This is a genomic window from Nostoc sp. C117 (assembly GCF_043099735.1).
In the GTDB taxonomy this organism is placed as follows: domain Bacteria; phylum Cyanobacteriota; class Cyanobacteriia; order Cyanobacteriales; family Nostocaceae; genus Nostoc.
Genome location: NZ_CP170991.1, coordinates 2,401,685 through 2,517,027 on the forward strand (window position 1 = coordinate 2,401,685; position 115,343 = coordinate 2,517,027).

Annotated in this window: 80 protein-coding genes and 3 pseudogenes (1 of these 83 cut by a window edge); 47 read left to right on the forward strand and 36 right to left on the reverse strand. The window is 39.5% G+C overall.

Annotation, left to right across the window (positions count from 1 at the left end; genetic code table 11):
• The first annotated feature begins 349 nt into the window (after positions 1-349).
• Genes ACFG4S_RS10945 through ACFG4S_RS10955 form a run of 3 tightly spaced genes read left to right on the forward strand, consistent with a single transcriptional unit; the run spans position 350 to position 2,607 of the window.
• Entirely contained in the window at positions 350-1,006 is a 657-nt protein-coding gene (locus ACFG4S_RS10945; RefSeq protein WP_392534814.1) for a DUF2301 domain-containing membrane protein, read from the forward strand.
• Positions 1,006-1,695 carry an ElyC/SanA/YdcF family protein gene (locus ACFG4S_RS10950; protein ID WP_392534815.1) on the forward strand — a complete coding sequence of 230 codons (690 nt, stop codon included), beginning with the start codon at positions 1,006-1,008 and terminating at the stop codon, positions 1,693-1,695. Before ACFG4S_RS10945 ends, ACFG4S_RS10950 begins: the two co-directional genes overlap by 1 nt.
• The gene (locus ACFG4S_RS10955; protein WP_392534816.1) at positions 1,696-2,607 is read left to right on the forward strand and encodes a beta-1,6-N-acetylglucosaminyltransferase; all 912 of its coding nucleotides are present in this window, start codon (positions 1,696-1,698) and stop codon (positions 2,605-2,607) included.
• A gap of 35 nt (positions 2,608-2,642) precedes the next feature.
• Here the strand turns inward: ACFG4S_RS10955 and ACFG4S_RS10960 are convergent, their stop codons facing one another.
• Positions 2,643-3,446, reverse strand: a complete 804-nt coding sequence (locus tag ACFG4S_RS10960; protein ID WP_392534817.1) for a phytanoyl-CoA dioxygenase family protein — start codon at positions 3,444-3,446, stop codon at positions 2,643-2,645.
• 374 nt (positions 3,447-3,820) lie between these two features.
• A complete protein-coding gene (locus ACFG4S_RS10965) occupies positions 3,821-5,263 on the reverse strand; it encodes an MFS transporter (RefSeq protein ID WP_392534818.1) in 1,443 nt (480 codons plus the stop codon).
• A 1,628-nt stretch (positions 5,264-6,891) separates the two neighbouring features.
• Here ACFG4S_RS10965 and ACFG4S_RS10970 point away from each other — a divergent pair.
• The 5 genes from ACFG4S_RS10970 (at position 6,892) to ACFG4S_RS10990 (ending at position 13,612) form a co-directional block, all read left to right on the forward strand.
• Positions 6,892-8,121, forward strand: coding sequence for a sedoheptulose 7-phosphate cyclase (locus ACFG4S_RS10970; RefSeq protein ID WP_392534819.1), 1,230 nt, complete (start codon positions 6,892-6,894; stop codon positions 8,119-8,121).
• A gap of 4 nt (positions 8,122-8,125) precedes the next feature.
• Positions 8,126-8,959: an O-methyltransferase gene (locus ACFG4S_RS10975; RefSeq protein ID WP_392534820.1), complete on the forward strand. Its 834-nt coding sequence runs from the start codon at positions 8,126-8,128 to the stop codon at positions 8,957-8,959.
• 123 nt (positions 8,960-9,082) lie between these two features.
• Positions 9,083-10,474, forward strand: a complete 1,392-nt coding sequence (locus ACFG4S_RS10980) for an ATP-grasp domain-containing protein (RefSeq protein WP_392534821.1) — start codon at positions 9,083-9,085, stop codon at positions 10,472-10,474.
• Positions 10,475-11,039: 565 nt separating this feature from the next.
• Positions 11,040-12,092, forward strand: coding sequence for a D-alanine--D-alanine ligase (locus ACFG4S_RS10985; protein ID WP_392534822.1), 1,053 nt, complete (start codon positions 11,040-11,042; stop codon positions 12,090-12,092).
• A gap of 200 nt (positions 12,093-12,292) precedes the next feature.
• Positions 12,293-13,612, forward strand: coding sequence for an agenet domain-containing protein (locus ACFG4S_RS10990; RefSeq protein ID WP_392534823.1), 1,320 nt, complete (start codon positions 12,293-12,295; stop codon positions 13,610-13,612).
• A 365-nt stretch (positions 13,613-13,977) separates the two neighbouring features.
• Here ACFG4S_RS10990 and ACFG4S_RS10995 read toward each other — a convergent pair whose 3' ends face one another.
• Entirely contained in the window at positions 13,978-15,174 is a 1,197-nt protein-coding gene (locus tag ACFG4S_RS10995; RefSeq protein ID WP_392534824.1) for an AAA-like domain-containing protein, read from the reverse strand.
• Between the two features lie 562 nt (positions 15,175-15,736).
• Between ACFG4S_RS10995 and ACFG4S_RS11000 the strand changes: the two genes are divergently transcribed.
• On the forward strand, positions 15,737-16,114 hold the full coding sequence (locus ACFG4S_RS11000; RefSeq protein WP_392534825.1) for a hypothetical protein: 378 nt from the start codon (positions 15,737-15,739) through the stop codon (positions 16,112-16,114).
• Positions 16,115-16,642: 528 nt separating this feature from the next.
• On the opposite strand, the gene ACFG4S_RS11005 is transcribed toward ACFG4S_RS11000, so the two are convergent.
• On the reverse strand, positions 16,643-18,058 hold the full coding sequence (locus ACFG4S_RS11005) for an AAA-like domain-containing protein (RefSeq protein WP_392534826.1): 1,416 nt from the start codon (positions 18,056-18,058) through the stop codon (positions 16,643-16,645).
• Between the two features lie 702 nt (positions 18,059-18,760).
• Positions 18,761-20,299, reverse strand: coding sequence for a glycerol kinase GlpK (gene glpK / locus ACFG4S_RS11010; protein WP_392534827.1), 1,539 nt, complete (start codon positions 20,297-20,299; stop codon positions 18,761-18,763).
• Between the two features lie 262 nt (positions 20,300-20,561).
• Between glpK and ACFG4S_RS11015 the strand changes: the two genes are divergently transcribed.
• Both ACFG4S_RS11015 and tsaB read left to right on the forward strand, forming a co-directional pair.
• Positions 20,562-21,305, forward strand: a complete 744-nt coding sequence (locus ACFG4S_RS11015; RefSeq protein WP_392534828.1) for a hypothetical protein — start codon at positions 20,562-20,564, stop codon at positions 21,303-21,305.
• Positions 21,306-21,804: 499 nt separating this feature from the next.
• Positions 21,805-22,452 carry a tRNA (adenosine(37)-N6)-threonylcarbamoyltransferase complex dimerization subunit type 1 TsaB gene (gene tsaB / locus ACFG4S_RS11020; RefSeq protein WP_392534829.1) on the forward strand — a complete coding sequence of 216 codons (648 nt, stop codon included), beginning with the start codon at positions 21,805-21,807 and terminating at the stop codon, positions 22,450-22,452.
• Positions 22,453-22,492: 40 nt separating this feature from the next.
• On the opposite strand, the gene ACFG4S_RS11025 is transcribed toward tsaB, so the two are convergent.
• Positions 22,493-22,702, reverse strand: coding sequence for a hypothetical protein (locus tag ACFG4S_RS11025; RefSeq protein ID WP_392534830.1), 210 nt, complete (start codon positions 22,700-22,702; stop codon positions 22,493-22,495).
• 534 nt (positions 22,703-23,236) lie between these two features.
• Between ACFG4S_RS11025 and ACFG4S_RS11030 the strand changes: the two genes are divergently transcribed.
• Both ACFG4S_RS11030 and ACFG4S_RS11035 read left to right on the forward strand, forming a co-directional pair.
• Positions 23,237-23,674, forward strand: coding sequence for a DUF6918 family protein (locus tag ACFG4S_RS11030; RefSeq protein WP_392534831.1), 438 nt, complete (start codon positions 23,237-23,239; stop codon positions 23,672-23,674).
• 430 nt (positions 23,675-24,104) lie between these two features.
• Positions 24,105-24,308 carry a hypothetical protein gene (locus ACFG4S_RS11035; protein ID WP_392534832.1) on the forward strand — a complete coding sequence of 68 codons (204 nt, stop codon included), beginning with the start codon at positions 24,105-24,107 and terminating at the stop codon, positions 24,306-24,308.
• Here ACFG4S_RS11035 and ACFG4S_RS11040 read toward each other — a convergent pair.
• Positions 24,277-26,001, reverse strand: coding sequence for an ATP-binding protein (locus ACFG4S_RS11040; RefSeq protein WP_392534833.1), 1,725 nt, complete (start codon positions 25,999-26,001; stop codon positions 24,277-24,279). The two genes, ACFG4S_RS11035 and ACFG4S_RS11040, sit on opposite strands and share 32 nt — an antisense overlap.
• Before the next feature lie 880 nt (positions 26,002-26,881).
• Here ACFG4S_RS11040 and ACFG4S_RS11045 point away from each other — a divergent pair.
• On the forward strand, positions 26,882-27,319 hold the full coding sequence (locus ACFG4S_RS11045) for a CAAD domain-containing protein (protein ID WP_392534834.1): 438 nt from the start codon (positions 26,882-26,884) through the stop codon (positions 27,317-27,319).
• A 480-nt stretch (positions 27,320-27,799) separates the two neighbouring features.
• Here ACFG4S_RS11045 and ACFG4S_RS11050 read toward each other — a convergent pair whose 3' ends face one another.
• The 4 genes from ACFG4S_RS11050 to ACFG4S_RS11065 all read right to left on the reverse strand — a co-directional run bounded on the left by ACFG4S_RS11050 (position 27,800) and on the right by ACFG4S_RS11065 (position 32,304).
• Positions 27,800-28,951, reverse strand: coding sequence for an S-layer homology domain-containing protein (locus ACFG4S_RS11050; RefSeq protein ID WP_392534835.1), 1,152 nt, complete (start codon positions 28,949-28,951; stop codon positions 27,800-27,802).
• A 258-nt stretch (positions 28,952-29,209) separates the two neighbouring features.
• On the reverse strand, positions 29,210-29,764 hold the full coding sequence (locus ACFG4S_RS11055; RefSeq protein WP_392534836.1) for a hypothetical protein: 555 nt from the start codon (positions 29,762-29,764) through the stop codon (positions 29,210-29,212).
• Between the two features lie 141 nt (positions 29,765-29,905).
• Complete coding sequence (locus tag ACFG4S_RS11060) at positions 29,906-30,073, reverse strand: hypothetical protein (RefSeq protein WP_392534837.1); 168 nt, start codon at positions 30,071-30,073, stop codon at positions 29,906-29,908.
• 302 nt (positions 30,074-30,375) lie between these two features.
• Positions 30,376-32,304 (reverse strand): alpha-amylase family glycosyl hydrolase, encoded by a 1,929-nt coding sequence (locus ACFG4S_RS11065; protein ID WP_392534838.1) that lies wholly within the window; start codon positions 32,302-32,304, stop codon positions 30,376-30,378.
• 462 nt (positions 32,305-32,766) lie between these two features.
• Here ACFG4S_RS11065 and ACFG4S_RS11070 point away from each other — a divergent pair, with 462 nt between their 5' ends.
• The 7 genes from ACFG4S_RS11070 to ACFG4S_RS11100 all read left to right on the forward strand — a co-directional run bounded on the left by ACFG4S_RS11070 (position 32,767) and on the right by ACFG4S_RS11100 (position 43,129).
• Positions 32,767-34,038: a hypothetical protein gene (locus ACFG4S_RS11070; RefSeq protein WP_392534839.1), complete on the forward strand. Its 1,272-nt coding sequence runs from the start codon at positions 32,767-32,769 to the stop codon at positions 34,036-34,038.
• A 172-nt stretch (positions 34,039-34,210) separates the two neighbouring features.
• A complete protein-coding gene (locus ACFG4S_RS11075) occupies positions 34,211-35,257 on the forward strand; it encodes a hypothetical protein (protein WP_392534840.1) in 1,047 nt (348 codons plus the stop codon).
• A 230-nt stretch (positions 35,258-35,487) separates the two neighbouring features.
• Complete coding sequence (gene rpsB / locus ACFG4S_RS11080) at positions 35,488-36,282, forward strand: 30S ribosomal protein S2 (protein ID WP_392534841.1); 795 nt, start codon at positions 35,488-35,490, stop codon at positions 36,280-36,282.
• A 212-nt stretch (positions 36,283-36,494) separates the two neighbouring features.
• Complete coding sequence (tsf, locus tag ACFG4S_RS11085) at positions 36,495-37,436, forward strand: translation elongation factor Ts (RefSeq protein ID WP_392534842.1); 942 nt, start codon at positions 36,495-36,497, stop codon at positions 37,434-37,436.
• 202 nt (positions 37,437-37,638) lie between these two features.
• Complete coding sequence (locus ACFG4S_RS11090; protein ID WP_392534843.1) at positions 37,639-38,520, forward strand: hypothetical protein; 882 nt, start codon at positions 37,639-37,641, stop codon at positions 38,518-38,520.
• Between the two features lie 285 nt (positions 38,521-38,805).
• Complete coding sequence (recG, locus tag ACFG4S_RS11095; RefSeq protein ID WP_392534844.1) at positions 38,806-41,325, forward strand: ATP-dependent DNA helicase RecG; 2,520 nt, start codon at positions 38,806-38,808, stop codon at positions 41,323-41,325.
• Between the two features lie 475 nt (positions 41,326-41,800).
• Complete coding sequence (locus ACFG4S_RS11100) at positions 41,801-43,129, forward strand: IS701 family transposase (RefSeq protein ID WP_392534845.1); 1,329 nt, start codon at positions 41,801-41,803, stop codon at positions 43,127-43,129.
• Positions 43,130-43,299: 170 nt separating this feature from the next.
• Here the strand turns inward: ACFG4S_RS11100 and ACFG4S_RS11105 are convergent, their stop codons facing one another.
• Positions 43,300-44,211, reverse strand: a complete 912-nt coding sequence (locus tag ACFG4S_RS11105; RefSeq protein ID WP_392534846.1) for an IS982 family transposase — start codon at positions 44,209-44,211, stop codon at positions 43,300-43,302.
• A 795-nt stretch (positions 44,212-45,006) separates the two neighbouring features.
• On the opposite strand from ACFG4S_RS11105, the gene ACFG4S_RS11110 reads away from it, so the two are divergent.
• The 8 genes and pseudogenes from ACFG4S_RS11110 to ACFG4S_RS11145 form a co-directional block, all read left to right on the forward strand.
• Complete coding sequence (locus tag ACFG4S_RS11110) at positions 45,007-47,886, forward strand: AAA family ATPase (protein WP_392534847.1); 2,880 nt, start codon at positions 45,007-45,009, stop codon at positions 47,884-47,886.
• Positions 47,887-48,533: 647 nt separating this feature from the next.
• The gene (locus ACFG4S_RS11115; RefSeq protein WP_392534848.1) at positions 48,534-49,961 is read left to right on the forward strand and encodes a hypothetical protein; all 1,428 of its coding nucleotides are present in this window, start codon (positions 48,534-48,536) and stop codon (positions 49,959-49,961) included.
• Between the two features lie 176 nt (positions 49,962-50,137).
• On the forward strand, positions 50,138-54,808 hold the full coding sequence (locus tag ACFG4S_RS11120) for a response regulator (protein ID WP_392534849.1): 4,671 nt from the start codon (positions 50,138-50,140) through the stop codon (positions 54,806-54,808).
• 240 nt (positions 54,809-55,048) lie between these two features.
• The gene (locus ACFG4S_RS11125) at positions 55,049-55,705 is read left to right on the forward strand and encodes a hypothetical protein (RefSeq protein WP_392534850.1); all 657 of its coding nucleotides are present in this window, start codon (positions 55,049-55,051) and stop codon (positions 55,703-55,705) included.
• 104 nt (positions 55,706-55,809) lie between these two features.
• Complete coding sequence (locus ACFG4S_RS11130) at positions 55,810-58,008, forward strand: OmpA family protein (protein ID WP_392534851.1); 2,199 nt, start codon at positions 55,810-55,812, stop codon at positions 58,006-58,008.
• A 24-nt stretch (positions 58,009-58,032) separates the two neighbouring features.
• The gene (locus ACFG4S_RS11135; protein ID WP_392534852.1) at positions 58,033-58,557 is read left to right on the forward strand and encodes a Rab family GTPase; all 525 of its coding nucleotides are present in this window, start codon (positions 58,033-58,035) and stop codon (positions 58,555-58,557) included.
• A gap of 457 nt (positions 58,558-59,014) precedes the next feature.
• Positions 59,015-59,506 (forward strand): annotated as a pseudogene (locus ACFG4S_RS11140) (PAS domain-containing protein); the annotation flags it as partial.
• Between the two features lie 207 nt (positions 59,507-59,713).
• Positions 59,714-60,958: pseudogene (locus ACFG4S_RS11145) on the forward strand (ATP-binding protein); the annotation flags it as partial.
• Between the two features lie 136 nt (positions 60,959-61,094).
• Here ACFG4S_RS11145 and ACFG4S_RS11150 read toward each other — a convergent pair.
• Positions 61,095-61,511 (reverse strand): ATP-binding protein, encoded by a 417-nt coding sequence (locus tag ACFG4S_RS11150; RefSeq protein WP_392534853.1) that lies wholly within the window; start codon positions 61,509-61,511, stop codon positions 61,095-61,097.
• A 150-nt stretch (positions 61,512-61,661) separates the two neighbouring features.
• Between ACFG4S_RS11150 and ACFG4S_RS11155 the strand changes: the two genes are divergently transcribed.
• Positions 61,662-62,852 carry a PP2C family protein-serine/threonine phosphatase gene (locus ACFG4S_RS11155; protein WP_392534854.1) on the forward strand — a complete coding sequence of 397 codons (1,191 nt, stop codon included), beginning with the start codon at positions 61,662-61,664 and terminating at the stop codon, positions 62,850-62,852.
• Positions 62,853-62,872: 20 nt separating this feature from the next.
• Here ACFG4S_RS11155 and ACFG4S_RS11160 read toward each other — a convergent pair whose 3' ends face one another.
• From ACFG4S_RS11160 to ACFG4S_RS11175, 4 genes are all read right to left on the reverse strand, one after another.
• Entirely contained in the window at positions 62,873-63,202 is a 330-nt protein-coding gene (locus ACFG4S_RS11160; protein ID WP_392534855.1) for an STAS domain-containing protein, read from the reverse strand.
• A 194-nt stretch (positions 63,203-63,396) separates the two neighbouring features.
• Positions 63,397-64,119: a PIG-L deacetylase family protein gene (locus tag ACFG4S_RS11165; protein ID WP_392534856.1), complete on the reverse strand. Its 723-nt coding sequence runs from the start codon at positions 64,117-64,119 to the stop codon at positions 63,397-63,399.
• A 181-nt stretch (positions 64,120-64,300) separates the two neighbouring features.
• On the reverse strand, positions 64,301-66,307 hold the full coding sequence (locus ACFG4S_RS11170; RefSeq protein WP_392534857.1) for a glycosyltransferase: 2,007 nt from the start codon (positions 66,305-66,307) through the stop codon (positions 64,301-64,303).
• 172 nt (positions 66,308-66,479) lie between these two features.
• Positions 66,480-69,323, reverse strand: a complete 2,844-nt coding sequence (locus ACFG4S_RS11175; protein ID WP_392534858.1) for a DUF3131 domain-containing protein — start codon at positions 69,321-69,323, stop codon at positions 66,480-66,482.
• Positions 69,324-69,875: 552 nt separating this feature from the next.
• Between ACFG4S_RS11175 and ACFG4S_RS11180 the strand changes: the two genes are divergently transcribed.
• Positions 69,876-71,255, forward strand: coding sequence for a GUN4 domain-containing protein (locus tag ACFG4S_RS11180; RefSeq protein ID WP_392534859.1), 1,380 nt, complete (start codon positions 69,876-69,878; stop codon positions 71,253-71,255).
• Positions 71,256-71,517: 262 nt separating this feature from the next.
• Here ACFG4S_RS11180 and ACFG4S_RS11185 read toward each other — a convergent pair whose 3' ends face one another.
• Positions 71,518-72,981 (reverse strand): carotenoid oxygenase family protein, encoded by a 1,464-nt coding sequence (locus tag ACFG4S_RS11185; protein ID WP_392534860.1) that lies wholly within the window; start codon positions 72,979-72,981, stop codon positions 71,518-71,520.
• A gap of 555 nt (positions 72,982-73,536) precedes the next feature.
• Between ACFG4S_RS11185 and ACFG4S_RS11190 the strand changes: the two genes are divergently transcribed.
• A complete protein-coding gene (locus tag ACFG4S_RS11190; RefSeq protein ID WP_392534861.1) occupies positions 73,537-74,610 on the forward strand; it encodes a Rieske 2Fe-2S domain-containing protein in 1,074 nt (357 codons plus the stop codon).
• Positions 74,611-74,948: 338 nt separating this feature from the next.
• On the opposite strand, the gene ACFG4S_RS11195 is transcribed toward ACFG4S_RS11190, so the two are convergent.
• The gene (locus ACFG4S_RS11195) at positions 74,949-76,493 is read right to left on the reverse strand and encodes a DUF3131 domain-containing protein (RefSeq protein ID WP_392534862.1); all 1,545 of its coding nucleotides are present in this window, start codon (positions 76,491-76,493) and stop codon (positions 74,949-74,951) included.
• An 89-nt stretch (positions 76,494-76,582) separates the two neighbouring features.
• Here ACFG4S_RS11195 and ACFG4S_RS11200 point away from each other — a divergent pair, with 89 nt between their 5' ends.
• The 4 genes from ACFG4S_RS11200 (at position 76,583) to ACFG4S_RS11215 (ending at position 81,319) form a co-directional block, all read left to right on the forward strand.
• Positions 76,583-76,711 (forward strand): hypothetical protein, encoded by a 129-nt coding sequence (locus ACFG4S_RS11200; protein WP_392534863.1) that lies wholly within the window; start codon positions 76,583-76,585, stop codon positions 76,709-76,711.
• A 125-nt stretch (positions 76,712-76,836) separates the two neighbouring features.
• Positions 76,837-78,234 (forward strand): tetratricopeptide repeat protein, encoded by a 1,398-nt coding sequence (locus ACFG4S_RS11205; RefSeq protein WP_392534864.1) that lies wholly within the window; start codon positions 76,837-76,839, stop codon positions 78,232-78,234.
• The gene (locus tag ACFG4S_RS11210; protein ID WP_392534865.1) at positions 78,231-79,235 is read left to right on the forward strand and encodes an aldo/keto reductase; all 1,005 of its coding nucleotides are present in this window, start codon (positions 78,231-78,233) and stop codon (positions 79,233-79,235) included. Before ACFG4S_RS11205 ends, ACFG4S_RS11210 begins: the two co-directional genes overlap by 4 nt.
• 305 nt (positions 79,236-79,540) lie before the next feature.
• On the forward strand, positions 79,541-81,319 hold the full coding sequence (locus tag ACFG4S_RS11215; protein WP_392534866.1) for an SWIM zinc finger domain-containing protein: 1,779 nt from the start codon (positions 79,541-79,543) through the stop codon (positions 81,317-81,319).
• A 148-nt stretch (positions 81,320-81,467) separates the two neighbouring features.
• Here ACFG4S_RS11215 and ACFG4S_RS11220 read toward each other — a convergent pair whose 3' ends face one another.
• The 4 genes from ACFG4S_RS11220 to ACFG4S_RS11235 form a co-directional block, all read right to left on the reverse strand.
• Positions 81,468-82,271 carry a PEP-CTERM sorting domain-containing protein gene (locus ACFG4S_RS11220; RefSeq protein WP_392534867.1) on the reverse strand — a complete coding sequence of 268 codons (804 nt, stop codon included), beginning with the start codon at positions 82,269-82,271 and terminating at the stop codon, positions 81,468-81,470.
• Between the two features lie 395 nt (positions 82,272-82,666).
• Positions 82,667-83,734 (reverse strand): NADPH dehydrogenase NamA, encoded by a 1,068-nt coding sequence (gene namA, locus ACFG4S_RS11225; RefSeq protein ID WP_392534868.1) that lies wholly within the window; start codon positions 83,732-83,734, stop codon positions 82,667-82,669.
• 163 nt (positions 83,735-83,897) lie between these two features.
• A complete protein-coding gene (locus ACFG4S_RS11230; protein ID WP_392534869.1) occupies positions 83,898-84,104 on the reverse strand; it encodes a hypothetical protein in 207 nt (68 codons plus the stop codon).
• Between the two features lie 1,199 nt (positions 84,105-85,303).
• Complete coding sequence (locus ACFG4S_RS11235) at positions 85,304-85,768, reverse strand: CYTH domain-containing protein (protein ID WP_392534870.1); 465 nt, start codon at positions 85,766-85,768, stop codon at positions 85,304-85,306.
• Positions 85,769-85,945: 177 nt separating this feature from the next.
• Here ACFG4S_RS11235 and ACFG4S_RS11240 point away from each other — a divergent pair.
• Positions 85,946-86,365 (forward strand): annotated as a pseudogene (locus ACFG4S_RS11240) (VOC family protein).
• 369 nt (positions 86,366-86,734) lie between these two features.
• On the opposite strand, the gene ACFG4S_RS11245 reads toward ACFG4S_RS11240, so the two are convergent.
• Entirely contained in the window at positions 86,735-87,421 is a 687-nt protein-coding gene (locus ACFG4S_RS11245) for a DUF6875 domain-containing protein (RefSeq protein ID WP_392534871.1), read from the reverse strand.
• Between the two features lie 866 nt (positions 87,422-88,287).
• Positions 88,288-89,934: an alpha/beta hydrolase gene (locus ACFG4S_RS11250; RefSeq protein ID WP_392534872.1), complete on the reverse strand. Its 1,647-nt coding sequence runs from the start codon at positions 89,932-89,934 to the stop codon at positions 88,288-88,290.
• A gap of 445 nt (positions 89,935-90,379) precedes the next feature.
• Between ACFG4S_RS11250 and ACFG4S_RS11255 the strand changes: the two genes are divergently transcribed.
• Complete coding sequence (locus tag ACFG4S_RS11255) at positions 90,380-90,838, forward strand: hypothetical protein (protein ID WP_392534873.1); 459 nt, start codon at positions 90,380-90,382, stop codon at positions 90,836-90,838.
• A 19-nt stretch (positions 90,839-90,857) separates the two neighbouring features.
• Here ACFG4S_RS11255 and ACFG4S_RS11260 read toward each other — a convergent pair whose 3' ends face one another.
• Positions 90,858-91,895 (reverse strand): M28 family peptidase, encoded by a 1,038-nt coding sequence (locus ACFG4S_RS11260; protein WP_392534874.1) that lies wholly within the window; start codon positions 91,893-91,895, stop codon positions 90,858-90,860.
• A 488-nt stretch (positions 91,896-92,383) separates the two neighbouring features.
• Here ACFG4S_RS11260 and ACFG4S_RS11265 point away from each other — a divergent pair, with 488 nt between their 5' ends.
• Positions 92,384-93,604 carry a response regulator gene (locus ACFG4S_RS11265; protein WP_392534875.1) on the forward strand — a complete coding sequence of 407 codons (1,221 nt, stop codon included), beginning with the start codon at positions 92,384-92,386 and terminating at the stop codon, positions 93,602-93,604.
• Positions 93,605-93,710: 106 nt separating this feature from the next.
• Here ACFG4S_RS11265 and ACFG4S_RS11270 read toward each other — a convergent pair whose 3' ends face one another.
• Entirely contained in the window at positions 93,711-95,564 is a 1,854-nt protein-coding gene (locus tag ACFG4S_RS11270; protein ID WP_392534876.1) for an SUMF1/EgtB/PvdO family nonheme iron enzyme, read from the reverse strand.
• Positions 95,565-96,627: 1,063 nt separating this feature from the next.
• Here ACFG4S_RS11270 and ACFG4S_RS11275 point away from each other — a divergent pair.
• Entirely contained in the window at positions 96,628-97,416 is a 789-nt protein-coding gene (locus ACFG4S_RS11275) for an alpha/beta fold hydrolase (protein ID WP_392534877.1), read from the forward strand.
• A 419-nt stretch (positions 97,417-97,835) separates the two neighbouring features.
• Here ACFG4S_RS11275 and ACFG4S_RS11280 read toward each other — a convergent pair whose 3' ends face one another.
• The 6 genes from ACFG4S_RS11280 to trmB all read right to left on the reverse strand — a co-directional run bounded on the left by ACFG4S_RS11280 (position 97,836) and on the right by trmB (position 102,685).
• Positions 97,836-98,933 carry a T3SS effector HopA1 family protein gene (locus tag ACFG4S_RS11280; protein WP_392534878.1) on the reverse strand — a complete coding sequence of 366 codons (1,098 nt, stop codon included), beginning with the start codon at positions 98,931-98,933 and terminating at the stop codon, positions 97,836-97,838.
• Positions 98,934-98,955: 22 nt separating this feature from the next.
• Entirely contained in the window at positions 98,956-100,116 is a 1,161-nt protein-coding gene (locus ACFG4S_RS11285) for a phosphotransferase family protein (RefSeq protein ID WP_392534879.1), read from the reverse strand.
• A 176-nt stretch (positions 100,117-100,292) separates the two neighbouring features.
• On the reverse strand, positions 100,293-100,502 hold the full coding sequence (locus ACFG4S_RS11290) for a hypothetical protein (protein ID WP_392534880.1): 210 nt from the start codon (positions 100,500-100,502) through the stop codon (positions 100,293-100,295).
• 38 nt (positions 100,503-100,540) lie between these two features.
• The gene (locus ACFG4S_RS11295) at positions 100,541-100,978 is read right to left on the reverse strand and encodes a nitrogen fixation protein (protein WP_392534881.1); all 438 of its coding nucleotides are present in this window, start codon (positions 100,976-100,978) and stop codon (positions 100,541-100,543) included.
• Between the two features lie 110 nt (positions 100,979-101,088).
• The gene (locus tag ACFG4S_RS11300) at positions 101,089-101,331 is read right to left on the reverse strand and encodes a hypothetical protein (RefSeq protein ID WP_392534882.1); all 243 of its coding nucleotides are present in this window, start codon (positions 101,329-101,331) and stop codon (positions 101,089-101,091) included.
• Between the two features lie 706 nt (positions 101,332-102,037).
• On the reverse strand, positions 102,038-102,685 hold the full coding sequence (gene trmB / locus ACFG4S_RS11305; protein WP_392534883.1) for a tRNA (guanosine(46)-N7)-methyltransferase TrmB: 648 nt from the start codon (positions 102,683-102,685) through the stop codon (positions 102,038-102,040).
• 500 nt (positions 102,686-103,185) lie between these two features.
• Between trmB and ACFG4S_RS11310 the strand changes: the two genes are divergently transcribed.
• Positions 103,186-104,307, forward strand: a complete 1,122-nt coding sequence (locus tag ACFG4S_RS11310) for a metallophosphoesterase family protein (protein ID WP_392534884.1) — start codon at positions 103,186-103,188, stop codon at positions 104,305-104,307.
• Between the two features lie 132 nt (positions 104,308-104,439).
• Here the strand turns inward: ACFG4S_RS11310 and ACFG4S_RS11315 are convergent, their stop codons facing one another.
• From ACFG4S_RS11315 to ACFG4S_RS11325, 3 genes are all read right to left on the reverse strand, one after another.
• Entirely contained in the window at positions 104,440-105,894 is a 1,455-nt protein-coding gene (locus tag ACFG4S_RS11315) for a dihydrolipoyl dehydrogenase family protein (protein ID WP_392534885.1), read from the reverse strand.
• Positions 105,895-105,962: 68 nt separating this feature from the next.
• Positions 105,963-107,129 (reverse strand): threonine-phosphate decarboxylase CobD, encoded by a 1,167-nt coding sequence (cobD, locus tag ACFG4S_RS11320; RefSeq protein ID WP_392534886.1) that lies wholly within the window; start codon positions 107,127-107,129, stop codon positions 105,963-105,965.
• 26 nt (positions 107,130-107,155) lie between these two features.
• Positions 107,156-107,440 (reverse strand): HU family DNA-binding protein, encoded by a 285-nt coding sequence (locus tag ACFG4S_RS11325; protein ID WP_010998076.1) that lies wholly within the window; start codon positions 107,438-107,440, stop codon positions 107,156-107,158.
• 781 nt (positions 107,441-108,221) lie between these two features.
• Here ACFG4S_RS11325 and ACFG4S_RS11330 point away from each other — a divergent pair.
• The 6 genes from ACFG4S_RS11330 to ACFG4S_RS11355 form a co-directional block, all read left to right on the forward strand.
• Entirely contained in the window at positions 108,222-109,862 is a 1,641-nt protein-coding gene (locus tag ACFG4S_RS11330) for a tetratricopeptide repeat protein (RefSeq protein WP_392534887.1), read from the forward strand.
• A 404-nt stretch (positions 109,863-110,266) separates the two neighbouring features.
• Positions 110,267-112,258: a heavy metal translocating P-type ATPase gene (locus tag ACFG4S_RS11335; RefSeq protein WP_392534888.1), complete on the forward strand. Its 1,992-nt coding sequence runs from the start codon at positions 110,267-110,269 to the stop codon at positions 112,256-112,258.
• A 93-nt stretch (positions 112,259-112,351) separates the two neighbouring features.
• Positions 112,352-113,038, forward strand: coding sequence for a hypothetical protein (locus ACFG4S_RS11340; RefSeq protein ID WP_392534889.1), 687 nt, complete (start codon positions 112,352-112,354; stop codon positions 113,036-113,038).
• Positions 113,039-113,259: 221 nt separating this feature from the next.
• Positions 113,260-114,246: a hypothetical protein gene (locus ACFG4S_RS11345; RefSeq protein ID WP_392534890.1), complete on the forward strand. Its 987-nt coding sequence runs from the start codon at positions 113,260-113,262 to the stop codon at positions 114,244-114,246.
• Positions 114,231-114,770, forward strand: a complete 540-nt coding sequence (locus tag ACFG4S_RS11350; protein WP_392534891.1) for an AAA family ATPase — start codon at positions 114,231-114,233, stop codon at positions 114,768-114,770. The genes ACFG4S_RS11345 and ACFG4S_RS11350 overlap by 16 nt, the downstream gene beginning before the upstream one ends.
• 95 nt (positions 114,771-114,865) lie before the next feature.
• On the forward strand, positions 114,866-115,343 hold the 5' portion of the coding sequence (locus ACFG4S_RS11355) for an ABC transporter substrate-binding protein (RefSeq protein ID WP_392534892.1). It continues 338 nt past the right edge of the window; 478 of the gene's 816 nt are visible here — the first part of the coding sequence; its start codon is at positions 114,866-114,868; its stop codon lies beyond the right edge, outside the window.

Below are 115,343 nucleotides of genomic sequence, written 5' to 3' on the forward strand. Positions count from 1 at the left end.
GGCAAATATATCGATGAGGCCTACTGTGATTAATAAAGTTAGTATCAGAGCAGTGTGATTATTTTTTGCTATTTGCTTTGATGTTTCTGATTGTCTGAAATTCCCCAGGTCGAATCTAGTAGTCTGCCAACCCAAAATTGCTAGGTTTGAACTGGGAAAAGGGGACTGGGGTTGGGGGAAGGAATTAAAACCTTTTCTCTTTTCCCCTTACCCTTTACCCCGCCAAGTTTCCTTGGCGAACTACTAATCTAATGGTCACTCATTAGGTAGATATTTTAGCTTTTTTTGACAATAGTCAACACACAGAGATAATAGTTGAAATTTATATAAAATTTGCCAGTACCAACCTATGACTCAATTACAACAATCCACACCAGAAATTTATCAAGGTCAGTTTGGGGAATTTACAATTACTCAGAGCGATCGCATCGGCGTAATTATCTACCGCGCTGGGTTAATGGTAGCTGCACTGAGCTTCGCTATAGGTAGCGCTTTGGTTTTACTCAACAATAACCCGACTGTTATAACTCTGTTGACGCCTTTGTATGCTTGTTTTATTCTGGCTCTTGGTGTAAGTTTATTTACCATTCATATCTATATGGCATTACTACACCGAATGTTGCAAGTTTGTTGGGCGATCGGTAGTATCGCATCAGTAATATTGGCACTTTCTAGCAGTGAACCTTTGGCTCTGACTATTTACAATCAGCCTGTTACCTTATTCGGAGTTGGTTTTGTCTTTGTTGCTCTGACAGGTATTTATTTTAAAGAAGCTGTTTGCTTCAATCGCCTGGAAACCAAAGTATTAACTCCAATCGTACCACTACTATTATTAGGACATTTGGTAGGAGTTTTACCAATTAAGTGGGAAAGTACTTTATTAGGAATCTGGGCAATGTTATTTTTAGTATTTGCTCTGCGAAAAACAGTGCAAGCAATGCCTGCTGATATTGGCGATAAATCTGTGTTTACTTACTTGAAAGAACAGCGTTTGGCTAAGGTTTAATGCGGACAAAAAAACCTTGGCGTTTAAAAATTCCAAAAATCAGACTAATAAAACGCCAACAAATGTGGACACTTACGGCTCAAGGATGGGCGATCGCCATAACTGCGGTTGCTTATTTAATATTCTTCAGTATTACTCATGTACAGTCATATCTTGCTGTAACTTCCCCCATTAAATCAGCAGAAATATTACTTGTTGAAGGATGGATGCCAGATTTTGCGATCGAAGAAGCTTTGACTGAATTTCAAAAAGGTTCTTATCGGCAAATAATTACTACCGGAGGCTCAATCGAAAAAGGAACATATCTTAGCGAATATAAGAACTTTGCTGAAATTTCAGCCGCCACTTTTAAGAAACTTGGTTTAGAACCAGAAAAGGTTATAGCTGTTCCAACCCCTACGGTAGTTAAGGATCGTAGTTATGCATCTGCTGTTGAATTTCATCGCTGGCTATGCAATTCAAATTTAAAAGTAAAATCAATTAATCTTTTTTCTTTAGACGCTCATACTCGTAGGAGTTGGTTAATTTTCAAGAAACTACTTAATCCTGACATTCAAGTTGGCGCGATCGCAGCCAAAACTTATGAGTACGATGCAAAGAAATGGTGGAGTTCTAGCCAAGGCGTGCGGACAATTCTTGATGAAGCAATTGCTTATATTTATGCTCGCTTTTTAAGTTGGAAAGACTAAATGGAAGAGCGCACCAGCGAATCAATAGGTTTTATTTTATTAACACACACAAAACCTTTACAAATTTACAGATTGATAAATAAGTTAAACAGGATGTTCAATTATCCTGTAATTGTGTGTCATCATGATTTTTCAATATGTGATTTATCTGTAGATAGTCTGTCAAAAAATATTTTCCTAGTACGCCCTCACATACAGACTGAGTGGGCAGGATTTACTTTAGTAGAAGCTACAGTAAAAGCACTTGAACTGATGTATGAGCTTCCAGATGCACCGGATTGGTTTGTATTACTCAGCGGAGGAGACTATCCGATTAAAACTGCAAAGCAAATATTGGACGATCTAGGCTCAAATTCATACGATGCTTATATTCAGCATGAAAAAATAACATATGAAACTTATAGATACGATATTAGAGAGAGTATGGTATGGCAGAAAAATTCCTATCAACGATACTGTACAAAGTCATTTGTTTTTAATTTATCAAAAAAATACTGCGCTCAACTAAATCTAGAAATACGCTTTGAGCATCCACTATTAACAAAACCTTTCCTTCCTTTTTCTAGCAAACTTGCTTGCTTTAGTGGAAGTCAATGGTTTTGTGCCAATCGCAAAGCTGCTGAGTACATTATTGATTTCCACAGTCAGAAAAATGCCTTAACTCTGTACTACAGTAAGCTTAAGTATACAGACGAGTCATATTTTCAAACTATACTGGCTAATGCACCTTACCTCAGGTTGCAAAATGACCGTCGGCGCTATATTGATTGGTCAAATGGAGGCTCTCATCCAAAAACATTGCTGATGGAAGATTTGCCTAATCTGCTGGCATCATCTGCTCATTTTGCTCGGAAATTTGACATTGATATAGATAGCAATATTCTCGATGAACTTGATACGATTACATCGTAATAAAAATATAGCAGCAACTACCTGTAAATTCCTTACTAACGACGTAGTTCAACTCTAGGAAAGATATCGCAGTCTATTATGTCACCAGGTTTTTTGGCTTTGAATGAATTAAATTCTGGTAGATCAATTTCTTCAACAGGTCTGAAAGGCCATGCTTTCGGGCGGTGATAATAAGTAACATCATCGCCAGTCCAATTTGTCACCACTGCACGTCGTTGTGTGGAAGATATGTTAGTTACTGAATGATGAATTGTCAGAAAATGATGAATCAAGCAATCTCCAGGCTCCATATCCCAAGATAAAATTTCCTGAGGTTCTGGTTCTACAAACCATGAAGGGTTCGATCCTTCACGTAACTCTTTGCCCCAGAGATGAGAAGCTCTGATATACGCTAATCTACCATTCTCTTGGTTGACGCTATCTAAAGCCAGCCAAATTTTACAACACTGCCAGCCTTGTATAGGCCAGTAAGGTAGGTCATTATGCCAGCCAACACGACTGTTTGCTTTCGGCTTTTTAACAAAAAAACCGTCAGTTAAAAAGTTCAGTTTTTCCGATTTTAAGACTTGAGCTGCGATCGCCGCCAGGGGAGATTCAAAAGCTAAAGCACGGAAATCAGCATCAGTGAGCCATAAGCTACTGCTATGTTCCACATAACCTTCTGGTCTGGGTATACCCTTAGCTTCTAGAGGACCAGGAATTAATACATTCTTGTCAACGGCTGTTCGCATCCGTTCTACCCAGATGTCATCTAAAACATTTTTGACGCAGATAACACCGTCTCGCTGGAAAGCTTCAAGTTGTTGGAGGCTGATTTTTGATGTGTCTACCTTGATCATCGTAACTTTTTCAGATTTTTAAATTTAACTAATTTAGGTCAGATCGGCTAATTGGCATTCAAATTGCATATTGAAACAGAAATTACGGCCAAACTAATCTGATGCGTGTCTAAAGTATATAAACACTCTCGATGGTCGTTGACTGTTAACGGTTAACAATCATCAGTCATCAGGTAAATGTACAAATTAAATGCATATCAGCTTATGTAACAACAGATTTCTAAAAACTGCTTTACTAACATAAATTTGTCAGTATGTCACAAGACTTTTGAGTATAGAGTAAAGATCTAGGTTAGCAGTTCTTTCTAGAGGTGGATAAATCCGCAGTTTCAGTGCAAGATTGTTTGTTTACATTCGTAACCAAGCAATTTCATTTAACTACCCAGATCCTTTTTAACAATAAGTGGGATAAGCGAGGCTAACCGTAAGACTCCAGACACAATGAACACTCCCGCGATGCCAAAAGACCCAGCAAATTGAGCGATGAAGCCACCGATAGTTGCTCCTAAAGCACCACTAGCCCCAGCAACTGCAGCGGCGATCGCAAAATAGATAGACTGGTTTTTTACTGGTGCAATCTCTATCTGAAGATTGTTGTTACACAAGTCAACTGCTCCCCAATTACTGCCAATAAAAATGTGTAATAAGGGTAACCACAGCCAAAGGTCGAGAGGGTTAGAACCAATCTTCAGCCACAGCCAGGGTATGACTGCAATCAGAATTCCCGTAGAAATGAGAATCGGACGATTGCCTATTTTATCTGCTAATCTACCCCACACAAGCAGCATCAGCATATGTGCCCCAGCTCGCAAGCTGTTGTATAAAGTTACCCAACTCACATCTAGATTCAGCGTATCTAGCAAGTAGAGGTTAAAAAACGGGGCACTCAAGTTAACAGCAAACGTCCATAAGCCAAAATAAAGCAGAAACACCAAAAAATTAGAGTTTTTCCAAATACTGCTATCTATCTCGTTTTCGGAAGCTGGCATTTGCGGCAGACAGATTGCTTCAGATATCTCACCAGGTTCATTTGGTGTCGAGTCTAACTTAATCTCACTTGTTTGAGCTGAGTTAGCATAATAAGTATTTTGTAGTTGGGGATTCATATCTACTTGGAAATACTGACATCCCAAACTTATAATTCCAAAGATAATGCCTAAGAGCAAAATCACCCCATAACCTTGGATAGTCCCCCCATACCAATGTGATACAGCTAAACCAGCTATTGGCAAACCGACCAATTCAGTGAGGTTGGCAAGACTATTGCGTAGTCCAAAATATCTACCTCGGAGTCGCCGTGGAACCAACATTGCTATCCAACTGAACCATGATGCAGTTCCTAGTCCTCCTAAAAGATGGCTACATAGGAGAATTACGAGTGACAGTACCACTAATTGGTTTGAATTAATCCCTCCCCAACTAAAGCTAACAATACCAATTACTAAAATCAGCCACACTAGCCGACCAATCCCATGAGTGCGAAGGGAATACTGAAAGCGGCTAGTGCTGCGTTCAGACAAGTAAGCACCCATTGGCTGAAAAAGATTGACCAACATGGGAATAGAACTCACCATACCAAATACCACTGGGCTGGCATTTAACTCCACCAAAAAATTTCCCAGCAAAATTCCGCCACTGCCAATAGAGAAAAGCGCTGCGAAAATACCATCGACAGTAGAAGCCTTCAAACTGCTGCGAATAGCATCTTTAGGAATGCGAGAGCTTGGTGTTGAGGTGGGAGAAAGTTTTGTTGATGAAGCAGTTTGGGCAATTTCTGGAGAAACAGGCGCGCCTGTTTCAAGTTGAAGAGAATCCATAAATTTAGCATTTAAGAATATGATAGCGAAGCATCCTAAAATTGTTGATTCTCAACAAAAAGCGTCTATCCTTATTAACCGAAGCACGCTCTTTACTAAAATTTTAGGGTGGGCAATCCCGCGATATTGTTGAACATTGGGCAGTAGTCTCACTTCAGAAGCGATCGCTTACCAAGCCGAATAATTACAACTGCTGCGACGGACTGTTAGTCACGTTACTCTACTCTATCCATAAATAGCCAATACTCTACTCTATCCATAAATAGCCAATGCGATCGCTCTACAGATACAACGGTCGGACAGTACACCAGGTGGTTTCAGAAAAATTAAAAGCCTACACCTGAAAAATAATGATTTAAAATTTACGCGTTGACAAAAAATACCAAACATGGATTCTGGGAAAACCCAATCTGTCGTAAGGGCAAAGCCCATTGCTCATCAATGTCAACTTAATGTGAAAACTCTAGATATAGCTGCTGTATAAAATATCTATCTTTAGAGATATTTTTTACAAATGTATTGTTACACAGTACACTTCGCATGGTGGATTGACTTAAATCTATTGATATATGTTACTATTTGTATAGTTTAATGTTATGATTTGTATTGTGGTTTTAAGTTACTAACGAGCAAATTATGAGCAAATTATTGGCTTTATAAGCTAAAATGATTTATTTTAGAGTTATAAAGCCAATTAAGGCAAGCTTAAAATTTTTTGAGCAAATAACCTTTTCTTAATGAAGTTTAAGTTTTGTTAATAACGACTCAGATATAAATTCTGAATTTCAGGAGTTACTGAGGTAGGTAGATTGAATACTGAGCAGTAAGTTAACTGAATAGAGCATGAATTATACTGTTATTATCAATAGAGTCTATTGATTCATCTGAGTTTTTAATCATTTGATAGTAATGCTAAAAAACAGCAATCTGAGGATTAACAATACCTGTAATCTCAAATATCAACCTGGAAATAGACAATATAACTAGTTGACTAAGATAGGATTTTTGCAAAGTCGAACGGTCGTAAAACCACTAAAGCAAAACAGAGTGGAGTTAATTCAAAATCAGGTACACTTCCGAAAAGTCCACTGTCATTCTGAACCAAATAGAATGTAGCGAGTTTAGTAATATAGGGTTTGATACTAATGCTAAAAAACAGCGAACTAAGGATTAATCAGGGTTCTAACCTGAAATTAAAGCTTGGAGAACAACAATACGAGCATTTCTCCAGGACAGAAGTTTTACGAAATCGAACAATCGGAAAGCCATTAGAGTGAACCATACTGGAATGAATCTGAATTAAGATGAATTCCCAAAATTTAAGTCAACAATCCCGAAAGAAATAGTGCAAGTTTTATGGCAAGATATTGTCAATGGGATTAATTGACTAGCTGAGAGGTTATTCCAAATTCGAGGTTAACCCACATACAGAATTTACTCAAATGAATAGTGTTGTTTAAGAACATTACTAGTCAGTAATAAAATTAAGCTTTTTATTGAAAGCTTGTTTTTTCTTGCCTTTCATCTCAAATGAGAAAGAGCATTGTTTTTTGCTGGCATTTAGAGTAAATCGCAATTATTGTCGAAATCTCCGAATTTTTTCTTCAATTTGAATAAGGTCAAAAGACATGAATAAGGTTCAAGCATCCTTTGAAGCTACGGAAGCTGCGTTTCACGTGCAAGGTTACGAAAAAATTGATTTTAGTCTTGTGTATGTGAACGGTGTATTTGATATTAAAAACAGAGAAATAGCAGATAGCTATGCACAATTTGGTCGCTGTCTGACTGTAATTGATGCCAATGTCTATGACATTTATGGCGAGCAAATCAGGTCATATTTTAGACACTATGACATTGATCTCACAGTATTTCCTATCATCATTACAGAGCCAGCTAAAACTCTGGCAACTTTTGAAAAAATTGTTGACGCTTTTTCGGACTTTGGCTTAGTTCGTAAAGAACCAGTCTTAGTCGTTGGTGGTGGTTTAGTAACTGACGTAGCTGGGTTTGCTTGCGCTGCTTACCGTCGCAAGAGTAACTTCATTCGCATTCCTACCACGTTGATTGGTTTAATCGATGCAGGTGTAGCGATTAAGGTAGCAGTTAATCATCGGAAGTTGAAAAACCGTTTGGGCGCATATCATGCACCTTTGAAAGTGATCCTCGATTTCTCATTTTTGAAAACCTTGCCAACGTCTCAAGTTCGTAATGGAATGGCAGAGTTAGTCAAAATTGCTGTAGTTGCTAACTCTGAAGTCTTTGAGATGCTATACGAATATGGCGAAGAACTGCTTGACACTCATTTTGGCCACGTGAATGGGACACCGAAACTCAAAGAAATTGCCCATAAACTTAACTACGAAGCCATCAAAACCATGTTGGAGTTAGAGACTCCAAACTTGCATGAAATAGACCTCGATCGCGTCATTGCTTACGGCCATACCTGGAGTCCTACCCTAGAATTAGCGCCTCATATACCCCTATATCATGGCCACGCCGTCAATATAGATATGGCTTTGTCTGCAACCATTGCAGCACAACGGGGCTATATTCCAACACGGGAACGCGATCGCATTCTAGACTTGATGAGTCGTATAGGTTTATCACTCGATCATCCTCTACTAGATGAGGATCTGCTCTGGGATGCTACCCAATCTATAAGCTTGACACGAGATGGCAAACTACGTGCAGCCATGCCTTGTCCCATAGGTGAGTGCTTCTTTGCTAACGATCTAACTCGTGAAGAACTTCATGCTGCTTTAGCCGAACACAAACGTCTTTGTGCTAAATATCTTCGTGGCGGAGAAGGAATTGACGCATATATTGAAAGTCAAGAAGCTCAGCTATTGGGGGTCTGAAGAGATGACGAGTGTTTTAGGACGAGAAACAGCTAGACCAATAACGCCACATAGCATCTTAGTAGCCCAGCTACAGCAAACCCTCAAATTAGCAGAGCAGAACAACATTCCCGTAGAGATATTAGATTCTTTGCGTCAGGGAGTTGAATTAGCGGCGGGTTTAGATCCCTATCTGGATGATTACACCACCCCCGAATCCATCGCCTTAACAGCATTGGCACAAAAAACCAGCAAGGAAGACTGGAGTAAACGTTTCAGTGATGGGGAAACAGTGCGTCAACTAGAGCAGGAAATGCTCTCAGGACATCTAGAAGGACAGACATTGAAAATGTTTGTTCACATGACCAAGGCAAAGCGCATTCTAGAAGTAGGAATGTTCACAGGGTATTCAGCCTTGGCAATGGCAGAAGCTCTACCAACCGACGGACAACTTATCGGTTGCGAAGTAGATCCCTACGTCGCCGAATTTGCTCAAGCTTGCTTTAGTCAGTCTCCCCACGGCGAAAAAATCTTTGTGGAAGTAGCACCTGCCTTAGAGACACTCCACAAGCTGGCTACGAGAAAAGAAGTATTCGATCTGATCTTCATCGATGCCGATAAAAAAGAGTATGTAGAGTACTTCCAGACTATTTTGGATAGTAACTTACTGACTCTTGACGGCTTAATCTGCGTGGATAATACTTTGTTGCAGGGACAAGTTTACCTACCACCAGAACAACGCACCGCCAATGGTGAAGCGATCGCTCAGTTCAACCGTGTTGTCGCCGCCGATCCTCGTGTAGAACAAGTTCTGTTACCCATACGAGATGGTGTGACTCTGATTAGACGCGTGGTGTAATCAGATGACAAGGGGACAAGGGGGACAATTCTTTCTCCCCCTGCTCTCCTGCTTTCCCTGCTCCCCGGTCACTGAGCGAAGCCGAAGTGCTGCTCCCCCTGCCTCTTCTACTTTCAAAGACTTATGACACAATCAATATCTTTATCTCTACCTCAATCTCCAAAGTCATCAACTGGTGTTCGGCTAAAGGTAGTGGCTTTATTGAAGACTCTTGGTACTTTAACATTATTATTAATCGCCTTGCCGTTCAATGCTTTGATAGTGTTGATATCTTTGCTGTGGGGCATTTTGCCGTTTACAAAAAAAGCTGTCGTCGCTGCTGATCCTCAGACTATCTTGGTGAGTGGAGCCAAGATGACCAAAGCCTTGCAACTTGCCCGTTCCTTCCATGCAGCGGGACACAGAGTAATTTTGATTGAAGGTCACAAATACTGGTTATCTGGACATAGATTCTCTAAGGCTGTAAGTCGTTTTTATACAGTTCCAGCACCAGAATCAGACCCAGACGGCTATATCCAGGCGCTTGTAGAAATCGTTAAAAAGGAAAAAGTTGACGTCTATGTACCTGTATGCAGTCCTGTCGCTAGTTACTACGACTCTTTAGCAAAGCCTGCACTATCCCAATACTGCGAAGTTTTCCACTTTGATGCAGATATAACCAAGATGCTAGATGATAAATTTGCCTTTACCGATCGAGCGCGATCGCTTGGTTTGTCTGTCCCCAAGTCTTTTAAAATTATAGATCCTCAACAAGTTATCAATTTCGATTTTAGTCAAGAAACTCGCAAATATATTCTTAAAAGTATTGATTACGACTCCGTTCGCCGCTTAAATTTAACCAAACTTCCCTGCGATACTCCAGAAGAAACAGCAGCCTTTGTCAATAGTTTACCCATCAGTCCCGAAAAACCTTGGATTATGCAAGAGTTTATTCCTGGTAAGGAATTATGCACACATAGTACAGTCCGGGATGGGGAATTAAGATTGCATTGCTGTTCCGACTCTTCTGCGTTTCAAATCAACTATGAAAACGTCGAAAACCCCCAAATCCGCGAATGGGTGCAACACTTTGTCAAGAGTTTGGCACTGACTGGGCAAGTTTCTTTTGACTTTATCCAAGCCCAAGACGGTACAGTTTACGCCATTGAATGCAATCCTCGCACTCATTCGGCAATCACAATGTTCTACAACCATCCGGGTGTTGCAGATGCGTATCTTGGGAAAACCCCCCTAGCTGCACCTCTGGAACCCCTAGTAAGTAGTAAGCCCACTTACTTCACATATCACGAAATCTGGCGACTAACTGGTATTCGTTCCTGGAAACAATTGCAAAGATCATTTAATACGCTGGTGCGAGGCACTGATGCTATTTACCGCTTTGATGATCCTGTACCATTTTTGACTTTGCATCATTGGCAAATTCCTTTACTTTTGCTGAAGAATCTCCAACAACTCAAAGGCTGGGTAAAAATAGACTTCAATATTGGCAAATTGGTGGAGTTGGGTGGGGATTAGTAGTCTGTGCCATTAGTTAGTTATGAAGGCTTATAAAAGGGAAAAGGTTAAAGGGGAAGGTGGGGCCCCCACGAAGTGGGGATAAGGGGCAGGGGGAAAGGGATGATGATTGTCGCTTGACTTCGGGCGAAAGCGCGCAGCCAGACGAAGTAGGGTTTTTACCTTTCCCCTTCTTCATAAAAGTTTGTAGTAAGCACTTCAGTGCTTAAAATTGAGCGATAAATCGCTCACTACAAACCTTGCAAAATTAATCGGATAGACCACTAGTAGTCTACCAACCCAAAAATGCTAAGTGAGGACTGGGGAAAGGGGAAAGGGAAAAGGGTAAGAGATTTAAACCCTTTCCCCTTTCCCCCTTACCCTTTACCCCGCAAAGTTCACTTGGCGAACTACTAGGGGTTTATCGTATTAATTTTTAGGGTTAAGAGAACGAACCGCAAAGGACGCAAAGTAAGAAAAATTAAGAATGAGTTTACCTGACAAAATTAATGCTGTTAAAAGACTATTTTTATCTGTGTGTCTTTGGTTTATATATAAATTCTAATAGTAGATAGGAAGATGAATCATGGCAGTACTTCGTATTCTTCATTTAGTTGGGTCTGCACACAATAATTTTTACTGTGATTTGTCGCGCCTTTATGCTCAAGACTGTCTGACAGCAACCGCAGAGCCGCGCTATGATTTTCAGATTGCATACATCACACCCGATCGCCAGTGGCGATTTCCTCGTTCTCTCAATAGAGAAGATATTGCTGACACCAAACCGATTTCTTTGTTTGATGCCATACAGTTTATAACAACGCAAAACATTGACCTGGTGTTACCACAAATGTTTTGTATTCCGGGAATGACTCACTACCGCGCCTTATTCGATCTGCTGAAGATCCCTTATATAGGCAATACTCCAGATCTTATGGCGATCGCAGCGCACAAAGCTAGAGCCAAAGCAATTGTCGAAGCAGCAGGGGTGAAAGTGCCTCGTGGAGAACTTCTGCGCCAAGGAGATACGCCGATAATTACACCTCCTGCGATCGTCAAACCGGCAAGTTCCGACAACTCTTTAGGGGTGACCTTAGTCAAAGAGGCTAGTGATTATGACGCTGCTTTGAAGCAAGCATTTGAATATGCTTCGGAAGTCATTGTAGAAGAATTCATCGAACTCGGTCGAGAAGTCAGATGTGGCATCATTGTAAAAGATGGGGAATTAGTGGGTTTACCCCTTGAAGAGTATCTGGTAGATCCTCACGAGAAACCGATCCGCAACTATGCTGATAAACTCAAACAAACGGACGATGGCAACTTGGATTGTGCCGCTAAAGATAATATCAAGGCTTGGATGGTAGACCCTAAAGACCCGATTACACAAAAGGTTCAGCAAGTGGCTAAGAAGTGTCATCAGGCTTTGGGTTGTCGTCACTACAGTTTGTTTGACTTCCGCATCGACCCAAAGGGACAACCTTGGTTCTTAGAAGCGGGGTTGTATTGTTCTTTTGCTCCCAAAAGTGTGATTTCCTGTATGGCGAAAGCAGCCGGAATTCCTCTTAATGAGTTATTAATGACGGCTATCAATGAAACCTTGGGCAATAATAAAAAGGCGTTGCAGAATTGCGATCGCTAGCCTGATATGCCTGGATTTGGTAAATTATACAGTACTTTGGCGATCGCCAAAGTTATTTTTGGATCGGTTCTGGGAACTCTATTAATACGGTTCGGTAATTCCCGCAGTGTTAACCAACAATTGCCTCCAAAAAGGTAGCAATTAATACTTGTGTAGTTTTATCTGAACTGTGTTGTAACTGGAGTTTTGAGGATCGGCTGATGGATAAATCAATTATTCAGTTGGTTGACGAATTACCAACTGACAATATCACTGTCAAAGTTTTAAAAGCTCTTGATTATGTAGCACCAGGTGAATGGACTAATTTGGTCGGGTTTGAGAGTAATATCCGCGCCATTACAGGAGAAACCGATGCTAAGGTAATCCAGAAAATTAGCGATCGGGCTGTTATTTTATATCAAGATCCTCAACAAGGCTACAAGGGTGCTATCCAACTTTATCAAACAATTGATAAAGCAGACACAGCGATGGCAACAGCTGCTTTAGCCAATAAAATTGGTGAGAAAATCGGCTTTCTTTCTTTTTTAAGCAAAGTTACCCCTAAAGCCGACGTAACTCAATCGATTGATTTGGTACTGAAAATTGCTGTCGAAATTATCGCCTTCTGCAAACTGAATGGCATTCCTCAACCTAATCCTCAAGAGTTTGCTAATTCCCTGACTAACAACTATCAAAATGCATCCTTAATACGGATGGTTGCTTTAGTTTGTCTAGATGGAATTCTCCCATTAGGTCCAGATTTTCTCAACAAAATTCACTCAATTATTAGTGGTGCTGATACTAGCATAATAGCTCAAAATCCTGTATTCTTAGCTGTTAATAACTCTCTCCCAGGTAATAATCCCTCAGATAAACTTGGTTTTATTAATCAAGGTTTCAATTCTGTACAAGGGTGGATGAATGACTTAGTATCTAAAACAGGCATAACCCCACAATCAATTTCTAGTAATTTGGGTAATTTTATTCAGATTGCTGACGATAATTTAGATTTCGTAGCAGCATTCCTGGATCAAACTACCAATTACTACGAACATACAGGAATTCAAACTGTTGCTCGGAGCTTGATTTTGCAAGCTTATGCTTTAGTAAAAGAGGAAATTAAACAAGAAGCACAAAAGCAAGAAGCGCAAAAACCGATCAAAGATGTTTCTTCTGCTGTTAAGTCTGATAATAATCAGTATGAAGTGAGCAAAACAGTAGAAGTTTGGGATGATGATGAAGGGGATTGGTATCAGGGAACAATTGAAAAAATCCAAGACGATCAATTTTTCATTCATTATCTTGGTTACGGTTCATCTTATGACGAGTGGGTAGGCGAAGATGATATTCGTACTCGCGATCTGCGCTCTACTGATGATAATGGATATGCAGTGGGTCAAAAGGTAAAATGTTGGGATGAAGACCAAGAGGCTTGGTATTCTGCTACAATTCAGCAAGTCCAAGGTCAGCAATACTTTGTTAGTTACGCGGGTTATGATTCATCCTATGATGAATGGGTTGATAACGATGAAATTCGCTAACTATTGAATGATTACGGGGCGATCAAATACGGTTCGGTTAACGTGTTTTTTTCTGTAAGATCCCCCGAACCCACCTGAAAAAGTAGGGTGCATTAATTGTCGAGAGAGAAAATATTTTCTCTCTCAAACGTTGGACTCACAGGCATTCCATAAGAGGAATAGGGGTGGTCAAATAGCGTGTCAAAAATCATTTGAATTTGGTTAGCTATCAACCTTAACGCTTGGGGAATAGTCCGAAAATCTAACTAACGAGCGAGGGAAACTAAAAACAGTCTAGCTATCACACAATTAGCTAGTAAAAAATCGCCAGTATAAACATCAATTAAATTTTTAGCAGCAACCTAATCAGGTAATTAGACTATTTACTATTTACTATTTTGAAAAGTATTGTTTAACTGAGTTAACACCCATTCAGAATTAAAAATAGTCCGGTAGATGGGATTTTTAATTCTTAGATAGCCGTTGTGCTTCTCAACTAATCCTGATAGTAAAAGTTCTCTTTGTTCTAGACTATCATTAATGGGTATTGGGCATTGGGTATTAGTTATTTTTGCTCTGCCTCTCTGTTCCTCTGCTTGCAATATTTGTTGATAAAGACTTAGTAATCGTCCTCCATGCTTTTGGTTGAAAAGTAGGCGATCGCGAATGGTGCGGAGGTGTTGCGGTTCGTCTTGTGATTCCCAGTCTTGGATAATGTGCGATCGCACTAATTCTTCTACCCAACACGCTTCAGTTTTTGGAGATAGGACAATTTTTCTAGTTGATGTCTTTAAGGTAGTTTGGATAACTAACTGACAGATTTTTTGGGTCACAAAGGGTTGTCCTCCACTCCAATACATAATCTCTTGTAACACAACTTCTGGCTGGCTAATTACTCTATTTAAACCTTTTAACAATGGTCTTGCTTCATCTAATCGAAAGCCGAATAAATCTATGGGTGTACCAATGTTAAAAAGTGTTTGGTGTTTGTCTGCAATTAAGTCAGATGGATTGGCTACTCCAAAGAATGCAAATCCCAAACCTTGGAAATTTTGGTTAGATGCTTGCTGATTATAACAATCATGAATCCAGGCAAAAAAGTCATCGATCGGAAAATTCAAATTCAGCAGACTATCAATTTCATCAATGAAGATAAAAATGCCTTTAGTTTTAGCATCTGTTTCAGAATAACTATCAATATTTGGCAACAAAACTTCTTCAATGAAACGGTATAGTTTTTGCACAGGAGAAACACCTTCTTGTATGTTCCACCACTGTTTAAAGTTAATCTTGTCTACCAGATTTAAGTCATATAATAGGTTGATTATGATGCCTTTATACCATTGTTCCAGTGTAATATCTACACCAACTAATTGCGTTATATCTAAGTAAACGCACTTATATCCTTCTTTCTCAAGGTAATGACTTGTTCGGTGTAATAACGATGACTTACCCATTTGACGAGAGTTTAAAACATAGCAAAAATTACCACTTTTTAAACTAGTAAAAAGTTTTTTGTCTGCCTCACGTACAATGTAAGTTGGATCGTCAAAGTAGAGGCTACCGCCAACTTGGTATCTCATTCAAGGAGAACCTGGAATACACAATTTAAAATCCAGAATACAGTTATTAAAGAATTTTAGATAGCTTTTAGCAAAATTCAATGTGGTAAGCTGATATGCATTTAAAAGCTTGTTTTCAAAGTCCTCTTGTCAGTAGCAAAACGTTTTAGTTCCCCCTAAATCCTCATTAAAAAGGGAGACTTTGACTCGGGGTTCCCTCATTTTGGAGTTAGTAGGGGAGATCGATATGTGTCTAAAATCACAGCGCAGTGTCTCCCTTTGCAAAAAACATCTAGCATGGGAGTACAGGGGTATTACAACTATCTCAATTTTTCACCAATAATTTAGGACTGGCATAGCAAATTACTAATGATATCATCACTATTTTTTTGTTAACTGTCTTAACTGTCTTAACTGTCTTAAATGTCTGAATTTAAGAGGATTTATTGATTTTTTTTAATTGTTTTATTTGGCATTGCATTTTATTGGCAATGATGAGAAGATACAAAACTAGTAACGAGAAAAAGTTTCTCAAAATCTCAATTATATTAATAGACTATCTTTTTCTAAGGAGGAAAAATGAATGAATTCATTTAATCAGAGACAAATTCAAAGTTTAATAAAAGGACAAGGAATTCAATTGTCTGGTAATCCCATTCAGACTGAAAAAGTTTATATTCAAAAAACCCTACGAGATGGAGGTAAAATCCGATTCAAAATTCGTTATTCTGCCATATTACAAGGCTTTTGTTTGCTGGAAGTTTTTCTCATGAGAGTGGAGACTGGAACACAAGTTGCTAGCATGACCATTCCTAATGGTGGCTCAACAGGCAATGTTCAAGAACAGGAGCAAGAATTTAGTATTTGGGAACCAGGAGAATATTACTTTTTTTTCAAGATGTCTTCAAATAATGGAACATTTTTCATCGAAGAATATCATCTATATTGGTTAGCTAGTTAATTATTTGTAATCATCAATTTTTACATTATCTATGCTAAATTTAGCTATAAGTTTGAACAATTCTAGGACAATAGAAGATAGCTGCGATCGCTATAATTGGTTAAAATATCTCTGAAATCAGCTTAAACTAATGCTAGTCGACTTTTTAGACATATGATAAGAGTACAAATCAGGAAAAGATTTGAAAGTCAATATTTGCCATTCAATAATATACAATTGACAACGGTTTGAACCCTATTGACTTTTTGTAATATAATTTCATTTATCCGCACTGAATTACTTGTAGAAATAGATAGAACCTCAAAGGGGAAATAAAAAGTAAAAAGTAAAAAAGCTTACAAGGTAGACTTTTAAAGTATTTTAAACGGTTGATCTATTTCAGCCAACCCGATTAATACAGATTGGCTGAAATGAATTTGCCATCTGAAATAAGCAAAAAAACTAGGGCATAAGACTTCTTTCTTTTCACTTTTTACTTTTTACTTTTGCCTTGCTCATTTGGATGATTGAGAGTTTCCAGTTCCATGATTAAATTGTAGATAGTTGTTTTTGAAAGTAAGTACGGTACAGTTCGCAACGCGGTAAAATGCGATCGCCTTCATACCGGATCAACCCCAAGCTTTCGAGCTTATGAGCATCAATGGGATTGAGAGAAATGTTGTCCTTTCTCGTCACAACTTCAGAGTATGCCTTTGCTAATCGAGGTTTTTCTTGGAGGATTGACCAGTGTCGCCATAAATGATATCGATAAATGCCACCATTAGCGATCGCTTCTTGTATGAGATTTTCTAAAGAAATTCCTTGACAGCATAGATAATACAAACCAATCCGAATTAGGGCTGGATGTCCTCCCACCAACGACATAAGTCGATTAACCTGTTTACCCGAAGACCAGTTTAGCCCATGCCGTTGAGCTAAGTATTCTACTTGTTCCTTAGTAAATTCGCTCAGACGGATAGGTAACCCTATATTCAATGGGGATTGGTCGATATTTTGCCAGACATACACTTCGGTGGAGTAAACTACCACTAGCCTAAGTTTCTGCAAGTTGGTATCTTGTCGTGCAGCTTCATACCAAGAGCGCAACAAAGAAAACAACTCCTCAGCAATTTGAGGATATTCAAAAAAGCTGTCAATCTCATTCAACACAAAAACTACTGGATTTTGGCTCTGCTTGAGCAAATAAGATTTTAAGTACAAAGTGCAACTCAATTTAGAGCCTATTTCGTCATCCCACTTATCATCAAGCTTCGGGTCAATGCCTAATTCTGTTGCAACTCGCCAGCAAAGACAACGCAAAAGCTTGTTGAAATCTGTTAGACATTTTGTATCGATTTGATTGCAGTTCAGATTCACTGTGCGATAAGCTTGCATCTCTGCAAAAGCTAACAGTCGCAGGACAAGAGAACTTTTACCCATCTCTCTTGGCGCTCGAATCCAAATCACACTACCTGGTTGAGTTATTTCTCGATAAACCAGTTCCTCAATCGGCGGACGATCGACATAAAACGGAGAATCTAAAGATACCGGGCCATCTGGGTATGACCAAAGACTTTCGAGTTGCTCGCGGTCTTGGATCACAAATGAGTCTAAGGATAAAGACTGTGACAAATTTACTTCTTCTGTATCTAGATTCAGTGAAAAACTTTTAGAGCCTTCAGTATTATTTGCTTCACTTAGACTTGCATAGTCTTCACTGGTTAATTCTAGGTTAAAGGCGCTAAAGCACAATTTCAGAGTTTTTTGATCGACGCCTGTATTCAACGACCATAGTCGGCTGAGAGTTTTGGTAGAAACATTCATGCGAAGGCGTAAATCTTCTAGAGTAAAGCGATCGCCCTTGTTTTGTGCCTTTTCCATAGCTAAAATCGCGGTCTGTAAGCGTTTTAAGCCAATAGGAGTTAACACAAGTCCCCGCTTTCGCGTGCTCTTAAATTGTTTCATATCCTTAATTGTTAATTTGCTTTTTCGGTAAGTGCCTTAAGTGTGTCTTCATTGTTTCATGTTTTTAAACGCTTATTCAAATGTTATTTGGCTGTCTAGAAAATACTTGTAAAGTGTATTAATAATCACTATTTAGCCCTAGTATTCATTTAAGTAACTCTATACAAGTAAATGTAACTATTAAATCTATGGACTTTAATTTTTCTTGCCTCTAGTAGTCTACCAACCCAAAAATGCTAAGTGAGGACTGGGGAAAGGGGAAAGGGAAAAGGGTAAGAGATTTAAACCCTTTCCCCTTTCCCCCTTACCCTTTACCCCGCAAAGTTGCCTTGACAGAGTACTAGGTACTCCTTCCTTTCGCATCATCTGCAAAAACCAACACCAAATAAGGGACTTCCAACTAAAAAAATATTCCATCGTTTCGGTGAGCAGGGGAAGCAGGGGACGCAGGGGACGCAGAGGAGGAAGAATCTAACAATCGTCTTCTCTCCCAAAATTGAATAATTTAATTTCTGGAAGTCCCTAATTGAAGGAGGTAGATAGCAACGCGAAAAGCAAGTCCGCAAATGTCAAGCAGTATTCCTGCTGACTTGAAAGTGCTGTTAAGCGATGGCGGGGCGTTGAGCCCGTGACGAGTAAAAATACCAGTCCCCAGTCCCCAGTCCCCAGTCCCCAGTCCCCAATCCCCAGTCATTCTTGGCTTTACTCAGTCCAAGCCAAAGTGCGTTTCACTGCTTTTTGCCAGGTATCAAAATTGGACAATGGACTGCTGGCGACAAGCTGCTTTGGGTCTACGCTGTTTGGCTCAAACACACGTTCAATTTGCCGTTGCTGCACTAGTGCTTCATAGTTCTGCCAAAATCCCACAGCTAAACCTGCTGCAAACGCTACACCCTGGACGGTCGTATCACGCATGATTGGACGTTCCACTGGAATACCTAACACATCTGCCTGGAACTGCATCAGGAAATTATTCTCGCAAGCACCACCATCTACAGTTAGTCGCCCAAGAGGGGTACTGGTGGATGCATTTATCGCCAGCACCACCTCCACAACCTGGTAAGCGATCGCCTCCAGCACGGCGCGTACTAGATGCTCTGGTTGGACGCTGGCGGTAATACCAAAAAAGGCTCCCCTAGCGCTCATATCCCAGTAGGGTGCGCCCAGTCCACTAAATGCAGGGACAAAATATACTCCGCCATTATCTGTTACCTGATTTGCCATTGCTTCACTTTCGGCAGAAGTTTTAATCAGCTTCAGGCGATCGCGTAACCATTGAATACAAGCACCACTAGTAAACATGCTGCCTTCGAGGGCATAGCCTACATCCAAAGTCCCGCTAGGATTTGCTTGTGTCCATGCCACCGTGGAAATGAGTTGATGGGGCGATCGGACAATTTCTGAGCCAGTGTGAGCTACCAAAAAGCTACCAGTACCATAGGTGCATTTCATCGAACCAGGGCGATCGCAACCATGACCAAACAAAGCTGCTTGCTGATCTCCCAAAATCGCAGTAATGGGAATTTCAGCACCCAACAAAGTCGCATCGGTAACTCCAAATACCCCTAAACTAGGCTGAATTTTGGGCAGGATATGAGCCGGGATTTGGAATATTTCCAAAAGAGTCTCATCCCACTCACAAGTTTTCAGATTCATTAACATTGTGCGGCTGGCGTTGCTGTGGTCGGTAGCGTGAACTTTTCCACCTGTGAGGTTCCACAACACCCAGCTATCAATGGTGCCTGCCAAGATATTGTTTGGGTCAACATCTGTAAACTTGTCTAATAGCCACCTGAGCTTAGTAGCAGAAAAGTAGGCATCGATGATTAATCCGGTGCGATCGTAAATTTCTTGAGCATAGCCTTGCTCTTGTAACTGGTGACAAAGAGGAGCAGTGCGGCGATCTTGCCAAACGATCGCTCTTTGGAGTGGTTTACCTGTAGTTTTGTCCCAAATCAAGCAGGTTTCACGCTGCACAGTTAGTCCCAGCGCGGCGATCGCTGATGGAGTAATTTGAGCATTCAAAATTGCGGTTTCCATCACCCAGCAAGTATCCTGCCAAATTTCTTCAGGGTCATGTTCTAACCATCCCGGCTGAGGATAATGCTGAGTCAGTTCTTTGTATGCCTGTCCGACAATATTACCTTCTGCGTTAAACACAAAAGCCCGGTTGCCTGTAGTACCCAAATCCAATGCCAAGATGTAGTCCAACGATCGAGTTGTGCTGCCAACTGTGTCCATAGTTGCTTTCAATGGTGCGATCGTGATTTTACCAATTATCCCAATAAAGTTCAGATAACTCCAAAACCCTAATTGTAGAGACGCGATTTATCGCGTCTTCTAATTGTAGACACACGATTTATCGCGTCTTCAAAGACCAATTATCTACACCAATAACCTTTTTCGGTCTCGTTCCTTCTGCCGAGGGGATTATACCACAAGTTCGTCATTAGTGAAACTTTGTGATATCGTGTCCTTTTAGACATTTTAACCAATCAAGTTGATGATTTATTGTCGTAAATTCCCCAAATACCTAGCACCTTTATTTTTATCACTAGTATTAGGTGCTGATTTACCAATTTCTCAAGTTTTGGCTCAAAGTGCTGTACAGTCATCTATCGGTAAAGGTGTGACATTTACATGCAATGACACCGAGACAACTATCAAAAATAAAAATGGGCCGAAAGTCAGTTTTGGGCAAACAACCATCTACATTGGTTATCAACAAACATCATCTCAAAACAAAGACCCACGCATCGTTCTGTTTAACAATGGAGTGAAAAAATGGTGTCGCAGTGATTACGAAACAACGAATGACGATGGTACTGGCTACGGATTGCTTTGGGATGGAGGAAACGTTTTGTATGGTGTTTTCTCTTCTACTGGTAGCCAGACTGGTAATGATTTTCGACGTTTTGCTAATGCTGGTTGGCTTCCTAGTTATGGAAGTGGTGGAGGTGCAAAAGTTGCAGTTCTAGCAAAAATTAATCCTAACGATGGTAACGTTTTATATGCGACATTTCTGACTGCAAAAAAGGCTAATGATGGTAAAACTAACTCCTTAGTTGTCACAGGATTATCATGGAATGGCACGAATTTGACTGTGAAAGCAGATTCGTGGTGGACTCCCCGTCGCGCTAATACAAATTCTATGAGTTGTTCTGGTTCATCACCTTATAAATATACAGGCGTATTTACTGGAGATTTAAAAAAGGTAACCTTAGCTTCAGCAGTTAATTGTAGTTAAATCGCTGGGGTTCTAGGTTTTAGCCTGATTGAACAATTATTTAGCGATCGCCCTCGACAATATTCCCTACTCATTTTATGATTAGCTAATAAGCTTGATGTTTGGCATACCCAAGCGCGGGCAAAAACCCTAGGTATCCGCCAAGATCGCCATAACCTTGAGAATAAAATACTTTCAGCGTTTGATCTATTCGGGAAGATGCAAATATTTGCAATAAGCTCGGCTGAAAATGACCTTTTTTTTCGACCTGCCAAAAGCCTTCCCAGAAACCCTGCTCTGTTTCGGATAAGGTTTTTTAATGACACGTCCGAGATCGCAAAGACGCGATAAATCGCCCTCTTTACAATAATCAGTCCTTTGTAGAGACGGCGATTTATCGCGTCTCTTGCCTTAACCGAACCGTATTGGTTGCAATCACTGTATTTAGTCATAAAAACGTATAATATTAATTCCTAATTCATAACTAAAACAGCCTCAATTTAGGATAAATTTATAGTTCATGCAAGCGAAAACTGCTACAAAAAAATATGCTTTATCACTGCACACCACCACACCTGAATTAGGCATAGCAATTAGTAATTTTGCTGGCGAGACTCGCTCTCAAGTTTGGAATTTGGGGCGTGATTTATCTAGCCTAATACATCAATATTTAATTGAATTTATCAAACCACAAACCTGGACAGATTTCTCTTTAATCGCAGTTGCAAAAGGCCCTGGTGGCTTTACTGGGACTCGTATTGGTGTTGTCACCGCTCGTACCTTAGGACAACAATTAAATATTCCTGTGTTTGCGATTTCAACTTTGGCGGCGGTAGCTTGGTCACAAGCAAGCAAAAGTCAAAATCAAAGAACTCTTGCTGTAGAAATGCCAGGACAACGAGGCCAAATTTTTGCAGCTATTTATCAACCGATGGCAGATGGTTCTGGACTAATACCCTTATTGCCAGATACAGTTATGACACCAGAAGTATGGCAAGAAACTTTAGCCAATTGGAACACCAGTTATGAGCTAATTCAAGCCCAATCTGGGTTAGCAGCGACGGTGACAAGTATCTTAGAACTAGCTGAACTTGATTGGCAACAAGGCAAATCTCCAAATTGGTCAGAGGCTTTGCCTTATTATGGGCAACATCCAGTAGAAGTTTAACTCAAGCAGACTATAGATAGACGCTTTTTCGCTATAAACTTCAATCATCCAACAAACTCATTAATGCTTGCAATTCCGAGTCTTGTGACTCTGATAACTCATGTCGTAATTCTAACAGTTGAGTCTGTAATGCTGTAGTTACATTCACCATGTTAGATTCTTCTGCAATTTTTAGCTGACTTTCTTTGATTCTGATTTTTCTAAGTAGTTCGTTTACAGAAGAAATTGAATCATAATCTTGAGAAATCATCGCCTTACACCTACTATCAATTTCAGGAGTAAAGTTAAACTTGCGGCTTACACATTGTTTCGCATCATTTAAATTTTAAGTAAAAATTATACATGCTATCGGCTGAGACTTGTCATTCAGATGATTTTTTTTATTAAAAACAGTCTTCGTTGGCAAAATATTGCTTAGTGCTTTTTTGGCGCTGATAATTTTGCAGAAAATCGGCGTTTGCGATCGCCCCACTGCTTGCTAAAATCTCCAACACTTGCTAAAACAGCATCAGACATGTATTTTGGTGTTTTCCGTGAATCTAGAAACTTGGGATACAAATTATCAATTCATCTATAAAACTAGTTATATTCACTGTATTTACTGATATTAGGTTGATACTAACACTATTTAATCGGGTTATATCTAACTTCAGATTATCATTGAATGGCACAGTAAGGTTATGTTTAAAACTGATAATGGCATCTCTGATACCATTTTCTGTAATTTCCTGCTTGCTAAAAAATCGAATGGAAATTAAATACTGAAATCATCATGAGGAGTGAAATGGGACTTAGCGAGGGACTTTTGAACCCAGAAAAAAAAGCCATGTTAGTAGATGACTGCTGTAACATGCTTGAAACACAGTTGGCCTCTAAATCAGGTATAAGCGGCATTGCTCTGAAAACTGCCTTCTCTGCTCTCAAGGGGGTCAAGCCAGGATACATCCCTTATGCCATTGAGCAACTATTACCAGAATGCTTAAAGGCGATCGATCCCATCTGGAATCAAGGTGTCGAGAAGGGCGATCCAGTAGGGTATGTGACTGCTAATTCCTCATATACAGCAGATGCACTCTTAGGTGTAACTGACGCGAGGGTTAAAAGCGTCAGACGCCCAATCGTGCGAGGAACCTATGAAAAACTTCGCGGCTCAGCCAAAAAACATGTTGAGGAGGCGATACCAGATTTCGCTAACATAATCGACAAATACACCAAAGCCTAAATAAAAAAGGTTCAATGGCACAAAGATAAGGGAATAGCAGGTGAGGAGGATGAGGGAGACAACACAGAGCAAAGGCTATTTTCTTTCCCATATCCCTCATCTTCTCGACCGAACAATTTGCAATTCGCAATTGTGGAGAAAATTATCAACTGGCTCACTCAGAATACATCCCCTCACTGATTTCATTGCGTTAGCATAGCAGGGCGTAGCCCATTGCGAATTCGTTTGACCACCGTCATTTTTGGTAATCAATGTGTGGAATTCAGGGGCATCTACCTCCTAAGCAATAACCGGATTGTCTTGCAAGGCTAAGGGACTTCCAGAAAATAAAATATACAGCTAAGGGACGGCAAATAAAAAAATATCCCACTGTTAACAGTCAACACTTAGGCTCATTTCAGCTCATTTCGGCTCATTTCGACTACGCTCAATGACCAACGCTCAAATCGAGCGACTTGCACTGAGCAGCGTCGAAGTGAGTCGAGATTCAATGACCACAGTCAACAACTTCAAGCGGTTATTTTTATTTTTGGAGTTCCCTAAACTGTATGCATTCGCCAAACGTCTCATAGAAAAACATCAGTGTAGGAGTATGTCACCAATTATTCCTGCACAGTCATTGGCAGACGAATAGTAAAACTAGAGCCAACTCCCGGCTGACTTTTGACAATAATTTCACCTCCCATCATCTGGCAAAAGTGACGGCTAATTGCTAATCCCAGCCCTGTACCTCCATATTTTTTGGTAGTCGAAGTATCACCTTGTGTAAAAGGTTGAAATAACTGCTGCTGTTGACGGTGAGACATACCTATACCAGTGTCGGTAACAGTAAAAGTAATGATCCCCAAAGGAGCTTCTGGTCGTAATTCATCCTTTTCTCTTTTGACTGTTAGGGTTACCTTGCCGTTTGTAGTGAACTTACCAGCGTTGCTGAGTAAGTTTAATAATACCTGGCGCATCCTGGTTTGATCGGCGTACATGGTGCCAAGTTGCTCATCAAAATCCACTTCTAAGATATTTGTGTTTTTTTCTATAGTCGGCTTGACTGTGAGGACTACATTATGTATTAGAGTTGCAATCTCAAATGTCTCTGGATAGAGAGTCATTTTCCCGGCTTCAATTTTTGACAAGTCGAGAATTTCGTTAATCAAGTGCAGTAGATGTTTACCAGCAGAGTTAATTGTTTCTAAGTCTGTGATAAAGTCTGGCGATAAACCAAGATCCGTAGCGTCATCTTCTAGAAGTTGGCTCAAGCCAATTACAGCATTTAATGGTGTGCGTAACTCATGGCTGACATTTGCCAGAAATATGCTTTTTGCCTTGCTAGCAGCTTCAGCTAATTCTTTGGCTTGCTGTAATTCTTTAGTTCGCTCAGATACTCGCTCAATCAAACGATTCAAAGATTTGGCGAGTAGACCAATTTCATCTTCAGTGGTAATGGGAGCTCGCAAATCGAAATTGGACTTTCTGGCTACTTGTTCAGCCACTTGGGTGACAACGATCACTGGCTCCGCGATCGCTCGACTAGTCCGCCAAGCTACAATAGCCGCGATCGCCACGGAAACCAGCATACTCATAATTATGATGAATCGCTCAACCAGTTTTGCTTGCTCAACGGATTCTTGCCTTTCTTGCTCTTGTTCCTCAGCAGTTTGCAAAATATTACTCAAGTTTTCCGAAAGTTGATCTAGCCGTATGGCAGTTTCACTACGCATTATTGCTAATAATTGCGATCGTGCAGACGAAATCTGCTCAGGCTGCACTTTCTGGAAATCGATTTTCTGTAAAATCGCCTCGATTTTTTCAACGTAAGCTTGTAAGTTAGTCTTATAATCCTGCAATAACGTCTGTAAACTAGAACTTGTTGCGGCTAGTCTCTTAGGTTTACTGTCAATAAATCCGTTAATTTTTGACTCTAGTTGCTTAGCTTTTTCAAAACTTTTCAGAAAATCAGCCTTTTTGCTTTGCAACTCTTGTGAATTTTCCAAGACCGCAACCAAGTTAGAACTATGCAATTGCGCTCCGACTACTGCATCTTTATAATTACTCAGTAGTTGTCCTTGTTCATGAGCTTGATTAAATTGCCTGACTTCCCTTCCTCGGTAATAGTTGGCGATTACCAACCCAGTCAGTGAACCAAAAAAGCCAATTCCAATAGCTACAAAGTAGCCATAGCCAATTTTCTGATGAATACGCCAAGAACTGGCTTTGAGCTTCCCTTGTGAGGGAAATTCTATGGTCGGGAGTTCGTCTGTTGATGGCTCTTCCGCTGACACTTTTTTGCTTTCTGAACTGCTGTCAATAGGGGTTGGCTTCTGAGTTGGCATTCCTCAAACCTCCTTGCCTTCCCGCAAACATCACCAAATCAGTCTAGCTTGTGCAAACACTTTTGGTGATTAACATCTAGATTATCTTCTTTTATGGCAAGACAAAATTATTGGGCATAGGGCATGGGGCAAAACAGTTCCGAGTTCTGAGTAAAGAACTGAAATCCCCTACTCAGCACTCAGCACTCCTGAAGGGCATGGGGCATTGGAAAAACTCTTCCCTAGTCCCAAGCACATCTATCATAAAATTTTTTAAACTCTAGTATTATCTGAACATAAAAAACTTATATGACGCCCTGTGCAACTTTCTCTTAGACCTAACCCCCAACCCGTTCCCGACAAGGGAAAGGGAGCAAGAATCAAAGCCTCTCTCCGAAACGGAGAGAGGTTTGGAAAGGGTTTGCAAGAATTTAAGTCGTACATCGCTTGATATTACGTATTAATATCAATACCAATACGTTAATTGACGATCGCGCCTTAAGATAGCTTTAATATCGAATAAAATCGGCTTTTAAGCTTATATAAATGAGAGGTGGATTAATTTTTGCATGATTTGTACTTAGATTTAGTACGATTATGAGCAAATGAAACGGAATGGGATAATCACAACCTGAGGATTTTAGTTGATTCTAAACAAGAAAACTCGAAAAGCTGATTATAATACATTTTGCTGCCTTCTGAGTTCTATCCTCCTACTGACTTTCTACCTTGTAGTTGATGCAGTAGATATTATGGGGCAATTATGGTTATAGGATACTACAATCCTTTTGCGCCCTTGACTCAATTGTAGTGGTGGACTTGTGCAATACCTAATCAACAGCCTTTTGGTTGTAATTACCCAGATTAGAAAAACTCAACTGTCAAATTTATGGGAGTGAAAATGCCAGAACAAGAATTTACCGAAACCACATCTAAAGAGGCTACAGTGGCAGATATCAACAGCCAAACGGGAACAATTACCAAACTCCAGCCTCCCGCACAGCCTCAAGACGAATGGCTCAAATACGGAGAGCAAATTTCTAGCTTTTTAGCAACGTTGCCTGAATACGTAGGAAGCTTCTTTAATCAATACAAGCAGCCTTTAATTACTGTTGGTTTAATTGTGGGATCGATTGTTGGAGTTAAAGTACTCTTGGCAATATTAGATGCTTTGAATGATATTCCCTTAGTAGCTCCTACTTTTGAGTTGATTGGTATTGGTTACTCTGCTTGGTTTGTTTACCGCTATTTACTCAAAGCCTCAACCAGGAAAGAGTTAACTAGTGAAATCACTACTCTTAAATCACAAGTTGTCGGTAAACAAATTCCAGAAGCTTAATATCCCAACTATCGCTTCTTTGACAATGGTGCTACCTGAATGCTCTAATTCAAAATCACCAAAGTTCTGAGTCTAAGGAAGCTCAATCTCAGACTTCTCAAAAGTTGACGCTCAGATTCCTCCTGAGGCTGAGCGTCTTCGGCTCGACTCAAAATTAAGAATCTTTATTTTGAATTTTGAATTCTCTGCCAGGGAGTTTACCAAGAAACAGAGGAGCAGGGAAAAATAAGGAACGAGGGGGAAGTTAAAGTAAGTTTTTCCCCTCAGTCCCTGAATATTACTTTTGTAGTAACTTTATCAACGAAGGCAGGAGGCAGGAGCAAATAGGTCTTGGGTTTAATACCCCTACCCTCACTACTGTTCAGTGGGTTTAATTCAGGAGGGATCGAATCCCATAACTGAATTGACCCTCCTACCTCCTGCTTCTTTCAATAGACTTCTGCAAACCCACCTCTTGCAAAAAGCACTTTTGCAAGAGGTCTAATGAGACGAGCCTCCAGCCGACAAATTAACCTTTGCGTTCTCTTTTGAAGTAGGCGAAAGCTCTGGGGATATGTTGGGCAATCGCACAATGTTTTCAGATGAAATTCCCTTCAACTTGCCTTGTTTAACTAAAGCTTGATGAATCATTACGGCCACTTCAGCACGAGTTGCTACTTTGTTAGGAGCAAGGACTTGTGTATTTGGATAGTTAACTACAAGTCCACTGGCTGTAGCAGCGGCTATTTTGCTGGTAGCATATGCCGGAATATCTTTAGCGTCTTTATAAATACTTAAAATCTGATTTGGGGAAGTGGGTGCTTTTAAATTCAACCCGCTAGCAAGGGCAACTAAAACTTGCGCTCGTGAAATATTTTGTTGTGGTTTGAAAGTTTTTTTCGGATAGCCTTTGAGAAACCCGGTACTGATGGCTTGGTTAATTGCTGGAGTTGCCCAGAATTTTACGGGTACATCTTGAAATGCGATCGCACTCTTAGACAGTTCTTTGTCAAAAGCTTTTTGCAGTAAGGCAGCAAATTCAGCACGGTTTACAGGCTGATTTGGTCTAAAAGAATAATCAGGAAATCCCTTAATAATACCACGGGAAGAAAGAACATCTATAAAACGCCGACCCCAGAAGTTATTGGGCACATCGTTAAATGCAATTGGCGGCGGAATAATAGATTTTTGTTTTGCGGGAGTTACTAAAGGTAAAGCTGATGATGTAATTGATGACTCAAGATCTACTGAAGAGGATACAGGCTTTTGTGGTTCTGGTGATTGACTTGGGGTTACCTCAGCAGATGGTGGGAAGACTTTGGGGGAAGTCGCTGCGCTATTAGTCCCAAATTCAGGTGTCTTGGGTTCAACAGCCGCAGATGGTGATGAAGGTAAAAGGTTTACTTGGGGGATTGTATTTGGTTCTACCTTTGGAGTAGAAGAAGGCAATACTTGATTTGGTTGAACACTAGGAGAGGGAGTGGAGGAAGGAGACAGTAGCGCGTTGAAATTCCACTGAGAATCTCTCCGAGACAATGACCAAAAAAGAATCGCTCCGATAGTGGCGAAAGCAACCAGAATTGCTATAAATTCATCAAAGCCAAGGGCAGTTCTTTGAGATGACTCAGGTTCGGAAGGAGGTCTATTTGTCATCGTGATTACCCCAGTAGCAGTAAAATTTGTATCTAAAGAAATTAAGCCACAGATGACAATTTTACACCAGCCCTTTTTAATTCATAATTCGTAATCGATCGCAAAAGATTAGGCTTCTGGTTCAAGATCAAGCGATGTCTAATGACAAGCCGCTTCTCTATGAGAGGCTACGCCAACGCGTCTACGCAATTGAGCAGTTGGCGTTCGGCTCTTTGGGATTCCTATTCAGATCTTTGACGCTAGAAATCCTTCTCGCTACTAAATTACGAAAATGTCATTAAAACCAATAACGGGTTTTGTCGCGAGAGTGGCGATTTGGACTTGAGTTTGTTTAGTACCTGTTCCGTCAGCATCAAAGAAAAGCGCACCAGTAGCTTGATTATAGATAAAGCGATCGCAAACACTGCTTGCTTGTTCTATCTGTAGATTTTTTCCATCTAGATTAACTGTAACCCTATCATCCTCTGCTTTTAATCGTTGCAGTTCCGATTCACTTAACTCTATTCCCTGGGCTAAATAAGCAAAAATTTCTCCTTCATCTCCAGGTGTATCGGAAATATTAAGCTGCGAGTCAATTGCGTGTCCAATTTCTTCTAGAACAACGCTAGCGATCGCTTCTACATTGCCAGCATTTTGCTTCAGGACTTCTTGAGATATATAAGTAGTATTGATCGCTGCGGCATAAGCCCCATTCGCTCCATTGATATCCGATCGCGATCGCACTTCAATTTTGGGTAAGGTACTAAAATCTCCTGCTGTCCAAGCTGTGTGCAACTCAATAGCATCAGCATTTTCCCCAAACGCTACTTTCATTTTGGCGTTATACCAATTTAATGTGAAGTTGCAGATATCTCGATCCCCCTAAATCCCCCTTAAAAAGGGGGACTTTGATAGATGTTTTTCCAGTTCCCCCCTTAATAAGGGGGGCTAGGGGGGATCGAATTCTATGCAGCTTCATAAAGAATTGGTATTAAAGTCTTGAGTATGAGCTAAATTCTGTAACTTTTGTTTAGCTAAACTTTCAGCTTTGTATAAAATCAATGAGTCGCTTTCAATCTCGAATAGGCGATTTGAAGGTAATTCATCACCTAACAGTAAAGTCCCGATCTTTTTAGTCTTCACCCGGATTTCTCACAAAGCTCGAGAAATCCGGGTTAAAAACCCTAAAGTATAATCTTTTTTTGACTTAATTAGTATATAGTTATTTAGTGTTTTAAACTGAGTAAGTTTCAAAACTTAATAAACTGACCTGCCCGAAGCGATCGCTAAAAATATTAGGGGGAGCGTCCGTCTAAAGCCCCTTTTTTAAGCAGGTTGGGGGATCTGTCTGAATGTGTAAGTCCTATTATTGTGGGGTGTCCGTCTTTGATTACGGAGACCCCACAATAAGTATTAATAATTGATTTATCGGCAATTTCTCAACTCTACGATTCCCGTCCCGAAGCCCATGTATCACGCCATTTAACAGTACCTTCCTTAGCAATCACCCAGCGGCGGTTAACTAAATTTTCCCGCAGAGGCGATTGCCCTTCCCGCCACATGGCATATTTATATGCAATCAGCTTACCAGCACTTTCATCAAAGGGAATTTCAGCAGACCAGGTATTCGAGTTGATATACTCTAAGGGATACGCTTTGCTGATATCCCAGTTGCCTAACTCTGGACAATCTCCAGTCACAACAATGATTTCCCCAGGTTTGGTATCCACGCCATTGAGTTGTACGCGGACTATAGTTTGTCCTTTAATCCGTTCCCCGACATGGCTGAAAACAAGTACTCCCCGTTCTTCGAGTACCAAATTGTGAATCTTGCCGTCTTTGACCTCATACTTGTTGCGAGTGACTACACAAGTATGTTCACCATCGGGTAATTCTGTTTCTACTTGTGGTAGAGTAACTTCTCCTCCCCGGTTTAAAGCGACAAAACATAAAGAATCACGATAACGACGCACATAACAGTAAATGTCTGGTGTTAAGTATTTTTGCCAGTGGCTACCCATTGACACTGCGGGATTGAGTCGCCGCAACCCAGATAATAACCTGATGTAACGATATATCTCTGTATCCCGATCCCAACTTTCCATCATTGGGCGGTTATAGGGGTCGTTACCGCCATCTGTATCGTTATGGAGATATTGTTCTGTGCCGTAATAGATACACGGGATACCACGAGATGTCATAATCAAGGCGATCGCTACCTTCAACATTGCTGGATCGGGGTTCAGCGATTGGAAGCGGCACATATCATGGTTATCAATGAAGGTAACTAGCTCTGTTGCTCCCTTATAGCGATAATCCTGGTCAAAAATATATTGAATTGTTTGGAATCCCATTTCTGAACCTTGCGCTAGTGCAGCTCGAATTGCCACACACAACCCAAAGTCTAGAAGTGTCATACCTGAGTGATTGGCAAATTCCACCGAGCGATCGTCACTAGGATTACTGTAAATCCACTCACCAAAAATAAACACATCTGGTTTGTGATTGGTCATCTCACCAGTGAATTCTTGCCAAAACCAGATGGGCATATGCTTGACAGTATCCACCCGTAATGCATCTACACCCCGGTCTAGCCATTGTTTAATTGCTGACTTAATATACTGCCGATATTCCGTATTGTTTTCATTGAAGGTTGCTAGACCAGCTAATTCACAGTTCTGAACTTGCCAATCGTCTTCCCAGTTTTGCACTTCGCCATAGTGGTGATACCAATGATTGACATCATCATTAAAGTCAGCGATTTTTACACCATCATCATACAATTCACCTTTGCTACCGCTGGTATCAGGGCTGCTATGGTTGCAGACAATATCCAGCACCAGTTTCATATTGCGCTTGTGTAGTTCTGCAATTAACCGATCAAAGGTCGTATTTTTTTCTTCTTGGGTAGCATTTAAAGAAGGATTCTCTCCATCAGCAATGTAGCGAGGATTGATGCGCTTAAAGTCTTTTGTCCAATAGCCATGCATCGCCGCATTGCTAATAAATAACTCTTCCACCTGTTCAAACAACGGAGTTAGCCAAAGGGCGGTAACTCCCATATTTTTGAGATAGTCCAATTTATCGATGACGCCTTGCAAGTCACCACCCCAGTACTTACCCCACTCTTGCCTATTTGGATCGTAGAGTTCTGAGTTTGCGCCTTCGCTATTATCTGGATCGCCATCATAAAAGCGATCGACCACTAAAAAATAGATTGTTTCCTGACGAAATTCAATATCCCTAGTGTAAAGAAAGTCTAAGTCAATCTCAGTGTCTGACGCAGGTGTTTGTATAAGAGTTTCTACTTTTTCTGTTGCCGAATCAACTTTGTATTGCTCTGGTGAAAATTGGGATGGAGGGGTTTGTACCATAAAAAACTCAAAATTTCATTCAATTGAAGTTTGTAGACACAACAGTACATTGTTTAGAGTACTTTGTGTAACTACAAACATCGGTATTTTTACATCCTGCCTATGGTGTAGGTATCTATCGTTAGCTAGTTTATAATTCTATCGATAGACATAATTCATCTGCTAGAGGATAAAAACAAAAGAATCTATAGCAGCCCTATTTGATTTGTGAGAATTGCAACTCTCAAATGATTTAGGAATGCCGTATATGACAATTGTAAATAAAGTCAATAATAATTAATCAAAAAATATATAAGTTTGACTTAACAAATTACTTTTTTGGTCACTGGATGTCAAGCTATAGAACTGTCTCTAAAAATAACGTTCAAAGGCGGCAGTAAACCCACTTCGCCACCGTTAAGTGTTAACTGTTGACTGTTAACCATCAACTCCAAGTATTTTTTATAAAAATGGTAATTCTGTATGAAAGATCGAGATAAAAATATAAGATTGCTCAAAGGTCACACAGCATTTTTGTTTATCCACGGAATCGGCGAACAAAATCCTTTTGAGACTGTGGATCTTTTTACCCAGAATTTCCTGACTTACTTCGATAAGGAAAATTTATCTTTCAAGCTAGAACACGTAATTGCCCAACGCAGGCTATCAACTGGTTCTTTTTGGACAGAAAGCTTTATCAGATTGAAATCAACTGATAACGATGGAGATTGGCTAATTGATATTCATGAGTATTATTGGTCAGCTTATACAGAAAATAAAATCACTGTACCTGAGATATTGCGATGGGCAGAACAGACCCTTGATGGCACAATTAAGTTTTATAACCGGAAAGAAAACCAACCTCTATTAGATCAACTCTTGGCTAAAAAAAATAGAAAAAGTTTGTTTAAATACCGTCTGCGATCGCTCACTATATTGCTGCGGATATTTAACTTTTTCTATCCAGTATTGCGAATGATAACTTGGTTAATTTTGTCATTAGCAGGGCCATTTCTCCAAGGTCGTTTTCTGCAATCAGCATGGCAGCTAAGTAAAAAAATTGTCACTCCACCCTTGGTTAATTTCATTGGTGATATCACCATATACAGCATCACTGATGCAAAATCGCCCTACAAAATCATTCGTCAGCAAATACTGACAGAATCCTTAACATTGCTGAAAGAAATTCTTCAAGATAAACAAATAGATTACGACCAAGTAATCATAGGTGGACATTCTTTGGGTAGCTGTATTGCTTACGACACCTTAAACCTTCTTTGTGTTGAAGCGAGTCTTTCTCCAGACAAGAATCAAAGTTTGTTACTAAATAAAATTAAAGGGTTAATAACCTTTGGTTCACCCCTAGATAAAATCGCTTTTTTCTTCCGAGAGGTTGCACAGGAAGGACAGTATATTCGACAGCGGATTTTAGAACACCTCAATTCTTTTCGTGTAAAACCAGAATTTGCACAGCAAAGTAAATACTCGTTTCCAAATCCAGTTTTATGCAAACTCGAGGGAGTTCGTTGGATCAATTACTACCATCTAAAAGATCCAATCAGCGGTCATCTAGATTACTATGAAAACCTGGTTAACATTGAAATGAAATATCCAGCATCCTGGGGTGACCAAGGACACCAAGGTTACTGGTCTGATGCAAATTTTTACGAAGATATTGCCGATCGCTTCCTGTACGTCACAAATCAGAATGAAGAAAGTCAAGAAATTGTGCAGCCAGATCGTCACAAACCTTAATTAGCACTCCAGTCAGCATCGCCAGACTTTTAATCGAAAATCTCAAATCTAAAATTGGTATCAGCCAGCTATTAATAAAGTTTCTCTGTAATAGATTCACTCCATTGGTAAACTGACCATTGGGACTTTCAACCTGTTATTTACTATAAAGCAATTGATCCTGGTAACAATTATGAGCAAATATGACAAGATTTTTAATTCATCAGAGAGATCGGAGGAATCACTAAGTCCAGAGGAAGCCGTGGCGGCCATCGCCACTGTCACCGCGATCGCTGATTTATCGGTTGAAGATGTTGATGCAGAAACTTTAGCAGGTATCCTCTGGGAATTCGAGGTATTTGAGGAATACTCAGAAGATGAAATTACAGAAATCGTCGATAGACTCATCGGTATTGCAGAAGATGAAGGACTTGGTGCCCTGTTTAATACCGCTAAAGTCTCTCTTTCAGATGAATTAGTCCTAGATGGTTTCGCCGCAGGTGTCATAGTCCTTTTAGACGACGCACTGACCATCCCCAAACAGAAACAAGCCTATCTCAAAAAGCTCCAAACTGCCTTAGAACTTGAGGATGAAGAAGCAGACGAAATCATCAAAGAAGTAATTGCAGCCTTTGAAGAAGCAGAAGAAGAATATGAAGACGACGAAGATGAAACAGTAGTTATAGAGGATTATACTCACCAAAACTATGAATCCCCTTTAGGTAACTTTACAGTGCCGATTCCAGTCGATCCTCAACAGGGCGGTAGAATTCAAAGTCAGGAAGGAGTAGTTGGCTTTTCTGATGATATCGGCACTTTGTTGAGAATCGATTATTATCCTTTTCCTTCACAACAGTTGGAAGAGATGGAGTCTGTTGGACAACAAGAATATTTACAATCAATTTTAGTAGAAAAGTATATACCCCAAGCGATTTTTGCCAATGTACCAGATGCTTCTGTGGAATACACTGAATATTTGGAAGACACTTTAGAAGGGGCTTATTACGCATTAATTGATATGCCCAAAGGTTCGACGATTTCCAAGCAAGAAAATAATGGAACTGCTATCAGATTAGATGCCTACCGAGGGTTGCTCACCTTTGTCAGTGGTGAATTTTTGTATATAGTTAGCAGTCAGCACAGCTTTCTCAACGGCGAAACCCCAGATTCCCTTGAAGAAGAAGCTGAATACATCAAAGAGAATATTTTAGAGTTTGTTGAGACGATCGAATTTACATAGTCAGGGATTGGGGACTGGGGACTGGGAGATGGGGGAGTGTGGGGAGTGTGGGGGAAAGAGAATGTATGCTTCCCCCTCTTCCTCTCCTCCCACACCTCCCAATCCCCCAACTTCCCCAAATATGCTAACCTAGTATGGTTAACTAATCTCGCACATCTAAGAATTCGGGTGTTTCTCGATTGGGAAATCCACTTAGATGGAGGTTTAACCCGAATCGGAGTTAAAAATATATGCCAGTAGTTTCTTTGGCTCAAATGATGGAGTCAGGGGTTCACTTTGGGCACCAAACCCGGCGTTGGAACCCAAAAATGTCTCCTTACATTTACACTTCCCGCAATGGTGTACATATCATCGATTTGGTGCAGACTGCCCAGTTGATGGATAGTGCTTATAGCTATATGCGATCGCAAGCAGAGCAAGGGAAGAAGTTTCTTTTCGTCGGCACCAAGCGGCAAGCAGCGGGAATTATTGCCCAAGAAGCCAGCCGTTGTGGTTCCCACTATATTAACCAGCGCTGGTTGGGCGGAATGTTGACCAACTGGGCAACTATCAAAACACGGGTAGACCGCCTAAAAGATTTAGAACGCCGTGAAGAAACTGGCGCACTAGATTTATTGCCCAAAAAAGAAGCGTCAATGCTGCGTCGAGAAATGGCAAAGCTACAAAAATATTTGGGCGGCATTAAAACAATGCGAAAAGTGCCCGATATTGTTGTGATTGTAGACCAACGCCGTGAGTATAACGCAGTTCAAGAATGCCAAAAACTCAACATTCCCATTGTGTCCATGCTGGATACAAACTGTGACCCAGATGTTGTAGATATTCCCATTCCCGCAAACGATGATGCTATCAGATCTATCAAGCTGATAGTCGGAAAATTGGCGGATGCCATCTATGAAGGTCGTCACGGTCAGCTGGATGCTGAAGATGATTACGAAGACTACGACGGTACTGAGTACGACGAAGACTACGAGGAAGGCGAGTATACTGACGCCGTGATTCCCGACGAAGAAGAAGAAGAATAGTATTGAGTGCTGAGTGCTGAGGGCTGAGTAAGATATAAATACTCAGCAAATTGGATAGTGCTGAGTCTTGATTTTTGAAGTTGTGAGTTGTCAGTTGTTAATGAAGAATTTTCTTTCACTCAAAATTGATAACTGAAGACTCAAAACTCAGCACTCAGCACTAAATTAGGTGAGCGATTACAACTCGAGGTCAAGTTAGGAATTGAGGCAACATGGCGGAAATATCTGCAAAACTCGTCCAAGAGCTACGCCAAAAAACTGGTGCCGGCATGATGGACTGCAAAAAGGCGCTGATAGAGAATGATGGCAACATCGAAGAAGCCGCAGACTGGCTCCGGAAAAAGGGCATCACTTCGGCGGGTAAAAAAAGCGATCGCATTGCGGCAGAAGGTCTAGTAGACACCTACATTCAACCTGGTGGTCAAGTAGGTGTACTTATAGAAGTAAACTGCCAAACTGATTTTGTGGCTCGTAACGAGGCTTTTAAAGCTTTAGTTAAGAATCTAGCAAAGCAAGCCTCAAGTGCTGATAGTGTTGAGTCCTTGTTAGCTCAACCCTATATTGAAAATGAAAGTGTAAGTGTAGATGAATTCATCAAGCAAACCATTGCTACACTCGGTGAAAACATCCAACTGCGTCGTTTTGTCAATTTTGCCCTAGCAGAAGGCACCCAAGGTATAATAGACAGCTACATTCACACTGGCGGTAGAGTTGGTGTATTGGTAGAGTTGGGTTCTCAAACTGAATCTGCGGCTGCTAAGGAAGAATTCCAATCCTTGGCACGGAACGCTGCTATGCAAGTTGCAGCGTGCCCAAATGTCGAGTATGTCAGCGTAGACCAAATTCCTACCGCCGTAGCCCAAAAAGAAAAAGATATTGAAATGGGCAAAGATGATTTGGCGAACAAGCCAGATAACATCAAAGAAAAGATTGTTCAGGGACGGATTGACAAACGCCTCAAAGAATTGACTTTGCTAGATCAGCCTTACATCCGCGATCAAAGTATCTCTGTGGAAGACTTGTTGAAGCAAGTCAAGGGGCAATTAGGCGAAGACATCCAAGTGAATCGCTTTGTCCGCTATATACTGGGCGAAGGCATCGAAAAGCAAGAAATGAGCTTTGCTGATGAAGTCGCTGCACAAATGGGCAAGTAATATTAGTCATTAGTCATTAGTCATTAGTCATTGGTCCTTAGTCTTTACCAAAAACAAATGACTAATGACAAACAGGTCAAGCAAATAGCCTGACCTGTATTTTATTAATAGAGAAATATTTAAAATTATTTAAAAGGTTATCCTCAAATAAAATCGTACATTTGTACCATGTAATGGTTCATCTGGGCAAGAACGAGAAGATATGGCAAGAGCAATCGAACAAATCGAGCGGGATATTGCAGCACTCAAAGAAGCGATGGGAGCGATCGCATTACAACTACAAACCGCCTATGGTAGTTATCTAGCTACCTTGGGACTAGCTGTACAAAAACAGCTGATTCTAGCTAGTTACCACCTTTGTACTCACGGACATCCCGAAAACTTTCTGAATTTGTCTTTGAATCAGCGCCAACAATTACAACAAGCCATCCGCAAGTTAGGTCAACTCGCGGCCGAGGAATTGCTCACTTATATTAAAAGTGAGGGAAATGAGGTGGATGAGGGAAATGAGGTGGATGAGGGGGATGAGGGGGATGAGGGAGATGAGGGAGATGAGGGAGATGAGGGAGATGAGGGAGATGAGGGAGATGAGGTATTAAATTCGTCGTTGTCGCCTTTGTCCCTGGATACCTCTAGTCCTATAGAACTGTCTAAATGGCGACATAACTTAGAGGAAGTTACCCAAGAGATACTGAAAAAAGTTTCTCATGATGCTAATCTTTTATTACAAAAAGCTGGGATATTACCTAAAAAATTACCAGAACCGATTTTAGCAGCAGCGGCTGCGGCTGCATCAGAAGCATCTGCCGAGGTAATGTCAGGACCACCCAACTTATTAAACTTAGTAATTGAAATTGAAAATGAGCAGCAGTCAGAAGATTCTGGACTGACGCAGATTATGGCTATTAATTTGCGACTGGGAGAAATTGAATTTGCTGATGTTACACTCTCATCTGAGCGCAGACAAATCCGCAGTATCTTAGTTCAGCTAAATAAGCTAGAACGAGAGTATCAAAAAAAACATCGTGAAAGGACAATTGCTGAAGCTGAAGCTGCATGGCGTGCCAGTTGGTTTGAGAATTAGTCATTGGTCATTTGTCATTTGCCCTTGGTAATGACTAATAAGCTGATAGCGTTTAAATTATATAAACATTATATAAACACTATTTATAATCGTTGACGGTTGATGATTGACGGTCATCAGTCAAGCATCAATCGTCATTAAGTAAATTTACAAATTGAATATGTAATAAATTAAACTTATTGCGTCAATATTTATTCTCACGCAAAGGCGAAAATAAGAGGGTGAAAAAACCACTTTTGCAAGAAGACTAATGACCAATGACCAATGACCAATGACTGATGACCAATGATTAATGAAAAACCAGATTGGATACGATTGCAGAAAGCTTTGGCAATAGAGGCCGAACGTGGCTTTACAGATTTGGTGGGTAAACAATATCGTTTCAGCGAATTTCTGAGCCTCACTTTGGGTAAATTCCCAACAGGCTTACCCCAAACTGAACGCCGTCGTTGGCAAGGACTAGCGGTGCAATTTGCTAGTTATCCGCATTTAGCGCTGGATGAAAGACAACATTTAGTAGCAGAGACTCGTCGGTATCTCTCGCAACTACAGCAACTACAGCAAGAAGAGCAGGGGGAGCAGGGGAGCAGGGGAGCAGGGGAGCAGGGGAGAATTTATCAATCCAAAATCCAAAATCGTTCGACTGAGCATAGCCGAAGTCCAAAATCCAAAATCATCACTGAGGTGAGTCTGAGGCTTGCACCAAAAATTGAGCAAAAACTCAGCGATTTGCCAGAAATAGGTTTTAAAAAAGCTGATAATCTAGCGCGTCTTGGTTTACATACCGTCCGCGACTTGCTTTTCTACTATCCTCGTGACCACATTGATTATGCGCGTCAGGTGAATATCCGCGAGTTACAGGCGGGTGAGACGGTGACAATCATCGCTACAGTGAAGCGTTGCAACTGTTTTAGTAGTCCTAAAAATCAAAAATTATCAATTTTAGAACTGATTGTCAAAGATAACAGCGGTCAAATTAAAATTGGTCGTTTTTACGCAGGTACGCGCTTTAGCAGTCGTGCTTGGCAAGAAAGTTTAAAACGCCGTTATCCAGTGGGTAGTATTGTTGCGGCATGTGGGTTGGTGAAAGAAAGTAAATATGGCTTGACACTGGATAATCCAGAACTAGAGGTTTTGGCAAATCCAGGAGATTCGATTGAGTCGCTGAATATTGGGCGGGTAGTGCCAATTTATGCATTGACAGAGGGATTGGTGGCGAATACGGTGCGACAAGCGGTAATTGCTGTTTTACCTGCTGCGGCTAACCTGAAAGATCCTTTGCCAAGTGGTTTGCGACAGAAGTATGGTTTGATGGAATTGAAAGATGCGATCGCTAATATTCATTTTCCCAGCGATAGCGACGCTTTAAAAGTTGCCCGTCGTCGCCTAGTCTTTGACGAATTTTTCTACCTCCAACTTGGTTTACTGCAACGTCAGCAGCAAGCAAGGGCAATTCAAACTAGCGCTATCCTCGTTCCCCGCGGTCAACTTGTAGAGAAATTCTACGAAATACTGCCTTTTCAACTCACAGTAGCACAGCAACGAGTTCTCAACGATATTCTCAACGATTTGCAAAAACCTGCACCAATGAATCGTTTGGTGCAAGGTGATGTCGGTTCTGGTAAAACAGTCGTCGCCGTGCTAGCTATCCTCGCAGCAATTCAATCTGGCTACCAAGCGGCGCTAATGGCTCCTACAGAAGTTTTGGCAGAACAGCATTATCGCAAGTTAGTTAGTTGGTTTAACCTGTTGCATTTACCTGTAGAATTACTGACAGGCTCCACAAAAACTGCTAAACGAAGACAAATACATTCTCAGTTAGGAACTGGTGAATTGCCTCTGTTAGTGGGAACCCATGCCTTGATTCAAGACCCTGTAAACTTCCATCAATTAGGGTTAGTTGTAATTGATGAACAGCATCGCTTTGGGGTAGAACAACGGGCGCGTTTGCAGCAAAAAGGCGAACAACCCCATGTATTAACTATGACAGCTACTCCCATTCCTAGAACCTTAGCACTGACGATACACGGGGATTTGGATGTCAGCCAAATTGATGAGTTACCGCCAGGACGACAAAAGATTCAAACAACAGTCTTGTCAGGTCAGCAACGCAACCATGCTTACGACCTAATCCGGCGAGAAATTGCCCAAGGAAGACAAGTTTATGTGGTTTTGCCCTTGGTGGAAGAATCAGAAAAATTAGATTTGCGATCGGCTGTTGACGAGCATCAAAAGTTGCAAGAAAGCGTTTTTCCCGACTTTCAAGTTGGGCTGCTACACGGTCGCATGAGTTCAGCCGAAAAGGACGAATCTATTACCAAATTTCGTGATAACGAAACGCAGATTCTAGTTTCGACTACTGTTGTTGAAGTGGGTGTAGACGTACCTAATGCTACGGTAATGCTCATTGAAAATGCGGAGCGATTTGGCTTGTCACAACTCCACCAACTGCGGGGGCGTGTCGGTCGTGGCGCGGCTCAGTCCTACTGTCTGTTGATGAGCAGTTCTCGGAGTCCTGATGCTCAACAACGGTTGAAGGTGTTGGAACAGTCTCAGGATGGCTTTTTCATTTCTGAAATGGATATGCGTTTTCGTGGCCCTGGGCAAGTACTGGGAACTCGTCAATCTGGAGTGCCAGATTTTACTTTAGCAAGTTTGGTTGACGACGAGGAAGTTTTACTTTTAGCGCGGCAAGCAGCGGAAAAAATAATCGAGATGGATGTTACTTTAGAGCGTTGGTATTTGATGAAAGAAGAGTTGAAGTATCGGTATGAGCGATTGATGGGTGGGGCGATTTTGACATAGATGACAATGAAATAGTCCTACGGAGATGCAAAGAGCGATCGCAAAATGTTTACAGATTTTTGAAATACATGTATGAACAAAAAGATCCCCGACTTCTTCAAGAAGTCGGGGATCTGAGCCTCTCGATGTTTACAGATTTTTGAAATACATGTAGGGTGTGTTGCAATACTTGTCGGTTAAGGGGAAAAGGGGAAAGGGAAAGGGGAAAGAAAAAACCTTTAACCTTTTCCCCAAACCTAATTCCGAGTTAAAAATGCACAAAGCGAGCAGTATTGGGGTGTGTTGTGCCGTAGACTAACGCACTAAAACTTTCGGGTGGTGCGTTACCAATACGGTTCGGATAAGATTTTTTAATGAAAATTCTAGATCAAAGACGGCGATTTATCGCGTCTTTTGCCTTATTCCTCTTCTGTCACTTTCCGGTTATTCTAAATAAAAGAATAAAAAAAGAAAACCCTGAAAGGTAAGTAGGGCAATGGATGTAGAATTACAAATTTTGAAACATTTGGCAAGAGATGCTCACCCAACAGTTGCGACCATAGATGAATATTGTGCAGAGTATAAAGACCTGTTTAAAGAAGTAAGAAATTATGAATGCTTCAAATATTTACATCTGGGAATAATGTCACAAATTAAAAGAAAATCATTACCAGAGATAGCGAAAGTCGTAAGTATAAACTCCGCACAGTCATTACATCATTTTTTAGCCAATTCAGACTGGTCAGTAGATAAATTAAAACAACTAAGATTAAATAAACTTAAAAAAGCACTAAATGGAAATGCGATTACAGTAGTAATAGATGAAACCGGAGATAGAAAAAAAGGTAAAAAGACTGATTATGTAGCCAGGCAATATCTAGGAAGTGTAGGAAAAGTCGATAATGGAATAGTTTCAGTCAATGCCTATGGAGTTTATTCTAATATAACGTTTCCATTAACTGTAAAAGTATTCAAACCCAAAGGAACGTTAAAAGAGGAGGATAAATATAAAACTAAAATAGAGTTAGCGTCAGACATCATTACAGAATTAATTGAATCAGGTTTTAACATTAAACTGGTACTGGCAGATAGTTTATATGGTGAAAGTAGCCAATTTATTAGAAAAGTAGCTGAATATAAATTAGATTATGTCGTAGCAATAAGAAGTAATCATGGAGTCTGGTTGCCAGCAGGACAAAGCGTTAGGGCTAATAAGTGGTGTAAATTTGAAAGAACATTTAGCAATCAAAAATCAGAAACCCGATACATTAGGGAAATAATTTATGGTAAAAAAAGAGCCATAACTTACTGGGAAATAACTACTGACCCAGAAACCATGCCAGAAAATTTTACAACATTTGTGATGACAAATCTTCAAGGAAAACTCAAAAAAACTTTAGGCGATTTATATGGATTAAGAACCTGGGTAGAATATGGATTTCGACAGTGTAAACAGGAACTCGGCTGGACAGATTATCGGTTCACAAATTTTCAACATATAGAAAGGTGGTGGGAAATTATTTTTTGTGTGTACACAATGATTAGTTTAAATTCTCCAGCCTTCTTAAGCTTAAATAAATCTCGTCAAATTGAAGCTGAGGTTCAAAAAAATAGTGATGTTGATTTTTCTAATCATCAACAATGGAACCATGAATGCGGATGGAAAAATACTCTAAATAATCTGCGTCTCATTGCCCAACCACTCTTACTATTTTGGTTAATTTATCCCTGGATACATATTTTCCCAAATTCTAAATTATTGCTGGGATTCAATCAATTAATTAGTGCAATGAATCAATTTAAAACCTGTTATGCTTCTGGATAATTTCACTTTGTTACTACTTGCTTATCTCGGAGAGTGACAGAAGAGGGATAACCAAACCGTATTGGGTGCGTTACGGCTTCCATAACGCACCCTACAAATACGCTTAATAGAAGGAAGGGATTTAGACCCCCAAAGGGCGTTAAAATTAATATAACGTGAGTTCGACAGAGCTAAAAAAGGGCAGGAGGTAGAGCAAGTAAGCCTTTTGGGTAAATGTCAATAGAAGGTTTTTTAGGCAAATAAGTATAAGCAGCTAAACCAGCCATTAAATTAACCAAAAAGTTAAATGGACTACGATGGCGAGAATGTTCGATTTGACATATATTTTTTAGATGGTCATTGACGGACTCAATCACAGCGCGTTTGCGTAACAGAATCTTATCAATCAGTTTTACCAAACGGTTTTTCATTTTCTTCTTAGATTTTGTGACTAACTGCAATCCGCGCTCATATAACTCCTCAAATAATTTTTGAGAGATGTATCCTCTGTCACCAAAAAGTTTACCAATTAAGTCACGAGTCATTTCTGGAACTGGTTTTCGGTCATCTACATTCGCCGGAGTTAATGAAAATGCAAGTAATTCTCCGCAATCATTAATAATCAAATGAAGTTTAAATCCAAAGTGCCAACCTACAGAATTTTTACCCCATTCTACTAAGCCTTTAAATACCTTATGAGAATGGGCTCGACAGTTATGACAAACATTAATCGGAGTGGAATCAATAAAGCTAATCCCTGTAATTTCTCCTGTACGTGTATGTAAAAAGCAACATAATAACATTAAGCACCAAGGCATCAATTCCACAAACCGAGTGTAGCTGACCAAATTCGGAAATGCTTGATGCCAACTTTGAAGCACATGCAGAGTGTAGAATTCCTTGAAAGTCTTATATCCACTGCCATGAAATGCAATGACTATTGTCATTACCTCTGATAAACACATCCTCAATTTACTGCGACGCTCTCCAGAAGTAGACGGTAATTGTGGTATTTGCTGCCATAGATTTTCCCATTGGTTACAGAAATCATCTACATCCCAGAATATTTGAGTGATATCGAGCCGAGATACAATGGTAGACATAGCCGAGACCTTGATTTTTCTTAGATATTTTTAGTCTCGGCATTTTTTTGTCACTTTTTCACAGATTCTCAATCAATCGTAGCGATCGCCTGAACAATACCCAATTGTGCAAATCTATATATGGCAAGCTTTTTTGGCTTTTTCTAACCGTCGAACTCACGTTAAATCAGAGTATTTTAGGGAATGAAACAGCCCTGCTTTACAAGGGGGGATTAAGGGGGGTAATTCGACTTGTGTGTACACCGTAGCCTTGGAAAGGGGGGTTAGGGGGGATCAATTAAGTGCCTAAAATCACAGCTAACTACTTTTCAAACAACCTCTAATACCAATTCACAATTCGTAATTCGCAATTAAAAAACTTAGATGGAGCAAAGCTTTCACGCCCTACATCTGTATCAGATTTTTCGTGAAATGGTATAAGCCCTCTTTTGTCACTCTGAGAAAAGAAAAATAAGAGCCAAATTTTCAACTGTAGATATAACGGGCATTTGAGCGTTTATTTTCTCACACAATGCCTGAAATCAAGGTTTTTGGAAAAAGTCTTATGCTGTAAGCATTCAAGATTATTCTCTCCCGAAAGTGATAAAAGAGGGATAAGAGTAACCGCTACAGGCTTGAGAGTAGTCGCTACAGACTTGGGAGTAACCGCTACAGACTTGAGAGTAATCGTTACAGACTTGGGAGTAATCGTTACAGACTTGGATTATAAAAAAGCGTCCCAACCCTCAGAGGTGTCAACTTAAGCTAAAAATTGGTATGAGTGAGGTAAACTCTAAAAGCTAGGAGGTAGTCTCTATGCCACCAGGTCTAATTAATCCTTATATTACTGGCACCGCAATCAATGACAGGAACAAGTTTTTTGGGCGGGATGACTTGTTTAGGTTCATTGAAGATAATTTAGTTCAAGGCACATCTGTAATTCTCCTACATGGTCAGCGACGGATAGGTAAATCTTCTTTGCTAGCTCAAATTCCTAACTTTTTGAGTCATCTGAGCCAACATGTTTTCATTCCACTTTCCTTAGAAGGTCAAAGTCAGGGTTTGCTAGCAGATATTTTACATCACCTAGCAACAGGTATAGTAACACGCCTGAATTTGTCTGAAGACGAAGTGACAATCCCTTCTAGAGAGAGACTCAAATTAGATCCTACAGTCTTCAGTGTCGATTTTTTTATTCAGCTTTACGAAGTTTTAGGCGATCGCAAACCAGTTCTATTATTAGATGAATTTGATACAGTTAGCGATCGCCCCGATCAAACAACCACTGAGCAATTTTTTCGCCATCTCCAGTCAATGATTACCAATCAGCCAGCAAGATTTTGTCTGATACCAGTTGTTGGCCGGCGGTTGGAAGATGTGAAAATCCTAGTCAGCTTGTTTCGTGAAGCACCCCGCAAGGAAGTTGGTTTGCTAGATGAAACTCATACCACACAGCTAATTATCAAACCATCTGAAGGCATTTTAGAATATGAGCCATCAGCGATCGCCGCAATTTGGCAACTCTGTGCTGGACACCCCTATTTTATCCAGATCCTATGTAGTGTTTTGTTTGACAAAGCCAGAGATAAAAAAGACGATGAAGTCGAAGACTGGCAAAAAATTACTGAAGAAGATGTCAAAAAGAATATTAATGAAGCCATTGAAAGAGCCGACAACGGTTTAGCATGGTTTCGTCAAGGATTACCCATCGCCGAACGAGTAGTTTTTGCAGCGATCGCCGAAATGCAAGAACGTTCTCGCCCCGATCCTTGGAAACTGCTCACAGATAACGGTGTGGTTTTGACCGAAGAGCTATATGAGGCATTGGAAACTCTGAAAACAGGCAGTTTTATTAGAGAAAGAGAGCTTTCCGAATTATCCCGCGATCGGCCTTATTCTCATGAAATTATAGTGGAAATAGTGCGTCGCTGGTTTATTAGAAGGCACTCTCTACGTGCAGAAATTTTGGAATTAGATCGGCTGCATTCAGAAGAAATTAGCCCTTTGTATCAACAAGCAAAGGAGTTACAGGAACAAGGGGATGTAATTGAGGCAATTCCAAAATATCAGGAAATTTTACAAATAAATCCTAATCACTTTCAAGCTTTATTAGGAATGGCATCTGCTTGTTTAGAAGACGAGCAATTTAGCCAAGCCGTTGAACTTTATACCAGAATTTGCAAAGTAGATAATCTCAGTTTGCGTTACAGAGAAGCATTTGTAAAATCCCTCTTGGGTAATGGGCGCGATTTCATGCAAACAGGTAATTTAGTTCAAGCAAAAACCCAATTTTTAACAGCTCTAGAACTAGAACCAGAAAATAGGCGCACACAGCAACGACTCACGGAAGTAGAAGCTCAATTAGAACAAGAACAACAACAAATTAAGCTAAGTTTACAAACATTACGTAATCCTTTTTTTGTTGGCGCTCCCGTTCCACCAGCATCTTTTGTTGGGCGACAATCTATAATTGCAGCAGCATTCGATCAAATTTACAATCGTTCTCATCTTGCTATTTGGGGTAATACAGGTATAGGAAAATCTTCGTTGCTGCAATTATTAGCTTCTTCTCAAGCTTGGCAACAATATGGACTTGACCGCGAACAAGCGATTATTGTTACTCTTAATTGTGCTGATTTTGTTCGTTTTACACCTGATGCTTTTTGGAGAGAAATCTTCAGCCTTCTTCAACAAGAGATTGGCGAGGATGAATCTTTAAATAAATATATTGAGCAAATATTGCATTCAACATCTATAGTCAACAATGATGATATTCGCTTTATTCTAAAAAAAATCAGACAACAACGCAAGTTTATTTTATTTTTGTTAGATGATTATGATAATGCTCTCTATCCTAATGACAACTATACTGAAGATGAAATGGGGAGCTTCCTATCCGATTTTCGCAGTATTGCTGTTCATAGTAAAGAAAGAGCTAATCTTTCAATTGTTGTAACTTCTAAAAAACGCCTAAATGAACTTCTTCCACGCCTGAATTCTAACCAATCACCCTGGTATAACCACTATCTATTCCAGCCAATAGGACTTTTCAATGAGCAAGAAATAAGTGAATTCCTTGGTCGTATGCCTGCTGAGTTGAAGCTAACGGCAGAGTTGAGACAAGTGATTCAAGAAGTATCTGGAGGATATCCAGTGCTACTCCAAAATGCTTGCTATTTAGTTTACAATTTTTGGCGTAGTGGTCAGAATTTAACTATTGAAAACTTTACAGGCGAGTTTCTTGAAGCTACTAAACACATCTTTCAAGATTGGTGGTTATCTTGCAATCAAGCAGAACAAAGCTTATTAATTTTTATCGCTCTATCTCATTTACAAAGTCGTCTCAAACAACGGCAATATGAATTGATTGATATAGAACTAATTCTCACTCAAAATGAGCGTCATCTCATTAACTTACGAGAGATGGGCTTAATTAAATATACTGCACAACTAGAAACAACTGATTACCAATTCACTTCATCAATGATGGAATTTTGGCTATTAAGGGAAATTGAAACCAGTGATGAAGAAAAACTTAGACAACAGCATCAATTTGCCCTAAAGTTAATGACCCAACCGCAAGCAGAACGAATACAGTTTATTATCCAAAGATTATGGCATTCTAAGGATGCATCGACATCAGTTATTGATTGGTTGAGTACATTAGCTCCCGCTACAGGCTTTGGAATGCGATGATTGCCATATAAATATGAATTTGTGTCACGCAGAGGCGCAGAGAAGAAGTCTTTTGTAGAGAGGGCAATTTATCGCGTCTCCTGCTTTTGTTCAAGTTCACTCAAGTGGACTTGAATTCTTGTTCAGTCTTCTTTAGAAGACTTTAACTAGTAGCCCCAGAATTAATTCTGAGGCGGTTTTTGGAACTCGTGCAAGATATTTTGGTTAGAGGATGTTTTAAAAGTTCTTTGGTTGGTAGCAAAACGTTTTAGATCACCCTAAATCCCCCGCTAAATTAGGGGACTTTGATTCCAGTTCCCCCCTTTTTTAAGGGGGGTTAGGGGGGATCAACAAGTGCCTAAGATTACAGCCAACCACTTTTAAACATCCTCTTAGATCAAACCCACATTCCGCATGAGAAAAAAACATGTTTATTCATTTGAAAATTGGTGTAATCACCATACATTTTGGGCATCATAATCCCAAGCAGAATACATGAGCTAGTAGCCAGAAAATTCTTTGGCAATTAGTTTTTCATTTATATAGCAGATTTAAAAGAAGGTGAAGTAGACAAGCGAAGTCTGGTGGCCAGATATAAAGCCTGTTTTACTTCCCAATTCTCAATTCTGACTCCTGAATTCTGCTGTATACAACTACAGTATCGACTGATGGCAGATTGTTTTAGACCTTATCTATTGATTTTTCAATATAGTTTGTACACTAAATTTATTTTGCGATACCTACAGATTCAATTGGGACTTATCTATAGCGTAGGTATTTGGACATTCTCAGAAGCGAAGTTACAAGCCGCCCAAATACATCAGAACACGAAACCAACTTTAGAATTGACCGAGCTAGTCACTAAAGTAAATCCTGAATCAGCAAAGCAATACTCAGAACCGAGAATGCTAGCTTTTGAGAACTCTGAAAATCGGCTCTCAACCATCAAAAATTCCCTAGCTGATGGTTTTGACAACGCCGAGGGCAAAAAAAACTTTGATAATTTAGAACTCTCAAAACCGTTTCCCTATGGATTTTTGATTGCAGCACCCGAAAACTTCAATCCAAATCTGGAATTACCCCCACCAACGCCACCAACACTACCAACGCCACCCAAACCACCAAAACCGCCAACGCCACCAAAACCACCAGAGAATTCTAGTCCACCACAAACTTCCACCGAACCCAGAAAACCGGATGTAGTGTTGGAAAGTATTGATACAGACTATCGCTATAACGCAGACAACTTTGGGCAAACCAATTTATTCATTGAACCAACAATTCAGTTTCGATTAAGAAATGGCAATAAAATATTTCTCAAGACAGGTTTTAACTTCTTTGAACAACGCGGTCTTGAATCAGTTACTAATATTCCTTTGCAAGTTGGATGGCAGGGAAAAATTGGGGAAGTAATGTTGCAAACAGCAGCTGGAGTCGATATATTTAATCGTTTACCTACAGCTATTAATCTCAATGCTAAGGTGGATGTTACTATTTCGCCGCCGCAAACTTCGTCATCCGGTCGATTGCAATCGGCAGTAGTGCTATCAGGTAATTTAGAACAAGGGCCTTATAAATCCAATGTCCGAACTTTAGAAAATCAAATTACTGCTTGGCGATTTGGGCCTGATTTATATTGGCAAATTGACCAGAACACCAGCTTGTTTTCTTCATTGCGTTTAGGTAACTACAACGATGGTAATTCTGATGTGCAGACTTTTAGTAGGCTAGAGCGTAAATTCGGACAGTTTTCTCTGGCAGCTAACTTATTTAGTTGGAGTTACGCTCACGATTTAGAACGCACAAGTGGCTATTTTTCACCACCAGATTTTCTAGTTTACAATGCCGAGGTGGCTTGGGAAGGAGATATTATTACTAATTTCTTACGCTGTCGCCTCTCTGCCAACTTAGGACGGCAAAGACTTAAAGGAGAAGTCGATAACGCCAATGCCTATCAAACAAGCTGTACGGTAAAGCTGTCACCGAATGTTGAAGCAGACTTGGGCTATACCCTTAGTAATCTCCGCAATCATAATACAGGGGAAACGACTGACGGTGGTAATTCTTTCGCAGGACAGTTGCGTGTCAAATTTTAAGAAAACGGAATTCAGGAGTCAGAATTCAGCATGAATATAAAATCAAGCGTGCTATAGATTTTGGATTTTTTGATTTTCTTCAAAATATAAAACTTAAGTATCAAAGTTTTCTGACTCCTAACTCCTGAATTCTCAATTCTGAATTCTATTTTCTGAAAATCTCAAATGCTATCAGCATGAAAGCACCACTACCTGACAACGAAACACAGCGAATCGAGTCTCTTTTGCAGTACAAAATTCTCGATACTCCTTCCGAAGCTGCTTTTGACGACCTCACTCGTCTAGCCTCATATATTTGTGGAACTCCCATTGCCTTAATCAGTTTAGTCGATCGCGATCGCCAATGGTTCAAGTCAAAAGTTGGTTTGGATGCCCTAGAAACACCTAGAGATGTGGCATTCTGCGCCCATGCGATTCTCCAACCTGAGGTTTTTGTTGTTCCTGATGCCACAGAAGACGAAAGGTTTGCGACAAACCCGCTAGTTAATTTTGCTCCAAACGTGCGGTTTTATGCTGGTATACCGTTGACTAATCCGGAAGGATATGCATTAGGAACACTTTGTGTAGTTGATCATGTACCCAGAAACCTCTCTCCAGAACAAGTTGAAGCATTACGAATTCTCGGACGTCAGGTAATCAAGCAACTAGAAATGCGCCGCACCTTAGCAAGTTTGGTCTTGGCGAGTGATACACGCAAACGGGTACAGAAAGCACGAAAACAATTTTTAAAAAGGATTGCTCAAGGATTTGGGTTGGCGTTGGCAATTTTAGCTCTGATTGGCACGCTCTCATATCAGAGTACAGAAGTATTGATTAGTACAAGTAAAAAATCGATCGATACTCAAGTGACAATCAATAGTTTACAAGAACTTTTGTCTAATATTAAGGACGCTGAAACGGGACAACGGGGATATATACTCACTGGAAACAATGCGTATCTGAAACCATATCAGACAGCACTTGTTAAACTTGCTCCAGAAATTCAGCAGCTAAGAAAATTAACAGCAGACGATCATAAACAAGTGAGTCGAATCGACATCCTTGAACCTCTGATAGTAGTAAAACTGGACGAGTTGAAAAAAACTATAGAATTGCGCCAGGATGAAGGATTGGATGCGGCATTAGAGGTAATCAAAACAGATCGGGGAAATAACTTAATGAGTGATATCCGCAATATCATTCGTGAGATGGAAAACGAGGAGCAACAACAGCTTCAGTACCACTTAAAAATCACAAAAAGTAGTGTCCACAATACGATTGTGATGCAAGCGATCGCTATTTGCTTGAGTTTTCTGATTTTAGCCATAGTCTACTACTTCATTTATCGTGAAGTAAAGGAGCGTAAATTAACAGAAGAGACACTGAATAAAGAACGCAACTTTATCTCAGCAGTTCTTGATACAGCTAGTGCTTTAGTAATAGTTCTGAACGCAGAAGGGCAAATTCTTCGCTTCAATCAAGCTTGTGAGCAAACAACTGGTTATTCATTTGATGAAGTCAGAGGAAGGCATTTCTGGAACCTGTTTCTACTTCCAGAACAGGTAGAGTCGGTGAAAGCGGTTTTTCAGCAGTTACGAACGGATGAAGGACTGAAAAAGTACGAAAGCCATTGGGTAATAAAGGATGGTAGTAGGCGGCTAATTACATGGACTAACACTATTTTGCAAGACTATGAGGGTCGCGTTGAATACATTGTTGCTACAGGTATCGATATCAGCGAGAGCAAACGAGCGGAACAGCATCTGAAAGCACAGTATGTTACAACACGTGTCTTAGCAGAGTCTACTACCATCAACGAAGCTATGCCCCAAGTCATGCAAGGAATCTGCAAGAGTTTGGAATGGGATTTGAGTGAAATTTGGATGGTAAATCATCAAGTAAATGTACTTATTTTATTTGATGCCTGGTATAAAAATTCTTTAGAAATGCAAGAATTTGAAATACTAAGTCAGCGTATCACCTTTGCACCAGGAATTGGACTACCTGGACATGTCTGGGCTAGTGGTGAACCTTTTTGGATTGCTGATGTCGCTAAAGATCGCAATTTCATCCGCTTTAAAATCGCTGCTGAAGCCGAATTGCATGGAGCTTTCGGTTTTCCGATCCGTGGGGGGAAAAAAATTCTTGGTGTGATTACTTGCTTTAGCCATAAAATTCACCAACCTGACCCAGATTTGGCAAAAGTTATGAATTCCATTGGCGAGCAAGTGGGGCAGTTTATTGAGCGCAAACAGGCTGAAGAAGAACTCCAGCGCCAAAATTTGCGATCGCAATTATTTACGGAAATCACCCTGAAGATTCGCCAGTCTTTGCAAATTAAAGAAATTCTCCAAATTACTGTTACAGAAGTCCAAAAAATTCTCCATATCGACCGAGTCTTGATATATCAGCCTTTGGCAGATGGATCTGCAACTACTATTGTCGAAGCAGTAGTTTCTGGTTGGCTGACAATCAAAGAGAAAAAGCTCGCTGATGCTTACTTTCAAGCGGAATATCTCCAACAGTACTATCTACAGCAGTATCGTCAAAAACGGAATTTGAGGCTTGTAGATTTGGATCTAGGTGAAACTCAAAAAAATCATATAGAATTACTCCAACAATTTGGCGTCAAGTCCAATTTAGTTGTGCCTATTCTTGTCAAAGAAGAACTTTGCGGTTTGCTGATTGTTCATCAATGCGGTAGCTCTCGCCAATGGTCTAGCTTTGAAACTCATCTTTTGCGGCAAATAGCCGATCAAGTAGGTATTGCCTTAGCTCAAGCCCAAATGTTAAGCGCAGAAACTCAACAGCGACGAGAACTTGAAGTTGCTCGTCACGAAGCTGAATTAGCTTCTAAAACCAAAAGCGCTTTTTTAGCCAACATGAGCCATGAAATTCGTACCCCAATGAATGCTGTGTTGGGAATGACAGGTTTAATGTTAGACACTCCCCTCAACCCAGAGCAACGGGATTTTATTGAAACAATTCGGATTAGTGGAGATGCTCTATTAAGCTTAATTAACGAAATTTTGGATCTGTCCAAACTTGAAGCTGGGGAGATGGTGTTAGAAACCCTAGATTTTGACTTGTCTACTTGTATCGAAGAAGTTTTAGAATTATTAGCTCCCCCAGCCCATAACAAGGGATTAGAAATTGCAGCCTTGATTTATCCCAACGTCCCCACCTATCTGCAAGGTGATGCTGGTCGTTTGCGGCAAATTTTGATGAATTTGCTCAGCAATGCCATCAAATTTACCAGCAGTGGAGAAGTAGTAGTAAGAGCAGAATTGCGTTCGCAAACTTCTACTACAGCCACCATCAATTTTGCCATCATAGATACCGGTCTTGGCATTACCCCTGAAGACCAATCTAAACTGTTTACGCCATTTACCCAAGTAGATGCTTCCACCACTCGCAAGTATGGCGGTACAGGTTTGGGATTAGCCATCTGCAAGCAACTGGTGAACTTGATGGGAGGAGAAATTGGTGTAGAAAGTCAGTTGGGGCAAGGATCTAAGTTTTGGTTTGAAATAACTTTCGCCAAGCAACTGCACCCTATTTCCTCTGTACACGATAGCAGACTTCTAACTAATCGCCGCTTGTTAGTGGTTGATGATAATGCTACTAATCGCAAAATCATTCAGTATCAAGCTACCCGTTGGGGGATGCTAGTGGATCAGGCTTCTTCCGCTACTATTGCCCTCAAAGCTATTCAGCAAGCTGCCAAGCAAAACAGTTTTTATGACATTGCTGTGATTGATATGCAGATGCCAGAAATAGATGGTATGAGCTTGGGAGAGCAAATTAAGAACAATTCAGCGATCGCTGAGTTACCTTTAATTATGCTGACATCTACCAATCAACGAGATGAAGTGCAACGAGCGCTAAAAATCGGATTTGCTGCTTATTTGGTTAAACCTGTTAAGCCGTCCCGACTTTTTGATACCATCATGACTATTTTAGAAATGCACATAGAACAAGAAGAAGACGCAGGGACACAGGGACAAGGGGACGGGGAAAATCTATCTACCATATTCTCACCGTCTCACACTCTCCACCTCCCCGCGTCTTCTTACCCGACTAACTCGCACTCCCCTAAATTAAGAATTCTCTTAGCCGAGGATAATTTAGTAAACCAGAAAGTAGCTTTAAAGCAACTCCAAAGTCTAGGCTATAGTGCTGATGTTGCAGCTAATGGACAAGAAGTGTTGCAATTAATCGAAAAAATTCCCTATGATATAATTTTAATGGACTGTCAAATGCCAGTTCTTGATGGTTTAGAAACCACAAAACAAATTCATAGTTGGCAACAAAATTACTTTCCTAGTGGTCGTCGTCCTGTGGTAATTGCGATGACAGCTAATGCTATGAAAGAAGACCAACAAATGTGTCTAGATGCAGGTATGGATGACTATTTGAGCAAGCCAGTCATGAAGGACAAATTAGCGGCGGCTCTAGAGCGTTGGGCAATGCTGATATTGCCAAAACAAATAGTTGTGGAACAGGAAATTTCTACAACAGATGTTGGTTTACTTGACCTACCAATTGATTGGGAACGCTTACACGAACTCTCGGAAAACAACCAAGAATTTGAATTAGAACTACTGCAAATATTTGTTGAAGATATTCAACCTCGTTTAGAGATAATAAAAATGGCGATCGCCACTTATGACTTTGAGGAACTAGCACGAGAAGCGCACCAAATTAAAGGTGCTAGTGCCAATATGGGAGTTAAAACCATGCATCTAGCAGCAGAAAAACTAGAGCAACTAGCTCGTGAGCAAGAACGTCGAGGTACTAATAACTTCATTTTAGAGCTAGAACATTTTGTTAAACGCATCCAAGAGTTTTTAGTCATTGGCCATTAGTAATTATTTTCATCATCTTCGTTACGCCTACTCTGCGAGAACGCCAAAAGGCGAATGCGTGAGACAAAAAATAAATATTTATGGTATTACTAATGGGATTTTATGCAAGATGTCTATTAGTCATTTGCAAATGACTAATAACCAATGAAAAATTATAAATTAAAAATTACAAGATATAAATCGTGAACAACTGGGAATAATAAATGTGATGTCCTAAAAGTAGATTCTGAGGTTTTCCTGATGAGTCAGATGAGTAGAGATGATGTACGAGAACGCCTGGGCAATATCGATCAGATCCGCGATATTATTTTGGGAACACAGCTAAGAGAGTACGAAAATCGATTCACCAAGCTGGAGTCAGATATTTCTTTGTTGCAACAACAGATGCGATCGCATGTTGAGCAACTCAAGTCCAACTTTTCGGCTGAACTCAAGACGGGGTTTGAGGCGGTAGAGAAAAAGCTGAAGTCACTCAACATCACAACTCAAGAAGAAACTCTTGATTTACGACAACAAGTCGATCGACTCAATAAAAAGTTTTCTAGCAGTGTTCAGTCCCTTGATGAGACGTTCGATAGCCAAACAACCTCAATTAGAGATGAAATATTTCAAACTAAAGTTCAATTACAAGATGATGTCACTGCGTTACGAGATCTGATTTTAGAAGAAATAGATCGACGCTTTTCCCAGTTAACAGATACTAAAGTTTCTAAAGACGATATGGCTGAAACTTTGTTTGCCTTAGGAATGCGTCTAAAAGAAACAGAATTTATTCCTAAGTTGCGAGAAGCAGCGGATGAACACAGCAATGGCTATACTGGTGTACCGCTTCTAGAAACTACAAAGTTATCAAAAGTGTTAACTCAGTCCAACAGTACAGCAGAATTACATTCCTAATTACACCAGAAAATGAGGGAGATAAGGCAGATAATTCTTAATTTATAACTCATAACCCATCACTCAGCACTCACTCAGGACTTTTACAGACGAGACTTACTGATATGACTCAGGTGGAAAATTCGATTTATGAATCTGTTAATTTGAAGCAAGAAAAAGCTGTAGTAATTGACAATTTATTAGAGTTGCTTGTCGAACTGAAAATTATCGACTCACCTGAGCAATCTTTTTCTTCATTACCATTAGAAATTAATAATAATAACGAGTATATTACAGAAAAAATTGAATTATTGCAACTTCCTCCGGTTTCAGTGGATGTATGTGAAGCCTATTTAGAGTCTAATTTTAATTCTCTTTCAAATCTACCTAATTCATCGCAAATTTCTGAAGAAGAGTTAGAAAACTCTATTGAACCATTTGTAGATTTTGAGGAAATTGAAGAGAAAACAGAGGATGGATTGCAAAAATTAAAGGAAATATTAATAGGCTATGAATTAGCAGAAGTAAATAATTTTATCAATCAAGTCCAAGAAAAACTAACGAAATTGGAGCATCAAATTTACGATCCAAAAGAGCTAATAAATCTACTCTTACCATCGATTTCTGAGCTTTTAAAGCTGAAGATTGCTGAGTCAAAAGAGGAAATTGTAGAGATAATTACTCCTATTATAGAGCAGACTATCCGCAGTAGCACTCAACAAGATAGAACTAGTATGAGTGAGGCGATCGCACCTGCTATTCCTCTAGCTATTTACCAGCAGGTTATTGTGGCTCCACAGGAAGTTTCAGATGCGATCGCACCTGCAATGGGACGAGCAATTAAGAAGCAAATTGAAATTGAACAAAATATTGTTGTCGATGCACTCTACCCAATTATTGGCAGTACTATAGCCAAATACATGTCAGAGACAATCCGTGCTATTAACCAACAAGTTGAAGAAACCCTCAGCGTTGAAGGAATAAAACGTAAAATTCGTGCCAAATTACAGGGAGTTTCTGAAGCAGAATTAATCCTTAAAGAAGCTCTCCCATTTGCAGTTCAAGCCATTTTCTTGATTCATAAAACATCTGGTTTAATTATCTCAGATATTCAGCGCTCTGATGCACGGCAACTTGAAGCCGAAATGGTCGGAGGAATGCTAACTGCAATTCGTAGTTTTGCCAATGATTGCATCAATCAATCTGGAAGCGTCACAGAATTAGATGCAATTGAATACGGTACATCCAAAATAATTTTAGAAGTTGCCGGATACTGTTATTTAGCTCTGGTGATTCAAGGAAATCTAACTAAAAAATTTGTCGAAAAAATGCGGCAAAATTTCAGCAAGATTATTAAAAAACATGGTAACTCAATTGAGCAATTTGACGGCGATTTAGATACAATACCGAGTGAAGTTCACACACTTATTCAAGAATTGCAAGAGATAAATACTCAGCCAGAAAATCAAAGAAAATCATTCTCACCATTACTATTATTAGCGTTAACATTTATCAGCGGTATTTTCATTCCTTGGGTATTTTGGCAATACCATAGTGGAGTGATACGTTCCGTTGAAAATCAAACTTCGTTAGCTCTAACTTCTCTTCCAGAATTAGCTGTATATCGGCTCACAGTAAAGGTAGAAGATAATAAATTAAAATTAACAGGACGATTACCTAATCAGGTTCTTCGCCAGAAAGCCGAACAAATTGTCAAACTAACATCCCCTAATTGGTTGATTGATAATCAAATTTTGTTAGTCGAAATCCCAGCAGATCCTGTATTAGCCGCTGCTGAAGTCAAACGAGTCACAGCAGTTTTAAATCAAACGGAAGGTACAGCTATTTTTAGTCAGTATATCGGAGGTAAAGTAAATGTCGAAGGAACTATTGACCGGATTGCAGATGCTCAGATTATTACTCATGCATTTGAGCAAATTCCAGGCGTAAAATTCGTATCTAGCGCAGTGCAAGTACAACCCCTACGGATTGAAGTTAGATTTTACTTTGAACCGGACTCAGCTAGTTTGGTGAAGGCAGATTTAAAACATAAAGTTCAACAGGTAAAGCTTTTTCTCAATCAGCACCCAAATAAATATTTAAAAATTATTGGTTATAGTTATGACCATACTAATGAAAATACATCTCAAAAATTGGCACTTACGCGAGCAAAAGCTGTACAACAAGCATTGATTAAATTAGGTATCGAACCATCTCGTCTACAAGTCATTGGCAGAACAAATTTACCATCAGGAATCGATCCAACTCAGCCTTTATGGTTAAGTCGCTGTGTCGTCGTAGAACCAGTAAACAAGCAATTTTAAATTTAAAATAAATTTTCCAAAAATATGTCTACAATCTCTAAAAAAATATGTTTATTTGGTGATTTTGGTGTTGGCAAGACTAGTCTAATTCGCCAATTTGTTGAGTCTCAATTTAGTGATGAATATCTTTCAACTGTAGGAGTAAAAATTTCTCGTAAATTAATTAGCTTTTCTAAAAAAGACCTGTATTTCGAGAAAGATTTACAGCTTTTAATTTGGGATATTGAAGGTAGTAATAAGTTTAAGACAGTTGCTCCAAATTATTTTCAAGGCTCTAAAGGTGCTGTGATTGTTGGTGATGTCACACAACCAGAAACCCTCAATCATCTCCAAGAGCATATTCAAACTTTTTTAGCTGTTAATCCTAAAAGCTATATTGTGGTTGCACTGAATAAATCAGATATGATTGCATCAGAATATTTAGAAAAGATCCGTCAAAAATATCAATTCAGCAATCAAATTAATATATTAGACACCTATATAACTTCAGCAAAAACGGGTAATAATGTTGATGAAATGTTTCAAACTTTAGCCACTCATTTAATATAACAAAATGAACTCATTGTTGACAAATGTATTATCTGTATATCGAATTGAATATTTGATAATTGATGAAAACTTTAAGATTATTGAAGTTTCTTTAGGACTCAATTATTTTTCCCACATTTACGATGAACTCAAAACAGGTGAAGATGTGCGGATTGTGTTTCCAGAATTAGAGGGACTTGAAGATATTTTTGACGGCATTCAACAGGGAAAGCAAAATAATTTTGAACTAAAAGGAATTAGGCGATCGCCAGATACAGCTTCTCCTTTTTATATTGATATTTGTATTACTAAAAATATCGAAGAAGACAATTATAGTAATTCCTTAATTATTCTTCTGCAAGATGTAACAGAAAGAATGGTTCTTGAGCAATCTTTATTTCAAGGTGCAAATGAAGCAAATCTATTATTACGTAATTTGAAGGCTTCTAAACAATACATTGACCAAATTATAACATCAATGCCAGATGCTTTGTTGGTAACAACACTATCTGGAAATATAAAAAAAATAAATCCAGCGGCACAAGTTTTGTTGGAATATGATGAATCAGAACTCATCGGTCAGCCTATCACTAAAATTCTCAGAGAAATACATAAATATAAGTTACAAAATATAAATATTGAAACTATTAATATATCCCAAAAACCAGATATAAATCATTTAGTAAAAGAGGTAGAAACTGTTTGTTATACAAAAACTGGTAAAACCATTCCTGTAGGTTTTTCATACTCAATCATTCAGACAGAAATTGAACATTTCCAAGGTTATGTTTATATTTTACGAGACATGACTGAGCGAAAGCAAGCAGAACTGGCTAAACAGGAATTCTTAGCAATGATTAGCCATGAAGTTAGGACTCCGATTGCTTCGGTAACTGGGATGGCGAGTTTGTTACTATATACTCAATTGACTCCCGAACAGCAAGATTTTGTTGAGATCATTTACACCAGTGGAAATTCCTTACTCAAAATTATTAACGATTTCCTTGATTTCTCTAAAATACAATCGGGTAATTTGGAACTAGAACAGGAACCTTTTGCTTTGCGAAGTTGTATTAATGAGGCTCTTTATATGCTTGCGCCTACAGCTAGAGAAAAAGGTTTAAAACTTAAATTTTTAGATACTCCTAAACTCCCGACGACGATTGTGGGGGATATCACTCGACTGCGCCAAGTAATAATTAATTTACTCAGTAATGCTATTAAATTTACTAAAACTGGAAGTATAGAAATTTCAGTGATAACTCGTAAAAATAGCGATATTAATCATTCTTCTGCTGCAAACACTTACGAAATTGAGTTTAGTGTTAAAGATACAGGTATTGGAATTCCACGCGATCGCCTTGAACGTTTATTTAAGGCTTTCAGTCAAGTTGACTCCTCTATTACTCGCCAGTATGGCGGTACTGGGTTAGGTCTTGCTATTTGCAAGCAACTCTGTGAGTTAATGGGTGGCAGAATTTGGGTGGAAAGTGAGCTTAATGCAGGGAGTACATTTTACTTCACGATTATCGCTTGTGTGATTCCAGAGGAGCGAGAAAAAGTAGAGGAGGCAGGGAGGCTGAAAGTGGGAGACGCAAACAATCTATCTAATACATTCTCTGTGTCCCCCCATCCCAATGTCCCCCCATCTTCTTCCCCGCTTCCTGATTCTCCTAAATTAAGAATACTCTTAACTGAAGATAATCTAGTTAATCAAAAAATTGCTTTGAAACAACTAAAAAGCTTAGGCTACAGCGCAGATATTGCTAATAATGGGAAAGAAGCCTTGGAGATATTGGCAAAAATTCCTTATGATTTAATTCTGATGGATTGCCAAATGCCAATTCTTGATGGTTTAGAAACTACAAAAGAAATTCATCGTTGGCAAGAAAACAGCTTTGCTAGCGGTCGTCGTCCTGTGGTTATTGCCATGACAGCTAATGCTATGAGACAAGACAAACAAATGTGTCTAGATGCAGGTATGGATGACTATTTGAGCAAGCCAGTATTAAAAGAAGATTTGGCCGCAGTGCTAGAGCATTGGGCAAGTATAATTTTCCGGGAAAAACAAATAGATATTGGCTTCATTGACTTACCAATTGATTGGGAACGCTTGCATCAACTCTCAGAAAATAATCCAGAATTTGAATTAGAACTACTGCAAATATTTGTTGACGATATTCAACCTCGTCTAGAAGTAATTAAAATAGCGATCGCCACTTATGACTTTGACCAACTAGCACGAGAAGCTCATCAAATTAAAGGTGCTAGTGCCAATATGGGAGTTACAACCATGTATATGGCGGCAGAAAAACTAGAACAATTAGTTCACAACCAAGAGCGTCAAATTACTACTAGCTTAATCTCAGAGTTAGAAGAGTTTGTGAAACGTATCCAAGAATTTTTAGTCATTAGTCATTAGTCATTAGTCATTAGCAAAGGAAAAAGTGTGCAATTGTTGAAAAATCTTGGCAAATATTGAGTATTGCCCGATGAATCACTTTACTAATTTTTCTGTTGATTGCTAATACTTAGTATAGCAAAATTGAGACAGAGCATTAATAATATTTGCTAATAAATAAACAGTAACGATTGTCTACTGTCCCTTCATAACTCAATTTGTCAGCAATGGCAGACATGATTTTTAAACCACGCCCGCGCTCTTGCTCATTATCCTCAAATTCTGCTGTTTGTCGCAATTGCTTCTCTAAATCAAAGAATTGACCGTGAGACCAAATACGAATTTCTATGTATTCATTTAACCGCACAGCTTCAATTTCAATCGGAGTTTCAGTAGGTAAATTTTTGTGGGCATGTTCAACAATGTTAGTAAAGCCTTCTATCATCAGTATCTGACATTGCCACCAAATTGTTTGATCGGGAAGATTTGGTTGATTCATCTCCTCGAACCAAGACAAAACTTGAGGTGAAGCTGTCAGATCTGTGTTGACTTTTAGATAAATTTTCTTATTCACTTCTTAACCAATAAAATATTTTAAAATCATCATATTCCCTAATCATTTTATTTAATTTGAGTATTTTCACTATACATTAAAAAGAAAATTTAATATAAGTTAAATGAGATAGACTAGTTATATTTTATTCTATTGAATCAAGTAGAAATTATGTTTAAAATTCTGGTTATTGATGACGATCCGACAGTCAGAGCAGTACTCAAAAGTACACTGAAAAAGCAAGGTTATAATATTACTGTAGCCAGCAACGGCGAAGAAGGAATTATACAAGCACAACTGCTACATCCTGCTCTAATTATCTGTGATTGGATGATGTCCCAGGTAGATGGGTTAGAAGTGTGTCGTAGAATTAGGGCAAATCCAGAGTTGGCAACTACTTTTTTTATTCTATTGACTGCTAGGGGAGCAGCTCGAGGAGAAGAAGAAGATAGAGTTAGAGGACTTGATGCTGGAGCAGATGAGTTTATCTCTAAACCAATAGAGATGAATGAATTGAAAGCACGCGTCAGAGCAGGCCTACGTTTACACCACCTGAATCAGGATTTACAAAGTAAAAAGCAAGCTTTAGAGAAACTCAATGGAGATTTGCAAGCCCAAAAGCAAATTTTAGAAGCAGAATTGGCTGAGGCAGCTGATTATGTGCGATCGCTTCTACCCTCACCGCTTGTAGGAGCAGTAACTACAGAAAATTTGTTTATTCCTTCAGCACAGCTAGGGGGTGATTGCTTCGACCATAATTGGATTGACGACGATCGTTTGGCAATTTATCTGTTGGATGTATCAGGACATGGAGTGGGTTCAGCGCTACTATCTGTGTCTGTGCTTAATGTATTGCGATCGCAATCTCTACCAAACACAAACTTTTGTCAACCGAGTGAAGTCCTAAAGGCGCTCAATCATGCCTTCCAAATGCAGAAGCACGGTGATAAATACTTCACAATTTGGTATGGAGTTTATCACCGTGTTAAACGTCAACTCATTTATGCCAACGCCGGACACCCACCAGCTTTACTCTTATCTAGTACATCTACGACAAGCATCGAAGTTCAACAGCTAACTTCTTTAGATCTACCAATTGGCTTTTTACCTGATGTCGAATTTAATGATGCTATTTTTGAAGTCCAAGAAAACACCACCTTATATATCTTTAGTGATGGTGCTTATGAAATTAATCAGCCAGATGGTAATATTTTAGGTATTAATGCTTTCATTGAGTTACTAACCAAATGTAGCGATAAAGATACTTGTAACCTAAATCAACTATTAGCGAATATTCTCACATTAAATTCTCAAGATAATCTTGATGATGACTTATCTTTAGTAAAAGTTAACTTTGGTTAGTATACTCAAATATACATATTTCAAGTTTGCATTGCTAGTACTTGGCGATTGAATTCATCTTGGTCAGCAAATGTTTGAAAAATTCTATCCATTTTAGTCAGTTCAAATAACATCTTGACTTGATCGCTGATAGAACAGACGAAAAGTTTGCGATTAGCATTTCGCATCATCTGCATTGCTGATACTAAAGCACCTAAACCAGAACTATCGATAAATTTTACTTCCTTGAGATCAAGCAACAAAATATCAGCTCCCTTTGCTAAAACTTCGTTAACTTCACGGCGCAATTCATTACCTCTAATACCATCTAGAATTCCAGATATTTCTAATACTGTTACACTCAAATTCATGATTTTATTTTCCGATTATGTGGTTTATAAATATCTTGCTTATATTTTGACATTAAAATAATATAAACGGCAAGTGATAAATTAATATTTTTGTTTTAATAATATTAATAAAATCATCATGTAAGTGATTTCCGACTTATAAAACAAGTCAGTAATTTCAAGAATAAAAAACTAAAATAATATATCAAAATCTACTATATACCTAACCAGTTTTGTTTTGTTACTTGTTTTTTACTATTTGCTATAGCGGTAAAAAAGGTAGCATCGACCCATTGACGAGAAATTTCAAAAGCTTCAAAATAGCCATCTTTTTGCCCTAGTTCTCGTGCCCAAAAACGAGAGAGGACAAGTATCGCATCAAGTTGCATAAATGCTTTGTTTAACTCAGATTCGTAACAACCAATAGCTGCAATCTTTTCCTCAATTACAGAGGTAATATCTACGAAAAAGTTTGGTTCAAAGCCACGTAAAAAAACAGGCGGTGCTGAATACCACAAAGGTATATTTTTGCGGGTAGCAACATTAGAAACTGCGATCGCACATACTTCATGATCTCTATGTCCATATTTTTCAGGTTGTGGTGCGTGAGTAATAATCAAATCCGGTTGCCAACGTCCAATAGCTTCTTCAGTGACTTTAATTACTGCTTGGGTGGAGAAATTGCACTCTTCAAGTGCATAAAACTCGTAACTTGCACCGATAATTTTACCAGCGGCATCAGCTTCTTGATGACGTTTACCCTTAACAGTCGAGCTAGAAAGTTCGCCATTAGTCAAAATTAAACAACCAACATTCCAGCCTGCCTTAGACATCAGGCTGAGAGTCCCAGCAGCAGGTAGGACTTCATCATCAGCATGAGCATAAATTGTTAACACAGTTCGCTGAGCAAAGTTGTTACAGTCTAAATTATTATTCATGGCTGTTTTCTTTCTGGATTTAATTTATGAAGATGGAGGCAGAATTCAGGAGTTATTCCCCATGTCCCCCATTTGGTTTATCGTCAATAAAAGCGTTAATACCCTCATTTTAAGTCGGGTTTAAATCCTCATCTGAATGCGAAGAGCGTGCCATAGACAAAATGTCTTGAATTTTGAATTGTTAAGCCTCTTTCGGCGGTTGCCAAACAGATGCACGGACAATCGCGGACAAAAGTAATAAATTATAGATAGCCCATACACTATTAATTAGGTGAACTTCAGGATAATCCAGATGGCCAATTGCAAAGCGGTAAATGCTCCACAATATTCCTGCAATAGTAAGGATAAAGACAAGCAATTGTGGCCAAACCAGGCGGAGATAAATCCCTGATTGGCGTTGTTTAGGTGTTACTTGGAAATTGATTTTTTGTCCTGTGAATACACTCCATACAGCTTGAATTAATAATGGAAATAAACCGATCGCATATTGTTCTGAACGCCAAATTTCTCTAGCTGGAATGCCCCAAGTAGCTGCTAAAAAAGTCAGCCGATTGATAATAAACGCGGGGAAAAAGTGTATAGCAAAGTCAGGTCCGTAAGTTTTAATTGGAATAATATCTGTGAAAAAATAGATAATTGGACAAGAAATAAAAACTAGAGTTGAAAAACCCGAAAAATAGCTATACATCGTCTTAAAATAATGCAATCTTTGCCAAAAAGTTAACCCTCGTTTTGTCAGTGGATTTTCTCTGAGTAGTACTTGAATAGTTCCTTGTGCCCAACGTAGCCGCTGTTTAAGAGTAGAACTTAGGTCATCTGGTGCTAAACCTTCTGCGAGAAGTTCATGGTGATAAATAGATTTCCATCCAGCGCCATGCAGACGCATAGCTGTATTCATATCTTCTGTAATACTGTTACTGGATACACCACCAATTAATTGAAATTCATTTAAACGTTTTTCATCTTTGGCAAACTCATCAGCGAAATGTCGTAGTCCAACATTAATCAATGCTTCCCGCCTTAATAGTGCATTTGTCCCTGTATAAAAAGCGGCATTCATGCCATCTTTGCCCTGTTGGAGCGGCCCATAAAATAAATTTGCTCGATGTCCAAAAGGATCGCCTGGAGGAATATTGTAAAAATCCTGGCGAGTTTGGACAAAAGCAATTTGATTTTGCTCGTATTTACCTGTGAAAAAATTATAGGTGTAGAAATAAGGGAGAACTCGCTTAATAAATTGTCGCTTGGGAATATGATCGGCATCTAGGGTAAGAATAAATTCTCCGGAAGTTTCTCCAGAAAAAATCGCGTAATTGAGGTTACCTGCTTTAGCGTGGTGGGGTACACCATCAGGTTTCGGACGAGCAATGTAGCGAAAACGAGCGAGTTCAACTAGTTCTAGTTCTTTATTGCAAATAGCTTTTTCTAAGCCTTTGCGTTCGGTAGTGAGGCGATCGCCTAGCGTCTTTGCAGGAGAATCACCTATACTTTGATGAGTCGGAGGTAACCAAAGAATTAACTGTCGTAGACTTTGCACAAATCCAGCAGCAGACTCATTAACTACTGGTTCTGATAATGCTTGCAACCATTGTTCAGCAGCTTGAGTATTAGATGTGAAATTTTCTAGTTGCTTCCATCGCTCCACCAAACAAGAGTATTCTGCATCAATGCGTTCTGCTTCCTGCTGTAGTTGTGCTGACTGCAAATCCTGAATACACAATTTTTCTGTCATCGATCGCATAGCAGGTGAGTTACCATCATCTAGTACATAAACACGTAACTTTGTTACTGGGTAATCCATTGCTAGCGCTGCTTTGGCAGTTTCTTCAACAATTTCTGGTGGTTCGTTGTAGCATGTTATGAACACATCCACTGTTGGCCACTCGGATTTGGGTATCGATGGACTCATTTGGTCGAGAGATTTAATCTGTCTAACTAAAGGTCGCCACAATCCAATGACAAACATTACGCCGCCGAAATAACTATAAATTTCTGCCATTAGTAAAGGAATAGAGAGCCAAAGCGCATCGAAATTGATGGAATGTGTAATACGCCATTGCAAATACCAGATACCAAAAATTAAATTTATCTCTGCCAAATAGCGAAATAACAGCGTTCTTTTTTTGAGTAAGGAGCGACTGTTGCCGGAAAAATTTGAGAAATTGTCAATAAGAGAAATTGAAGCCATTATATTACCGATAGTTAATGTAACTGCATCCCTTCAAAACAAGTATTCCCTAATTAAAGTTTTGACTAACAACCTAATTTTTGTATCCACTGAAATTGATATTGCTGAATTAAGTAGAGACGTAGCACTGCTATGTCTCTAGAATAATTTTGATGTTCAGAAAAGATCGTTGTTATTTTGTGTCAGTTACTAGGTGGGTATTTTCACTATTGGAAACCCAGTAACTTCCAGAACTATTAGAAATTAACTTGGTTTGTTGTATTGCAGTATTGGGTAAACCTCGCCCAGAATAGCCTTTGCTAACTGCTTCCCACCAAGGAGAGTTCATAGCAGTAGATGGACGAATCAGAGGTTGTTGATTCATCAGTTCGTACAACAAGGATTGCAAAATCATACTGTTGGTACTGCTAGTGAAACCAACTGCTGTTTTACCTGTGGTTTCATAGAAGCCCTCGTAAAATCCAGCTAATGGGTTATATAAGTCAGTCGTTCCTTGGAATAACTCTTGAGAATACTTATCTTCGGGAAGCAGCGCATGATATGCAAAAGCCACTGCTGTACTTACTAATCGCCCCTTTGGTACTGGTTGCCCATCATCTCCTAAAGCTACCCAAGGATCGCCTTTCTCAGTAATTATTGAACTATGGATAGTGTAAGGCTTGCGATCGATCAAGGTGGTGGCTGAAGCTGTGAGGGTGCCAGTGCGACGATAACGTTCAGCTTGTGCCTGAAAAATTGGTTCAAAGAGCGATCGCATTTGTGGATCTAGTCCAAACTCTAGGGCATACAGTAAGAAAGGATTGCTAACTGTGTATTGGTTAACTTTGGAGTTAGTATCTGTGCGACGGCGTTGAATTGGTACTTTCACTCCTTCCACTGAGGCCGTTTGATATTCACCGCCAACAGCAGAACCGTTAACATCAAACCCCCATAATTGAAAACCACGAGCAGCATATTCCTCGTAACCTAAGCGGGTTTCTGGGTTGACACGAATAAGCGATCGCCCATCTTGCTCTTTGGTAACAATAGCACTAGAAAGAATACCTTCACGGACTACACGCAAGTATGACCAATCCAGGACAATTTTATCTACCGCAGCCGTGTATTCTGGATGACAGGTTTTTAAGTTATAAAGTGCTGCCAGCATTCTCCCTAAATCTAAAGCTGACCAGCCGTTGCCTTCTGGCGTCGGATTTCCACCATAATCTATTGATTGCAGGGTTCTGCTATCATAACCCCGACTTGGCAATTCCAGACCAAATAATGGTACTTTTACCAACGCTCCTAAAAGATGTCGCGTGCGTTGGTCAAATTCTTTGGATGTAATTATATCGAGCGATCGCGCTGCATGGAGTGCTGCGAGATAATCTCCTAAGCCCCAGAGAGTTGCACCTTTAAAATCACTGCGATCGTCAATTAGCCCACTTTTGGAATGATAATTTGCTTGAAAGTATTGCCAAGCCGCTTCTGCATAGCGTCTTTCAATAATTGTCAGCGATCGATCTAATTTGAGGTTAGATGATGGCTTAGGACTATCCACTGGTGGAATAGGTGCAACGGCCACTTCCACCACTTTAGAAGTGTCCGCAGAGGTTGCAGTCGGAGGTGTAGAAGTTGGAGGTGTTGCAGAAGAAGCATTTTCAGCAGGTTTGACAGTTGGAGGTGTAGAAGTTGGAGGTATTGCAGAAGAAGCATTTTCACTGGGTTTACCAGTAGAGACACTGACAGAACTAGAGCCAATTAAAGGGTGATTTCCCCTAGCTTTGTAATATAAAATCTCCAAAATTAAGCCATTAGTATTACCTGTCAAAGCTTTATTGGGTTGTTTTGATTCTTCATAGATCCCAGCATAGTAACCACTATCATCAGGACTGCGGAGATCCTTGACAGCATCAAAAACTTTTTGGGCATAGGCATTATCTGGAAATAAATAGCGCCAACCAAAAGCAGCTTTTGTACTGATGCTGCGAAACTGTGGGTAAGGCTGGTTGGTATCCGTGATTGTTGCCCAGTTTACACCGTTTGCGTAGACGGTGTTGTAAAGAAAATAAGGTGGTTGATCGATATTGTCTTCTGTAACCGCAGTCAACTGCCCTGTGGTATCGTAACGCCGTTTTTGCACATCTAAAACCCTGGCAGCAAAATCAGCTAACTGACCTTGCAAGCCAAATTCAATCCCATCAAGAATATAAGACTCGCTAACAACATAATTATTAGCGTTGGTGCTTTTAAAGTCACGGGTATCAACGGGAATTTGTACACCATTAATTTCGACTAACTTAAACGGGTCTAGGGAAATAGCCTTGGGTGCAGCAAAACCCCAAAGTTGATAACCTCTAGCGCCGTATTCTTCATAGCCGAGTCGTCCTTCTTGCACTAGTAAAGTTTTGTTGTCTGGGAGAACAATGGCGCCATAAAGTTGTTCATCTTTGAGCGATCGCCCTATCTGCCACTTTGCGACAATTCCTTTGAGCCAATCATTATATTGAGGATGACAGGTACGGATAACATCAAACGCTGCTAGGACTCGCCCAACATCCAAAGCAGACCAGCCAATACCTCGCTCCAGTGGATTATTACCATAATCAACCATTTGGGCGGTAGCGGCGTTATAAACTTTATTGGGTAAGGCATCTTCAAACAACTTCAAGGTGTTGAGAGTCGTCAAAAATTTGTTCAGGCGGTTATCAAAGTCTGCTTGGTCAGTAAGATTCAACCAGCGTGCAGCATTTAAGGCCATGAGATAGTTACCCATATCCCAGAGTGTACCCGAAGGATAACCCCCAGTAGAATTGGTAAATCCTGTTGCTGGCTGATAATTTTTGACAAAATACTGCCAAGCACCACGAGCATAAGTTTGTTCTTCGGGTGTGAGCGGGGCTGTAATATTACTACAGCTATTGGAATTTTCAGATAAAACTGGCGTTGGGATGTAAAACAACAATTGCAGAAATGTTCCAACTAAGAACAATGCAATCCATCTCAACAGTTTTTGTTGACGAAGTTTGTGTATCATAATGTAAATAAAGAGTTAAGAGCGTCATAGCCCGTCTGTACAGCTATATTCATAAAATAGAGTTTTATTAGGTTTATTCTTTTCCTAATGGTTCGAGTAGCGCCAACAAACAAGATAAAATCGCGCACTCATCATAGATTTTTTATTAGTTAAGCAGACTAGAAACACCTCAAGCACCAGGCTTGGGAATATAGATTTTCCCAGTACTGTAGGAATAAGATTTCAGGGGAATTACATCCTGAATCTCTTCGAGCAAATTCTCCGGGAGTTTTTCCATAGTTTAATATCCAAAAAAAATATGCATAGTATCTGACTACAGGATGATATTCGGTAAAACTCTGAATATCAGGGTGAATTATACGGAAGTTTTAGATATTTTTTTCTAAACGGGGTATGTATACGGAAAAAGTTTGTATGTTGCCAACAATTTGAGCAAAGTGAGTCTGGGTCAAGCTGCGACTGAATTTGAGATCCTGTTGAGGGTTAGTCAGAGGGGCGATCGCATGGGAATACTTTATATATAGTAATTGTAATAAATAGTACTCTTGTAATATGAGCTACTGTACCAATATTGATTGTCTACGTCCCCAAAATTCTGACAGTTCTCGTTTTTGTAATAGTTGTGGTCAGGAATTGTTACTCAAACAGCGATATCGCGCATTGGCTGTTATTGGACGCGGTGGCTTTGGTAGAACGTTTTTAGCTATTGATGAACATCTTCCAGATCGTCCAAAATGTGCCATCAAACAGCTATGTTTTCAAGAACAAAATCCGGAAATTTGGGAAAAGGCAGTCAACCTATTTCACCAAGAAGCGCTTCGTCTCAATGAATTAGAACACCCTCAAATCCCCAAATTATTAGCACATTTTGAACAAAATCAAAAGTTTTATATCGTTGAAGAATTAGTAGATGGAAAAACACTCGCACAGGAATTACAACAACAAGGCGTTTTTAAAGAACCGCAAATTTGGGAGATCTTAAAAAGTTTATTGCTTGTACTGCAATTTATCCATTCCCGACAAGTAATCCACCGAGATATTAAACCGGAAAATATTATGCGCCGTTCTATTCGAGGAGATTTGGTTTTAATAGATTTCGGAGTTGCTAAATTTGCGACTAATACAAGGCAACTGCGTACAGGGACAATAGTAGGTAGTCCAGAATATATTGCTCCGGAACAAATGCGAGGAAAGGCATTACCAGCCAGCGATATTTACAGCTTGGGGGTAACATGTATTTACTTACTTACCGCTGTTTCTCCCTTTGATTTATTCGACGTTGGTAACGATCGCTGGGTATGGCAAGAACATTTACCGACAAATAATACTGTTAGCGATCGCCTCTGTAAAATCTTAGATAAACTTTTACAAAATGCCGTTTCGCAACGCTTCCAATCTGCAACAGAAGTGTTACAGATACTGGAACAACAACCAAATAAATTGCTAAATACTAAGTATCAGGCATTAACTACTATTGATTGCAAACATTTGCATGATTTATTAGCAAAAGGAAAATGGCAATTAGCAGATCGAGAAACTTGGGATCTCATGTGTGAGGCACTGGCAAAGCCTAGAGGAAGCTATATATTTAGTAGTGATATTGATAAATTTCCCTGTCAAGATTTACAGACTATTAACCATTTATGGGTAAGTTACAGTCATAAACACTTTGGTTTTAGCGTGCAAACACTTATTTACAAAAACGTCAATGAAGACTACGGACTTTTTTGTAATCAAGTTGGTTGGCATATATACAATTATAGTTCTGCGAAATCTGAATTGAATTTTAGTCTCAAAGCGCCAATAGGTCATCTACCCTCACCCCTGTGGGTTGGTGGTTTTCAACCGTGGCGATACCTCAATGCTTTAGCTGTAAAACTAGCAGCTTGTGGTATTATCCCTCCTCTGTCACTTTCCGGAGTGAGCAAGTAGTAACTATAACAGGATTTAAATTGATTCATTTTACTAATTAATTGATTGAATCCCAGCCATAAATTAGAATTGGGAAAAATATGTATTCAGGGATAAATCAACCATTATAGTAAGAGTAGTACAACACACCTCCCTGGCGAATGGAATTCGCGCGCCATTTGCTCATGGGGAAAACCCCCTTGGCGCTAGCCTCTCCCTTTGGGAGAAGACCACACTGGCTTGGCTATACGGACAAAACCCACCTGCGTGGGTTTCAAATTCTTTATTTTGACTTAGAGACCAAAATTTCGGCGTTGCTATGGAAAGGCGCAATTGGTCTAGCGGTAGAGCCGAAATCAAACCAGTTTCCGTGTGCTACCTGGCCAATTGCAGTCGGAATAAGTGCCTCTGCAATTACTTCAAAAGTAGCTCCCTCCAACAAGACGAACTTAAATTCTTCAAAAGTACTATCAGCAGTAATTATCATAATGATGTCGGAGAACACTATGGGAGAACTCACGACTAGCCAGCCATCTTCCGGAATCCATGTTCTGCCCTCATAAATAGAACACAACCCCCACTTTTGACGGTCTGGACGATCTACGAAATAGTTGGCATAACCCCGCTTTTCTAACTTGCTCTCGTGGTATGGCATTTCACACAGTCCATCCCAGATTTGCTCTCGCTCAATAGTATAATCCCTCGTGTCAATACGATAACGTACTGGTATATTACACATCTCCAGCCTATCTTTTGGATTGTCAGGTTGTAATAATCGCTTGTAGTAAGTAGAGAATTCGATTAAATCAATAACAATAGTGTTTTTTTCTTCAAAACTATTAATTATATGATTGAAGCTGAAGTGAAAAGACGATCTGATCTTACGAACCAGTTTCATGGTGTAGCGATCGTAAATATAGAAAATGTTGTTTTCTGAAGGTAAATCCTCCATGCTGTCAAATATACTGCCATTGAATATGACTTTCTTGACATTTATTCGTTCTGGGCTTTCAATGATCACTAAATAGTTGTTAGTCACAACTATATTGTGGATATTACCCACTTGTTCTAGTTGTACGGAATCGAAGTAGGTTACATCCAAGTTTGGTTCAATTTTGGCTGGGTAAATTGTCGCAGACTGACCAAGATTCCAGGTGTGGACTTCCAGTAGATAGTTATAGTAAGTCGTTTCTTCTGGATCGCTAATGTAGGCAGCAGCGCTGGAACTGATGTTCCAAGGAACTTTGCTCTTGAATAACCGACGAGCTTGAAGTGTTTCAAGTGTGTTAATGTCTATTTCCTCAGCATAGTGTAATCCCTCATAATTAACTAAGTAGTGGCCATAAATGTTTTGTACTTCGAGCGCACCTGTAGTAGGCGTTTTATTTTTGATAACTGGCAGAATATAGTTCAGTAAATGCCACGGTTTCCATCTAAATTTATCTCTTGTTTTTTTTGTCTGAAAACTTACTACTGGTGGCAAGTAGCCTTGAGCAAGGGTTTTCTTGTATAAAGAATTGTGCAAGAACTTTGTCTTGAAAGTTACTGTGCCTTCATCAAAGTAGAAACCAAATAGTTTTGGTAACCCATCAAAGTGATGTACAAAGTCTTTATCTGTTCCCAAGTAACCTCTGCCACACCAAACAACTGCACCTTTGAGATATTTGAATCTTTGTTCTTGGACACCATCTTCAAATTGTAATTTAACCTCATTACTGTATGTCTCAAAGATATTGCTACTGAACATAATAGATTTAGGATTTAGAAGTTAGTTAGAAAAATCAGAATGACATACCAAGTTGAATTGTCTGTCAAAGGAATTTCGATGTAAGTGAAATTATTAATGCTTTCAACACCACATGAAAAGTAATTAATATTTTGATTTTATTGGTTTTAATATTTTCACTATTAGTTTAGGTATCTTTAACAATGACACCATAAAATTATTTGATTAATTAATTATTAAGTATGCTTTAAACTCTTGTTAAATAATTGTTATCTATTGCTGCAATAAACTATTTATTTTTTCTCTTAACTTGAGTATTATCTAATTTTAAAAATTAGCTCATCTCTTTTTAACCTTTGTAAAGTAGGTTATTGTCAAGTAATTTTATAGATTATTAAGCTTTAAAAAAAGTAATAATTTTAAGTAGTCTATTGCAGCATTGAAGGAAAAAATAAATTGATTAGCAAAATATTTTGTTAGTACTTAAACTGATGTGAAAAACCTAGTTTTAGTCTAACAATCAGTTTTCTATCTTAAAAAGGTCATATATAGAGTTAAGTATTAAAAGTAGAACAAATGAAAAATCTTTTTGAAGAAGCCAAAGAGCAAAGTCAAACTAAACCGAGAACAGGAGTCAATAAAAAGGTGATGAATCTTGCCGCTAGCTGGTATGTTGCTATGGACTCCAAAGCTTTAGTCAAAAAGCCAAAAGCTATAGACTTATTTGGTGAACACTTAGTAGCGTGGCGAGATCAAAAGGGACAGCCAGTAATCATGAAGCGTTACTGTTCCCATATGGGGGCTAGTCTGGCAATGGGTAAGGTAATAGACAATTGTATCCAATGTCCTTTTCATCACTGGCGTTTCGATAACGTGGGGCAGTGTATTTCTATACCCGATTTAGACCATATTCCCCCAACATTTCGTCAAACTATTTATGTTACTGAGGAAAGATATGGTTACATCTGGGTTTGGTATGGTACTCAGACTCCTCTATTTCCTTTGGTTGAGTATAAGGCTGCTGAAAGCCAGAGGCATAACTATATGACTTTTCGTTTTTCTTACCATACCAAAACCACTGTGTTAAGAGTGATTGAAAATATCTTTGACCAATATCATGGACCGGCCTTACATCAGCTACCAACTACTTCCCTTCAACTTACTGTGCTTGATGAAAATTACTTAGCACAACAGAGCGAACTACCCATAAAAAAAGAAGCTTGGTTTGGAGTTTTAACTGAAGTCCAGGTTAAGAGGTATTTTGGGCTAATCGGTGTCGTAGCCAATGTTTTAGGTATAAAATTTAAAACAATTACAATTTACATCAACGGTTATCCTAGCGGAACTTTGGCAAAATTTTTTTTCAATGGTGAAGAGAAGTTTCAGACACTCCAGAGCAGTACTCCCATTAATGAAAACCACACAATCTGGAATGGGTTGTTCACGATCAAGAAAACTGGCAATATTTTCCTGGATTTAGCTTACTATCTCCTGTTCGGTTTGCAAAATGGATTAACTGTTTATCAGGATGTACCAGTTTGGAATAACCTAAACGCAGATGAGGGTGGAGCTTATATCAAGCATGACAAGGGAGTACTGAAGTTTAGAGAGTTCTATCAAAGTTGGGTTAATAAGGTCGAAGTTGAATAGTACTAGCAAAAGCTAGCTATAGCAATTCTGGCGTTGCTGATTAGTGGGATGATTTTTGTCGGGCTTACGCCCCGCTTCGCTAACACGCAGAAACGCAGAGACCCGGAGAATAAGAGTTTGAGAGATTGAATTTTTAATTTTCATCCTCATATTCAGCAACGCCGCAATTCTATTTAATTTACAAACTTACTCGTCAAGAGAGGAAACAGGGAACCGGGCACAGATTTGTTTGGATCTCCTCATTTAGGACTGCTATATAAAAGTGGGCGTTGCATAATAGAGAGATGAATAGATTTATATAAGTACAGTTATTCCGATATGCAACGCCAGTTTTTTTACTACCTAAGAACCTTAGTTGTAATTGACGGCGTTTTGATAGCAGTTTCGGTTGACTTCTGAATCTTGACTCCTGCCCAAACTGTGAGGGGTTGTCCGACTTGCTTATACAACAAGCTTTCTAAAATCACACCGTTATTGTTGGCGGTGAGTGTTTTATTCGGCTGATGCAGAGATTCATAAAAGCCGTTGTACCAGCCATCTTTAGATTTGAGGTTGGTTTGAACAAAATCAAATAATTGTCGGGTATAAGCGGTATTGTAAAGTACATGCCAGCCGATCGCTGCTTTGGCACTAAAGAACCGCAAATCGTTATGTTTTTCGCCAGTATCTGCGATCGTTCCCCAAGGTTCTCCGTTGACAAATAGGCTACTGTAAACAAAGTATGGAGGGCGATCCAAGTTGTCTTCGGTAACAGCAGTTAATTGTTTTGTGGCTTCATAACGTGCTGCTTGAGCAGCTAAAACGCGATCGGCATAAGCTTTAGGCAAAGCTTGAAACCCATTTTCGATACCATCTAAAATATAGGGTTCGCTAAGAACATAGTTATTAGCTCCAGAGTTTTTATAGTCGCGTTGGTCGTAAGGAATTCCTTGTCCATAAAGATTAACAAAGGCAGTATGGGATTGATAATCCAAGGCTTTTTTAACATTCAAACCCCAAAGTTTTAAACCATAGGCAGCATAATTCTCATACCCCAAGCGACCTTCTTGGTTGTACTGTTCTTTGCCTTTGATGACGGCGGTACCGTACATTTGTCCATCTTTAGTTAGACGTTTGACTTGCCAATGTTTCCAAACGTCTTGGGAAAGCGATCGCATTTGTGGATACTTGGCATCAACAATCTTCAGCCAGATTGCCATCCGTCCCAAATCAATGGCAGACCAACCAATTTCTTCGCGTTTTTCTAGTTGACCGTAATTAACGGGTATAAGGGTTTTGGGATTGTAGACTTTGTTGGGCAGTTCCTCTTTGTATAACGGCAAAGATGCCAATGTTTTCAACATTTTGGTCATTTTGGCTTCAAATTCAGCCGCAGACACAATATTGAGTTCTCTAGCACTGACTAAGGCGGCGATCGCTGCTGCCTGATCCCACATAGTCACAGAGGCAAAACCATCAACAGAATTAACCAAGCCAGTTTCGTCATTCCAGTTGCGTTGGAAGTACAACCAAGCCTGACGGGCAGTTTTAATTTCTTCTGGAGTTAACGAACCAGCCCCTGGGGCTACATAAGGAGTTATGGCTATTGTTAATTGGTTGGAAGCAATAGGTTCACCTCGTAAAACTACAGACTTAGCATCAAGATTGGCAATTGTTTCAGCTTCTTGAGCAGTCAAGGGAGTGCTTTGTGCGGGTTCACGCTTTTGTGGTAACTGCTGTAAATTAGTTTGGGATGTTGATATCTCCGGTTTCGCTATGGAAGTCTGAGAAAATTGCTTTGACCAAAAATTAAAACAAGCGATCGCTATGACAGCAGTCACCACTCCTCCTACGGAAGCGAGTATAGACAAGCTTTTAGATGGGGGTTGAAAATCAGAACTCATACGGATTAAAGCCTTATTCGATCAATCACAGTTGCTTGTGTAATCTCACTAGACTTTATTCTTCCCAATTTTGAAATCTGATTAACGTCATGGATTCTATTGCTACAACTTCCGAAGGAGATTTGAGTGCGATCGCCCCACACCGATCGACTTTACCCTCAATTCCCCACGATTTTAGGCAAATCTCTAGTTACTTCCCAGAAAAGCGATCGCCATGACAACATTTTTTATCGGAAATTCTTAATCTAACAACTAACTCCGGTTACTCGATTGATATATAGTAGTTTATAACTTAGCTTTTGCAAAGTAACCCTTGTAGCTGTGCAATGCTCTGGGAACACCAATGGTCAAAGATTCATTTGGACTCGAAATTACTACCGATTCATCAGTTGCGGTTGATGCCATCAATAACTTTGTGGATCAATTATTCAGTGTTGGCAACGATGCTCAAGTTATTCTCAAAGCAGTTGAGGCAGATCCGGCTTGTGCGATGGCCAATGCTCAAGTTGCCGCATTTTACTTGTTTGCTGGTGGCTCCTTTGGCTTCACTCAGGCAACATCTTATCTGTATGTGGCCAAAGCAAATCTCAAAAAAGCCAATGAGCGCGAAAAACTTTACGTTGCAGCAATAGAAGCTTGGGCAAACCGGGATATCCAAGAAGCGATCGCTCATCATGAAGCAATCACTGATAGCTATCCCCGCGATTTAGCCTCAGTGCATCTAGCCCAATATCATTATAGAAATTCCGGTAACAGTCAGGGATTGCTGGGGATTGCCGAAAAAGTTTTCGCCGCCAATGAAGATAATCCCTATATCTACGGGATGCTGGCATTTGGGCTAGAAGAGTGCCATCGGATACCAGAAGCAGAAACATATGCAAGACTTGCGATCGCCCTGAAACGAGATAACCGTTGGGCACATCACGCCATTGCTCATGTGTTAGAAACCGCAGGACGCCTGGAAGAAGGGATTACCTTAATGGAAAGTCTCAGTGATACTTGGGAATTTGCTAGCTCAGCTTTTTATGGACATCTTTGGTGGCACACATCTCTTTACTATTTGGATCTAGAAAATTTCGCCAAGGTGCTAGAAATATATGACACACGCATCTGGGGACGTGCCAAAAAAGATAATGGGCGCGAGCAAATTAATGCCATCGCTTTGTTACTAAGGCTAGAGTTACGCGGTGTTGATGTGGGTTCGCGCTGGCAAGAACTTGCTAGTTATTTGCAACCACGGCTACACGAACATGTCCTGGCCTTCCTGGATTTGCAATACATCTATGCACTGGTGCGGGGCGGTAAAGAAGACTGGGCGGGTGAAATGTTGGAGAGTATGCAAGACCATGCCGAAAAAGTATTGCCCTATGTAAGGCGTACTTGGGCAGAGATCGGAGTACCTGCGGCTCAGGGGATGATAGCTCATGCTCGTGGAGATTGGGGAGAAGCGATCGCTCAACTAGAGCCAGTATTGCCAGAGTTACAATCCACAGGCGGATCTCATGCTCAACGAGACTTATTTGAGCAAATTTATCTTGATGCTTTGATACACCAAAGGCAGTATCACAAAGCCTTGAATGTTCTGGAAAAACGCCAAGTTGCGCGCGACAACATTCCAGGAATTCAGCGGCAATTAGCTAACACTTACAGCCAACTGGGACGCACCAATGAAGCACATCGGGCTTCCCAACGGGCTTTAGAACTATCACAACGTTATCAAAAAGTAGAGCAAACAGTATGACCACATACGTTAATCTGGGAAAAAGTGGACTGAAAGTATCGCGCATTGCTTTAGGCACTATGACTTATGGCGATCGCAAATTGCGAGAATGGGTATTAGAAGAAGAAGAAAGTCGTCCTTTTATCAAACTGGCTTTGGAGTTGGGGATTAACTTCTTTGACACCGCTGATGTTTATTCCTTGGGTGTCAGCGAAGAAATTCTGGGACGAGCATTAAAAGACTTTGCCAAAAGAGATCAAGTAGTGATTGCTACCAAAGTTCATGGTAAAGTCGGTGATGGACCCAACGATCGCGGATTATCTCGCAAACACATTTTTGATAGCATTGATGCTTCATTACGGCGTCTACAGACGGATTATGTTGATTTGTACCAGATCCACCGTTGGGACTACGAAACACCAATTGAGGAAACCCTAGAAGCACTGCACGACCTTGTGAAAATAGGTAAAGTTCGTTACTTGGGCATATCGAGTGTTTACGCGTGGCAGTTTGCCAAAGCCCTTTTCCTCGCCGATCGATATGGTTGGAATCGCTTTGTATCCATACAAAACCACTACAACCTAGTGTACAGAGAAGAAGAAAGAGAAATCATCCCTCTATCTTTAGACCAAGGAATTGGAATTATTCCCTGGAGTCCCTTAGCACGAGGCTTTTTGGCTGGTAATCGCAGCAAAGAAGACTACGGTCAAACCGTGCGCGCGAAAACCGATGAATTTGCCCATAAACTCTACTATCAAGATTCAGATTTTCAAATAGTCGATCGCGTTGTCGAATTAGCCCAAAAACGCGGCGTCAAACCAGCTCAAATAGCCTTAGCTTGGCTATTACATCAACCAGGTGTGACAGCCCCAATCGTTGGCGCTAGCAAAATAGAACATCTCAAAGAAGCAGTTGAGGCTGTGGATTTGCAGCTTTCAGATGAAGAACGCAAATACTTGGAAGAACCCTACACACCTCATCCGATCTTAGGGCATCAATACCCCTCCCCAATTCGCGTATAGGCAAATTGTATTAAGGGACTTCCAACTAAAATAAATATCCCATCATTTCGGTGAGCAGGGGAGCATACTTCAACTCCCTTCTCTACGAGAGGCTGCGCCAACGACTACGCTACCTCGGTTTTGCGGTAGCGTAGTCGAAACTCAGTACAAGTTCGCTCGTCGGCACATCCTGCTTCAAAACCCGTAACTTTGTACTTGATATAAAAGAAAACTGTTGTAACTCACGATATTCTTTACAGAAAGTTAGTCTAACGCCTAAGCTGGATTTAGGATTCATCCAGAAGATTTACGCAGGCGATCGCTCGATGTCTATTCCGCAAATTAGTGAATTTACTATTCGTCGTCATGCCAACGCCAAATCTTTCCAGCGCGGCGAGGCATATTATGAAGCTGGTGCTGTCAATGCTATTACCCAACGTGGCGATCTGCTTCAGGCAGATGTTGTCGGCAGTGAAACTAAACCTTATCATGTCAGCCTGAATTTTGATAGCAGTGGGTTAACTTCTGTAAACTGCACCTGTGCCTACAACTTTGATGGATGGTGCAAACATATTGTGGCGACAATGCTCGTTTGTGCGCGTCACTCAGAACATATTGAGCAGCGTCCCACCCTAGAAGAATTACTAGATCGCCTAGATCATATTCAAACTCAAAGACTGTTGCAAGAGTTGGTAGCAGAATACCCATCACTAATTGAGGCGATCGACCGACGTGTAAACTGGATGAGTATTTCTGCTATCAAGGAACAAACCATAAAACCCGTGCGGCTCATTACTACTATCGATCCGGCTCCTTTTCGCCGCGAAGTGCGGCAGATTCTTCGGGATGCCGTGCGCTATTTTGAAGAGGGGTATGAAGAAGACCCAATTGTTGAAGAATTGCTGAGTGTGGTGCAAACTGCCACAGATTTTAGTCAACGGGGAGATGGTAAAAATGCGATCGCTATTTTAGAAGCCATTACCTCTACTTGTGTGGAAAATTGGGACGATGTTGCCGAATACGGCGCTGAAAATGATGAAATTGTTGAAGAATTAAATCAAGCTTGGTGTGAGGCAATTCTCACTACCGAACTGACTCCAGAAGAAAAAGTTGATATTCAAATAAATTTGGAAGCATGGCAAGATGAATGGAATGCTGATTTTGGGCTGATTATGGAGGCTTTACGCCAAGGTTGGGATTATCCACCCCTAGCCCAAGTTCTTCAAGGTAATTTTACCGAAAGAGGAGCTTGGGAAGAAGAAGTACCAGACTATGCAGATGATTTGGCACTAATTCGCCTGAAAATTCTTGAACATCAAGAACGTTACCAAGAATACTTGTATTTGGCAGAAGCGGAAGGACAAACCGAGCAGTATCTGACAATGCTGGGGCGTTTAGGTAGGGTGGAAGAAGCAATTGATGCTGCTCAAACCCAGATGAACTCAATGGAAGAAGCCTTTGCTTTAGCGAAAACACTCAGCGTTCAGGGAGCATTACAACAGGCACTAGATATAGCCCAGAGTGGATTAAATTTACCCGGTAATTGTCAGTACGAGTTGGGAACTTGGACGAGTGATTTAGCTATTGAATTGGGTAATAGGGAAGCTGCTTTATTAGCAATCAAGGCGGCTTTCCAAGTCAATCCCTCCTTTATTGACTACCAAAAGATCGAAGAATTGGCTGGCGAAAACTGGGAAAGTGTGAAAACAGATTTGCTGAGAATTATTCGCACTCATGGAGGCTGGGGAACAGAATCAGCCAAGGTGGATATTTTCTTGCATGAGGGGCTAATTGATGATGCCATTGCGATCGTTAGCGAACTCAGTTCTTATTATTCTGAGTTAATTCATCGAGTGATGAATGCTGCTATCCCTCATAATCCTACTTGGGTGATTGCCAATGCCTGTCGCCGTGCCGAAAAGATTATGGATGCAGGTAAGGCAGAATACTATTATTACGCCGTTGAATGGTTAAAAAAGGCACGTAATGCTTACTTGGAATCTGGTAAAAAGGCTGACTGGTTAAGCTATCGCCAAAATTTGATGCAAAGCCACGGTCGTAAGCATAAACTGATGGGAATGTTTAAACAAAGGGATATGGAATAAGTTATTAATTAAAAAAAGGCAGGATTTCCCGCCTTTCTAAAAAAAACATACAAAACCATAGTTAAGCTAAGTATTACACTTTACCTTAGTTAACTTTTGTCAAAATGATGGCAAATGTGTGGCAAATGTGAAATTCGATAGTAGATTTTTAAGCTAAACCTTTAGCATACATATTCTTTTTCCTTTTCAGAAAGATACCAAAACTAGCAGCTATCAGGGTTCCGAGAAAGCTAGCAGGTTCTGGAATAGAAGTCTCTTCAATAGGTACTAAGATTCTCAAACTCGCCAAGGGAGCATCAGTTATACTCAACGATGTTATGGTTGGCGAGCCGGGGATATCGGATTGGAAATCAAAGACTGTGGGAGTTAAACTACCATTGGGTTCGCTATAGCGATCGCCATATCCACTAATTTCAAAAGTTCCTTGATACTGCTTTCCGGTGTTTGGGTCGATGACAGTACCAGTGTAGAAAGCTTTTGTCAGATTAAATTCATCCTGAATTACTCCTTGAAATGTGGTTTCTGGTAATTGTCCTTGATATTTGTAGGGAGTCAACTGACCACCAGAGAGAACCGGCGATGTGAGAACACCATCGAAGGAGACAATAGGAATGCCTTTAAAGTCAACGAAGTAATGCAGACTTCCATCAGAACGTGTTCCTATCTGCAAATAATCTGACTGATATACAGGAACATAATTAGGATTATTATTAGTACCTAAATTACGGTAATAAGTTCCAGTTTCATCCGTATCAATACGAGTAATACTGTTATTGAAATTGGGATTATTTCTGGGAAGTTCGATAGTTCCTGATAAAGTGCCAGTGCTTTGAATTGTAATAAATTGAGCAGCAAAAACACTAGAATTACTCAAACCAATAATTGCTGTGGCTAAACAACTGCTGCTAACAATTGCACAACCCATTTTAGCCCCTGATAAACTTACTTTCATGAACAATTTGCTCCTGTAATCGCTGATGAGAAAACACACCTAGTTTGCTGAGATTAATTTCAAATGATGCCCCAGCATGATTTATTATTCCCAAACTAGTAATGTAAATCTCATCCTCAATAAAAAGCTTTCTTGAGTCAAATTGGAACATTTTATCTAATAGACTAGTCTGCCCGAGCAATTATCAAAATCACTAATTAGGATTTACGCAACTGGCATATTATTTTTAGTTTGTAGTGAGGACTAAAGTCCTCAATACAAACTAAAAGTTTTAATTGTTTATGACATTTGCGTAAGTCAGATTAATTTTGGGCTAACTCCGTTGTAGAGACTTCTCCAATACATCGATTGAGCCAAATCTTAAATAAAAATTAGTCAATATTCCTAAACTAAACTCACAGCCAAGCACGGTCATATTGAACAGGCCAGAGTTTATCGTGTCCGAGTTGCTTGGCTGCAAGATGTGGCCAATAAGGATTACGGAGTAGTTCGCGTCCTAACAAGACTATATCTGCTACTTCTGTGCGAATAAGTTGGTCAGCTTGTTCTGGTGATGTAATTAACCCTACAGCTCCTGTATGAATATTAGCTTCGCGGCGGATGCGTTCGGCAAATTGAGTCTGATAACCAGGTTTAACTGGTATATTAATCCCCGGTATCAGCCCTCCTGATGAAGTATCGATGAGATCGACTCCTAGAGATTTAAGTTTGTCACTTAAAGCGATACTTTCCTCAATGTTCCAGCCCTTGTCTACCCAATCCGTGGCGGAAATGCGTACCCAAAGTGGATATGTCTGTGGCCATACTTCTCGGATTCCTTGAACCACTTCTCTTAACAAACGAGTACGGTTTTCAAAGCTACCACCATAATCATCTTCACGTTGGTTAGAAAGGGGTGAGAGAAATTGGTGTAGCAGATAACCGTGGGCAGCATGGATTTCAACCACCTTGAAACCAGCTTGCACAGAACGTTTGGCAGCTTGGATAAAGGCGTCAATCACTTGTTGAATTCCCTCAAGACTTAGGGCTTCAGGGATGGGGCTATCTTTGCTAAAAGCGATCGCACTACTGGAAACTAAGGGACGCCAACCTTCTTGAGATTCATCGAGTATTTTCCCTCCTTTACTCGGTTTAGCAGTGCTGGCCTTTCTACCTGCATGAGCAAGTTGAATACCTGCAACAGCCCCAAAGTTATGAATCAATTCCACAATCTTAGCTAGAGTTTCGATATGTGCATCTGACCAAATGCCTAAATCTTGTGGGCTAATACGTCCACGTGCTTCTACAGCTGCCGCTTCGGTTAGTACTATACCTGCACCACCAACTGCACGAGAAGCTAGATGCACCATATGCCAGTGATTGGCATATCCATTTGTACTCGAATATTGACACATGGGGGAAACAGCAATGCGGTTACGAAAAGTAACCTCACGAATTATGAATGGTTCAAACAGGTGTGGCATTAGGATTGATTCCTTCTCTTACTAGGTGAAAGAAATTTAGAGGAGATTTGCATCAAAAAGCGATCGCTAAATTTCAAATGCTACTTACCTACCTTAGCAAGTGGCTATCAGTAATTAGATCGCTGTGCTTTTTAGATCTCATTATCACGTACTCAGTATAGAGTTAAATACTTTTTGAATCACTAGAGTTCCGTTCGAGACTGAAATGAATCCTTTTATTATCAGGTTCTTGGCTCTGTAATTCCCAGATATCGTATGTGATTTGTTCTTGATCTACTAATAACTGGAGATGTTCTGGTAATTTAGTTGTTTGCCAAATTGACCAGATTTCTCCATATAAAGATTCTCTTTCCATTTGTCCGAAAAACATTGGTTAATTCTCCTAGTGTTGTCGGTGTATTTCAAATCTAGTTTCACTATAATCCTGACATCGGCTTGCTAATAACTCCGTTAAATTTTGACAAATAAAGACTGATTTTTTAGCCAAATTCACATGTTTTATTTTCCCTATAAGGTAACTTATTTTTGTCTATAAAATACCTCACTATGTTTTAATTACTTATGAATTTCAGCAATTACATAGAAAAAATAACACTATTTAAAATTCTTAATAGATTTTAATAAAAAGCTGAATTAGCTCAATATCAACCTAAATATCTTGTTTTCCCAGTGTTGATATTAATGATGCTACACTTAATTAGTCTAATAACGTAGTATTCGTAATAACTAAATTAGAAAATATCTAAACACTAATAGTTAAAAAGTATCTAAAGTGATACACGTCTAAATTAGATAAACACTCTTTATAATCGTTGATGGTTATCGGTCATCAGATCAAGGTAGAAGTTAAATGCACAACAGCTTATAACTCTCAAACCAGTAACTTCTTCAATATCATAACGGTTAAGATTAAAGTTATTTACACTACGATAATTCAGATGTACTCCAAGGGATTGTAAGGTACTTCCAAATAAAAATATCCCACTGTTCAGAGTCAACACTTGGGCTAATTTCTGCTCATTTCGACTACGCGGAAATTGAGCGAGTTGCACTGAGCGGCGTCGAAGTGAGTCGAGATTCAGTGACCACAGTCAGCAACTTCAAGCGGTTATTTTTATTTCTTGGAGTTCCCTTAATTTGCTACAATACTAGAGTATAGTACGATAATTCGATAAACTTTTCGTATTATATAGTTATGATATTTGCATAGATTATGCTAAAAAACAAGAGGCAATTAAAAAAGGGACTGGAGATTAGGGACACTTCTCTGCGAGAGGCTGCGCCAACGACAAGCTCAGTGCATCGCTGGGGACAGGGAAAACTTGGGTAATGGATTTAGACCACTACCCAAGTTTTGTTCGCGCAGGGTTTCGTAAAGAAGAAAACTCTTCACCAGTTACCAGTAGCCAGTTACTCTTTCATCTAAGGCTTTTGAAATTCATTTCATTGAGACCACCTTATCCCAACGACAAATTTTTATGCCTACCTACTTACTTAAGTGGACTGAAAAATATCAAAAAAGCGCAAAAATATAGTCAGATATTTGTTAAAACATCTCTATTTCAACAATTACCATTCGGAAAAAGGATGTTTTACTAAATTGCTGTTGAAATATCTGGAGTCATCAGAAACTTCTTGTCCAATCCAGGTTGGTAGTTCGATTTGTTGAGTTTCATTACTGAGTTCAACTTCTGCTAAAATTAGCCCTTTATTAACACCGTCAAACTCATCTATTTCCCAAATCAAACCGCCAAACTCAATTTTATATCTAATTTTTTCTATAAATGGACGTTCACACAAAGTCTCAAGCATTTCTTGAGCATCCTTAGTAGGAATAGGATACTCAAACTCTAATCTTGAATATTGGATGGTCGGACCTTTAATTGTCAAATAACTTTTTTCGCCTACTACACGTAGACGTACAGTCACTTTACCTTCTGTAGGTATATATCCTTGACGATATATACTACCTTCAGCCAATCCTCTCCAACTATCTCCTTTGACTAAATATTTTCGCTCTATTTCTTTCGCCATTTTATTTACCTGATTATTTTGTTTTGCATATTGGGTAACAGCGCCTTTAATTTATTTTAACTTGGCGGTTATACATACATAGTTACAAAAAAAAGTCCAAGTAAATACAGAATTATAACCTTTTATATATAGACAATTTACTTACATTTGGTTCAAATATACTATCAAGCTTCTATTATGATTATAGAAATTAACCATATTACTTTGTCAGTCTCAGATATAGAAAAGTCCTTTGACTTTTATACCAAAATTATCGGTTGTAAAGCGATCGCTAAATGCAAAAGAGGTGCTTACTTACTGGCAGGTAATTTATGGCTGTGCTTATCCTTAGATCCAAACACATCCACAAGTCCTGCGCTTAAGTATACTCATATTGCTTTTAGTGTTTCTTAGCAAGACTTTCAGCAATATAGCGATCGCTTCATTTCTCTGGGTGTTAAACAGTGGAAACAAAATATCAGTGAAGGCGAATCACTATATATTCTTGACCCAGATTATCATAAGCTTGAATTGCATCTAGGTGATTTATTATCTCGAATTGCTGTAACTAAAAAATCTCCATATGAAAATATGAAGTTTTTTCAAGATGAAATTTGAAAAAAATTCATATTTTCATCCTCAATTCTTGAGATTTTGTCACTATTAAAATGATGATGGGGTAGTATCATACTTGACTGGAACTCTGTCTGAAGCTAATTGATTTACTGAAATGAAGAAGTTAGAAGTAGGCAATCGGGTCTTAGGGTTTATAAAAACTTGCGTTCAGGATTTCACAATATTTGAAGTGGTAAATTGGAATCCTTCACAAGTTTTTAGAAGTAAACAGGAAATAGAAAACACTGAACTCTTAATAGTAAACACACACAATTTACAGAGAATTAAATCGATTTTGAAAACATGAAACACAAGTCTTATATCAGCTATTACTGAGCAGGAATTACTAGTACATAATAAGTCCTCGCTCCCTCAAGAACTAACTAAAGTCTCTGCTTCTACTTCTTCTTTCGCTAAAGCTAATGCTTGATAAGCACTTTTAAACCTTGTCTCATCTACAAATTTATCACCAAAACGCTTTAAATAAGCTTCCAGATACTTAATACGTAAGTGTGGATTGGATGGACTTTGAAGAAATGGGAGGTCGGCTTCAACCATAAACCGGATAGCTAATAAGGGGATGGGACTACGAAGTGGACGGAAGTTTGGATTGTGTAAACCAGGACTTTCATTACGTTTATGAAATTCTCCGATCATTAATCCTGATTCAACAAACAAAAGTTTGAGTTTTTGTTGGATACTATCTATTAATTGAGGAGCTTCTTCTATATCTATATCAGGAAAGATAAGTAAAAAAGCTTTATTAATTGTTACTTCTTCCTCCTTGTCTTCCATCTCAAGGAAGATATCTCGGTAGCGTCTAACAAGATTTTCTACTTGTTCTGGATACAAATCTTTTGTGCGAATAACTGTTAGACGAATACTATTTGATTTAACAGAGCGAGGTACAAAAGGGCAAACTGCACCGGGTCTTCCTAAATTAGGATGAGGTCTGCCTAAAAAATTTTTAACCCAGTCCATAATTGCAATTAAGTGAGGAAGGTCTTGATTTTCCTCGAGTTGTTCAATTTCAAAAGGTGTATAGAGTTGCGTTAGCATAATTTAAATGGAGTAATTGTTGAGTTGTTAATTGAAAATTAGTTTTATGATTTGATACCTGAAATTAATTTTTCTCAAAAAAATTAGCCTTGATTATAAATTTGCATTTTTGGCTATTTTTTAGTGAGTAATATAATATATGTAGTATCGTCGCTAGAATATATGTATTATCGATCCCGTCCTTTTGCTTTTTGGTACTTCTAAGTTCCTACTATTTTTAACAAAAGTATTATAAAGTTAGCATCTTAATGTTTAGTTTTATTGTAAAAATTTAGTATAGATTTGAAATTACTGACAGTATGTGATCTAAATAATCAGTATTTTTACTCTCGTATTAAAATTTTAAAAAAGAAATTAATCTTTGTTGCTAATCAATAAACATTAATGATATTATTACCAGCCAGCAAAAAACAGAGGCGAAGAATTCAATTTTTTATATAGCAGTTGCCAATTATATAAACTTAACCAGATCTACCTCACTAAATCTTATTACACTATATAGGAAGAACTTAATAGTTTAATAAGATTTAGTTATATGAAACTCCTATTTGATTTTGCGAAGCTAGTTAAGTTTTTACGCAAATAAACATTGCACTGTGACTAGTGGGGGGCTGTCCTTTGTCAATAGCCATTAGACCTTTGTAAACAGAAAAGACTGTTGATGAGAGATTGGGAGACGGAAAAGCTTAGCTCGGACTAAACCTCCGAACTAAGCTTTTCAACAAAGGATTTTATAGTATACTTTGCGAGTTTTTAAAGATCCTCTTAAGAGGATGTTTGAAGTCGAGTTGAACTCAGATTTTCAGTGGAGAAGAGACTAAAAACTAATTTATTGAGCAAGGTTTTGACCAAGTTGAAAGGGCTAGTTATTTCTCAACAAATTCTTTTACTAATGGCATAGCCTCAGGAGGAATTTGGGTAATTAGGCGAAATGGAAATGACCGAGTGGAGCTAAACTGGGCATAATCTGATGTCAAAAAGACAGTATAGTTTTTAGCTTCTGGAGTCAGTTGTGCAGCAAATGCCAAAGTTAAAGCTTTAACCAACTTGCGAACGTCAGCAGCTTTTTCACCGACGACTTCGCCGCCGCTAATAGGTGTATTTGGTTGTCCGATTTGATCCATAGTGGTACTAGGGTCTTTTACGCTCAGATGAGTACCTCCAACTACACCAACTAGCCATTTTGGGGACGGAATTTTGTCAAATGCTAGAATTTGTTCAGTTAAAGCTGGGGTGGTTTTATCTGCCGAACCTGCCAATATCAGGGTAGGAATTTGAATTTTGCTTAACCCGGTTTCGCCAAATATTAGAGAAGTTGTAGGATTGAAAGCGATCGCCTGTTTAATTCTATTATCCCGCAATTGATAGCTATTTTCCGGCAGTTCTTGAGCGATGCACTGCATACCTACTCCTAAACTTAAGCTAGCCAAGTTATTTTTGCAACGCTGTTTGAGACGTTCTAGTTGTAACTCGGCGCCAGCAAGTGCTAAAGCTGTACCACCACCAAAAGAATAGCCAACAACCATCACGTTCTTAGTTGCAAGTTTGCCGACAAGGGGGCTACTTGCTGTTTGGTTGAGCTTTTCTAACTCATCGAGAACAAAACTAATATCTTGAGGGCGATCCAAAAACTCTTGAGGCTTGACAACTCTATTTTTGCCTTGTAATGCTGAGTCAACATTTGTTGCATTACTACCGGGATGTTCTAAAGCTGCTACTACATAACCGTGTGATGCTAAATGTTCTGCGAGATAACGCAAGTCCGTGCGGACTGACCCAAAGCCATGAGAAAAGACAATTACAGGTTTATCGGGAGTTGCAGCAGTTGACCAGTAAACATCAACTGGAATGTTGCGATTCCGCTTTTGGTCATTGAAGTCTAATTTGAGTACTTCTACTTGGGCGTTTCCTGGTTGAGAAGGGTCGAAAGGAAAATCAGTCTGCGGTGTTGTGGGTTTAATTAGAGGGGCAATTGCGAACATAAACTGCTGGGTGCGCCAAAAAGCGGTATTCAAACTGCCTGAAACTTTGAAAGCCTCCGGTAAATCAATTTCTAAGCGTTTACTCGGATAAGCAGCGATAAAACTGAGTATGGAAAGACCTTGGGGTGCAGTAGAACCTAATACCAATCCTGCTCTCAGTGCTTGTACACCTGCTTTATCCTTTCGGGCTAAAGCTGTCGCCAGATCATTGAGAATAGTTGTGCCAATTTGGGTATTGACTAATCCATTAATGGTGACAACATTTATCGGTATATTCATGTTCAACGCCCCCAAAAAGAACTGGCGTTGTTGTTCAGATAATCTTTTAGTGTAAGAATGCAAACTTCCAGTAAATTGGCCTGTTTTTGCCGCATTTTGCAACTCAGCAAGGGTGATAGATTCTGTAAATAGACCAAAACGGGCAACAACTGTGTCAGCTGCTTTTACAGAAGTATTTGTGCCGAACTGTGTAAGTACAATCGCGCACAAGAAACTACCAACTTGTTTCAGACTTCTCCAATTTCTTCCCATAAATATTTATACCAATTGTTACTTACGGGAATATAACGGATATTCGTGTATTTGACTACCCCATTAATTGACTAGAAATCAAAGCAAATTTTTTCTTAATCTTACATAGCGATCGCCCTTATAGGCATTTTCATTTGAATGAGATACAGCACATCTGTATGCCTCTACCAATTGTTTGTACTCGTAAACACATCTGCTGGTGCGATCGAAGCCACTACAACAATTTGTAAAATTAATTACAGCTAGAAATTTGAACCCAAATCGGTGTTAACAGCCACAAAAAACCGATGGTTTCTCAAGTAAGTTAAATAGTGTAATAAATGCCATTTATCATTTGTCATTTGCCCAATACCCAAGCTGTTGCAGGTGCATAGTTTTCTTGCTGTTGCTGCACTACCATTGCTCCTCAAATTGCCCTAGTTGCACCAACGCTTTTATCTGATTTATGCGTCTCCGACTCATTTATATTTTTATTTTTCTGCTCTCCTTGAGTATTATTACACTATGGTGGCCTGTGAATGATTCTGATTGCAATTTGGAGGCTTTTATAGCATCAAAAACTCCAAAATTCCAAGTACAAGCTACTAAGGTTGTTGTTCAACCGTGGCGAGGTCGTCACCATGTCTATGGAATCTTCATGATTCCCAATGAATACAAACAATCTCCATTTTTTGTAGTCACAGTCAAAGGTACTCGTAGTTATTGTTCAAAACAATTTGGTCACAGAAAAAACTTTGATGATATATTTGCTGAACCAGGAACTTTTCTGGTGAGGAAGTTCATGAGAACTAGAACAGCTTTACAGTTAATTCTCCAAGGTTTGTACTTTCAGGTTAATGATAAACAGAACTGGACATTAATTTTTCCGGAACCAAAAACTACTCAAACTCCGCCGAATTCGTGATTTGTGTTTTAATTACGAATTAGCTGGGTAATTGAGTTTTCAAAACTTCAGTCTTCTCTAATAATGCACTAGTAGCATTGACTATAATCTGTGCTGCTCCTGTAAAAAATGATCGCTCGATAGTCGCTGGAACATCGGTAGATTGATGATAGTGCGGAGTACGTAAATTTGCGGTATCTGTCACCAATACAGCACCTACACCCTGATACCAAAATGGTGCATGATCGCTGCGTAGAGTATCTGGTGTCAGTAAACCTTTTAGAGGAATTGGCAGTGTTAAAACTGCTGGCAAATTTGATTTGTGTTTATTCTTCTGAGAGTTTTGAAAAGCATTTAGTAAAGGCAAATGTTCTGTATCACCAACTACTGCTAAAAAATCACCCTTGTCGCTAGGCGGTGTGATAGGCAACCCCGCAGGATATTTTTGACATCCAGCGGTGTAACAGGCATAACCCACCATATCCATAACGATCGCTCCGTCTAAATTTTGCAAGCGTGATGTCTTGCTCACAAAAGCTTGACTACCCAAAAGTCCTGCTTCCTCTTTGTCAAAAAAAGCTAACTGTAACGTCCGTGGTGTGGGACGCGAACCGAATAAACGCGCAACTTCCAGCACCACGGCGACACCACTGGCGTTATCATCAGCACCTGGGGAAAAGGCGACGGTATCGTAATGCGCTCCTACGAGAATTGCTCTAGTAGCTTTGTTAGTTCCGACACGTTCGGCAAAAATATTCACACCGTTGGAGAACTTTTCTAACTTAGGTTTCCAGCCTAATTTTGTGAGTTCTGTTGTGATATAAGTGCGAGTAAGCGATCGCTCTTTTGTAGTGTAACGCTGAAAATTTAACTTTTGGATATGGGCTAACAGTCTATCAGCAGACACTTGTAGCGTATTATCAACCTCTTTTGACTCTGGCTGTGATTGAGGTGTTTCCACTGGAATGCTCTGAACAATTTGTGGTGAGGGACGTTCTTCAAAAAACCTGCTACCCCTGCTACCCACCACAGCAGCTGTCATCAACACCAACAAAATTAACCAAATCCATTTTCTCATATAATTTATCATTGCCTCATCTAAGTGATGGTAAGTTCAATTATGTACGCTTCGATTTTTTAAGTGCCTAGAGTATCCATACTATTAACTGACTCACTTAAAAATATGAAGTTACGGCAACTCAATTAAAGAGTCCATCAAGACTGCCTTTTTCTCTCTCAAATTTGATGGCGGTGAGGTTAAATTAGTTAAAATGAAATTATTAGATTACCTCCCAATTTCAATACTAAACAATTTTAAATATTTAGCATCTCTCTTCTACAAACCTTAGTTAAGCAAACATCTCAATCGAACGCTCAATATTATCTAGCAGTAGACAACAGAGTTTAGTGATATCCCACAAATAAAACCTCTTTTCCATTTCAAGGATATTGTTGGCAAAAATACTATATTTAGTGGCTTACACTAGTGGGTATAAAGCTAGGCTCATCAAATTTTATTAATTGTCAATTCCTCAAAATTTATTTTAGTAAAAGCAGGATATAAACGTGAAGCGCATTTTATCAAACAGACATAAAACAGAGATAGTTCGAGTTTTGATTGTTGAGGATGAATATATCCTCGCTATGAATTTACAAGAAACTTTACAATTGCTAGGATACAATGTTATAGATATTGCCGATTCAGCAGAAACAGCAATTGAGAAAGCATCTGAGCTACTCCCTAACTTAGTTTTGATGGATATCCATTTACGGGGCGAAATGGACGGTATTCAAGCTACAGAAATAATCTGGAATCGTCTTAAAATCCCTGTCGTCTACATCACTGGACATTCTGACAAAAGCACTGTGGAACGAGCTGAATTGACATATGCTTTTGGTTACATCCTCAAACCCGTCAAGGAACAACAACTTTATGTTGCGATTTCAACAGCACTCAATCGTTATCAACGCGAACAATTATCAGAATTACAGCAGTTAAATCAGTTGAAAGGAAATTTTTTAGGAATTGCTTCTCATGAAATGAAAATGCCCTTATTGAACATCAAAATGACAATCTCGGTGCTAGAAAATATTCTGGAGCGAGAGAACATTTTAAATTCTGAACTACTTTCTCCATTTGAGTCTATAGCTGGTTACCTAAATATTGTGCGTCAACAATGCGAAGAAGGGCTAGATTTGATGAATAATTTGCTGTCTGTGGAAATGATTGATGCAGATATCTATCCATTAGAATTAACTTCATTTCAACTTCAAGATTGGCTTCCTCAGGTAGCCTTGTATTTTCGGGAAATTGCTCGATCTCAGCAACAAATTTTTCAGCTTAGTATTCCCCCAAATTTACCATCTATAGTTTCAGACTTAGGTGTCCTGACCAAAATTGTCTCAGAATTACTCAACAATGCTTGCAAATATTCTCCTCCTGATGAGGAGATTAAATTAAATGTTGAGCTAGTCTACATTACAAAACGTCTAATCACTGAATATGCTCAATCAGATATCATAAATACTTCAGAAGTACCCTTCTTTCAAATTACAATTAGTAATTCTGGCGTTGTGATCTCTAAAAAAGACCAATCTCAAATATTTGAACCATTTTACCGCATTCCTAACAACGATTTCTGGAAAAATGGCGGCACAGGATTGGGCTTGGCATTAGTTAAGAAGCTCGTAGAATATCTCGAAGGCACCATAGAAGTTACCAGTATTCAAGGTTGGACAAAATTCACAGTTTTATTACCGTTAAGCCTGTCCAATTATTCCGGTTAAGCTAACAGTATAGTTCTCTCCACACAGCGATTTTGTCCTGTAACGATATAAATTCTGTTTGATTTTTGGCAGGAATTTCGCCTTTAGCTGAGTGCAACAAAACTTTTTAAAGTGTGCAAACTACCCGAAAACCAAAGTCGTAAACCTGTGCATCCGAATTGCTTTCGTCTAAACGAGCAGATGAACGGCAGACGCTTGACTGACTGAACCATGAACCACCCCGCAGCAGCCAAGGATTATTATTTCCACTAACCCAAGCACTTCCATCAGCAGGCATTCCACGGTAATCATTGTGGTACTTGTCTTGACACCATTCCCAGACATTGCCATGCATCTCATATAAACCAAAAGCATTCGCGGGTAAACTACCAACATCCACAGTCTCCTGACGATTTTCACCCTCGGGAGCAGAACCATAAGTATACTCGCCATTATAGTTAGCGATCTCAGTCGTAATCGTCTCACCAAAATAGAATGGGGTAGTCGTTCCAGCACGAGCTGCATACTCCCACTCCGCCTCGCTGGGTAAACGATAGCTCTTGCTAGTCATCAGCGATAGCTTTTGACAAAACTTGACTGCATCATTCCAACTTACTTGTTCGACAGGTCGATTAGCCCCTTGAAAGTAAGAGGGGTTGATTCCCATAACTGCTTGATACTGTTCTTGCGTGACCGTAAACTTACCCATGAAAAAAAGTTTAATGTCCATAGGATGCTGCGGTCCCTCATTTGTGTTTCGCTCTTTTTCTGTTAGTGGTGAACCCATGAGAAACTTACCGCCAGGAATTTGTACCATCTCCAGTGTCTTGCCGTTACCCAGGTCTTCTATAAAAAAAGTTGCCTGACCAGGACTGATTGTGGTAGTCTTGCCCTGCTCATTTACCTTTATGACTTCAAACTGGAAAGTTTTTAAAACTAATTCCTTAGTATTTACAATTTTTGTAGGTAATGCTGGAGTCTCATTTGGGGACGATACTGGAATATTATTTGCAGGAACAGATGAGGTTAATGGCAAAGCTTTTCTCTGAGCAGAGTTGTTGAGCAAGAGTTTCTCAACCACAATTGCAAAGCTAAAACTGGCTCCCATTAACCCCACGGTTTGAATAACTCTGCGCCGCGACCAGTTAACTGATTGTTGTGGTTGTATTGGCGGTGGAGGCAGTTTTTTTGAAAGGTCTTGTAGCACTTCAGTTGCGTTGGCGTAGCGTAAACTATAATGACGACGCACCATCTTAGTTAAGACATTAGCTAGATGCTTGCTTACCCGTGCTTGATGACGCCAGAGAATTTCACCTGTTTTGGCATCCTCTTCCAAGTCCACTGCCGAAACACCCGTCAATGCTTGAATCACCGTCACTCCCAAGGCATATATATCACTAGCAAATATGGGTTTACCATTCTTTTGCTCATTAGGCATATAGCCAGGAGTACCGATGATTACACTAGAAGTCACCTTACCTTGTACATTTACTATCAGAGCGCCAAGTTCCTTGACTGCCCCAAAGTCAATCAGAAAAATCTTCCCATCCCGATGCCGTCGCATCAAATTCTCCGGCTTGATATCGCGGTGAATTACCTGCTGATTATGTACGAAGGACAAAACTTGCAAAACATCTTGTAATAGCTTAGTGGCATAACCTTCACTTAACTGCTTGCCTGGAATGATTTCTTCCTTTAGGTCATGTCCTTCGATAAATTCTTGAACAATATAAAGGTTTTTATTCTCTCTAAAATGCGCTAATAATTGAGGAATTTGGGAATCTTTACCCAACTTTTCCAGAACAGTCGCTTCTCTTTCAAAGAACTCTACAATCCGAGGATCAGTATGTTCAGGACGTAATTGCTTGACAACACATAACGGTTGACTGGGTTGTAGAGAATCCTTTGCTAGAAAGGTCATTGCAAAGCCACCCCCACCCAATTCCCGAATAATTTCGTAGCGTCCAACCAGTATGCCCACAAGAATCTTAGACTCCTGGAATTCCGATGAATGTGAGCAGTTACTAACTGCGTTTTACAAATCAACTCAAGAGATTATACCAATTTTTCTGTGTAATATCCTAAAAGGTTGTTTTAAAAGTAGGGGGTGTTGTATCGGTGAGAGTTTAAGATAATCTCCCTTTTGTCAACTAGAAATTATGCTGGAAATTTAGGGAAGAATGATGTATTAAGTGAATCAATGTACTGAATTTATCGTGTAAGGATCAATGATCAGTATCAAGATTAGGCGATCGCCTGCTCAAAAATAGTGTTCCCAACACCGTTTCTAGGTCAGATTTTGAGTACTATTGCTTATTGACAAATTGTATCCGACCTTAAGGTCTCACGAATGGAGTTCAACCGTCTCTATTGTTAGAGTTGGTTGGTGTGATTATTTACGGACTGATTACCGTGATTCATCACACTCCGAATTGCACTTCCACATCCCGTGAAAAGTCAGGTACTGAAGAACCAATAATACAATCGGAAAAAATCAGGATATTTGGATCTTTTCAGTACTTGCTATGCCAAATCAAGTATTACCAACAAGGGGAAAGGTCGATGAAACTCATTATGTCTGCATCTTAGCCGTTTTTGTCTCTTTGCAAGGTTTTTATTTATTGGAAGTCAGTGAAATATCTAGTGAAACCTGATTTTTCCTGACTTTTGATCTTTTACTGTAAACAATAAATTTAAGAATATTCTGATTTTTTCCGATTGTCTTCTTAAGAAGATAGCAGTAAATAAGTATTAGTTACACAGAAAGGCTTCAGCGCTGAGGGCAGAAGGCTTTTATGAAAGGAGCATCAATCAAAACTAAAGTTACAGGGTCTAAAGCCCAGTAAAAAAAAGAATTGTATCGAGCGGAAAATGCCGCAAGATACAAAGCGTCCAAGATCAATATAAGCTAAACGGTGATATATGGATCATTTTGTCCAAATTTTTGTAGGTTCTTATTTTGGCGAAAGTATCGGTATGAGTAATCGCAAACATAGATACCTGTAATCACCAAGTAATTACTAAATAAGCAAACAATTCAACTTATGCTTTGTAATGATGCAATATGGGCTGTAGACAAGTTATTTACACCGAGACGTAAACCACGAACACAGTCCAAGCAGAATCTTCTCAAGAGTGCTGAACTTCTGAGAGTACCTTACGGCGAAATCGAACTCAATGGCTATAGTTGGGGTACGGGAGGACGAAGTATTTTGCTTGTTCACGGCTGGGAGCAATGTGCAAGTAGCATGAATGCCTTCATAGATCCCCTACTAGAAAATGGCTATAAAGTAGTTGCCTTTGATCAGCCTGCACATGGAGACTCTCAAGGAACACAGACGCACTTAGTTGATATGGCCGGAGCAATTCGGACTTTCATTGATTACATAGGTGTAGGATCAGTACAAGGTATTATCGGACATTCGGCTGGCGCAGCCTCGGCAGCAATGATGCTGGCATGGAATACTGATGTGACTATTGAAAAATTGGTACTCATCAGTGTTCCTTGTGAACTAACAAATGCGATCAAACGTTTTGCTATCCTGACAAGTTTTCCTGAAGATTTAGTTGAGGATATGTGCCAATGTATCGAACTCCGATTGAGAAAGTCTATTGAAGAGATGTCTCTTCCAAAAGTGACGCATTTATTAAAGATGCCAACATTAGTTATTCACGATCGCAAAGACCGCGAAATTCCCTTTTCTGATGCTCAAGCACTTAGTGCTAAATGGTTGGAGGCTAAGTTTATTGCTACATCAGGTCTGGGTCATAGACGCATCCTTTCGGAACCCGCAGTCATTCAACAAGTCATAAACTTTCTGACTGAAAACTGAGCAACTTTTTATTAAAGTTGATCGTTGGCGATCGCTTTTTCATTGCCTGTGCCGATGTCCCCTAAGCTTGATGCTGCCTCCCTACGGGCATCGGTGAGAGGTTAGAGTGATTGCACTCTTTTCAAGAGTACCATATATTTGTCCTTGACGATTAATCCAATAGTAGTTGTAGTTTGTTGCTAACTCGACGGTTGGATAACCGTAAGGGCTACCCCTCTTAGAGAGGTTCCCCCAACACGAACAGTTCTGATTTTGAGGACTTTAGTCCTCTCTCGGAGACGCTGCGCGTAGCAAGATTACACTACAAACTAAAAATAATATGCAGTTGTGTAAGTCCTAAAGATATCAAATGGGTTTTATATAACTTACTTCTAAATAAACATAAAAAATCAGCCCAAGATGATTCTTGGGCTGCTGTCTTAAATAAATCTAATTTTTAGAACTCTAAGCACAATCCTGTCCATAACAAAAAGTGAAAACTTATCAAAGATAGCTCGTTTCCGCTCCTGTGGTGAGTCATCACTTTGATTCCAAGCTGTCAGCAACCCATTTGCCACAACTTGACAGCGGTTCATCCCAAAACTTTCCTGATTAAAAAACTTTTGATCTGGTTCTTCAGCCAACCCTAATCCGGGTGCTAACTGTTTAGTGAAGAGAGGTATTTCTGATTGAAAAAGTGATTGATGCTCTTGATAAATAGGTTTTAAAACTTGCTTGACTATTTCATAGTTTCTCTTATCAAAGTAAAGCACCCCTGAATCATAGCGTTGGTATTCTTTTGGGTTATACAAAACTTTAAAACTGAAATTAATTCCTAATTTATTTAAATTTTGGGTTAGATTTTTCATAACAATAACGGCACATTCAGGAGTTATATTGAAATAGATTCTTACAGTCTCAAGATTATTTTTTCTATCCTCAATATGATTAAAATTTACATTGCTAACCGCCATGTAAAATCCATTTTGTACGCGATTTTTTGGCATCTTTATAGCTACATAATCACCCACTCCAGCTGCTTTATCGATAGTTTGAAGATGCTTATCTGGTTGAATATATAGCCTTAAACCAGCCTTGTTTACGACTAAACTTCCATCAGTTTCTTTTTTGACAACAGACCAATTAGGGTCAAAATAGCCCTCTCCACAATTACTTTTATGTAATCGCTCATAAAATTCTACATCTACCCCCAATACAGTATTATTCTCCAAATCAAGAGGTAAATTATTTCCCTCTACATCTAGTGCTAAGGCATTTCGCATCGAACCGTTGTAATAGATACCATATAGAAAACTCCGTAGTTGCAGACTCAAATATTTCTGCTGCATCTGCTGGGGAATTTTTTGGAAACGGCTAACCACTTCAGATGGTAATTCCAAGGGTTTGTAATCTGGATGACGAATTGAGAAATCAGACCGAATCTCAATCTTCTGAACAATATCTTCTAAAACTTCGGCTAATCGTCCGGTTAATCCTGTTAAAGACTCTGTTTGAATAGTATTTAGTAATGGCATCATAGTTTAGTGGTGACAAAATATTTTAAGCAACAGAAGCATAAAGGCGAGTTAATTCAACAGCCGCATTACCAAAAATTGTTGGTATTGATTGTTCAGGACGACATAATAATGTCTTAGCAACCTGAAGCATGGCTATTTCTGTGTTTCCAAAAGACTGTCGATATTGAATTACAGCTTGAATCTGTTGAATCAAACTAAAACCTACAAATTGTACTACTCGCAACAAAAAATCTGGGCGGTGTTCAATAATTTTGGGAAAAGTGTTTAAATAAGCTTGGGTTAATGTGCCAATTGAGGGCTGAAGTTTTTCTAAAGGCGTTATTGCCAAACGCAGAGATTCTTCAATACTAAAAGAATTACTGATGACTAAGCTACTTAACCAGATTTGAATATAGCTACTGATGAGTGTGCCTAAATCAAAAGCTGGATCTCCCCAATTAGAGCGTTCCCAATCAATTAGCCGGATAATATTATTACTTGAATTCTGCCAGTCTTTTTGTAAAAGAATATTATTTAGCTTGAGGTCGTTGTGGGTTAGACAACAGGGAATTACAGCATTCCCCAATTCTGCGATCGCCTTTGCTAAACTAGCATATTTTTGATACAGAGCAAAGAATTTTAAACTATCATCAGGCACCGAACCAAAAATTTCTGGGCTAATCCGTTCTAATCTCTGGATCAAATACGATACCGGATCGACCATCAGATTATTTCCGTTTGTATAAAAGAATTTTTCATACTCTTGGTTGTTGAAAGTATCACGATGAATAGTTGCGATAAAATTGCCAATTTCTATCGCAATTTCTCTAGGAAAGCTATTTTCTTTGCTGTAGAAATCTATTAAATCAAGATAATCATCTAGATATCTAAAGATAATAATAGAATTTTCGACATCAAAATGCAGTACCTCTGGAAAAAATGGGCGGTGGTGTTCTAAATTGGGAAATTGTTGTAAGAGTTCTTGAATTCGCCACTCACCCAAAAACTCACCAGATGCTTTGCCTTGTTGATTATGTCGTTCTTGCTTAACTAGAAGTTGGCGATCGCCTGGTAAAGTTAATAATAAATTAAAGTTTTTAGCTGCAACTGATTCTACCTTAATCAGTACTTGCTCCGACTGACTACATAATCCTTGTTCAACTAAATAATCAGCAACATTATGAGAGGTTAAAATAAATGTCATAAGTTTTCAATGTATCAACCAATTTTGATCTAGAGAAAACTGTGGTAGTTTAGTTACTACCACAGGCTGTTTCCGCAAGGATTCTTAAGACTAGTACCGCAAATTGGAAATAAATCACCTATTCTAAATTAATCAAATATCTGCGGTAGAGAAATTATGAATTACGCGCAGCAGTACTAACCCAGTAGAAAGCCACCGAAGATAATTATCCTATCTAGTATTCCACCACCTGTGATGTTTTTCTCTTCTTCTTCAGACAATTCTGACAGCGAATCTTCTTCTAAAACTTGATTTCGTCTCGCAGATGCATTCACAACGGCTTCTTCAATCAAGTTCGTAATTTCAATTTTGCTTGTGAGATGTTTCTGATGAATGTTCATTGACATAATTTTCTCCTTACTTTCAATAAAGTTTGTAGCTTTGCTTAACTAACACTTGGTGTTGCCACATTAACTAGTAATTCAGAAGGATTGTAGTTATCTGTAATAACTTGCGGACAACGCATACAAGCTGCCTTACCTTCTTGCTGCCACCATCGGCAATCTCGGCGTATAGAACAAGGTGGTAAATCTTCTACTACCTTTGGTAAACTTTCTACAACTCGCATTGCTAGGCGACAATCTTTGCCATCAAAATGTTGACAAGACTTAGTTGCACAGGGTGCCGCCGTCCGAAAAATTTCAGTGGGTGTTACTGGACTAGCCTTTGCTATCAGTTCATCTGTGATAGTTTGTGGTTGCTTGAGATAAGCTACGCGAGGTTCTGTGACTGTGCCACCGATGACGCCGAAAACAACACTGTTCTCCCATTCTGGTCTAGCACTAGGGCAAAGTGTAGTCTTTTCTGTAGCGATGTCTTCCATAAATTGAACCTATACTAAATTGTATTTTTAAGCTGATGGAGATTTCTAGCTAGTTTTTGGTCGGACTTCCTCTCCATCAACCTAAATAAGCAAATTAAATGTTTAAGGACTTAATAAATCGATGTTTTATCAAGCTGTGGTAGCTCAATCAATCCACAAATAATCGGTACTCTCACAAAAGAAATAGTTGCTAAACCACCTGCAACGTTTGCCATTTCTTCATTAGAGAGATTTAGCAAAGTATCTTCTGAATCTTCAACTGAGTTCCGTCGTGCTACTGCATTATTAACAGCACCATCAATCAGATTGTTAATTTCTAATTGAGTATTTGAATTCTTTTTATTGACTTCCATTTTACTTTTCCTCAGAATATATAACTAGATGTAGGCTGAATCACTAATTACTGTAATTACCTAATCTGTTTATATTCTAGGCATAAGAAAAATGATTTAACTATGTTTTATAAATTGTGGAAGAGACAGAAATAAAACTTTTATGTCACAAAATAATAAATATTTTTATTGAAGAATATTTATTTAATAAAGTTATACAGCAAAATTGAGGAGTCGAAATTGGTGAATGAGCTACGTTTCGCCATGCTAAGAGAACTAAAATAGGCTTTCTACCTCAATACACTTGATGTTAGTGATATTTTTTCCAGGAAGATTACCTCAACCCCTCTTAAAAAGGCTTGCTCTTATTTTCTCGTTTTTAATGAGGATTGAGCCTTGTTTAACTATAGTAATTTATACTTGTTTAAGAATCGTATTGTCTACTTCCGCAACTGTATATCAATTTGTCTAGCAGCCAGCTTTAACATGAATTATCAAACTGTATTTAATTAACTTTTTGACCGTTAATAAAACATTTATGTCACCAAAGCTTTTTATTTGATAGACAACAACTAATGAGAAGAAAAGAAGTAATACTTAAGTCTATACTACTAAATAGTTGCAAAGCTTATCAAGAAAAGTATCAATTCTCAACTCTCTAACAAGAGGCTTAAGCCCCTTGTTTGTCTGGTTAATGAGATATTACGTGGATTTCTCTTATGTTGTATTAGTCTGTATTTGCGATCCTTTCAAACAAAGCTCGATAAACAGGTTCACCCTTGTTTTGGGTATATATTTCGCGTTCTGTAGCAACTGGTAGCGGATTTTCGCTCAACCATTCTCCTGTACCCATTTTCTGGTAGGCTGGGTGAGAAGCAAAGCGATCGCGCATTTCAACGGCGATAAATTCCATATCTGATTGCAGAAACACAAAACCGCCTACCGCAAGATAATTCGCTAATTCTGCTACTAGTTCTGGTTGGACTACACGACGTTTAGCATGGCGGGTTTTAAACCAAGGATCGGGAAACTGAATTGTAACGCGCTGTAAACTTCCTGGAGGGAGGGAAGATAAAAGCGATCGCAAGGAATTATTCACATTGCAAAATAAGTAGTGCAGGTTTGTAAAACCTAATTGAGAACGTAACTTATTCGCCTCTAACACCAGCGGTTCCCGAATTTCCAAGCCGAGAAAATTCCAGTTTGATTCTATCTTGGCCAGATTTAACAAAAACTGTCCTTTCGCGCAGCCAATATCTAGATGTAGTGGTTGATTTGGTTTTGGATAAACTTTTTCCCAGTCCAGTGGACTTACTGGTGTTTGATACTTTTTACCAAGTGGGTTAACATGCTGGCGGACTCGGACTGGTGCCAAAATTTTCTCTCCTAATTCGTAATTAATGATTATTTACTAGATATCTCCACAAATTCCTTAGGCGTTCACCGAAACCCTTGTAGAGATGTAACAGTGATACGTCTCTTTCTCAGAGATATCTACTATTAAGCTAATATGCGTCTAAATGAGATAAACACTCTTGATGGTCGTTAACTGTTAACTGTTGACGGGTTTTCAGTCATCAGTCATCAGTCATCAGTCATCAGTCATCAGTCGTCGGGCAAATGTACAAGTTAAATGCGTAACAGCTTAGTTCTTTGTGTGCAGATAAGAAGTGATTATTAATTAAGTTTCTGGGAGTTTTTGTAAATTGAATCCATTTCATTAGTCTTGGAGTTAATTGTTACTATAGCGTGTAATTGATGATTAATGTATACAAATGTTAAGTACAGGCACTCCTGAGCAGGAAGAGAAAGTAAGGGTTATACTTTTTGGAAAAGACTTGTTTTAACTTTTGCTTTTAACATTTTCATAAATCAATGGCTCTTAATTTTCGCTTTGGGATAGTTAGCGACTTACACCTAGCACTTCCCCACACAATTTGGAATCATCCCAGCAGATTTCATCTGGTGGAAGTAAGTATTTCGGCGTTTGAAAGTGTACTGGAACATTTAACACAACTCGATTTAGATTTCCTCTTGTTACCAGGAGATTTAACTCAACACGGCGAACCTGAGAATCACGCCTGGTTGCAACAACGCTTAACTCAATTACCTTTTCCCGTCTATGTTGTTCCTGGTAATCATGACGTTCCTGTGCTGTTGGCCGATCGGCAATCAATTGCTTTTGTGGATTTTCCCTACTATTACACTAAATTTGGCTATGACGATCCACGGCAGATTTACTACATCCGTCAATTATTACCCGGAGTAAAGCTGATTGGACTGAATTCTAACTTTTTTAATGACCAAGGCGAGCAAGTGGGGTGTTTGGATGCCAAACAGCTACGCTGGTTAGAAGAGGTGCTGGCGGCATCTGGTGATGAATTAGTTCTGGTGATGGTGCATCATAATGTGGTTGAGCATTTGCCCAATCAATCGAACCACCCACTAGCAAATCGCTATATGTTGGCGAATTCAGCAGAACTGTTGCAGTTGCTAAGACGCTACGGAGTCAAACTTGTGTTTACTGGGCATTTGCATGTTCAGGATGTTGCTTACTCAGACGGAGTATATGATATTACGACTGGTTCTTTAGTAAGCTATCCTCACCCTTATCGGGTGCTAGAGTTTCATCGGGATAACCAAGGTAGAGAATCGCTGCAAATTTTATCCCATAGGGTAGAGTCAGTACCTGAGTTTCCCAACTTACAACAGTCATCGCGGCAGTGGATGGGCGATCGCTCTTTCCCCTTTTTAATTAAGCTACTGACTCACTCTCCGCTAAATTTACCATTATCACAGGCCAAAGAATTAGCTCCTGGTTTGCGCGACTTCTGGGCAACTATAGCCGATGGCGATGCAGTCTTAGACTATCCCCATTTTCCGCTAGAAGTGCGGCGCTATATTCAGACATATGGTGCATCCCAAACCAATCCAGCGATCGCCACTGGTGAAACTCTGAGGATGATTGATAATAACAGCACACTTTTACTGGCTTAAAAGGGAGGAGTTATAGCAATTTGGGATTTTAAATTTAGGCTTAAAGCATAAATTTTTCGGTTATTTTGGGCTTGGGTGAGAATTGCGATCGCTACAATTCGCATAACTTTTTTCATCCCCCAATGCTCAATATCACAAATTCCAATTGCGCCGAAAATGGAAAAAACCTTCTAGAAACTCTTGCAAAGAAATGTTACTATTTAACTTTTGTTTACTCCAGTCTCTGACAATTTGTGACAAAATTTCTGAGAAACTGGGATAGACAAAAGATAAATTCGCTAAATCTTTGATTTTAATTTTTTGTGACATTGCCAAAGCAATCAAATTAATTAATTCTCGAGCTTCTGCCCCTAATATCGAAGCTCCCAAAATTTCCCCATTGTGTAGCACAATTAATTTACACATACCAGTGGTTTCGTCGCAAACTTGGGCTGCTGCCACTGTTTTAAAATACTGTCGCAAAACTAAAACTTCATCTTGATAAAATTGCCGTTTTGCTTGCACTTCAGTCAAACCAACTTGCGCCAGCATCGGCACAGAAAATACCGCCCAAGGAATGCAATGATAGTTTACTTGTAACCTGGGGAAAAAGAGTGCATTTTTCAGGGCAATTTTTGCTTCATAATTAGCGATATTAGCAAAGTCGTAACCACCAATTACATCACCACAAGCGTAAATTTTGTGGTTAGTGGTTTGGAGTTTATCATTTACTACTAAACGACGCCCATGCCATTTCACCCCTACGGCAGCCAAATTGAGAGATTCAAGATTTGGCTGTTGTCCAGTCGCCACTAAAATTTCATCAGTTTCAATGGCTTTATCACCTGCCTGAATCCACTTTTTATCCTCAATTCGCCTCACTTGAGTCACTGGTTTTTCTGTGAGAACGCGCACACCTTCGACTTCTAACTGTGCCTGAATTAATATGGCTATCTCAGGGTCAATATGGGGTAAAACATAGGGATACTTGACTACCAGTGTCACATTGCAACCGAACCGCGCTAAAGTTTGAGCGATTTCAATACTTTGAGGAATGCCGCCAATAATTACCAAATTTTTCGGTAACGTCGCTGTGTTTAGGCATTGCCAAATATTAGATGTGGTAAAGTAACCCGTAGCTTCCAATCCTTCTATTTCAGGAATTTGTGGACGCGAACCACTAGCCAGCAAATAGGTGCGTGCATGTAGTAAGCGATTATTAACAACAAATGCCAGTTGGGGTGAAGATTGAAATTGTCCAGTGCCAACGATAACATCTACCCCAAGTGCCGCTAAGATGGCAGGAGAATGTTGTTCTTCGAGATTTGAGGCAACGGATTGAGCATATAGCATCGCCTCCTGCCATCCCAGAGACATATGGCATTTTTCAGAAGTATCAGTATGTGTAGCATGAATCCCAAAACCAGCTGCATTATCCAATTTCTGCGCCAGTTTAGCAATTTCGCTCACAGCGCAATGATGAATGAACCCGTAGTCTACTTTGGGTTGCACCAAGGCGACTGTAGCACGTAGTTGGCTGGCGGCAAGCGCAGCATAGTATGCAGCAAGACTGCCGCCAATAATTACGACATCGTAATCAATAGTCATTTTTTATTGGGCATTGGGCATTGGGCATTAGGCATTGGGCATTGGTTCTCTCACTCAGCACTCCCCACTCAGCACGGACTAAACGTCCCGCTATCGCTAACAGCACTCAGCACTGAATTGAGCGCTGTGAGTAAGCGTTGGTTATCGGACTCTTGACGTACAGCAACCCGGAAAAAGCGATCGCCTAGTTCTTTAAAGCTAAGGCAATCGCGGATTAAAATCTGATGGTGCTTGAGTAGTTCTTGCTGTAACTGGGAAGTTGATTTTTGAGACTCAACCAATAAAAAGTTAACAGCACTTGGTTGGGGTTGCAATCCTGGGATTTCAGCTAAACCCTGAAAGAGTTGGTTTCGTGTAGGTGGTAGCCATTTCCAGGTTTGCTGTTGAAATTCAGTATCCTGGAGGGCTGCAATTGCCGCCGCTGCTGCTAGAGTGTTTACAGGCCAGGGATCACGCCATTGCTGCCATTTAGCCAGACAGTCAGGGTGAGCGATCGCATATCCTAATCGCAGTCCTGGGAGACTGTAAAATTTTGTCAGCGATCGCAATACTACTAAATTCGCATATTCCTGCACCACTGGAATTAGGCTTTGTTCCTCATTGGGTGGCACAAAATCCATAAACGCTTCATCCACCACTACCAAAGCAAACTGCTCCAGGTAGGGCAAAATCGACTCCCGCGAAAATAACTTACCTGTTGGGTTATGCGGGTTGTTTAGCAACAGTCCAGAGTGAGTGCTGAGTGCTGTTAGCGATAGCGGGACGTTTAGTCCGTGCTGAGTGCTGAGTAAAACTGGTAACTCAGCACGGGCTAAATGCCCCGCTTCCGCTAACAACACTCGCTGCTCAGAACTAATCACGGGACACTCCAGCACTTCAGCGTTGTACGCTGCCAATGTTCGGTAGTAATCGCCAAAGGCTGGAGTGATTAAAGTTGTCGCGGCTAACTGTGCTAACTCCCTACCTATTAAAGTAAGTAATTCTGCTGAGCCGTTACCCGGCAGAATCCACTCAGGCGGCAGTTGATGGAAGTGACTGAGAGCTAGTCTCAGTTCACTATAGTTTGGGTCTGGATAGTGCTTAAGATTACCAATTTGGGAGACAATAGCAGCGATCGCGCTGTTTGGAGGTCCCAATGGACTGATGCTAGCAGAAAAATCCAGAATAGCATCAGGGGAACAGCCAGCCAGTGCTGCTGCCCAGGCTAAATTTCCCCCGTGTGCAGGTTGCCGCATTAAAAAAGGGTTCCCGAAGACAGAACCTATGCTTTTGGGGGTGCTACCTTTTCTCTAAACAGTTTTCCTGCGGAAAAGGCAGGAACCCTGGTCGCAGGGATTTCCATCTTTTCATTCGTTTTCGGGTTGCGACCTTCACGGGCTTTGCGTTCCCGTGATTCAAAAGAGCCAAATCCTACCAATGTTACCTTATCACCAGAGGAAACTGCTTCAATAATCGTTTCCAACGCGGCAGTTAAGACTGCATCCGCTTGTTTCTTGGTAACGCTAGCTTTTTCAGCTACGGCATCAACTAATTCACCTTTGTTCATATCAAACTCCTGAAGTTTACTTGAGATTCTTTACGGATGCATATCGATACATCAGTACAGAAATTTCTGTTCTTAGAAATACAAAAATCATCCTTTGGGAGTATTTTTACTCAAAACGGCTGTACATCCCATCGGCTCGACTTTTCAATGAATCATTCTAAGGCGTTGTAGCCTGATGTGGATAGATGAAACCATTAATTTATATAGATTTCAGGATTTTTTGTAGTTTCAGGGTACTTATTTCACTAAAAACCACCCCAAAACTAGGAAAAAATACTTAGTAAATCCCCTACCTGTGGGGTGAAGAGGAGAATTTAGAGGAGGGAGATAGTTATTGTTTGTTGGGATTAATTACCAATGTTAAAGAGTTATGAAGTCCCTGACAAATAAAAAAATACTCTGCCTATATAACCGTAAATTCTATGCCCCTCGGTTTTTGGTATGATTTTACTGCTCCTGACGATAAGTTTTCTCTTGTACCCAAGATTGCTCATACACTTATTTCTTCCTCTTCCCCTACCTCCCCTGCTTACCCATCTCACTGTTAGAGCATTGCTCCCTGCTGTACTAGGTTAATATTTTCTGGATCTAGCGCTTCATAATTTCCCAACTGTATTTTTTCAACTAACTATAATTTCGGGTAAATTGCAAAACCATGAAAGTACTAGTCCTATATTAGGACTAAGCGATTTTGGGGAATATTACCCAAACGAATTGAAAGGTTTACGCCGAATGAATATTTGTATAGAATAATCTCATCAAAAGATTCGCAGAAACATAAATGGACTGGATTACCCTACTGCGATCGCTACAGTCTGATTTTATTAAAAGGTTAACATCCGGTTGTCTACTTCATTGTGAAACAGAAGGTCAATATAGCGAATTAACTATAATTTCTGGACAGAGGTTAAAGACACTACGAGAATTTTGCTGGCAGATGGCTGAGAAATATAAGCGTGTTTTGCCAGTTCGTGATGTTTTTCTCAGCTATCTTAAGGGAAAACTCGGTGAGGAAGTTGTCAAAGAACGTTTAGCTGATTTTATTACCGAAGTCGATTATGAAAAGCGATTCGGCGGCGATGGTAACATAGATTTTACCCTCACTTCTGACCCATCTATTGGGATTGAAGTTAAATCTCGTCACGGGAATATTGACAGAGTTAGATGGTCAATCAGTTCTGAAGAAGTGGAAAAAAATGCAGTTGTAGTTTGCATTTTGATTCAAGAAGATGTCAGTGAAGCTCAATCTGAATATCATCTTTTTTTAGCTGGATTTCTCCCAACTAGAATGATTAAGTTAAAGACTGGGAAAATTTCATTTGGGATAGACCAATTACTCTACGGTGGCGGCTTATTTTGTTATCTAGAACAATTGCAAACTAGTGTAAATTCTAATTTTTATCGGCAACAAATACCAAATTCCAAATATCTCGCTAAACAAGAAAATTCTCCTAAATTAACTAATAATCAGTTGCCGCAATCTTCTTTTCCACTTGAGCCAGAAAATTATTTACATAAGCGTAATGAAGATTTAAATGTACTTTACATCAAATTGGGTGATGAATATTTTGAGAAAGGAGAATATATCAATGCGATAAGTAGCTATAATCAAGGCTTAGAAGTTAATTCAAGAGATGTAGATTTCTATTATAAACGAGGTTTAGCTCACTATCAAATAGGTGATTATGAAAGCGCGATTGCTGATTATTCTCAGGCAATCCAGATAAATATTCATGATGCAAAATCTTACAATAAACGAGGTTTAGCTCTATCTCAACTGGGAGCTTATCAAGAAGCAATTAATGATTATACCGAAGCAATTAGAATTAATCCTAATGTTGCTGTAGCCTATAAAAACCGCGCTGAAGCTCGTTCTCAGATCGGAGATAACCAGGGAGCAATTGAAGATTATACCCAAGCTATTAAAATTAATCCCCATTATGGTGATGCTTATAAAAATCGCGGTATTGCTCGTTACTTACTAGGAACTCAACCAGGATTTTCCCAAGCAATCAAGATTAATCCTCAAGATGCTGTAGCTTATAAAAATCGTGGTAATGCTCGTTCAGATTTAGGAGATTTTGAGGGAGCAATTGAAGATTATACTCACGCAATACAGATTAATCATAATTATATCGATGCTTATTACAACCGTGGTAATGCTCGTTCAGATTTAGGAGATTTTGAGGGAGCAATTGAAGATTATACTTACGCAATACAGATTAATTCTCGTTATGCAGATGCTTATTATAATCGGGGAAATATTCGTTTAGAAATTGCAGATAAACAGGGAGCAATTGAAGACTTTAAAAAAGCAGCAGATATCTATCGTCAAGAAGGTAAACTAGAAGCGCTGAAAGATACAAAAGAAAGAATATTAGATTTAGAAATAGAACAATCATTAGATATTTTAAACTTCTAATTGTAATGAATATACCAATTAGACTAGTAGTCTATTGCAAAAGCTTTAAGAGTTTGTAGTTAGCACTTTAGTGCTTAAAAAAATAAGGACTTTAGTCCCAATACTGCTCGGGTTTTGCATTTTTAACTCGGAATTGGGTTTGGGGAAAAGGTTAAAGGTTTTTTCTTTCCCCTTTCCTTTTCCCCTTAACCGACAAGTATTGACTTTAGTCCTTACTACAAACATATATTTCCGTCAAAATTAAGTAAATAGTCTACTTATTAATAAATTCTCACTTTTAGATTCTGAATTCTTACGTATTGATATAGATTATCGTTCTTAAATTAAGAACTTGTAAAAACTTATTTTTTTGATTACATTTAAACAAAGGTTTTATATCAAATAACTAACTAGTCTTAACAGAAATGAAGCCAAAATTACATTCAGAATCTTCAGGTTGCTGCAACTGTGAACATGACCATCATGAGAATCATAACCATGTTCATAATCACAATCATGATGAGAATCATAACCATGACCATAATCACGAACACGGTGGAGAATTCAATCTGAAAAATGAGATATTGCCTTTAGTAGTAATTTTAAGTTTGTATGCACCTGGTGTAATTTTTGAACATCAGTTACACAATACATTCTACTCAATAGGTGAATATGCGCTTTTCATCCCTGCCTATTTATTAAGTGGATGGAGTGTTTTAAAAACTGCTGGACGCAATATACTTAAAGGCAGAATATTTGATGAAACATTTTTAATGACAGTAGCGACACTAGGGGCGATCGCCATTCATAAATTACCCGAAGCTGTCGGAGTGATGTTATTCTACAAAATTGGGGAATTATTCCAAGATATCGCCGTCAGCCGTTCCCGTAATTCCATCAAAGCTTTATTAGAAGTCCGCCCAGATTATGCAAATATTCAAATAAACGGAGAATTAAAAAAAGTATCACCAGAGACAGTAAATGTTGGAGATGTTATCGTCGTTAAACCGGGAGAAAAGATTCCTTTAGATGGCGAAATTATCGATGGTAACTCCCAAGTTGATACATCTGCATTAACTGGAGAATCTGTACCGCGAACAGTGAGAATGGGAGAAACTGTTTTGGCTGGGATGATTAATAAAATGGGTGTTCTCAGCATTAAAGTCACAAAACTCTTTGATGAATCTTCCATTGCCAAGATTTTAGACTTAGTACAAAATGCCAAAAGCAAAAAAGCAGAAACAGAGAAATTTATTACTAAGTTTGCTCGATATTACACACCAGTAGTAGTTTTTACATCTCTAGCAGTTGCTTTGCTACCTCCTTTATTCATATCTGGTGCATCTGCTTCCGAATGGGTTTATCGCGCCCTAATTTTATTAGTTATTTCCTGTCCATGTGGACTCGTTATCAGTATTCCCTTAGGCTACTTTGGAGGTGTAGGAGGTGCTGCTAGACGCGGTATTTTAGTTAAAGGATCTACGTTTTTAGATAGTTTAAATGCAGTCAACACAGTTGTTTTTGATAAAACTGGAACATTAACTCAAGGTGTATTTAAGGTAGTTAATATAGTACCAATAAATGGCTTGAACAAACAAGAATTATTGCAATTAGCTGCCAAGGTTGAATCACATTCAAATCATCCTATTGCTCAATCCATCCGCACTGCTTATGGTGAAAAAATTGATGCATCAGATGTGAAAGATTATGAAGAAATAGCAGGTTATGGAATTAGAGCCAAAGTTGAAAATCGGGTAGTGATAGCGGGAAGCGATCGCCTTTTACACAAACAGCAAATTGTTCATGAGAATTGTCTAGTCGAAGGAACAGTTATTCATCTAGCAGTAGATGATATTTACGCTGGTTATATAGTCATAGCTGATGAAGTGAAAGAGGATGCTAGACAGGCTATTCAAACACTCAAAAAAATGGCTGTGAGAACAGTCATGTTGACAGGAGATAATCAGGCGATCGCTTCCCGGATTGCTCAACAACTTGGCATAGATATCTACGAAGCAGAGTTATTACCAGAAGATAAAGTTAATGCCATTGAGAAATTAATCAGCAACTCCAGCAAACATGGTAAAGTAGCCTTTATTGGAGATGGCATTAATGATGCACCAGTCATTGCTAGAGCCGATGTTGGCATGGCAATGGGGGGCTTAGGTTCAGACGCGGCGATCGAAACTGCCGATGTTGTCATCATGACAGATGCACCTTCAAAAGTAGCAGAAGCAATAAAAATTGCCAGAAAAACTCGCACAATTGTTTGGCAAAATATTGGGTTTGCTTTAGCAATTAAAGCTGTATTTATTGGATTGGGTATTTTAGGTGTAGCAACGATGTGGGAAGCTGTCTTTGCAGATGTTGGAGTAGCAATGCTGGCAATTCTCAACGCCACTAGAGCAATGAAATAAAATTTTTAGTAAATCGGGAATCTCTAATTGGGAAATTGTATAAGTTAAAACTGAAAAGTAATAATTTAACATTCCTAAATTCAGAGGTATGCCGTGAATCTAACTATTAAAGGTATCGCTACTGCTGCATTAGCGTTGCTGCTAAGCTACAGCTACTCAGCAAAACAAGCAGTTGCACTACCCCAGAAAATCAATCATCCAGTTACTATTGCTAAATCGCAACCATTAACAGACACCTTAATTGTTCCTGGCGAACGAGTTGGACCGATAACACCCACAACCACCAAACAAGATTTAATCAAACTGTTTGGTGCATCCCATCTCGTCGATAAAACCATTTCCGGTGCTGAAGGAATCGGTAGTTTTGCCGCTACTGAATTAAAGTTAAGTCAGGGGCGATCGCTCTTGGTAGTCTGGAGTGATAATACTCGTACCAAACCTTTAGATGTGCGTAACCTGGGTTCAGCTTGGAAAACCCGCGAAGGTATCGGCGTTGGAATCTCATTGAACGAGTTACGCAAGAAATTAGGTAACTTTAAACTCTATGGATTGGGTTGGGACTACGGCGGTACGATTTTGTTGGATAGTAGTAAATTATCCCGCTATCAAGGCAAACTCATTTTACGAGTAGATGGTGCTGCCAATGCTTCTGAAAAGTTTCCCAATGACTACCAAGCAGTGTCAGGGGATGGTACTTTTTCCTCCAGTAATTCCCACTGGAAACCTCTGGGAATAAGGCTTACAGAAATTATCGTTACATTGAATCCTAGTGAGCAATGATCGGCTGCTAAACATCTAATTTGCTGGCTTAGGCAAAAGCGGACTGTCTAAACCAGATTTTTATACTAGGTCTGGAACTGGTAAATTACTTTTAGAAGAAATTACATAACTTATATCTATTGTCAGGATTATGTTTCAGCTATTGAAACAAAAGGCGATCGCCCTGATTCCTGCATCCACATTCTGGCTGAGTAAAGATTAATACCTCAAAAAGTAATTTAATGTCCGCTGAACAGCACTTACAGCATAAACGCCAAGCATTAGAACAGCAGTCTGATTTTCTGAGAGATAAAGAAAAACAGCTACGGCGTGATTTGGCGATCGAGGCCAGCACTGCCATTAAATTCCAATTAGAAAAGCAAATTGAACAAACTGAAACAGAACTTAACGAACTGGCTCAACAGATTGATGCACTCGAACAAGCTTTGTCTACTGGACGGCTCCACCGTGCTTTATTAAAATTGGGCTATCGCAAGCAAGCGCGAGCATTTCGCAGGTTTATTGAAGCTCATTCAGTAGCAGCTTTTCTGATCCACGGCTCACTATATTATGGTCAGCGCTGGCTGTTAAATCGGTTAGTGATTCAACATGTTCCCAACATCACCACGGGAAAAATTGTGCGAATTGAACTCAGTCGCATTGCCCGGAGGAGTGACAGTGCTGCTTTGTGGCGTGAACTTGGTGGTAGAGTCGGTTTAGGCAGACAAAGCTCAAATTTGGAAATTGCCGAACGAGTTTATCAATGGTGGCGAACTCAAAATGTCTTACTAATTATCTATGATGTGGATTGTCTCTCAGAAGCTTTTCTGGAGGAGATTATCAGGGATTTCTGGCTACCACTGGCGGCCAAAGTTCGGGAAACAACTTCGCAGGTTAATCAATTTAAATTACTAATGTTCCTAGTGGATTATGACGGTTGTGCAGGTAGTTGGAATATTCCTTTTGTCGAAAAGCTCGAAGCAACATTGAGGCCACATAACCCTGTCAAGCTACCTGAGATTACCGGATTTTCTGAACATGAACTGACTAACTGGCTGGAGCATGAGGCGGATGAACTGCCAACTAAACTGATAGACGAGGTAGAAGAAACGATACAAACTATACTGAAAAACAGTGATAATGGGATTCCAGAACGCGCCTTGGGAGAAATTTGTTACCTGTCTGGCTGTAATTGGTATGAACAAGAGGAAAAATGGTTGAGGCTGTAAATAGACCATTTCTAGAATATACAGGTAAAGTTCAGCCCAAGTTAGGAGAAAGAGGCGCGAACGGACAGCTTTTATATCCCTATTTTCCTAACCCCGAACTGGTAGAAGCGGTGAACTTGGCGATTTACTTAGAACGCCCCTTACTACTGAAGGGAGAACCAGGATGTGGTAAGACTTTACTAGCAAGTGCAGTTGCCTACGAGCTAGGCTTAAAATTAGAAGCTTGGTATGTTAAATCCACCAGTCGAGGGCGGGATGGCTTGTATAACTACGATGCCGTGGGACGGTTGCGGGATGCCCAACTAGCAACCTCCAATCGCCTAACAGCAGAACAAATCCTGCGAATTGATGACCCGACTACCTATGTGCGCTGGGGACCATTAGGACGGGCATTTCAGCAGGAGCAGCGCACGGTGGTGTTAATTGACGAAATTGACAAAGCTGATATCGTGTCAGGCAGAAGCTTCATAGTGATGATCCAGATATTCGAGATTTTGCTCAAACTCAGCACTGGACAGCTTTAGCATACACGCAGCCTAGTAAGGTAGCTCATGAGTTGGCATTAGAATTCGAGAATTTGAATCATAAGAACAAAGCAGAATTGATGCGAATGGCATCATTGACGGAAATATTTACTGAGCCATTGACTGAATTTCAGCCACTACTGATTTATGCCTGTGGTATGAGAAAGTTTGTCCGTGGTGACCTGAAAGCAGCAACAAAGGAACTGAGCAAGGTAACTCAAAAAGGAGATGTAATTCGGGTTGCTGGAGTTAGCTTGCCTATACCCGAAGAAATAAAACCAAATCAAAAAAAGCAGAAGCTCATCAGAAGATTACTCCTAAAAATTCCTTTAGCCAGAGTGATATCCGTGGCGGGAATGATTGTTACTACCTTACTTAGTGTTGGTGTTGGTTTTGGCGTTTATAAGTGGTCAACCCCATGTTTGGCAGATGAAAATAAAGTATTAGGAGTTTTATGTGTATTAGATCCAAGCATTATTAATCAAAAAATAAGTCACGGCGCTCGCACTTTATTCCCAGAGATAAAAAATAGCGATCGTGACAGAGGTATTTACAGCTTTAAAAAGGCCAATT

Coding starts and splice junctions, on each gene's coding strand:
- ACFG4S_RS11100 (WP_392534845.1), top strand. CDS start 41,801: ATGGATGTAGAATTACAAATTTTGAAACATTTGGCAAGAGATGCTCAC.
- namA (WP_392534868.1), bottom strand. CDS start 83,734: ATGCCACACCTGTTTGAACCATTCATAATTCGTGAGGTTACTTTTCGT.
- ACFG4S_RS11245 (WP_392534871.1), bottom strand. CDS start 87,421: ATGCTAACGCAACTCTATACACCTTTTGAAATTGAACAACTCGAGGAA.
- ACFG4S_RS11210 (WP_392534865.1), top strand. CDS start 78,231: ATGACCACATACGTTAATCTGGGAAAAAGTGGACTGAAAGTATCGCGC.
- ACFG4S_RS10955 (WP_392534816.1), top strand. CDS start 1,696: ATGGAAGAGCGCACCAGCGAATCAATAGGTTTTATTTTATTAACACAC.
- ACFG4S_RS11110 (WP_392534847.1), top strand. CDS start 45,007: ATGCCACCAGGTCTAATTAATCCTTATATTACTGGCACCGCAATCAAT.
- ACFG4S_RS11070 (WP_392534839.1), top strand. CDS start 32,767: ATGAAAGATCGAGATAAAAATATAAGATTGCTCAAAGGTCACACAGCA.
- ACFG4S_RS11260 (WP_392534874.1), bottom strand. CDS start 91,895: ATGAGAAAATGGATTTGGTTAATTTTGTTGGTGTTGATGACAGCTGCT.
- ACFG4S_RS11155 (WP_392534854.1), top strand. CDS start 61,662: ATGTTTAAAATTCTGGTTATTGATGACGATCCGACAGTCAGAGCAGTA.
- ACFG4S_RS10980 (WP_392534821.1), top strand. CDS start 9,083: ATGACACAATCAATATCTTTATCTCTACCTCAATCTCCAAAGTCATCA.
- ACFG4S_RS11215 (WP_392534866.1), top strand. CDS start 79,541: ATGTCTATTCCGCAAATTAGTGAATTTACTATTCGTCGTCATGCCAAC.
- ACFG4S_RS11105 (WP_392534846.1), bottom strand. CDS start 44,211: ATGTCTACCATTGTATCTCGGCTCGATATCACTCAAATATTCTGGGAT.
- ACFG4S_RS11325 (WP_010998076.1), bottom strand. CDS start 107,440: ATGAACAAAGGTGAATTAGTTGATGCCGTAGCTGAAAAAGCTAGCGTT.
- ACFG4S_RS11345 (WP_392534890.1), top strand. CDS start 113,260: ATGTCCGCTGAACAGCACTTACAGCATAAACGCCAAGCATTAGAACAG.
- ACFG4S_RS11180 (WP_392534859.1), top strand. CDS start 69,876: ATGAGCTACTGTACCAATATTGATTGTCTACGTCCCCAAAATTCTGAC.
- ACFG4S_RS10985 (WP_392534822.1), top strand. CDS start 11,040: ATGGCAGTACTTCGTATTCTTCATTTAGTTGGGTCTGCACACAATAAT.
- ACFG4S_RS11090 (WP_392534843.1), top strand. CDS start 37,639: ATGGCAAGAGCAATCGAACAAATCGAGCGGGATATTGCAGCACTCAAA.
- ACFG4S_RS11330 (WP_392534887.1), top strand. CDS start 108,222: ATGGACTGGATTACCCTACTGCGATCGCTACAGTCTGATTTTATTAAA.
- ACFG4S_RS11190 (WP_392534861.1), top strand. CDS start 73,537: ATGAAAAATCTTTTTGAAGAAGCCAAAGAGCAAAGTCAAACTAAACCG.
- recG (WP_392534844.1), top strand. CDS start 38,806: ATGATTAATGAAAAACCAGATTGGATACGATTGCAGAAAGCTTTGGCA.
- ACFG4S_RS11005 (WP_392534826.1), bottom strand. CDS start 18,058: ATGAAACAATTTAAGAGCACGCGAAAGCGGGGACTTGTGTTAACTCCT.
- ACFG4S_RS10965 (WP_392534818.1), bottom strand. CDS start 5,263: ATGGATTCTCTTCAACTTGAAACAGGCGCGCCTGTTTCTCCAGAAATT.
- ACFG4S_RS11315 (WP_392534885.1), bottom strand. CDS start 105,894: ATGACTATTGATTACGATGTCGTAATTATTGGCGGCAGTCTTGCTGCA.
- ACFG4S_RS11030 (WP_392534831.1), top strand. CDS start 23,237: ATGGGACTTAGCGAGGGACTTTTGAACCCAGAAAAAAAAGCCATGTTA.
- ACFG4S_RS11220 (WP_392534867.1), bottom strand. CDS start 82,271: ATGAAAGTAAGTTTATCAGGGGCTAAAATGGGTTGTGCAATTGTTAGC.
- ACFG4S_RS11055 (WP_392534836.1), bottom strand. CDS start 29,764: ATGAAAGTAGCGTTTGGGGAAAATGCTGATGCTATTGAGTTGCACACA.
- ACFG4S_RS11335 (WP_392534888.1), top strand. CDS start 110,267: ATGAAGCCAAAATTACATTCAGAATCTTCAGGTTGCTGCAACTGTGAA.
- ACFG4S_RS11310 (WP_392534884.1), top strand. CDS start 103,186: ATGGCTCTTAATTTTCGCTTTGGGATAGTTAGCGACTTACACCTAGCA.
- ACFG4S_RS10995 (WP_392534824.1), bottom strand. CDS start 15,174: ATGAGATACCAAGTTGGCGGTAGCCTCTACTTTGACGATCCAACTTAC.
- ACFG4S_RS10975 (WP_392534820.1), top strand. CDS start 8,126: ATGACGAGTGTTTTAGGACGAGAAACAGCTAGACCAATAACGCCACAT.
- ACFG4S_RS11235 (WP_392534870.1), bottom strand. CDS start 85,768: ATGGCGAAAGAAATAGAGCGAAAATATTTAGTCAAAGGAGATAGTTGG.
- ACFG4S_RS11025 (WP_392534830.1), bottom strand. CDS start 22,702: ATGATTTCTCAAGATTATGATTCAATTTCTTCTGTAAACGAACTACTT.
- ACFG4S_RS11045 (WP_392534834.1), top strand. CDS start 26,882: ATGCCAGAACAAGAATTTACCGAAACCACATCTAAAGAGGCTACAGTG.
- ACFG4S_RS11280 (WP_392534878.1), bottom strand. CDS start 98,933: ATGATGCCATTACTAAATACTATTCAAACAGAGTCTTTAACAGGATTA.
- ACFG4S_RS11230 (WP_392534869.1), bottom strand. CDS start 84,104: ATGTTTTTCGGACAAATGGAAAGAGAATCTTTATATGGAGAAATCTGG.
- ACFG4S_RS11160 (WP_392534855.1), bottom strand. CDS start 63,202: ATGAATTTGAGTGTAACAGTATTAGAAATATCTGGAATTCTAGATGGT.
- tsaB (WP_392534829.1), top strand. CDS start 21,805: ATGCAAGCGAAAACTGCTACAAAAAAATATGCTTTATCACTGCACACC.
- ACFG4S_RS10945 (WP_392534814.1), top strand. CDS start 350: ATGACTCAATTACAACAATCCACACCAGAAATTTATCAAGGTCAGTTT.
- ACFG4S_RS11200 (WP_392534863.1), top strand. CDS start 76,583: ATGGATTCTATTGCTACAACTTCCGAAGGAGATTTGAGTGCGATCGCC.
- ACFG4S_RS10950 (WP_392534815.1), top strand. CDS start 1,006: ATGCGGACAAAAAAACCTTGGCGTTTAAAAATTCCAAAAATCAGACTA.
- ACFG4S_RS11255 (WP_392534873.1), top strand. CDS start 90,380: ATGCGTCTCCGACTCATTTATATTTTTATTTTTCTGCTCTCCTTGAGT.
- ACFG4S_RS11195 (WP_392534862.1), bottom strand. CDS start 76,493: ATGAGTTCTGATTTTCAACCCCCATCTAAAAGCTTGTCTATACTCGCT.
- cobD (WP_392534886.1), bottom strand. CDS start 107,129: ATGCGGCAACCTGCACACGGGGGAAATTTAGCCTGGGCAGCAGCACTG.
- ACFG4S_RS11000 (WP_392534825.1), top strand. CDS start 15,737: ATGAATTCATTTAATCAGAGACAAATTCAAAGTTTAATAAAAGGACAA.
- ACFG4S_RS11165 (WP_392534856.1), bottom strand. CDS start 64,119: ATGAATAATAATTTAGACTGTAACAACTTTGCTCAGCGAACTGTGTTA.
- ACFG4S_RS11250 (WP_392534872.1), bottom strand. CDS start 89,934: ATGGGAAGAAATTGGAGAAGTCTGAAACAAGTTGGTAGTTTCTTGTGC.
- ACFG4S_RS11205 (WP_392534864.1), top strand. CDS start 76,837: ATGGTCAAAGATTCATTTGGACTCGAAATTACTACCGATTCATCAGTT.
- ACFG4S_RS11050 (WP_392534835.1), bottom strand. CDS start 28,951: ATGACAAATAGACCTCCTTCCGAACCTGAGTCATCTCAAAGAACTGCC.
- tsf (WP_392534842.1), top strand. CDS start 36,495: ATGGCGGAAATATCTGCAAAACTCGTCCAAGAGCTACGCCAAAAAACT.
- glpK (WP_392534827.1), bottom strand. CDS start 20,299: ATGGACACAGTTGGCAGCACAACTCGATCGTTGGACTACATCTTGGCA.
- ACFG4S_RS11040 (WP_392534833.1), bottom strand. CDS start 26,001: ATGCCAACTCAGAAGCCAACCCCTATTGACAGCAGTTCAGAAAGCAAA.
- ACFG4S_RS11130 (WP_392534851.1), top strand. CDS start 55,810: ATGACTCAGGTGGAAAATTCGATTTATGAATCTGTTAATTTGAAGCAA.
- ACFG4S_RS11015 (WP_392534828.1), top strand. CDS start 20,562: ATGATTTATTGTCGTAAATTCCCCAAATACCTAGCACCTTTATTTTTA.
- ACFG4S_RS11275 (WP_392534877.1), top strand. CDS start 96,628: ATGCTTTGTAATGATGCAATATGGGCTGTAGACAAGTTATTTACACCG.
- ACFG4S_RS11115 (WP_392534848.1), top strand. CDS start 48,534: ATGGCAGATTGTTTTAGACCTTATCTATTGATTTTTCAATATAGTTTG.
- rpsB (WP_392534841.1), top strand. CDS start 35,488: ATGCCAGTAGTTTCTTTGGCTCAAATGATGGAGTCAGGGGTTCACTTT.
- ACFG4S_RS11170 (WP_392534857.1), bottom strand. CDS start 66,307: ATGGCTTCAATTTCTCTTATTGACAATTTCTCAAATTTTTCCGGCAAC.
- ACFG4S_RS11185 (WP_392534860.1), bottom strand. CDS start 72,981: ATGTTCAGTAGCAATATCTTTGAGACATACAGTAATGAGGTTAAATTA.
- ACFG4S_RS10970 (WP_392534819.1), top strand. CDS start 6,892: ATGAATAAGGTTCAAGCATCCTTTGAAGCTACGGAAGCTGCGTTTCAC.
- ACFG4S_RS10990 (WP_392534823.1), top strand. CDS start 12,293: ATGGATAAATCAATTATTCAGTTGGTTGACGAATTACCAACTGACAAT.
- ACFG4S_RS11300 (WP_392534882.1), bottom strand. CDS start 101,331: ATGGAAGTCAATAAAAAGAATTCAAATACTCAATTAGAAATTAACAAT.
- ACFG4S_RS11065 (WP_392534838.1), bottom strand. CDS start 32,304: ATGGTACAAACCCCTCCATCCCAATTTTCACCAGAGCAATACAAAGTT.
- ACFG4S_RS11035 (WP_392534832.1), top strand. CDS start 24,105: ATGACCAACGCTCAAATCGAGCGACTTGCACTGAGCAGCGTCGAAGTG.
- ACFG4S_RS11120 (WP_392534849.1), top strand. CDS start 50,138: ATGAAAGCACCACTACCTGACAACGAAACACAGCGAATCGAGTCTCTT.
- ACFG4S_RS11135 (WP_392534852.1), top strand. CDS start 58,033: ATGTCTACAATCTCTAAAAAAATATGTTTATTTGGTGATTTTGGTGTT.
- ACFG4S_RS11295 (WP_392534881.1), bottom strand. CDS start 100,978: ATGGAAGACATCGCTACAGAAAAGACTACACTTTGCCCTAGTGCTAGA.
- ACFG4S_RS10960 (WP_392534817.1), bottom strand. CDS start 3,446: ATGATCAAGGTAGACACATCAAAAATCAGCCTCCAACAACTTGAAGCT.
- ACFG4S_RS11175 (WP_392534858.1), bottom strand. CDS start 69,323: ATGATACACAAACTTCGTCAACAAAAACTGTTGAGATGGATTGCATTG.
- ACFG4S_RS11285 (WP_392534879.1), bottom strand. CDS start 100,116: ATGACATTTATTTTAACCTCTCATAATGTTGCTGATTATTTAGTTGAA.
- ACFG4S_RS11125 (WP_392534850.1), top strand. CDS start 55,049: ATGAGTCAGATGAGTAGAGATGATGTACGAGAACGCCTGGGCAATATC.
- ACFG4S_RS11350 (WP_392534891.1), top strand. CDS start 114,231: ATGGTTGAGGCTGTAAATAGACCATTTCTAGAATATACAGGTAAAGTT.
- ACFG4S_RS11290 (WP_392534880.1), bottom strand. CDS start 100,502: ATGTCAATGAACATTCATCAGAAACATCTCACAAGCAAAATTGAAATT.
- ACFG4S_RS11075 (WP_392534840.1), top strand. CDS start 34,211: ATGAGCAAATATGACAAGATTTTTAATTCATCAGAGAGATCGGAGGAA.